Annotated in this window: 116 protein-coding genes and 5 tRNA genes (1 of these 121 cut by a window edge); 51 read left to right on the top strand and 70 right to left on the bottom strand. The window is 62.9% G+C overall.

The annotated features are described in order from the left end of the window. From LSG43_RS13240 to LSG43_RS13230, 3 genes are all read left to right on the top strand, one after another. Positions 1-224: the final stretch of a DUF6692 family protein gene (locus tag LSG43_RS13240; protein WP_231804962.1), read on the top strand. Its footprint begins 658 nt before the window's first position; the window shows 224 of its 882 coding nt (coding positions 659-882); the start codon falls outside the window, past its left edge; it ends in the stop codon at positions 222-224. A 90-nt stretch (positions 225-314) separates the two neighbouring features. Then, a complete protein-coding gene (arfB, locus tag LSG43_RS13235; protein WP_231804959.1) occupies positions 315-746 on the top strand; it encodes an alternative ribosome rescue aminoacyl-tRNA hydrolase ArfB in 432 nt (143 codons plus the stop codon). 76 nt (positions 747-822) lie between these two features. Continuing rightward, positions 823-1,257 carry a universal stress protein gene (locus LSG43_RS13230; protein WP_231804957.1) on the top strand — a complete coding sequence of 145 codons (435 nt, stop codon included), beginning with the start codon at positions 823-825 and terminating at the stop codon, positions 1,255-1,257. Here LSG43_RS13230 and LSG43_RS13225 read toward each other — a convergent pair. Both LSG43_RS13225 and LSG43_RS13220 read right to left on the bottom strand, forming a co-directional pair. Beyond that, positions 1,254-1,760 carry a DUF192 domain-containing protein gene (locus LSG43_RS13225; protein WP_231804955.1) on the bottom strand — a complete coding sequence of 169 codons (507 nt, stop codon included), beginning with the start codon at positions 1,758-1,760 and terminating at the stop codon, positions 1,254-1,256. The genes LSG43_RS13230 and LSG43_RS13225 overlap by 4 nt on opposite strands. A gap of 64 nt (positions 1,761-1,824) precedes the next feature. Then, positions 1,825-2,439, bottom strand: a complete 615-nt coding sequence (locus LSG43_RS13220) for a cold-shock protein (RefSeq protein WP_255714318.1) — start codon at positions 2,437-2,439, stop codon at positions 1,825-1,827. Between the two features lie 239 nt (positions 2,440-2,678). On the opposite strand from LSG43_RS13220, the gene LSG43_RS13215 reads away from it, so the two are divergent. The 6 genes from LSG43_RS13215 (at position 2,679) to LSG43_RS13190 (ending at position 6,226) form a co-directional block, all read left to right on the top strand. Continuing rightward, complete coding sequence (locus LSG43_RS13215) at positions 2,679-3,098, top strand: VOC family protein (protein ID WP_231804950.1); 420 nt, start codon at positions 2,679-2,681, stop codon at positions 3,096-3,098. A 127-nt stretch (positions 3,099-3,225) separates the two neighbouring features. Next, a complete protein-coding gene (locus LSG43_RS13210) occupies positions 3,226-3,687 on the top strand; it encodes a YcbK family protein (protein WP_231804948.1) in 462 nt (153 codons plus the stop codon). Between the two features lie 69 nt (positions 3,688-3,756). Further along, positions 3,757-3,832: transfer RNA gene (locus tag LSG43_RS13205), tRNA-Glu, on the top strand. A gap of 130 nt (positions 3,833-3,962) precedes the next feature. After that, positions 3,963-4,037: transfer RNA gene (locus LSG43_RS13200), tRNA-Glu, on the top strand. A 293-nt stretch (positions 4,038-4,330) separates the two neighbouring features. Further along, a complete protein-coding gene (locus LSG43_RS13195) occupies positions 4,331-5,332 on the top strand; it encodes a methyltransferase (RefSeq protein WP_231804946.1) in 1,002 nt (333 codons plus the stop codon). Positions 5,333-5,380: 48 nt separating this feature from the next. After that, positions 5,381-6,226, top strand: coding sequence for a GNAT family N-acetyltransferase (locus tag LSG43_RS13190; protein WP_231804943.1), 846 nt, complete (start codon positions 5,381-5,383; stop codon positions 6,224-6,226). Between the two features lie 132 nt (positions 6,227-6,358). Here the strand turns inward: LSG43_RS13190 and LSG43_RS13185 are convergent, their stop codons facing one another. Together LSG43_RS13185 and LSG43_RS13180 are read right to left on the bottom strand one after the other, a co-directional pair. Next, on the bottom strand, positions 6,359-6,997 hold the full coding sequence (locus tag LSG43_RS13185; RefSeq protein ID WP_231804941.1) for a Vgb family protein: 639 nt from the start codon (positions 6,995-6,997) through the stop codon (positions 6,359-6,361). Positions 6,998-7,007: 10 nt separating this feature from the next. Next, a complete protein-coding gene (locus LSG43_RS13180; RefSeq protein ID WP_231804939.1) occupies positions 7,008-8,228 on the bottom strand; it encodes a helix-turn-helix domain-containing protein in 1,221 nt (406 codons plus the stop codon). 219 nt (positions 8,229-8,447) lie between these two features. On the opposite strand from LSG43_RS13180, the gene LSG43_RS13175 reads away from it, so the two are divergent. From LSG43_RS13175 to LSG43_RS13165, 3 genes are all read left to right on the top strand, one after another. Then, entirely contained in the window at positions 8,448-8,981 is a 534-nt protein-coding gene (locus tag LSG43_RS13175; protein ID WP_231804937.1) for an SRPBCC family protein, read from the top strand. A 54-nt stretch (positions 8,982-9,035) separates the two neighbouring features. After that, positions 9,036-9,614: a dihydrofolate reductase family protein gene (locus tag LSG43_RS13170; protein WP_231804935.1), complete on the top strand. Its 579-nt coding sequence runs from the start codon at positions 9,036-9,038 to the stop codon at positions 9,612-9,614. 247 nt (positions 9,615-9,861) lie between these two features. Further along, positions 9,862-11,256, top strand: a complete 1,395-nt coding sequence (locus LSG43_RS13165) for a M20/M25/M40 family metallo-hydrolase (protein ID WP_231804933.1) — start codon at positions 9,862-9,864, stop codon at positions 11,254-11,256. On the opposite strand, the gene LSG43_RS13160 is transcribed toward LSG43_RS13165, so the two are convergent. Continuing rightward, complete coding sequence (locus LSG43_RS13160; protein ID WP_231804931.1) at positions 11,253-11,636, bottom strand: SpoIIAA family protein; 384 nt, start codon at positions 11,634-11,636, stop codon at positions 11,253-11,255. The genes LSG43_RS13165 and LSG43_RS13160 overlap by 4 nt on opposite strands. 163 nt (positions 11,637-11,799) lie before the next feature. Between LSG43_RS13160 and LSG43_RS13155 the strand changes: the two genes are divergently transcribed. Next, on the top strand, positions 11,800-12,546 hold the full coding sequence (locus LSG43_RS13155) for an SDR family NAD(P)-dependent oxidoreductase (RefSeq protein WP_231804929.1): 747 nt from the start codon (positions 11,800-11,802) through the stop codon (positions 12,544-12,546). A 2-nt stretch (positions 12,547-12,548) separates the two neighbouring features. Here LSG43_RS13155 and recJ read toward each other — a convergent pair whose 3' ends face one another. After that, positions 12,549-14,348 carry a single-stranded-DNA-specific exonuclease RecJ gene (gene recJ / locus LSG43_RS13150; protein WP_231804927.1) on the bottom strand — a complete coding sequence of 600 codons (1,800 nt, stop codon included), beginning with the start codon at positions 14,346-14,348 and terminating at the stop codon, positions 12,549-12,551. Between the two features lie 118 nt (positions 14,349-14,466). Here recJ and LSG43_RS13145 point away from each other — a divergent pair, with 118 nt between their 5' ends. Then, complete coding sequence (locus LSG43_RS13145) at positions 14,467-15,021, top strand: hypothetical protein (RefSeq protein WP_231804925.1); 555 nt, start codon at positions 14,467-14,469, stop codon at positions 15,019-15,021. Between the two features lie 15 nt (positions 15,022-15,036). On the opposite strand, the gene glpX is transcribed toward LSG43_RS13145, so the two are convergent. From glpX to argC, 4 genes are all read right to left on the bottom strand, one after another. Continuing rightward, entirely contained in the window at positions 15,037-16,011 is a 975-nt protein-coding gene (gene glpX / locus LSG43_RS13140; RefSeq protein ID WP_231804923.1) for a class II fructose-bisphosphatase, read from the bottom strand. After that, the gene (locus LSG43_RS13135; protein WP_231805664.1) at positions 16,011-17,357 is read right to left on the bottom strand and encodes a homoserine dehydrogenase; all 1,347 of its coding nucleotides are present in this window, start codon (positions 17,355-17,357) and stop codon (positions 16,011-16,013) included. The genes glpX and LSG43_RS13135 overlap by 1 nt, the downstream gene beginning before the upstream one ends. A 312-nt stretch (positions 17,358-17,669) precedes the next feature. After that, a complete protein-coding gene (locus LSG43_RS13130) occupies positions 17,670-18,884 on the bottom strand; it encodes an LL-diaminopimelate aminotransferase (protein WP_231804921.1) in 1,215 nt (404 codons plus the stop codon). A 232-nt stretch (positions 18,885-19,116) separates the two neighbouring features. Further along, positions 19,117-20,169, bottom strand: a complete 1,053-nt coding sequence (gene argC / locus LSG43_RS13125; RefSeq protein ID WP_231804919.1) for an N-acetyl-gamma-glutamyl-phosphate reductase — start codon at positions 20,167-20,169, stop codon at positions 19,117-19,119. Positions 20,170-20,324: 155 nt separating this feature from the next. On the opposite strand from argC, the gene LSG43_RS13120 reads away from it, so the two are divergent. From LSG43_RS13120 to LSG43_RS13110, 3 genes are all read left to right on the top strand, one after another. After that, positions 20,325-21,611, top strand: a complete 1,287-nt coding sequence (locus LSG43_RS13120) for a glycosyltransferase (RefSeq protein ID WP_231804917.1) — start codon at positions 20,325-20,327, stop codon at positions 21,609-21,611. 50 nt (positions 21,612-21,661) lie between these two features. Further along, positions 21,662-22,063 carry a GFA family protein gene (locus LSG43_RS13115; RefSeq protein ID WP_231804915.1) on the top strand — a complete coding sequence of 134 codons (402 nt, stop codon included), beginning with the start codon at positions 21,662-21,664 and terminating at the stop codon, positions 22,061-22,063. Between the two features lie 167 nt (positions 22,064-22,230). Then, a complete protein-coding gene (locus LSG43_RS13110) occupies positions 22,231-24,270 on the top strand; it encodes a heavy metal translocating P-type ATPase (protein ID WP_231804913.1) in 2,040 nt (679 codons plus the stop codon). A gap of 144 nt (positions 24,271-24,414) precedes the next feature. On the opposite strand, the gene ndk is transcribed toward LSG43_RS13110, so the two are convergent. Further along, entirely contained in the window at positions 24,415-24,837 is a 423-nt protein-coding gene (gene ndk, locus LSG43_RS13105) for a nucleoside-diphosphate kinase (RefSeq protein WP_231804911.1), read from the bottom strand. Positions 24,838-25,005: 168 nt separating this feature from the next. On the opposite strand from ndk, the gene LSG43_RS13100 reads away from it, so the two are divergent. From LSG43_RS13100 to LSG43_RS13085, 4 genes are all read left to right on the top strand, one after another. Further along, positions 25,006-26,895 carry an ABC-F family ATP-binding cassette domain-containing protein gene (locus LSG43_RS13100; protein WP_231804909.1) on the top strand — a complete coding sequence of 630 codons (1,890 nt, stop codon included), beginning with the start codon at positions 25,006-25,008 and terminating at the stop codon, positions 26,893-26,895. A gap of 65 nt (positions 26,896-26,960) precedes the next feature. Next, positions 26,961-27,034, top strand: a tRNA-Ala gene (locus LSG43_RS13095). A gap of 81 nt (positions 27,035-27,115) precedes the next feature. Further along, positions 27,116-27,985: a DUF4344 domain-containing metallopeptidase gene (locus LSG43_RS13090; protein ID WP_231804906.1), complete on the top strand. Its 870-nt coding sequence runs from the start codon at positions 27,116-27,118 to the stop codon at positions 27,983-27,985. A 21-nt stretch (positions 27,986-28,006) separates the two neighbouring features. Further along, the gene (locus LSG43_RS13085; protein ID WP_231804904.1) at positions 28,007-28,429 is read left to right on the top strand and encodes a cupin domain-containing protein; all 423 of its coding nucleotides are present in this window, start codon (positions 28,007-28,009) and stop codon (positions 28,427-28,429) included. Here the strand turns inward: LSG43_RS13085 and LSG43_RS13080 are convergent. Genes LSG43_RS13080 through LSG43_RS13070 form a run of 3 tightly spaced genes read right to left on the bottom strand, consistent with a single transcriptional unit; the run spans position 28,426 to position 30,993 of the window. Continuing rightward, positions 28,426-29,040 carry a YitT family protein gene (locus LSG43_RS13080; protein WP_231804902.1) on the bottom strand — a complete coding sequence of 205 codons (615 nt, stop codon included), beginning with the start codon at positions 29,038-29,040 and terminating at the stop codon, positions 28,426-28,428. The two genes, LSG43_RS13085 and LSG43_RS13080, sit on opposite strands and share 4 nt — an antisense overlap. Positions 29,041-29,043: 3 nt before the next feature. Next, the gene (locus LSG43_RS13075; protein WP_231804900.1) at positions 29,044-29,493 is read right to left on the bottom strand and encodes a DNA polymerase III subunit chi; all 450 of its coding nucleotides are present in this window, start codon (positions 29,491-29,493) and stop codon (positions 29,044-29,046) included. A 9-nt stretch (positions 29,494-29,502) separates the two neighbouring features. Continuing rightward, on the bottom strand, positions 29,503-30,993 hold the full coding sequence (locus LSG43_RS13070; protein ID WP_231804898.1) for a leucyl aminopeptidase: 1,491 nt from the start codon (positions 30,991-30,993) through the stop codon (positions 29,503-29,505). Between the two features lie 304 nt (positions 30,994-31,297). Between LSG43_RS13070 and LSG43_RS13065 the strand changes: the two genes are divergently transcribed. The 6 genes from LSG43_RS13065 (at position 31,298) to rsmA (ending at position 38,663) form a co-directional block, all read left to right on the top strand. Next, on the top strand, positions 31,298-32,386 hold the full coding sequence (locus LSG43_RS13065) for an LptF/LptG family permease (RefSeq protein WP_231804896.1): 1,089 nt from the start codon (positions 31,298-31,300) through the stop codon (positions 32,384-32,386). Next, the gene (locus LSG43_RS13060; protein ID WP_231804894.1) at positions 32,383-33,462 is read left to right on the top strand and encodes an LptF/LptG family permease; all 1,080 of its coding nucleotides are present in this window, start codon (positions 32,383-32,385) and stop codon (positions 33,460-33,462) included. The genes LSG43_RS13065 and LSG43_RS13060 overlap by 4 nt, the downstream gene beginning before the upstream one ends. Next, entirely contained in the window at positions 33,462-35,771 is a 2,310-nt protein-coding gene (locus tag LSG43_RS13055) for an LPS-assembly protein LptD (protein WP_231804891.1), read from the top strand. Before LSG43_RS13060 ends, LSG43_RS13055 begins: the two co-directional genes overlap by 1 nt. 123 nt (positions 35,772-35,894) lie before the next feature. Then, positions 35,895-36,815, top strand: coding sequence for a peptidylprolyl isomerase (locus tag LSG43_RS13050; RefSeq protein WP_231804889.1), 921 nt, complete (start codon positions 35,895-35,897; stop codon positions 36,813-36,815). 4 nt (positions 36,816-36,819) lie between these two features. Next, positions 36,820-37,821: a 4-hydroxythreonine-4-phosphate dehydrogenase PdxA gene (gene pdxA, locus LSG43_RS13045; RefSeq protein WP_231804887.1), complete on the top strand. Its 1,002-nt coding sequence runs from the start codon at positions 36,820-36,822 to the stop codon at positions 37,819-37,821. After that, positions 37,818-38,663: a 16S rRNA (adenine(1518)-N(6)/adenine(1519)-N(6))-dimethyltransferase RsmA gene (gene rsmA, locus LSG43_RS13040; protein WP_231804885.1), complete on the top strand. Its 846-nt coding sequence runs from the start codon at positions 37,818-37,820 to the stop codon at positions 38,661-38,663. Before pdxA ends, rsmA begins: the two co-directional genes overlap by 4 nt. A gap of 11 nt (positions 38,664-38,674) precedes the next feature. On the opposite strand, the gene gmk is transcribed toward rsmA, so the two are convergent. The 12 genes from gmk to LSG43_RS12980 form a co-directional block, all read right to left on the bottom strand. Further along, positions 38,675-39,316: a guanylate kinase gene (gmk, locus tag LSG43_RS13035; protein WP_231804883.1), complete on the bottom strand. Its 642-nt coding sequence runs from the start codon at positions 39,314-39,316 to the stop codon at positions 38,675-38,677. 8 nt (positions 39,317-39,324) lie between these two features. Beyond that, positions 39,325-40,218 carry a YicC/YloC family endoribonuclease gene (locus LSG43_RS13030; RefSeq protein ID WP_231804881.1) on the bottom strand — a complete coding sequence of 298 codons (894 nt, stop codon included), beginning with the start codon at positions 40,216-40,218 and terminating at the stop codon, positions 39,325-39,327. A gap of 9 nt (positions 40,219-40,227) precedes the next feature. Further along, positions 40,228-41,385 carry an endolytic transglycosylase MltG gene (gene mltG / locus LSG43_RS13025; protein ID WP_231804879.1) on the bottom strand — a complete coding sequence of 386 codons (1,158 nt, stop codon included), beginning with the start codon at positions 41,383-41,385 and terminating at the stop codon, positions 40,228-40,230. Positions 41,386-41,574: 189 nt separating this feature from the next. Beyond that, positions 41,575-42,834: a beta-ketoacyl-ACP synthase II gene (gene fabF / locus LSG43_RS13020; protein ID WP_231805662.1), complete on the bottom strand. Its 1,260-nt coding sequence runs from the start codon at positions 42,832-42,834 to the stop codon at positions 41,575-41,577. A gap of 30 nt (positions 42,835-42,864) precedes the next feature. Further along, the gene (locus LSG43_RS13015) at positions 42,865-43,101 is read right to left on the bottom strand and encodes an acyl carrier protein (protein WP_231804876.1); all 237 of its coding nucleotides are present in this window, start codon (positions 43,099-43,101) and stop codon (positions 42,865-42,867) included. A gap of 213 nt (positions 43,102-43,314) precedes the next feature. Further along, complete coding sequence (gene fabG, locus LSG43_RS13010) at positions 43,315-44,052, bottom strand: 3-oxoacyl-[acyl-carrier-protein] reductase (protein ID WP_231804874.1); 738 nt, start codon at positions 44,050-44,052, stop codon at positions 43,315-43,317. A gap of 24 nt (positions 44,053-44,076) precedes the next feature. Continuing rightward, the gene (gene fabD / locus LSG43_RS13005; RefSeq protein WP_231804872.1) at positions 44,077-45,027 is read right to left on the bottom strand and encodes an ACP S-malonyltransferase; all 951 of its coding nucleotides are present in this window, start codon (positions 45,025-45,027) and stop codon (positions 44,077-44,079) included. 179 nt (positions 45,028-45,206) lie between these two features. Further along, entirely contained in the window at positions 45,207-45,968 is a 762-nt protein-coding gene (locus tag LSG43_RS13000) for an ABC transporter permease (protein WP_231804870.1), read from the bottom strand. Then, positions 45,968-46,912, bottom strand: a complete 945-nt coding sequence (locus LSG43_RS12995) for an ABC transporter ATP-binding protein (RefSeq protein ID WP_231804868.1) — start codon at positions 46,910-46,912, stop codon at positions 45,968-45,970. Before LSG43_RS12995 ends, LSG43_RS13000 begins: the two co-directional genes overlap by 1 nt. A 175-nt stretch (positions 46,913-47,087) precedes the next feature. Continuing rightward, entirely contained in the window at positions 47,088-47,567 is a 480-nt protein-coding gene (gene rpsI / locus LSG43_RS12990) for a 30S ribosomal protein S9 (protein WP_231804866.1), read from the bottom strand. A gap of 1 nt (position 47,568) precedes the next feature. After that, positions 47,569-48,033, bottom strand: a complete 465-nt coding sequence (gene rplM / locus LSG43_RS12985; RefSeq protein ID WP_231804864.1) for a 50S ribosomal protein L13 — start codon at positions 48,031-48,033, stop codon at positions 47,569-47,571. 184 nt (positions 48,034-48,217) lie between these two features. Beyond that, on the bottom strand, positions 48,218-49,267 hold the full coding sequence (locus LSG43_RS12980; RefSeq protein WP_231804862.1) for a COX15/CtaA family protein: 1,050 nt from the start codon (positions 49,265-49,267) through the stop codon (positions 48,218-48,220). 194 nt (positions 49,268-49,461) lie between these two features. On the opposite strand from LSG43_RS12980, the gene LSG43_RS12975 reads away from it, so the two are divergent. Then, a complete protein-coding gene (locus LSG43_RS12975; RefSeq protein ID WP_231804860.1) occupies positions 49,462-49,665 on the top strand; it encodes a DUF2842 domain-containing protein in 204 nt (67 codons plus the stop codon). On the opposite strand, the gene LSG43_RS12970 is transcribed toward LSG43_RS12975, so the two are convergent. Together LSG43_RS12970 and LSG43_RS12965 are read right to left on the bottom strand one after the other, a co-directional pair. Next, on the bottom strand, positions 49,666-50,709 hold the full coding sequence (locus LSG43_RS12970; RefSeq protein ID WP_231804858.1) for a polysaccharide deacetylase family protein: 1,044 nt from the start codon (positions 50,707-50,709) through the stop codon (positions 49,666-49,668). It abuts the gene before it with no gap. Between the two features lie 2 nt (positions 50,710-50,711). Continuing rightward, entirely contained in the window at positions 50,712-52,721 is a 2,010-nt protein-coding gene (locus LSG43_RS12965; protein ID WP_231804855.1) for a GumC family protein, read from the bottom strand. A gap of 177 nt (positions 52,722-52,898) precedes the next feature. Here LSG43_RS12965 and LSG43_RS12960 point away from each other — a divergent pair, with 177 nt between their 5' ends. From LSG43_RS12960 to LSG43_RS12940, 5 genes are all read left to right on the top strand, one after another. Next, positions 52,899-53,450, top strand: a complete 552-nt coding sequence (locus tag LSG43_RS12960) for a polysaccharide biosynthesis/export family protein (RefSeq protein WP_231804853.1) — start codon at positions 52,899-52,901, stop codon at positions 53,448-53,450. Positions 53,451-53,454: 4 nt separating this feature from the next. After that, entirely contained in the window at positions 53,455-54,570 is a 1,116-nt protein-coding gene (locus tag LSG43_RS12955) for a glycosyltransferase family 4 protein (protein WP_369412488.1), read from the top strand. Between the two features lie 96 nt (positions 54,571-54,666). Beyond that, positions 54,667-56,181: an undecaprenyl-phosphate glucose phosphotransferase gene (locus LSG43_RS12950; protein ID WP_231804848.1), complete on the top strand. Its 1,515-nt coding sequence runs from the start codon at positions 54,667-54,669 to the stop codon at positions 56,179-56,181. 8 nt (positions 56,182-56,189) lie between these two features. Further along, entirely contained in the window at positions 56,190-57,647 is a 1,458-nt protein-coding gene (locus LSG43_RS12945) for a hypothetical protein (RefSeq protein ID WP_231804846.1), read from the top strand. Between the two features lie 95 nt (positions 57,648-57,742). Continuing rightward, positions 57,743-58,921 (top strand): O-antigen ligase family protein, encoded by a 1,179-nt coding sequence (locus LSG43_RS12940; protein WP_231804844.1) that lies wholly within the window; start codon positions 57,743-57,745, stop codon positions 58,919-58,921. Positions 58,922-58,940: 19 nt separating this feature from the next. Here the strand turns inward: LSG43_RS12940 and LSG43_RS12935 are convergent, their stop codons facing one another. Together LSG43_RS12935 and LSG43_RS12930 are read right to left on the bottom strand one after the other, a co-directional pair. Continuing rightward, positions 58,941-59,918: a phosphotransferase enzyme family protein gene (locus LSG43_RS12935; protein ID WP_231804842.1), complete on the bottom strand. Its 978-nt coding sequence runs from the start codon at positions 59,916-59,918 to the stop codon at positions 58,941-58,943. Between the two features lie 62 nt (positions 59,919-59,980). Beyond that, positions 59,981-60,057: transfer RNA gene (locus LSG43_RS12930), tRNA-Pro, on the bottom strand. Positions 60,058-60,193: 136 nt separating this feature from the next. Here LSG43_RS12930 and LSG43_RS12925 point away from each other — a divergent pair. After that, entirely contained in the window at positions 60,194-60,364 is a 171-nt protein-coding gene (locus LSG43_RS12925) for a hypothetical protein (protein WP_231804839.1), read from the top strand. On the opposite strand, the gene LSG43_RS12920 is transcribed toward LSG43_RS12925, so the two are convergent. The 10 genes from LSG43_RS12920 to LSG43_RS12875 all read right to left on the bottom strand — a co-directional run bounded on the left by LSG43_RS12920 (position 60,365) and on the right by LSG43_RS12875 (position 68,800). Further along, positions 60,365-61,123, bottom strand: a complete 759-nt coding sequence (locus tag LSG43_RS12920; RefSeq protein ID WP_231804837.1) for an iron ABC transporter ATP-binding protein — start codon at positions 61,121-61,123, stop codon at positions 60,365-60,367. Beyond that, the gene (locus LSG43_RS12915) at positions 61,120-62,100 is read right to left on the bottom strand and encodes an iron chelate uptake ABC transporter family permease subunit (protein WP_231804835.1); all 981 of its coding nucleotides are present in this window, start codon (positions 62,098-62,100) and stop codon (positions 61,120-61,122) included. Before LSG43_RS12915 ends, LSG43_RS12920 begins: the two co-directional genes overlap by 4 nt. Continuing rightward, the gene (locus LSG43_RS12910; protein WP_231804833.1) at positions 62,093-63,055 is read right to left on the bottom strand and encodes an ABC transporter permease; all 963 of its coding nucleotides are present in this window, start codon (positions 63,053-63,055) and stop codon (positions 62,093-62,095) included. The genes LSG43_RS12915 and LSG43_RS12910 overlap by 8 nt, the downstream gene beginning before the upstream one ends. Before the next feature lie 75 nt (positions 63,056-63,130). After that, positions 63,131-64,057 (bottom strand): siderophore ABC transporter substrate-binding protein, encoded by a 927-nt coding sequence (locus tag LSG43_RS12905; protein WP_231804831.1) that lies wholly within the window; start codon positions 64,055-64,057, stop codon positions 63,131-63,133. 156 nt (positions 64,058-64,213) lie between these two features. Continuing rightward, positions 64,214-64,705, bottom strand: a complete 492-nt coding sequence (locus LSG43_RS12900; protein ID WP_231804829.1) for a MerR family transcriptional regulator — start codon at positions 64,703-64,705, stop codon at positions 64,214-64,216. 24 nt (positions 64,706-64,729) lie between these two features. Continuing rightward, the gene (locus tag LSG43_RS12895) at positions 64,730-65,041 is read right to left on the bottom strand and encodes an integration host factor subunit alpha (protein ID WP_231805660.1); all 312 of its coding nucleotides are present in this window, start codon (positions 65,039-65,041) and stop codon (positions 64,730-64,732) included. Positions 65,042-65,350: 309 nt separating this feature from the next. Next, the gene (locus LSG43_RS12890) at positions 65,351-66,325 is read right to left on the bottom strand and encodes a beta-ketoacyl-ACP synthase III (RefSeq protein ID WP_369412487.1); all 975 of its coding nucleotides are present in this window, start codon (positions 66,323-66,325) and stop codon (positions 65,351-65,353) included. After that, positions 66,322-67,389 carry a phosphate acyltransferase PlsX gene (gene plsX / locus LSG43_RS12885; protein ID WP_231804827.1) on the bottom strand — a complete coding sequence of 356 codons (1,068 nt, stop codon included), beginning with the start codon at positions 67,387-67,389 and terminating at the stop codon, positions 66,322-66,324. Before plsX ends, LSG43_RS12890 begins: the two co-directional genes overlap by 4 nt. A 98-nt stretch (positions 67,390-67,487) precedes the next feature. After that, positions 67,488-68,024, bottom strand: a complete 537-nt coding sequence (locus LSG43_RS12880) for a YceD family protein (RefSeq protein ID WP_231804824.1) — start codon at positions 68,022-68,024, stop codon at positions 67,488-67,490. Beyond that, complete coding sequence (locus tag LSG43_RS12875; protein ID WP_231804822.1) at positions 68,021-68,800, bottom strand: ubiquinol-cytochrome C chaperone family protein; 780 nt, start codon at positions 68,798-68,800, stop codon at positions 68,021-68,023. Before LSG43_RS12875 ends, LSG43_RS12880 begins: the two co-directional genes overlap by 4 nt. Here LSG43_RS12875 and LSG43_RS12870 point away from each other — a divergent pair. Beyond that, the gene (locus tag LSG43_RS12870; protein ID WP_231804820.1) at positions 68,799-69,245 is read left to right on the top strand and encodes an outer membrane protein assembly factor BamE; all 447 of its coding nucleotides are present in this window, start codon (positions 68,799-68,801) and stop codon (positions 69,243-69,245) included. The genes LSG43_RS12875 and LSG43_RS12870 overlap by 2 nt on opposite strands. On the opposite strand, the gene LSG43_RS12865 is transcribed toward LSG43_RS12870, so the two are convergent. The 11 genes from LSG43_RS12865 to LSG43_RS12815 form a co-directional block, all read right to left on the bottom strand. Further along, positions 69,237-70,436: an MFS transporter gene (locus LSG43_RS12865; protein ID WP_231804818.1), complete on the bottom strand. Its 1,200-nt coding sequence runs from the start codon at positions 70,434-70,436 to the stop codon at positions 69,237-69,239. The two genes, LSG43_RS12870 and LSG43_RS12865, sit on opposite strands and share 9 nt — an antisense overlap. Before the next feature lie 23 nt (positions 70,437-70,459). Next, positions 70,460-70,936 (bottom strand): transcription antitermination factor NusB, encoded by a 477-nt coding sequence (nusB, locus tag LSG43_RS12860; RefSeq protein WP_231804816.1) that lies wholly within the window; start codon positions 70,934-70,936, stop codon positions 70,460-70,462. Between the two features lie 6 nt (positions 70,937-70,942). Beyond that, positions 70,943-71,422, bottom strand: coding sequence for a 6,7-dimethyl-8-ribityllumazine synthase (locus LSG43_RS12855; RefSeq protein WP_231804815.1), 480 nt, complete (start codon positions 71,420-71,422; stop codon positions 70,943-70,945). Then, positions 71,423-72,034, bottom strand: a complete 612-nt coding sequence (locus tag LSG43_RS12850) for a riboflavin synthase (RefSeq protein ID WP_231804814.1) — start codon at positions 72,032-72,034, stop codon at positions 71,423-71,425. Between the two features lie 10 nt (positions 72,035-72,044). Next, complete coding sequence (gene ribD, locus LSG43_RS12845; protein ID WP_231804813.1) at positions 72,045-73,142, bottom strand: bifunctional diaminohydroxyphosphoribosylaminopyrimidine deaminase/5-amino-6-(5-phosphoribosylamino)uracil reductase RibD; 1,098 nt, start codon at positions 73,140-73,142, stop codon at positions 72,045-72,047. After that, positions 73,139-73,618: a transcriptional regulator NrdR gene (gene nrdR / locus LSG43_RS12840; protein ID WP_231804811.1), complete on the bottom strand. Its 480-nt coding sequence runs from the start codon at positions 73,616-73,618 to the stop codon at positions 73,139-73,141. The genes ribD and nrdR overlap by 4 nt, the downstream gene beginning before the upstream one ends. 7 nt (positions 73,619-73,625) lie before the next feature. After that, positions 73,626-74,924, bottom strand: coding sequence for a serine hydroxymethyltransferase (glyA, locus tag LSG43_RS12835; protein ID WP_231804809.1), 1,299 nt, complete (start codon positions 74,922-74,924; stop codon positions 73,626-73,628). A 99-nt stretch (positions 74,925-75,023) separates the two neighbouring features. Then, positions 75,024-75,212, bottom strand: coding sequence for a DUF6898 family protein (locus LSG43_RS12830; RefSeq protein ID WP_231804807.1), 189 nt, complete (start codon positions 75,210-75,212; stop codon positions 75,024-75,026). 3 nt (positions 75,213-75,215) lie between these two features. Continuing rightward, positions 75,216-76,496 (bottom strand): L,D-transpeptidase family protein, encoded by a 1,281-nt coding sequence (locus tag LSG43_RS12825; protein ID WP_231804805.1) that lies wholly within the window; start codon positions 76,494-76,496, stop codon positions 75,216-75,218. A 240-nt stretch (positions 76,497-76,736) separates the two neighbouring features. Further along, entirely contained in the window at positions 76,737-77,246 is a 510-nt protein-coding gene (gene ldtR, locus LSG43_RS12820) for a transcriptional regulator LdtR (RefSeq protein ID WP_231804803.1), read from the bottom strand. A gap of 305 nt (positions 77,247-77,551) precedes the next feature. Continuing rightward, positions 77,552-77,941, bottom strand: coding sequence for a DUF6163 family protein (locus LSG43_RS12815; RefSeq protein WP_231804801.1), 390 nt, complete (start codon positions 77,939-77,941; stop codon positions 77,552-77,554). 170 nt (positions 77,942-78,111) lie between these two features. Between LSG43_RS12815 and hemB the strand changes: the two genes are divergently transcribed. From hemB to LSG43_RS12790, 5 genes are all read left to right on the top strand, one after another. Then, positions 78,112-79,098, top strand: coding sequence for a porphobilinogen synthase (gene hemB / locus LSG43_RS12810; RefSeq protein WP_231805656.1), 987 nt, complete (start codon positions 78,112-78,114; stop codon positions 79,096-79,098). 144 nt (positions 79,099-79,242) lie between these two features. Continuing rightward, positions 79,243-80,730, top strand: a complete 1,488-nt coding sequence (locus tag LSG43_RS12805) for an MDR family MFS transporter (RefSeq protein ID WP_231804799.1) — start codon at positions 79,243-79,245, stop codon at positions 80,728-80,730. 153 nt (positions 80,731-80,883) lie between these two features. Then, on the top strand, positions 80,884-81,408 hold the full coding sequence (locus LSG43_RS12800) for an RDD family protein (protein ID WP_231804797.1): 525 nt from the start codon (positions 80,884-80,886) through the stop codon (positions 81,406-81,408). A 96-nt stretch (positions 81,409-81,504) separates the two neighbouring features. Further along, a complete protein-coding gene (locus LSG43_RS12795) occupies positions 81,505-82,269 on the top strand; it encodes an arginyltransferase (RefSeq protein WP_231804794.1) in 765 nt (254 codons plus the stop codon). A gap of 36 nt (positions 82,270-82,305) precedes the next feature. Continuing rightward, positions 82,306-83,298 (top strand): endonuclease/exonuclease/phosphatase family protein, encoded by a 993-nt coding sequence (locus LSG43_RS12790; protein WP_231804790.1) that lies wholly within the window; start codon positions 82,306-82,308, stop codon positions 83,296-83,298. On the opposite strand, the gene parC is transcribed toward LSG43_RS12790, so the two are convergent. From parC to rpoZ, 9 genes are all read right to left on the bottom strand, one after another. Beyond that, positions 83,288-85,549: a DNA topoisomerase IV subunit A gene (gene parC / locus LSG43_RS12785; protein ID WP_231804788.1), complete on the bottom strand. Its 2,262-nt coding sequence runs from the start codon at positions 85,547-85,549 to the stop codon at positions 83,288-83,290. The genes LSG43_RS12790 and parC overlap by 11 nt on opposite strands. Positions 85,550-85,586: 37 nt before the next feature. Further along, positions 85,587-86,306 carry a DNA repair protein RecO gene (gene recO, locus LSG43_RS12780; protein ID WP_231804786.1) on the bottom strand — a complete coding sequence of 240 codons (720 nt, stop codon included), beginning with the start codon at positions 86,304-86,306 and terminating at the stop codon, positions 85,587-85,589. A gap of 7 nt (positions 86,307-86,313) precedes the next feature. After that, positions 86,314-87,225 (bottom strand): GTPase Era, encoded by a 912-nt coding sequence (gene era, locus LSG43_RS12775; RefSeq protein WP_231804784.1) that lies wholly within the window; start codon positions 87,223-87,225, stop codon positions 86,314-86,316. Beyond that, a complete protein-coding gene (gene rnc / locus LSG43_RS12770; RefSeq protein WP_231804781.1) occupies positions 87,222-87,929 on the bottom strand; it encodes a ribonuclease III in 708 nt (235 codons plus the stop codon). Before rnc ends, era begins: the two co-directional genes overlap by 4 nt. Then, positions 87,926-88,699, bottom strand: coding sequence for a signal peptidase I (lepB, locus tag LSG43_RS12765; RefSeq protein WP_231804779.1), 774 nt, complete (start codon positions 88,697-88,699; stop codon positions 87,926-87,928). Before lepB ends, rnc begins: the two co-directional genes overlap by 4 nt. 35 nt (positions 88,700-88,734) lie before the next feature. Beyond that, positions 88,735-89,142, bottom strand: a complete 408-nt coding sequence (gene acpS, locus LSG43_RS12760) for a holo-ACP synthase (RefSeq protein WP_231804777.1) — start codon at positions 89,140-89,142, stop codon at positions 88,735-88,737. Continuing rightward, positions 89,139-89,723, bottom strand: coding sequence for an orotate phosphoribosyltransferase (gene pyrE / locus LSG43_RS12755; RefSeq protein ID WP_231804775.1), 585 nt, complete (start codon positions 89,721-89,723; stop codon positions 89,139-89,141). Before pyrE ends, acpS begins: the two co-directional genes overlap by 4 nt. Then, on the bottom strand, positions 89,720-91,996 hold the full coding sequence (locus tag LSG43_RS12750; RefSeq protein ID WP_231804773.1) for a RelA/SpoT family protein: 2,277 nt from the start codon (positions 91,994-91,996) through the stop codon (positions 89,720-89,722). Before LSG43_RS12750 ends, pyrE begins: the two co-directional genes overlap by 4 nt. Positions 91,997-92,102: 106 nt before the next feature. Beyond that, positions 92,103-92,471 carry a DNA-directed RNA polymerase subunit omega gene (gene rpoZ, locus LSG43_RS12745; protein ID WP_231804771.1) on the bottom strand — a complete coding sequence of 123 codons (369 nt, stop codon included), beginning with the start codon at positions 92,469-92,471 and terminating at the stop codon, positions 92,103-92,105. Between the two features lie 173 nt (positions 92,472-92,644). Between rpoZ and LSG43_RS12740 the strand changes: the two genes are divergently transcribed. Together LSG43_RS12740 and LSG43_RS12735 are read left to right on the top strand one after the other, a co-directional pair. Next, positions 92,645-93,211 carry a LabA-like NYN domain-containing protein gene (locus LSG43_RS12740; protein ID WP_231804769.1) on the top strand — a complete coding sequence of 189 codons (567 nt, stop codon included), beginning with the start codon at positions 92,645-92,647 and terminating at the stop codon, positions 93,209-93,211. 145 nt (positions 93,212-93,356) lie between these two features. After that, positions 93,357-93,935 carry a uracil-DNA glycosylase gene (locus tag LSG43_RS12735; protein ID WP_231805654.1) on the top strand — a complete coding sequence of 193 codons (579 nt, stop codon included), beginning with the start codon at positions 93,357-93,359 and terminating at the stop codon, positions 93,933-93,935. Here the strand turns inward: LSG43_RS12735 and smpB are convergent. After that, entirely contained in the window at positions 93,932-94,411 is a 480-nt protein-coding gene (gene smpB / locus LSG43_RS12730; protein ID WP_231804767.1) for an SsrA-binding protein SmpB, read from the bottom strand. The two genes, LSG43_RS12735 and smpB, sit on opposite strands and share 4 nt — an antisense overlap. A gap of 4 nt (positions 94,412-94,415) precedes the next feature. After that, on the bottom strand, positions 94,416-95,294 hold the full coding sequence (gene dapA, locus LSG43_RS12725) for a 4-hydroxy-tetrahydrodipicolinate synthase (protein WP_231804765.1): 879 nt from the start codon (positions 95,292-95,294) through the stop codon (positions 94,416-94,418). Positions 95,295-95,561: 267 nt separating this feature from the next. Here dapA and LSG43_RS12720 point away from each other — a divergent pair, with 267 nt between their 5' ends. Next, a complete protein-coding gene (locus LSG43_RS12720; protein WP_231804762.1) occupies positions 95,562-96,512 on the top strand; it encodes an alpha/beta fold hydrolase in 951 nt (316 codons plus the stop codon). A gap of 24 nt (positions 96,513-96,536) precedes the next feature. On the opposite strand, the gene LSG43_RS12715 is transcribed toward LSG43_RS12720, so the two are convergent. The 3 genes from LSG43_RS12715 to LSG43_RS12705 form a co-directional block, all read right to left on the bottom strand. Continuing rightward, a complete protein-coding gene (locus tag LSG43_RS12715) occupies positions 96,537-96,953 on the bottom strand; it encodes a helix-hairpin-helix domain-containing protein (RefSeq protein WP_231804759.1) in 417 nt (138 codons plus the stop codon). 104 nt (positions 96,954-97,057) lie between these two features. Then, a complete protein-coding gene (locus tag LSG43_RS16650) occupies positions 97,058-98,575 on the bottom strand; it encodes an OmpA family protein (RefSeq protein ID WP_231804757.1) in 1,518 nt (505 codons plus the stop codon). Positions 98,576-98,898: 323 nt separating this feature from the next. Beyond that, positions 98,899-100,128 carry a porin family protein gene (locus LSG43_RS12705; RefSeq protein WP_231804754.1) on the bottom strand — a complete coding sequence of 410 codons (1,230 nt, stop codon included), beginning with the start codon at positions 100,126-100,128 and terminating at the stop codon, positions 98,899-98,901. Positions 100,129-100,529: 401 nt separating this feature from the next. Between LSG43_RS12705 and LSG43_RS12700 the strand changes: the two genes are divergently transcribed. Both LSG43_RS12700 and LSG43_RS12695 read left to right on the top strand, forming a co-directional pair. Then, entirely contained in the window at positions 100,530-101,165 is a 636-nt protein-coding gene (locus LSG43_RS12700; protein ID WP_231804752.1) for a hypothetical protein, read from the top strand. An 82-nt stretch (positions 101,166-101,247) separates the two neighbouring features. Next, positions 101,248-101,323, top strand: a tRNA-Ala gene (locus tag LSG43_RS12695). Positions 101,324-101,414: 91 nt separating this feature from the next. Here LSG43_RS12695 and LSG43_RS12690 read toward each other — a convergent pair. Together LSG43_RS12690 and LSG43_RS12685 are read right to left on the bottom strand one after the other, a co-directional pair. Further along, positions 101,415-101,945, bottom strand: coding sequence for a hypothetical protein (locus LSG43_RS12690; protein WP_231804750.1), 531 nt, complete (start codon positions 101,943-101,945; stop codon positions 101,415-101,417). Positions 101,946-101,949: 4 nt separating this feature from the next. Beyond that, a complete protein-coding gene (locus LSG43_RS12685) occupies positions 101,950-102,621 on the bottom strand; it encodes a helix-turn-helix domain-containing protein (protein ID WP_231804748.1) in 672 nt (223 codons plus the stop codon). Positions 102,622-102,752: 131 nt separating this feature from the next. Here LSG43_RS12685 and LSG43_RS12680 point away from each other — a divergent pair, with 131 nt between their 5' ends. Beyond that, complete coding sequence (locus LSG43_RS12680) at positions 102,753-103,475, top strand: response regulator (RefSeq protein WP_231804746.1); 723 nt, start codon at positions 102,753-102,755, stop codon at positions 103,473-103,475. On the opposite strand, the gene LSG43_RS12675 is transcribed toward LSG43_RS12680, so the two are convergent. Beyond that, complete coding sequence (locus LSG43_RS12675; RefSeq protein WP_231804743.1) at positions 103,472-105,028, bottom strand: PAS domain S-box protein; 1,557 nt, start codon at positions 105,026-105,028, stop codon at positions 103,472-103,474. The two genes, LSG43_RS12680 and LSG43_RS12675, sit on opposite strands and share 4 nt — an antisense overlap. Before the next feature lie 169 nt (positions 105,029-105,197). Further along, positions 105,198-105,383: a paraquat-inducible protein A gene (locus LSG43_RS12670; RefSeq protein ID WP_231804741.1), complete on the bottom strand. Its 186-nt coding sequence runs from the start codon at positions 105,381-105,383 to the stop codon at positions 105,198-105,200. Positions 105,384-105,663: 280 nt separating this feature from the next. Between LSG43_RS12670 and LSG43_RS12665 the strand changes: the two genes are divergently transcribed. The 5 genes from LSG43_RS12665 to dld all read left to right on the top strand — a co-directional run bounded on the left by LSG43_RS12665 (position 105,664) and on the right by dld (position 111,766). Continuing rightward, the gene (locus LSG43_RS12665; RefSeq protein WP_231804739.1) at positions 105,664-106,617 is read left to right on the top strand and encodes a cation diffusion facilitator family transporter; all 954 of its coding nucleotides are present in this window, start codon (positions 105,664-105,666) and stop codon (positions 106,615-106,617) included. 491 nt (positions 106,618-107,108) lie between these two features. Next, the gene (gene kdgD / locus LSG43_RS12660; RefSeq protein ID WP_231804737.1) at positions 107,109-108,014 is read left to right on the top strand and encodes a 5-dehydro-4-deoxyglucarate dehydratase; all 906 of its coding nucleotides are present in this window, start codon (positions 107,109-107,111) and stop codon (positions 108,012-108,014) included. Then, a complete protein-coding gene (locus tag LSG43_RS12655) occupies positions 108,011-109,147 on the top strand; it encodes a mandelate racemase/muconate lactonizing enzyme family protein (protein WP_231804735.1) in 1,137 nt (378 codons plus the stop codon). Before kdgD ends, LSG43_RS12655 begins: the two co-directional genes overlap by 4 nt. Then, on the top strand, positions 109,147-110,016 hold the full coding sequence (locus LSG43_RS12650) for an amidohydrolase family protein (RefSeq protein ID WP_231804733.1): 870 nt from the start codon (positions 109,147-109,149) through the stop codon (positions 110,014-110,016). The genes LSG43_RS12655 and LSG43_RS12650 overlap by 1 nt, the downstream gene beginning before the upstream one ends. A gap of 64 nt (positions 110,017-110,080) precedes the next feature. Beyond that, positions 110,081-111,766: a D-lactate dehydrogenase gene (dld, locus tag LSG43_RS12645; RefSeq protein WP_231804731.1), complete on the top strand. Its 1,686-nt coding sequence runs from the start codon at positions 110,081-110,083 to the stop codon at positions 111,764-111,766. A 16-nt stretch (positions 111,767-111,782) separates the two neighbouring features. Here dld and LSG43_RS12640 read toward each other — a convergent pair. Further along, a partial coding sequence (locus LSG43_RS12640) for a hypothetical protein (RefSeq protein WP_231804729.1) occupies positions 111,783-111,967 on the bottom strand: 185 nt, incomplete at its 5' end.

Genomic DNA, 111,967 nt, shown 5'->3' with positions numbered 1-111,967 from the left:
CTTCAGGTCTGGTCAAGCTCAACGGCGCGCTCGTTGCGCTGGAGCCTTCGGAGAACCGCGAGGACAGCACCCTGCGTTTCGAGGACGGCGCCGTGCGGGTGACGATCTCAGCGGCAGACCAGGCTCGGGGTCTTGATGCAGGCCGGAACGATGCCACCATGATTTTCGAGATCGGCGAGGATTTGCGCGTCGGGTATGGCGGGTATTATGCCTGCGTGGACTGATCAAAGGCGCACGGTTGTTCTGCGTCCGAGGTGGCGATAGAACGCTGACAGGCACCCAAGAACAGGTGCCCAGGAGCGAACGGCCCATCCATGAGCGCGCGATTGCACATTACCGATGCCCTGTCGCTCGCAACGGGGGAGCTGTCTTTCAGCTTCGTGCGGGCGCCCGGTCCGGGTGGGCAGAATGTCAACAAGGTGGCGTCGGCGGCACAGCTGCGCTTCGACTTGCGCGGGTCCCCTTCCCTGCCCGAAGCCGTCAAGTCGCGCGCGGCGAAGCTCGCCGGCACGCGGCTGACCACGCAAGGCGAGATCGTCATAACGGCGTCTTCCTATCGCACGCAGGAGCGTAATCGCGAAGATGCCGTCGCCCGGCTCGTGGCCCTTCTGCGCCGCGCTGCGACGCCGCCGAAAAAGCGGGTGCCGACGCGCCCCTCGCTTTCGGCCAAGCGCAAGCGGACGGACGCCAAAACGCGCCGCGGCGCGGTCAAGAAGCTCCGGAGCAGCAAGCCGCAGATCGACTGAAGCTGCTTGATCTGGGTCAATATGCAACTGCGTGCAATGCTTTAGCATTCGCTCTCAGCAACACGGAGAGCAGGGAATGTATAAGCACATACTTATTGCCACCGACGGTTCCGACCTCGCGAACAAGGGGCTCAAGCACGGCCTTTCCCTGGCCCAGGCGATCGGCGCCAAAGTCCTTATTGTCAGCGTAACCGACGTCTGGTCCTCCAGTCTCATCTCCGCCGCATCGCCCGCCGCCATAGAGGATTACCAGGCGGCAATGAATGCTTCTGTCGAGCAGGTTCTTGCAGACGCAGCGGTCGAGGCCAAGACTGCCGGGATTCAGTACCAAACCAAGCATGTCCAGAACCGATATCCGGCCGATGCGATCGTCGAGGCCGCACAGGACATGGGCTGCGACCTGATCGTGATCAGCTCGCATGGGCGCCGGGGCGTTCGCAAGATGCTGCTCGGCAGCCAGACGAGCGAAGTGCTCGCCTCGACCACGATGCCGGTGCTCGTCGTCCGCTAGGGCGCGCTTTTTTCGGCGGTCACGCGGGGGTGCTCCAGAACGTCGCCGGCCGTTATGCCAAGCTCGGCGGCGCGCCCTCCGGGGATTTCGAGGACGAATCGCACGGGCTCACCCGACGGGATCGGCGTGCGGTCGTGCGGAATGGCATTGGCGTGGACACGCACGATCTCGCCATCGGCGCGGGCGAAAATCATATCGAGCGGTATGAAGGTGTTTTCCATCCAGAAGGACGCGGGGCGCTCCTCGATGAAATCAAACAGCATCCCGGCGTTGGGGGCGAGCTCCTGACGGAACATCAGGCCGCGTGCCCGCGTCGCGTCGGTATCGACAACCTCCACCTTGAAGGCGTGTGTGGCCGCGTCCGTATGAATGAGCACCGTATCTTCGGTGGCTTGCGCCGCGACATTGCTCACGGCCCAGCCGATCCCGGCCGCGGCCAGGAGCACGGCTCCAAGAAGCGCGACGAGCGTACGGCGGTTCAGAGGCAGGAGGGTTCCGGGCATGGCGCTCTTTGGTGTCCTGGTCTCGTCGCGGTCCCGAACCGAAAGAGCGGTTCCCCGCTCGCGCTTAGTGGGACGATGGGCCTTCGCCCCAACTATCGGGGCGGATTTCGGCGACCATAAGGCCCTTGGGCCCGTCGCCATAGCGCGCCAGAACCGTCTGGCCGGGGCGCAGTTCGGTGAAGCCGAACCGGCGCAGCGTCTCCATGTGAATAAAAATGTCGGGGTGCCCTTCCCCGGCCGACAGGAAGCCGAAACCGCGTACGCGGTTGAACCACTTGACCTCGAGCCGTTCGAGACCGGAGGTCGGCTCGACCTGAACGTGAGTTCGGGCCGCCGGCATCTGCGCGGGATGGCGCGCAGTCGATTCGTCCATTGAAAGGATGCGGAAGGCTTGCAAACCGCCGGGCCGATTGAGGGCCTCTACGACGATGCGCGCCCCTTCATAGGCTGTCTGATAGCCATCTCGGCGCAAGCAGGTGACGTGCAACAGGACGTCCGCCCCGCCCGTGTCGGGAATGATGAAGCCGAAGCCCTTTCCCGCGTCAAACCACTTTATCGTTCCGCCGACTTCGATGACGTCCAGCTCTGCGCCCGCATGAGGGTCCGTGCGTCCGGAACCATCCTCACGCCGCGAATCCACCCGGGCTTCCCCGGTACTGGATGTGTCCTTTACCCCCATAGTCCACGCCTTTGCCACTCACGGCCCCGCAATGCGGGTACTTAACAACTAACGTGGGCACTTTGGCCGATTCAAAGCCAAAAGTTAAGGACCATTCATAAATTTGTTCGCTTTCATTAACCATTCTGCGACCGCGGGCCCGGCAATTGGCGGGAGCCGCCCGGGTCTGCTAGAAAGGCGCCGCGACTGCGACATGTCAGTTATCGCTCGACCCTCATCAGAATCGGAGGCATATCGCCGTGAAATATCTGCACACCATGGTCCGCGTGACCGACATCGAAGAAAGCCTGCGCTTTTATTGCGAGGGGCTGGGGCTGGTCGAATCCCGGCGGAGCGACAACGAGCGCGGGCGGTTCACGCTCATCTTCCTCAACGCTCCGGGCCAGGAGGACGCCCAGGTCGAGTTGACCTATAACTGGGACCCCGAGACCTATACCGGCGGGCGCAATTTCGGGCACCTCGCCTATCGGGTCGAGGACATCTACAAGCTGTGCCAACACCTTGCCGACATGGGCTACACGATTCACCGGCCGCCACGCGACGGGCACATGGCGTTCGTCAAATCTCCGGACGGGATTTCGGTGGAGTTGCTGCAAGAGGGCGACAGGCTGCCCCCCGCCGAGCCCTGGGCGTCGATGGAAAACACCGGCACCTGGTAACCCCGACGCCTTCGGGTGGGTAACAGGATTTTAACCACACTGGTTGACCGGCGGTTAGGCAACCGCCGGTATTTTTATGCGCATTGTTCGGATTTCCCTCTTCGAGGTCTCGGGACGTCGGGTGCATATGCGTTTTCTTGCGAGTCTGATGGTTATGGCCGGTCTTCTGGGTGCGTGCGCGCCCATGGCCATGTTCGCCTCGGGCAACGGGCTGGGGTATTCTGGGCTCGATACGGACTGGGGCACCTACGTTTCCCACGATAACGTCAACGCATTCTGCCTGTCGCCCAAGCTGCGGCTGCTGATCTGGGACATCGAGGGCCATTTCGGCAGGAAGATCGTGATGAACTCGGGCTATCGCACGCCGTGGCACAATGCGTCCGTGGGCGGGGCGAGCTCGTCCTATCACACCAAATGCATGGCCGCGGACATCTATATTCCGGGTGTCGAAAAGGACCGGCTCATCGCCTACGCGTTCCGCAATTCGCTCACTGGCGGGCTCGGCTGCTATCCCGGCCAGCGCTTTGTCCATATCGACGTGCGCGACCGCGGGCGGCGTTCGACCCCGGTTACCTTTAGCGGCTGTTAAAAAGAGACGAAATTGAATTTCGGGTATTGCGCATCCGCAAAGCCCCCTCTATACAGCCGCACATCGTTAGCGCCCTTCGTCTAGCGGTCTAGGACGCCGCCCTTTCACGGCGGAAACACGGGTTCGAGTCCCGTAGGGCGCGCCACCTCTTCCAGGCCTCGGCACAAGAGGGTTTATCGGAATATTCTCCGGCACGAGTGTTCTGCGATTGCCAAGGCTCGGCAAGGGTTGTAACAGTGGCCGGACATGCGGGCCTCGCCCGAACCATCTGATCCGCGCCCTTCGTCTAGCGGTCAGGACGCCGCCCTCTCACGGCGGAAACAGGGGTTCGATTCCCCTAGGGCGCGCCAGTTCTTTTCGCTCACGCCAGTCTCACTGCGTTCGAATGCGTCACTTTCGAGACGCGCATCTCTTCCGTGTCTAGCTTATGCATATTCAGGTGCAGGCTCGCAGTGCCGCTTAACGGACGTTCGCTCCGGGTCAAGGACGTGCGGCCTGGCGAAATCAGCGGCGTTGCACAAAAGCCAAATCGGTCAGATATTTGGCGTCTCGGGATCTCCGGACGATGCGATGCACGAGATGGGCGACATCTTCTCTGAAAGGGGCTCTCCAATCGAACCGGTGCCCTGGAAGGGGAAGCGATTTGGCGCGTTTTGACAGAATTGAAAAGCTGTTCGCAGGGGTGGCACCTGCTCTGGCGTTGCGGGCAGCGTTGGAGCTCGAAGTCTTCACTAGGATTGGCGATGGCGCGGTAACCGCAGAAAGTCTGGGGGCCATGCTTGAGGTGGATCCCGATCGCCTGTCGCGACTGCTTTACGCGCTCGCCAGCATCGGCCTTCTCAATGTGGAGGGCGGCCGGTTTCGCAACGGACCCGAGGCGTCGACGTTCCTCGACGCGGCCAAGCCGAATTATCGCGGTGGCGATCATGAGCTCTTGCGGGAACTCTGGAGCGCGGATCTGCTGACGGCGGACTCCCTGCGGGATAATCGACCGGCAGCCTTGCATGACTTTTCAGAGGCAGGACCAGAAGCGGCGGCTGCCTTCAGCCGCAAAATCGCGCCGGGAGCGCTGTCGTTCGGGCGAATTCTGGCTCGCGAAATGGACCTCTCTGCGGTCGGGTCGGTAATCGACATCGGCGGGGGACCGGGAACCGTGCTCGTGGGACTGCGCGAGCGGTGGCCGCATGTTGTCGCGACGCTGATGGAACTTCCGCCGGTCGCCGCTGCCGCGAGGGCAATCCTGTCAGAGCACGGTGCCGAAGATGTGGTTGTGGAAGACGGCGATATTGTTGCCTCGCCATCGCGCCGCCGGCACGATCTGGCGATCCTCAAGGCCGTCGTTCAGGTTTTGCCGCCGGACCAGGCGCGCCGGTCAATCCTGAACGCGGCAGGGTGTCTCAATCCTGGAGGAGAGATCGTAATTGCAGGTTGGGGCGTGATCGATGATGACCGCCTGGGGCCAGCGGACGGGGTCTTCCTCAATCTCACCTTCCTCAATCTCTATCGACACGGCGAATCCTACACGGAAAGCCAGTATCGCGAATGGATGGCGGAGGCCGGTTTCGGCGACATTACCCGATCCCGGCTGTCGGACGGCTGCACGGTGTTTCGGGCGCGCCTGGCCGAAGGTGGGACAAGCCATTGATCGGCCAGTCGCTGCAGATTTCCCGGGTTGATTAGCGGTGAAACAATAGTGTCTGATTTGCGCTACAAGCCTGCGACGAGGATTGATCTGTCGGAACTCGCGGCAGCCCTTAACAAGGGCTACGAGGATTACCTGATCCCGATCGCGTTTACAAAAGACAGCGTCGATCGAATGATCGGCGCGGACGGCATCGATCTTGCGAGCAGCTACGTTCTCGAATCTTCTTCCGGTGAGCCTGTCGGCGTCATGCTCGTTGCGCGGCGCGGGCAAGTATCGAGGCTCGCCGCTCTTGGTTTGCAAAAGAACTTTCGAGGAAAGCGGCTCGGCCACAACGCCGTTACGCGGGCGCTGACAGACGCTGGTGCACGCGGTGATCGGGCGATGCAGCTCGAAGTCATAGCGACGAACACGGCGGCGGTCCGGCTCTACGAAAATCACGGCTTCAAGGTGACCAGGCGGCTGGTGGGGTATCAAATCGAATTGGCTGGGACACCGGCAGTCAGAACCGGGTGGCACAGCTGCGCACCCGATGCCTCATTGGACATCATCGCTCCGCTTCTGCCGGGCGATCTGCCGTGGCAGATCGCCCGAGAATCAATCGTCTCGATTGCTCCCCTTCTGTGCGGGTTTGCCAACGCTGCGGGCACGGCGGCAGCTCTATTTTCGTTCAACGAGGGCAAGGGCCGGATCATGTCTATGGCGGTTGCTCCCGACGCGCGCGGGAAAGGACTTGCAAGCGAGATGATCGGGGCCCTCATTGCGACGCGACCCGGCCATTGGAGCATTCCCGCCGTGGTTCCCGAAACGTTGGGCAACGGCGCGTTGGCGAACGCCGGCTGGCGCCGGAGCGCAATATCACAGTTCGAGATGCGGCGGACGTTTGCTCCAACCTAGAAGCGGCCGCTAAACGACGTCTCGTGGCGATCCGGCCGGTGTTGATCGGCACCACAGTCGCAGTATCTGCCTAGCGTTCACCCGATCCTGGACACGGGCACCGCGCGTCATGATCGAGCTGATTGGAAAATCTCATGTGATCGGTGTGCGCCGCACAACGCGAATCGTTCCTCCCGGACCGCCACCGCAATAGAAGTAGTCGCCTCCGTCCGCCTCAAGGCCGGAAATGATTGTGCCTTCCGGCATTTCAATCCGCTCCAAAGTCTTGCCGGTTGTCGGATCGACGCGCCGCAGGTCGCTCTCCTCGTTTTCCCAGGTGCCATGCCAAAGCTCGTCGTTCATCCAGGTAACGCCGGTGACGAACCGGTCCGATTTGATGGTGCGGAGGATGGCGCCGGTTTCGGGATCGATCTGGTGTATCTGCCGGTCAAGATACTGCCCGACCCAAAGCAGGCCATCGCTCCAGGCAAGCCCTGAGTCTCCGCCGCCACCCGGCGCGGGTATCGTTGACACCACTTCTCCCGTAGCGGGGATAATCTTGAGTATCCGGTCCTCGGCGATCTGATAGAGATGATTTCCGTCGAATGCCGTGCCGGCATGCGCCGCAACCGGATATGTCTGCACGACCATGCCATTGACGGGGTCAAGCGCATGGAGTCCGTCGCCGCTGGCAAACCACACGCGGGTGCCGTCGAACGTGACACCATGAACCTGCTTCGAGCCCGGAAATGGACCCCACTCGCGCACAATCTCAGCCTTCGCTCTTTTCATGAGAGACATCCTAACGCCCCGGCAGCGCCCCTGGGAGCAACAATGCTGTCGGGAAACCGAGGATTGGCGGAGCCATCCACCGGCGGGACCGTCCCCGGCCCACAGCGCGAACCTGGCCCGCGGCACGAAGCTTGTCGAGTGCACGCTGTATCGAACGCGGACTGGTGTCGAGCGCCAGGGCGAGAGAGGAACTCGGCCAGGCCTCGCCATCCGCAAGAAGTGCCAATAAAGCTGCGTGTGGACTGTCCGCAGGAGGGGCCAGGACCACGACCCGTGGCGCCGTTCGTGCAGAAATGGCAAACCCGTTTTCCGTTGCGTGCACGGTGGCGAATTCCCGAAGTTCCGCCCGCAGCCGGGCGATTTCGACACGAAGCCGCGCCCGGTGGGATTCGTCGGCATGCCTTGCTCCGAACGCGGCAAACAGAAGCGATTCCCTCGATGCGTCGCCCGGCCAGCGTTCGGCCATTGCTCGCGCCAGCCCGAACAGGACAGGACGAGTCGTCAAAGGCAGGACATGCGCCTGATGGCGAATGACATAGCGGCAGGCATCGACGACGAGCGTATCAGAGGCGATCAGCCTCTCGACGTCATCAAGACGAAGCGGCTGTTCGGTGCCTTCCGATATCAGGCGGGCGGCGGTCTTTTTGAGCATTAGACCCGCACTTTGCACTTCAGCAATCAATGCAGAGATTCCCGCGGATCGCGCGGCTTCCTCTGCCCGGGCGAGGGCCGCACGTGCGGCGACCGCCCGTAGGCGCCGCATTGCAATACCCGAATACACCAGTTCGTACGCGGCCCGCAAAGACGGAGGAAGTACCCCCGCGTCGATATCGCCAAGCACATGTTCCGCATCGTCAATCCGGCCCACAAGCAGTAGGTGCCTGGCTTCCAGCATGGACGCATAAAGAGCATTGACGATGTCGCCATGCCTTTTCAGATGACTGCCAGCTTCCGAAAGCATGTCCGGAACGGCTGAGAGGTCGCGGGAAACGAGGGCGATTTCCGCCTCGGCGACCACGCATCGTGCATACGCGACCGGATGTTTTTTGCCAAAGGCGCGTGCCGCACTCTTGAGGGTGGCTTTTGCCCGCTCAAGGTCGCCCAGTTGCGCCATCGCAACGCCACGCAGGGCCAGGGCCGGGGCGTCGTCACGCAAGGCGACGCGATTGAGCGCAAGTAACGGGTCGCCGGTCGCAAGGGCTTGAGCGGCAGCGGTGATCAGTGAGTCCATCTAAAATCCCGTCACACTTGTAACTCTCGCTGCCGATGAATGGCGGCTATCAAGTCGATGTAGCCGTGAGAACACCACGCCACAAGAAGCATGCGCAGTTCATGCTCTAAATCAACAGTAAATACCTCGCGAGGACAAGCATTTCCTCTTGAGCAATAAAAATATCGCGACGCACGCAAGTGTAATCGGACTAAAAATCGTCTTCAAGGAACAAGTGAAATGAACCAGATAATGACTGCATCCGAATACGCGGTGCTTGGTGAACGCAACACCCTGCTCTTCACGCGGAACCTACCCGCCGGTGTTGACACCGTGTGGTTATGGCTTACCGAGGCCAACCTTCGCCGGCAATGGCTTGCGGACGGAGATATGGAGCTCACCAAGGGCGCCGAATTTGAACTCGTCTGGCGCAATGAGCAGCTATCGCAGCCGGCCGACCAGATTGGAAGGGCATCGGAAAACGAACACAGCATGACGTCCACCATCATCGACATCGAGCCTGGCCGTTCGGTTTCGTTCACCTGGTCGAACACCGATGGCGTGACCTTCGCGCTCTACGGTAAAGCTGACGAAACCGAGCTCAAGGTGGTCCACAAGGCGCTGCCCGACCACGCCACGCTCTTGAACATCGCCGCCGGCTGGCACGCCCACCTCGACATCCTGGCATCCCGCCTCCGCGGCGAAAAACCCGTGCCGTTCTGGGACGCATGGCGTCATTTCAAGTCCGACTACGAACAGCGCTTCGCCCTCTAGGCAGAGCCGGCTGGGCGCAACTGTTTGATATGAACGACGATAGGAAAAGACGATATGCGTAAATTGATTTCCGGCATGAAGGTATCATTGGACGGCCAGATGGAGGGACCCGACGGCTATGCGGATTGGGTTAAGGCGTGGTCCGAAGACTATGGCCTCACACCGCACATTGACGCCTGCCTGCTGGGCGGTGGCATGTATCCCGGTTACGAACAGTACTGGACAGCCATGCAGAACTCGCCCGGCGAGCCGTTGCCGATGACGGGCGAAATGCCGACCGATGACGAAATCAAATGGGCCCGGCTCATTCCAGATATGCCTCACTATGTCCTGAGCTCGACGCTCAAAACCGCTCTATGGCCGAACACCCGTTTTTTGCGTTCCATCGATGAGGTTGCCCAGCTCAAGCAGCAGCCGGGTCAGGATATCTATCTTGTCGGCGGGGCTCAGATGATAACATCGCTGATCAATGCCGGGCTCGTCGACGAAATTCGTCTTATTGTGCATCCCCTGCTCGCTGGCGATGGCAGAGGACTTTTCGACGGGGTGGACGGTCGTCATGCACTGGATCTGGTCGATGCGAAGCCGGGGAAAGGCGATCTCGTACATCTCAGCTACGCGCTCACCTCGTGAACTCGCGGGCGCGGCGGAGGGAGTTTCGCCGCGCCAAATCCACGGTCGATCAGCGGATACGTGACCTGCTCAGGACATGGTAGCGGTCCGGTTTGGCTTGTCAGACGCAGCCTCGGGCTGTGGCTCCCGTCGTCATTCGCTCGCTTTGGCATTAGCGCCGCAAATTTCCGCGCCGCCTATCGCGGACACGATATTGCGTGATAGTCTTTGCCGACCGATCGCTTGTTCTGAACGGAAATTCATAGCCATGGCCGATTCTTCCTCCTCGCTCGATGCGGTGCTCGCGCATGTCGACGCCCAACTCGATGACAGTGTCGAGCGCCTTTTCGCGCTGTTGCGCATCGCGTCCATTTCCACCGATCCGGCCTATGCGGGAGAGTGCCGGAAGGCGGCGGATTGGCTGGCGAACGAGCTTGACGGGCTCGGGTTCGATGCGAGCGTGCGACCCACGGAGGGCCACCCGATGGTCGTCGGGCACGACAAGAGCCAGGACGGGCCGTCGGTGCTGTTCTACGGGCACTACGACGTGCAGCCGGTCGATCCGCTGTCGCTGTGGGTGCACGAGCCTTTCGAACCGGCGATCGGGGAGGAGAACGGCCGCAAGGTGATCCTCGCGCGCGGGGCGTCGGACGACAAGGGACAGCTTATGACGTTCGTCGAGGCGTGCCGGGCCTACAAGGCGGTGCGCGGCGCGCTGCCGGTCAACGTCACGGTGCTGTTCGAAGGCGAAGAGGAGGCCGGATCGCGCTCGCTCGGGCCCTTCCTCGAGGCGACAGCGGACGAGCTCAAGGCCGATATGGCGCTGGTTTGCGATACCGACATGTGGGACAGCGAAACGCCCTCGATCGTCACCATGCTGCGCGGGCTGGTGGGCGAGGAGGTCGTGATCACGGCGGCGTCGCGGGATCTTCATTCGGGTATGTATGGCGGCGCGGCGCGCAATCCGATCCAGGTTCTGGGCGACATTGTCGCCTCGCTGCGCAATAGCGACGGGTCGGTGGCCATCGAGGGGTTCTACGACGATGTCGCGGAACTGCCCGCGCATGTGGCCGAGCAGTGGCAGCGCCTGCCGTTCGACGGCGCCGCGTATCTGGGCGAAGTGGGGCTCGGCGAACCGGCGGGAGAACGCGGGCGGAGCGTTCTCGAGCAGATCACCTCGCGTCCGACATGTGAGATCAACGGGATCAGCGGGGGGTACACCGGGGACGGGTTCAAGACCGTGATCCCATCGCAGGCGTCGGCGAAGATTTCATTCCGGCTCGTCGGCAATCAGGACCCTGCGAAAATCCGAGAGGCGTTCCGGGCGCATGTGCGGGCGCGTGTGCCCGCTGACTGTTCGGTGGCGTTCTCCTCGCACGGGGCGTCTCCGGCAACGACAATCCCCGCGGACGGCACGTTCGTCACCAAGGCGCTCGCCGCGCTGACCGATGAGTGGAACAAGGAAGCGGCCATTGCCGGGTCGGGCGGCTCGATCCCTATCGTTGGAGACTTCAAGCGCAAGCTGGGGATGGATTCGCTGCTGATCGGGTTTGCGCAGACGGATGACCGCATTCACTCGCCGAACGAGAAATACAACCTCGAAAGCTATCATCGCGGAATTCGGTCCTGGGTGCGGATCCTGGACCGGTTCGGGCAGACCTAGCGTTCAAGCGGCTTAACCGGCACGCCCGAAACGAATTCGAGAGCCTGGACCCGTTCGTCATTCTCGAACGCGCGGACCTCGATCTGCGGCATCAGGGCGCCCATGGCCCTGGTGACGCCGGCGAGAAACCCGTTCTCGGTGATAAGGGCGATCTTCTTGAAGCGCTCCCAATCGCGGATATGCTTGATCTCCCAAGTGATATCGCGGGCCAGGGCGTCCGCGCTCACGCCCTTCAGGCCGCTGGCGTCGACGAGCATGCCGACTTCCTCGAAGCGCGCGAGCATGGCTTCGGCCCGCGAGGTGAGGCGCTCGACCTCCGCGGCCTCGAGCTTGCCTTCGAGGCTCACGACGATAACGTTTTCAGGGATGTGCGCGTCCATGACCTTGCTCCTTCTGGTATTCCTGAGCCCTGCCGGTGCAACTCCGGCGGCGGTTTACGGGTTCCGATGCCACCGATCAAACCGGCGCTACCGGTTCGCGCCGGCGGCGGACCACCGTCGGCAGCGCGCGAGTTTAGACCGATGTATCCAGTGAGTATGTGACATGGGCAAAACAGCCTGGATTTTGGGAGGCGGTACCGGCATCGGCGCGGCCCTTGCCAAGGAACTCGTCGAGCGGGGGTGGACCGTCGCGGTTTCCGGGCGGCGACCCGGCCCGCTGCAGGCTCTCGCGCAGAGCCACGGCGTACGGCCCTACCCGCTGGACGTCACGGATGCGGACGCGACGGCCGGCGTTGCCCGGAAGGTGGCGGCGGATCTGGGGCGGATCGATCTCATGGTCTTTTCGGTGGCGACCAAGGCGGTGACCAAGACGGCGGTCTATGATCACGAGACGTTTCAAAAGGTCATCGACACCAACCTTTTAGGCGCGATGCGTGTCATCGATCCGGTGGTGGCGCAGATGCGGGCGCAGGGTGGTGGGGAGATCGCACTCGTGGCTTCGGTTGCGGGTTATTTCGGATTGCCGCGGTCGGCGGCCTACAGCGCGGGCAAGGCGGCACTGATTGCGCTGGCGCAGACGATGAAGACGGAGTTGGCGCGGGACAATATCTCAGTGCGACTGGTTTCTCCGGGATTCGTCAGGACTGAGTTCACCGCGAAAAACAATTTCCCGATGCCGTTCCTTCTCGAACCCGAGGATGCCGGACGGCGGATCGCCGATGGGCTTTTGCGCTCGCGGCGGTTCGAGATCGCGTTTCCGTTGCGGTTCGTCTTGATGCTCAAGCTCGTGCGGATGCTGCCCTACCCGCTCTTTTTCGCCATCATGCGCCGGCTTCTGCCCAAAGGCTGAATTCAGCCAGAAGCGCCGGGAATCGCGGCGTCGATCAGGCGTAGCTGCACCATTTCGCGGCCTTGATAGTGGTCGATATTGAGGGTGCCGCACAGGTGGAGGCCCTGCCCGTCCTTCGCCTTGAGCAGCGCTTCGCCCAAGGGCGTACCGGCGGCGCGGAAGGCGATGGCCTTGAGCCGCGCGCCGTCGCCCGAGTTGGCGGTGAACCGGACATGCCCCCCTGCCCCGACCACCTCGGGGAAACGAACCTGATGGGCAGGAAAGGCGAAAACGGGATTGGCGTTGCCGGCGCCGAACGGACCGGCACGCTCGACGTCGTGGACAAAATCGGTGGTGGCGCCACGGGCGGTCAGGGCCGCGTCGATCCTGATCTCGTTGCGCTTGCGGGCCGCCGCGACGTCCTCGGCGAGCCTGTCGTTCATAAAGGCACGGAAGGGGCCGAGCTGGCCGGGGTCAACGGTGATGCCGGCGGCCATGGCGTGGCCTCCACCTTTACGAATGATGCCCGCCTCGACGGCGGCGATAACGGCGGCGCCAAGATCGACGCGCGGCATCGAGCGGCCCGAGCCGGTGCCGCCGCCGTCGCGCCCCAGGGCGATGGCGAAGGCAGGGCGATCGAAGCGCTCCCGCAATCTTGCCGCAACGAGCCCGACGATACCTTGATGCCATTCGGACGAGGCAGTCACGAGGACCGGCGGTCCGTCGCCGTCCCCGATCTCCATTTCGGCGGTGGCAACGGCCTGCTCGACGGCCTCGACCTCGATGCGCTGGCGTTCGGCATTGAGTTCGTCGAGCCGGCCGGCGATCGTCAGGGCCTCGTGCTCGTCTTCGCTCGAAAGCAGGCGGGCACCGAGCCCGGCATCGCCGATACGGCCACCGGCATTGATGCGCGGGCCGAGCAGGTACCCCAGGTGATAGCAACCGACAGGACCGCTGACACGGGCGGCGATGGCGAGGCTGCGGAGGCCCGGATTGCGCCCCTGTCGCAAGACGTCGAGCCCGCGCGCAACGAAGGCGCGATTGAGGCCTGTCAGGGGAACCACGTCGCAGACCGTCGCCAGGGCAACGAGGTCGAGAAGCGGCATCAGATCGGGCAAGTGACCGCGCCCGCGCTGGCGCAGGATGCGGTTGGTGGCGACCAGAACCATGAACGTGACGCCGGCGGCGCACAGATAGCCGAGGCCGGATATGTCGTCGGGGCGGTTGGGATTGACCAGCGCGTCCGCTGGCGGCAGGTGATCCGCGGCAAGGTGGTGATCGACGACCAGCACATCGGCGCCCCCCTCCTTGGCGTGCGCGATAGGCCCGTGGCTGGTCGTGCCGCAATCGAGGGTGACGATCAGGCTGGCCCCTTGGGCGATGAGATTTTCCATCGCCGCGTTATTGGGGCCGTAGCCCTCGAAAATCCGGTCCGGGATATGGACGAGCGGGGAAAGACCGAAGCCGCGCAGATAACGCAGCATCAGCGCCACCGAGCAGGCGCCGTCAACGTCGTAGTCTCCAAAGAGCGCGACCTTTTCGCCCGCCTCTATGGCATCGGCGAGCCGTTCGGCGAGCGCGTCCATGTTGGCGAGTGTGGATGGGTCGGGCATGAGGTCGCGCAGCGTCGGGGTAATGAAACCTTCGGCCGCTTCCACCGTTATGCCTCTGCCGGCGACGACGCGCGCGAGAATCTCGCTCAATTCCGTCTGTTGCCCGATCGCCGCGGCCATACGGACGGCAGCGGCGTCGAGACGGTCGACCCAGGTCCGCCCGGTGACCGATCGGGCGACGTTCAGGAAGGGTTCGACTTCAGGCTTCATACGGAGACGTACCGATCGAGATAGATAGAGGATGACTTACTCGTATCGCGAGTGCATCCGTCCGGCAAACCGACATTGCAGTTTACGACAATCCCCTATTGAGAGGACCAAATCGATTATGAGCGCCAAGATTCTTCTTCCATTCGCCGCCGCTTCGCTCATCGCGCTCGCAGCGTGCGAAAATCCCTCGGATGCCCCGGAAATGCCCGATCCGGATGCGGGTGCGGCGCCGACCGAAACCGAGACGACCACCGAAACCGAGGCGCTGGACGAAAGCGCTGACGTCGATCCTGAACCGGCCCAGGACATCGGTCAGAGCGTTGAGGAGGTTGAGCAGGAGGCCGCCGAGACCTTCGAATCGATCCTCAATGAGACCGACGAGGCGTTGAGCGAAACCCAGGACGCGGGTGAAAATGCGATGGAGACCATCAACGAGCAAATGGACTCGATGCAGAATGCACTCGACGAGCAGATCAATGACATCGTCCAGAGCGTCGAAGAAATCCGTGATGAGAACATGACGGATGCCGAGAAGGCCGAGGCTGTCGCGAATGCCCGCGCCGCTGCGGAGCAGGCCGCGCGCTCGCTCGGCCAGAGCGAGGCCGAGATCGAGGCTGCCGGTGACCGGGCGGAGCAGGCCGCTGCACAGGCGCTGGATTACCAGTTGCCGTAAGACGAGGCGTCCAGCCTAGCGCTGGTGCTCGGCGGTGATCCAGCGAGTCGTTTTGGACCATGACCGCATGACGACGCTCGACGTCACGATCTTGCGCGGGAGGATTTTCACCCCGTTCAAGAGGCTTCCCTTGGTGACGCCGGTGGCCGCGAACAGCACGTCGCCGTGTGCCATGTCTTCCGCCGAGTATTTCGCCTTGAGATCAGGGATGCCGATCCGCTCGGCCTGCTCGCGCTTGGCGGCCGTGTCGAGGATCAGGCGCCCCTGCATCTGGCCGCCGATGCAACGCATGGCCACGGCCGCCAGCACACCTTCGGGGGCACCGCCAGAGCCCATATAGATGTCGATGCCGGTATCGTCGCTGTTGGCCGCATGAATGACGGCCGCGATATCGCCATCGGGCAGGAGCTTGACGGCGACGCCGATCTCGCGCAGTTCGGCAAGGAGGCTCGCGTGGCGCGGGCGATCCAGCACACAGGCGACGATCTCCGTTATCGGCACGCCCTTTGCCTTGGCCAGGGTCTCGATGTTCTCGCGCGGGGACTTGTCGAGGTCGACGATGCCTTCGGGGTAGCCCGGGCCGATGGCGATCTTTTCCATATAGGCGTCGGGCACATGCAGCAGGCCGCCGCGCTCGGCGAAGGCGAGGACGCTCAGGGCGTCGGGCAGGTCCTTGGCGCAGCCTGTGACGCCCTCGAGCGGGTCCACGGCCACGTCTATGTCGGGGCCCCTGCCCGTTCCGACCTCCTCGTCGAGCCCGAGCTTTTCCGAACCGCGCATCTCGCCGATGACGACCTTGCCCTTGAAGTCGATCCTCGTGAGGGCGTCGTGCATGGCCTCGACAGCGGCCTGGTCGGCGCGCATTTCGTCGCCCTTGCCGCGCCAGCCGGCGGCAGCAATCGCCGCGCGTTCGGTGATCCGGGCAATCTCGAGGGTGAGATTGCGGTCGACGATTTCGGTTTCAGGGGCCTGGGCCCGGGCATCGGACATCAGAACTCCTCGATGCGGATGAGCTGCGGCTGGCCCACGATAAACCCGTCCTTGTCGATCCGGTCCAGCGCCTCCCGCACGGCGCTCTCGATCGTCTCGTGCGTGATCAGCACCACGGTCCGGCTCGATTCGGGTTCGACGCCGGGTTCTGTAGCGCGCAAATCCGGACGCTGAATGACACTTTCAAGCGAAATGTTGCTCTCTCCCATGCGTGTCGCGATCGCCGCGAGGGCGCCCGGCACGTCTTTGGCGTTGAGCCTAATATAATACCCTCCTTCGTGCACGCGCATCGGCGCGCGTTCGCATTTGGCGAGTTCGACCGAAGGAACGCCCAACGGCGGCACCCGGGTGCCACGGGCGATGTCGAGGATGTCGCTGAGGACGGACGCCGCGGTGGCCTGGCCGCCGGCGCCGGGACCCGCGAGAAGCAGTTCCTGAACATGGTTGGTTTCGAGCGCGATGGCGTTGAGGACGCCGTCGACGCCCGCGATCGAACTCTTGAGCGGCACCAGCGTGGGGTGGACGCGCTGCTCTATTCCGTCCGGCGTCTGGCGCGCCATACCCAGCAGCTTGATCTTGAAGCCGAGGTCGGCGGCGACCTTGATATCGGCCTGAGTGATGCGCGAAATGCCTTCGACGAAAACCTGCTCGGCAGCGATTTCCGTTTCAAAGCAGAGGCTTGTAAGGATCGCGAGCTTGTGGGCGGTGTCGAACCCGTCAATATCGAATGTGGGATCCGCCTCGGCGTAGCCAAGCTCCTGCGCATCCTTGAGGCAGGTTTCAAAGTCGATGCCTTCGTTGCCCATGCGGGTGAGGATGTAGTTGCAGGTGCCGTTCATGATGCCGTAGACGCGTGTAATCTCGGCCGAGCCGAGGCCTTCGCGCAAGGTCTTGATGACCGGGATGCCGCCGGCGACGGCGGCCTCGAAGCCGAGCTGAGCGTCGTTGTTTTCGGCCAGATGGGCGAGCGCGACGCCGTGGCGGGCGAGGAGCGCCTTGTTGGCGGTGACGACCGGACAGCCGCGCTCGAGCGCTGCCGTGATCGAGGCGTAGGCGGGGCCGTCCTCGCCGCCGATCAGTTCGACGAACAGGTCGATATCCTCGGATTTTGCCAGCGCTACAGGGTCGTCGTACCAATCGATATTGGTGATATCGATGCCGCGGTCGCGCGAGCGGGAGCGGGCGGAGACCGCCGAGACGACCAGGGGACGGCCGAGTTTCTTGGTGATCGCGGCGCGGTCAGCCTCGAGGATGTGAATGAGCGCGGCGCCGACAGTGCCCAGACCGGCGATGCCGATGCGGATGGGACGCGAGGTATCCTGGGCGTTTGCGGCGAATTCCTTCATGGCCTTGGCGATGCGCTGACGCGTGTCCGTACGCGGCTCCCGGCCTTCGCGAAGATCGAAGACGAAGAGCGGATCGCCGGCGATTTCACGCCCGAAGCGGGTGGGAGTCCAGCCGTAATTGGCGATGAAGGCTTCGACGGACTGCTTGAAACTGGCCAGATCGTTCATGGTGCACGCGGGACTGATTTTCAGGGTGCGTGCACCACTATAGGATTTAGCCTATCGGTCAAGCCTGCGCGGGACGATCGATGGCGAGGATGAGACCATCGTGATGCCCACGATGACCATCGTCGCGCATCGATAGGGTTGCCCCTATTTGGACTGGAACGAAACCACGTTGCCGTGGGTGGCGCCGCCGCCCATGAACTTCTTGATCGCGCGCGCGGCCTGACGGATGCGCTGGTCGTTCTCGACGAAGGCGAGCCGGACGTACTGGTCGCCATATTCACCGAAGCCCACGCCCGGCGCGACGGCGACGCCGGTCTCACTGATGAGGAGCTTTGCGAATTCGAGCGACCCCAGCTGCGCGAACTGATCGGGGATCGGGGCCCAGGCGAACATGGTGGCGGCCGGGGACGGAATATGCCAGCCGGCGCGAGCGAAGCTTTCGACCATCACGTCGCGGCGGTGCCTGTAAATCGAGCGGACGTCCTCGATGCAGCTGTCGTCGCCGTTGAGGGCAGCGGCGGCTGCGACCTGGATGGGGGTGAAGGCGCCGTAGTCGAGGTATGACTTGACGCGCGCCAGCGCGGCGATGAGGCGCTCGTTTCCGACCGCGAAGCCCATGCGCCAACCGGGCATGGAGAAGGTTTTCGACATGGAGGTGAACTCGACGGCGACATCCATCGCGCCGGGAACCTCGAAGATCGAATGGGGCGGTTCGTCCTCGAAATAGATCTCGGCGTAGGCCAGATCGGAGAGGATGAAAATGTCGTTGGCGCGGCAGTAATCGACGACTTCCTTGTAGAAGTCGAGGCTCGCCACATAGGCCGTGGGGTTGGCCGGGTAGTTGAGGATGAGCGCGATCGGCTTGGGGATCGAATGGCGCACGGCGCGATCGAGCGAGCGCAGGAAATCCTCATTGGGATCGGCGGGCATCGAGCGGACGACGCCGCCGGACATGATGAAGCCGAAAGAATGGATCGGGTAGGTCGGGTTGGGCACCAGCACCACGTCACCGGGAGCGGTGATGGCCTGGGCCATATTGGCAAAGCCTTCCTTGGACCCGAGGGTCGCGACGACCTGGGTGTCGGGGTTGAGCTTTACCCCGAAGCGGCGGCCGTAATAGGAGGCCTGGGCCTTGCGGAGCCCGGGAATGCCGCGGGAGGTCGAATAGCGGTGGGTGCGCGGGTTCTTGACCGTTTCCTTGAGCTTTTCGACGATGTGCTCGGGAGTGGGCAAGTCGGGATTGCCCATGCCCAGATCGATGATGTCGACCCCGTCGGCGCGCGCCTTGGCCTTGATCGGGTTGATGTGCTCGAACACATAGGGCGGCAGGCGGCGGATGCGATGAAATTCTTCGCTCATACTATCCTCGTTGGGCCAACATCGGCCCGGGTTCTTGCGGCGTTCCCTAACCGGAAAACCGGTTTCCACTTTTCCTGGCAACGCCGTCTAGCCCCCAGCTGCGGCACAAGTGTGGTCGCCGCGCTTAAAGGGCATTGTGTGTCATTATGGTATCGAAAGTTTAAACGGGGCAATGCGCCGAAGGTCGGGCGCCTGCTGCCCGTGGTCTTTACCGGCCCTGCCCCGCTTTCCGTCATGGAAAGAGCGGCAGAGCCTCGATAGCGGTTGCCTCGTCGAACCCGAAGGCGACGTTGAAGTTCTGCAGGGCCTGACCGGCGCTGCCCTTCACGAGGTTGTCGAGCGTGCCGATGATGATGGCGCGGCCGGGGATACGGTCGTCGAAGGCGTTAATAACGACGTGGTTCGAGCCGCGCACGTGGCCGGTCGAGGGAATGACGCCCTTGTCGGCGATGTGGATAAACGGTTCACCGGCATAGGCCTCACGCAGCGCGTCGCGCAGATCATCAGCGTTTTTGGCGGTGCCGAGCTTGACGTGGGCCGTGACCAGTTCGCCCCGGCTCATGGGAATGAGGTGCGGGGTGAAGTTGACCGCGACCTTCGCGCCCGCGGCGAGGCCGATTTCCTGCTCGATCTCGGGTGCGTGGCGGTGGGTGCCGACGCCGTAGGGCGTGAGGCTTTCGCCGGCCTCCGCCATGAGCGTATTTTGCTTGAGCCCCCTGCCCGCGCCCGAAACGCCGGATTTGGCGTCGATGATCAGATCCTCGGTGCGGATGGCGCCGGATTTGACGAGCGGCAGGAGCGAGAGGAGCGCAGCGGTGGGGTAACAGCCCGGGCACGCGATAATGCTCGCTGCGCGAATCGCATCGCGATTATGCTCGGTGAGGCCGTAGGCCGTCACCTTCTGGAGATCGGGGGCAACGTGCTCGGCGCCGTAAACCGTTGCATAATCAGCGGGATTGCGGAACCGGAAGTCCGCCCCCATATCGATAATACGGATATTGGCGTTTTGCGCTATAATCGACGAAACGAGCGCCTGAGAGGTGCCATGCGGGAGGCCGCAGAACACAACGTCGATATCGGCGAAATCCACGTCCTCGTTGGCGACGAGGTCGGGAAGCCCGGCATGTGCAAGGTGCGGAAAGACCGCCGACATGGGTTTGCCCGCGTGGGTGTTGGCCGTGAGCACCACGAACTCAAGGCCGGGATGCCGTACGCCAAGGCGCAGCAAATCGGCTCCGGTATATCCGGAAGCACCGAGAAGCGCCGCTCTTTTTGGCGATTGCATCTGACTTGCCCTCATGTCGGGATTGTGTAAATGAAACAACTGCGAGGGGCCGTCTTACTGCCGCGCCACGGCAATGTAAATGGCTCTCTGTGCGCCGATGGGGATCGACACGGTCGAGGATTTCTGTCCCGCATGGATGGTGTTGTGAGGTATCGATGAACAAGCGCATTGCGATGGCCACACTGGGCACGCAAGGTGACATTCAGCCCTATGTCGCACTCGCGCGCGCGCTCAAGGAGCGCGGATATTCGGTGGTTCTGGGGACGACCGACGATTTCGAGGCGATGATCACGGGGTACGGCATCGAGTTCTGGAGCCTCGGCTCCTCGATGCAGGAATTCGTCAAGCAGGCCCAGTTCGACAAGGCGATGAACAAGAGTCTTCTTGTCAACGCGCCGGGACTTTTGCGGCAGGGCCAGCGAATCGTCGACCGCGCGGCACGCGAAGCCTGGGACATGTGCCAGGGCGCGGACTGCATCGTTTTGAACATGAACACGAGCTTCACGATCGATATCGCCGAAGCGCTCGATATCCCCCCCATCGTTGCGGCGCTGCAGCCGCTCAATTCGACCAGCGAATTCCCCCTGTGCATCTATTACGGGCCGACGTTCGGGCGCACGATCAACAAGCTCACCTATTCGACGATGACGGTGCAGCAGATCTACTACAATCTGCCGCGCAACAAGCTGCGGCGCGAGCTCATGGGGCTCGAGCCGCGCAAGAACGGCGGGTTCTTCAAGGACACCGACGGCACGCCGCTGTGGACGTTGAACGCCTATTCCGAACTCGTCTCGCCACGCCCGCGCGACTGGCCGAAAACCTCGGTGGTAACGGGCTATTGGATGCTGCCCGACAATACCGGGTGGGAGCCGTCGGACGACTTCAAGGCATTCCTCGCCAAGGGCGAAAAGCCGATCTATGTGGGTTTCGGGTCCATGCCCTTCGGGGCGGACCGGAACACGGACATTCTGCGCGAAGCCGTCGAGCTGTGGGGCGGGCGCGTGGTCGTGGGGCGCGGCTGGGGCGGGATCAAGCCGGACGACCTTTCGCCCGAGCATGTCTATGTGATCGACCGGGCGCCGCACGACCAGCTTTTCAAATACGTCAAGGGCGTGGTGCACCATGGCGGCGCAGGCACGACCGCGGCGGGGCTGCACCTTGGGCGCCCGACCTTCGTCGTGCCGCAAATGGTCGATCAGCCCTATTGGGGGCGCCGGGTCTATGAACTCGGGTGCGGGCCCAAGCCCGTGCGCCGGCGCAAGCTGACGCCGGCGATTCTCGCCGACGCGCTGCACGACCTCAACACCAATGCGGATTACGCGCGGAACGCCGAAAAGCTCGGTGCCGAGTTGCGCGCCGAAGACGGCGCGGGAAACGCGATCAAGGTGATCGAGCGCGTCATGGCGAATTACAGGAGCCGGAGCGAGCGGAAGCGGGCCTAGACCGTATCGGCTGGCGACGTTCCGCACGGCACGAGCGGAAGGACTGCCCGATGAAGGTCGAAGGTTCATGCCATTGCGGCGCGGTGACGTTCCAGGCGGAGATCGATCCCGAACGCGTCCGCATCTGCCACTGTTCCGACTGCCAGACGCTATCGGGAACCGCGTTTCGGGTTGTTGCGCCCACGCCGGAGGCCGATTTCCATCTGATCTCGGGAGAGCCGACACTCTACGTCAAGACCGCCGAAAGCGGCGCGCGGCGGATTCAGGCCTTTTGCGGCGCCTGCGGGACGCCTCTTTATGCCACCGCGGCTGAGGGCGAGGCACGGACCTTCGGGATCAGGGTCGGCGCACTCAAACAACGCGGCGAACTGCACCCCAAGCGCCAGTTCTGGCATCGTTCCAGGCTGCCCTGGCTTCCCGACATGCCGGGCAAGGTGATCAGCCGTCAATAACACCGCCGCTCCAGGGAGCGTTGATCAACGCCTCGTCCGGTCGATCAAATCCCTCGCTGGTGCCGATTTGCCAATGGCCTACGAGCCCAAGCGTTTGACCTTTCGCACCCGAGACAGGACAATGCTCCTGCAACGCGGGGTCATCTCAAAGCTGACGGGGGAACACAATGGATCACTCGGCACATCAGCATGAGAAGCACGGCGCCGGGGGCCACCCTGGGCAGGCGGCGGGCCACGACAAGCACGCCGGGCACAGCGTTGCGATGTTCCGAGACAGGTTCTGGCGCACTCTCTTGCTCGCGGTGCCGGTCATTGTCTGGGACCCCATGATCCAGGCGTGGTTCGGGTATGCGGCTCCGGAATTTCCGGGCTCAATGCTCATCCCCCCGGTTTTGGGCACGGTCGTCTTCTTCTATGGCGGATGGGTTTTCCTCAAGAGTGCCCGGGGCGAGCTTGCCGCCCGTTTGCCGGGAATGATGACCCTCATCTCGCTGGCCATCACGGTTGCCTTCGTCTACAGCCTGGCGGTGTTTTTCGGGCTGCCCGGACACCCCCTTTGGTGGGAGTTGTCTACGCTGGTCACGATCATGCTGCTCGGGCACTGGATCGAGATGCGCTCGATTGCGCAGGCCCAGGGTGCGCTCAACGCGCTCGCAAAGCTGATGCCCGACATCGCGCTACGGGTGACGCCGGGCGGCGGGACCGAAGAAATCCAGGTCGATCAACTACGGCCCGACGACATCGTTCTGGTGCGGCCAGGCGCTTCGGTACCGGCGGATGGCGTGGTCGAGAGCGGCAAAAGCGCCGTCAACGAATCCATGATTACCGGCGAATCGAAGCCCGTGGACAAGCATGAGGCCGACACCGTCATCGCAGGGACGGTGAACGGCCAGGGCTCGCTGCGCGTCCGGGTTACCGGCACCGGCGACGATACGGCTCTGGCGGGCATTATGCGGCTGGTAGCGGAAGCCCAGACGTCGCGCTCGCGCGCGCAGGTGCTGGCGGACCGGGCTGCATTTCTCCTCACGATCGCTGCCGTTACGGCAGGCCTCATTACGCTCGTCGTATGGCTCGTGCTCGGACAGAGCGTCGATTTCACCATAACGCGGGTCGTCGCGGTGCTCGTCATCGCGTGCCCGCACGCCCTCGGGCTGGCTGTCCCTCTGGTGACGGCGATCTCGACCACGCTTGCTGCACAAAACGGACTGCTTGTGCGCGACCGGCGGGGGCTGGAGGAGGCCCGCAACCTCGATGTGGTGGTTTTCGACAAGACCGGCACGCTGACCCTGGGCGAACACAGGGTGGTGGACACCGTCACCGTGGGCGGCGGCAATGCCGCAGAAGCGGTTCGTCTCGCCGCATCCGTGGAACAGGATTCCGAACACCCCATCGCGCGGGCGTTGGTCAAGAGCGCGCAGGAGGCCGGAGATACGATCGCCAAGGCGGAAGATTTTGAAGCGCTGCCCGGCCATGGCGTCCAGGCGCGGGTGGATGGCAAAGCGCTGAAGGTCGGCGGGCCGGCCCTGATCCGAGAGCTGAAACTGACGGTTCCGGGCGCCCTGCAGGACGCCGCCGAGCGGTTCGGCGCGAACGGTCAGGCCGCGATCTACCTGATCGAGGGGACCGATGTCTCGGCCGTATTTGCCATCGCCGACGCGGTCCGCCCGGAATCGGCCCAAGCCGTAAAGACGCTGCACGCGGCCGGCCTCGAAGTCGCGATCCTGACCGGCGATTCCGAATCCGTTGCGGCGGCGGTCGCCCGCGAGCTTGGCATCGTCACGGTCTTCGCCCAGGTTCTTCCAGGGGAAAAGGTCGACAAGATCAAGCAGTTGCAGTCCGAGGGCAAGCGCGTCGCCATGGTCGGGGACGGCGTTAACGATGCTCCTGCCCTGCTGACGGCCGATGTCGGCATCGCAATCGGCGCCGGTACCGATGTCGCGGTGGAGGCCGGCGATATCGTTCTCGTCAGATCCGATCCGCGCGATGTCGCCGGCATCGTCACGCTCAGCCACGCGACCTATCGCAAGATGGTCCAGAACCTCTGGTGGGCGGCAGGCTACAATGTTGTCGCCATACCCGTGGCAGCGGGCATCCTTTACTGGGCGGGCATATTGCTGGCGCCCGCCTTCGGCGCGATACTCATGTCCGCAAGTACCGTGATCGTTGCGATAAATGCGCAGCTTCTGCGACGTACGCGTCTGCGCTGATCCGAACGAAAAGGCCGCCCCCGAAAGGGCGGCTCTGGCTTTGTGCATCTGACGGGCATTTCCCGGCGCTCGCCGCAGGCTCGCGCGTTCGTGCCTCAATTCGCTCCGCCGGAGCGATTTGACCGCGTTAAGCGCGGTCGGCACTCACCCCACAATCTCGTCGTCCGAGAAGAAGAACTTGATCTCTTCGGCAGCGGTTTCCGGAGCGTCCGAGCCGTGGACGGAGTTTTCGCCGATCGAGAGGGCGAATTCCTTGCGGATGGTGCCCGGGGCGGCTTCGGCGGGGTTGGTGGCGCCCATGACTTCGCGGTTCTTGGCGACGGCGTCTTCACCCTCGAGGACCTGCACGACGACCGGACCGGAGATCATGAAATCGACGAGCTCGCCGAAGAAGGGGCGTTCCTTGTGGACCGCGTAGAAGCCCTCGGCCTGTTCGCGGGTCATGCGGATGCGCTTGCTCGCAACGACGCGGAGGCCGGCGTCTTCGAACTTGGCAATGATCTTGCCGGTCAGGTTGCGGGCGGTAGCGTCGGGCTTGATGATGGAGAAGGTGCGCTGGATGGCCATGGGGCTTCTTGTCCTTGGAGTTGGCGATAAACGGAAAGTGGCGCCTTTTAGCTTTCCTCTTTGGCGGTTGCAAGACACGCGAGTGTTGCCAAAGTGCCCGTGCCGCCTTATGTCGCGGGGATGCGGCGCACGAGAAGCCGCCCTGCCCTTTCCTTTGCGTTCTGTCCCATGCTTACGATTACCGATCTCCACTACAAGATTCAGGGCCGCCCCCTTTTCGAAGGTGCCTCGGTGACGCTGCCGACGGGCGCGAAGGCCGGGTTTGTGGGCAAGAACGGTTCGGGCAAGACGACGCTGTTCGGGCTTATCCAGAAGCAGCTGGCGCCCGAGCAGGGGACGATCGAAGTGCACAAGCGCGCGCGCATCGGCGCGGTGGCGCAGGAGGCGCCGGCCTCGGAAATGAGCGTGCTCGATATGGTGCTTTCCGCCGATACCGAGCGCACGGCGCTGCTTGAAGAGGCCGAGACGGCGTCCGACCCGCACCGGATCGCGGACATTCACACCCGGCTCGCCGATATTGACGCGCATACCGCAGAGGCGCGGGCGAGCGCGGTTTTGCGGGGGCTCGGGTTTTCGCTCGAAAAGCAGCATGCGCCGTGCAAGGAGCTTTCGGGCGGCTGGCGGATGCGGATTTCGCTCGCGGGCGTGCTCTTTACCAAGCCCGACCTGTTGCTGCTCGACGAGCCGACGAACTATCTCGATCTCGAAGGAACGCTGTGGCTCGAGAAGTACCTGGCCACCTATCCCTATACGGTTTTCATGATCAGCCACGACCGGGACCTTCTGAACAAGGCCGTGGATTCGATCGTCCATCTCGAGCGCGGCAAACTCACCTTCTATAAGGGCGCCTACGACACGTTCGAGGAAACGCGCCGGATGCAGATGGAGCTCAACAACAAGGCGCGCGAAAAGACGCTCGCCCAGATCGAGCACATGCAGAAATATGTCGACCGGTTCCGCTACAAGGCGAACAAGGCCAAGCAGGCACAAAGCCGCCTGAAGGCGATTTCGAAGTTGCGGCCGCCCGAGGCGCTGTTCGACGAATATGCGGCCCCGTTCAGCTTCCAGCAGCCGCAAAAGCCGCCCGCAACGCCGATGATCACGTTCGACAATGTGGCGGTGGGGTATGGCGAGACGGCGGTGCTCAGGGGGATCACCAACCGGATCGACCCGGACGACCGGATTGCGCTTATCGGCGTCAACGGTAACGGCAAGTCGACCTTTGCCAAGCTGATCGCTGGGGATCTCAAGCCTATGGACGGGCGGATGCAGAAGGCGAAGACGCTCGATGTCGCGTTCTTTGCGCAGCACCAGCTCGACAAATTGAAGCCCGACCAGACGCCCTATGAGCATGTCATCGATCTGATGCCGCAGGAGTCCGAGGCCAAGCGGCGGTCGCGCGTGGCGCAGATGGGGCTTTCGACCTCGCGGATGGACACCAAGGCGAAAGATCTTTCAGGTGGCGAGAGGGCGCGGCTCCTGATGGGGCTCATCACGTTCAACGGGCCGGGCATGCTGATCCTCGACGAGCCGACGAACCACCTCGATATCGACAGCCGCGACGCTCTTGTGCACGCGCTCAACGAATACCAGGGCGCCGTGCTGATCATCTCGCACGACCGGCATCTGGTTGAAGCGACCTGCGACAGGCTGTGGATTGCGGAGGGCGGGACGATCTCGGTTTATGAGGACGACCTCGACGGCTACCAGAAGAGCCTCGTCGGCAATTCAGGGAACGGGTCCTCCGGCGGCGGCGGTTCGGCGTCCGAGCGCAAGCGCGAGCGGCAGGAAGCGGCGGCCCGGCGGGCGGAGCTTGCGCCGTTGCGCAAGGAAATCAAGGGGATCGAGCAGAAACTTGAATGGAAGCGCAAGGATCTCGATGCGATCGATGCCGAGCTTGCGGACCCCAAGCTCTATACCGGCGACCCGGATCGGGCCATTGCGCTTGGCATCGACAAGTCGAAACTCGAGGCGATTATTGGCGAACTCGAGGAGCGCTGGCTTGAGAAAAGCGCCGCCTACGAGGAGGCGCAATCCACAGGTGCGGAAATTCGGTAACCATAGCGCTCCGTTTCGCCCTATTTAACTTGCCGCTCACGGTTTCGTGATTAAGCTCGAAGCGCGGCCAGATGGCGGAATGTTACGCGACGGGTGTGCAAGCTCGTTTATCCTGGTTCAAGTCCAGGTCTGGCCTCCAATCACCCTCCCCGGGAGTTGACGCCCTGGCGGTATATGGGCTTTTCTTTTTCAAAGTGATTGGCCGATGTGAGCGGGGCGCATGCGCACGGTTGCGAGTTTGATACTGGCCGGGCTGACGGGCCTGGCGTCTTTGGGCGGCGGTGTTGCGCAGGAGCTCACCAACGCGCAACGCAACGCGGCAATCGAATTCACGCTCAACAACAGCCGGCACGTGCTTTTGCACGAAATCGGGCATCTGTTCGTCGACCAGCTGAACCTGCCCGTGCTCGGACGCGAGGAGGACGCCGTCGATACGATGGCGACGCTGATCATCCTCGAAGAGGAACGGGATACCGCTCACGCGATCCTTGCCGATACGGTCGACGGGTGGCTCTTTTCGGAGAAAACCCGGCCGGTTCGCGGATATACCAATGCCGATTTCTACGGCATGCACAGCCTCGACATCCAGCGTTCCTACGCAATCGCCTGCCTGATGGTGGGGAGCGACTACGATGTCTATTCGAGCTATGCGACACGGATCGGGATGCCGATCGACAGGCAGAAGAGCTGCGAGGAGGATCACCGGGTCGCGGAGTACGGCTGGCGGCAGGTGCTGACCCCGCATACGCGCAAGGACATTTTCGGCGCCGATATCGTTGTCGAATACCGCTCGGACGGCCGGACGTATGGCGAAATCGCGTCGGTCCTGCGCGAGGCACGCGTGCTCGAGGAGGCGGCGGACTGGATCACCAAGAACTACGTGCTCCCTCGGCCCGTGCGGCTGACCGCCGAAGTCTGCGGCGAGGTCAACGCGTTCTATGTGCCTGATGAGCGGCGGGTGATCCTGTGCTACGAATGGGCCGATTCCTTTTATTCGATGTTCATCGAGGAGATCATGCCGCTGCGCGAGCATTTCGCGATGATGAGAGACCTCAAGCTCGAAAAGCTCACGACGCGCGAGGAGAACTGACCCCTGGCAGAGTTTTCGTCCATGACCGCGCAAGAGGTGATCGACCTGCTTGGCCTCGAACGGCATCCGGAGGGCGGATGGTTCGGGGAGACCTTCAGGGATCCCGAGCCAGCCAACGGGCGCGCGCATTCAACCGCCATCTATTATCTGCTCGCGGAAGGCGAGATTTCCGCCTGGCATCGCGTCGATGCGGTGGAGGTCTGGCACTATTACGGCGGCGCACCGCTGGCGATCTCCCTTGCGGGCGAATCCGGACCGGCCGAGCGGCACGTGCTGGGGATGGATCTTGGCGGCGGGCAACGCCCTCAGGTCATCGTTCCCCGGCATTACTGGCAGAGCGCGCAGAGCCTCGGCGCGTGGACGCTGGTCGGGTGCACCGTTGCGCCGGGCTTCGAATTCGCAGGATTCGAGATGGCGCCGGAGGGCTGGGCGCCGCGCTCCTAGCTGAACCCCATATAGCGGCCGGGCTTGTGATTGAGGATGATCACGAGGCTCAGGGTGAAGGCGCCGACGATCGATAGCACCACGCGATCGAAGGGCAGGATGAAAAAGGCGGCTGCGAGAATGCAGAAGTCGACGACGAACTGAAAATACCCTGCCGGGATCTTGTGATTGTCCTGGAGATAGAGGGCGAGAATGTTGACGCCGCCCAGGCTCGCGCGGTGGCGGAACATGGCGAGAATTCCCATGCCGATAAGTGCGCCTCCGCCGATGGCGGCGAAAATGGGGTCTATGCCCGAAATGTCGAGCCAGCCGGGCATGAGCGCCGGATAGACCGAAACCAGTCCCACCGCGACGAAGGTCTTGAGCGTGAACGGCCAGCCCATGCGGGTGAAGGCGAGGATATAGAATGGCAGATTGACGACGAAAAAGACCACGCCGAACGGGAGCCCCGTCGCGTATTGAACAAGGAGCGCCAGGCCAGCCGTGCTGCCGGTGGCGAGTTGGGCCTCGGAATAGAAGGTGACGCCCAGACCGACAAAGAACGTGCCCAACAGGATGGCGAGCACATCCTCCTGCAGCGTATGCCTGACTGGGTTCGTTTGCTGGCTCACGCGCTACGCCTTCTTCACCCAGCGACCGCTGGCTTCCTGCTGCCAGTAGGTCAGATCGTGACTTTCCCTCAGATCGCGCCAGACGCTGCGGGCCTCGGCGACGGCGTCGGGGTCGTGGCCGTTGAACATATAGACGAAGCGCTCGTAGCCCTCGGCAGGCCGCGGCGTTGCCCGGTCGACGAAGAAGCGGACGTGGGCGCTGTTGGGGTTGGTATCGTCGTGGGAGAGAAGGATCGGCTGCAGCGCGTCCTTTTCCGACCCGCTCGCCACCCCGTGTGGCAGGAAGCTATCGTCCGAATAGGTCCACAGCGCCGCGTCAAGGGCTTCGAGGCGCTCGGTGCTGCCCACCTCGACGACCGCCCGCCAGCCGCGCTGGAGCGTCTTTTCCAGGAGCGCGGGGAGGACGGATTCCAGCGGCCGGGTCTCGAGGTGGTAAAAGAGCAATTCGGTCATGCCCCCACCCTAGCGCTCGTGGTGATCGCGGATGAACCGGTCGAGAACCGCGACGCCGTAACCGGTGGCCCAGGATGTGTTGGTTTCGCTTGGCGACGCGCCGAAGGCGGTGCCGGCGATGTCGATGTGGGCCCAGGGCACGCCGTTGGCGAAATGGCGCAGGAAATGCGCGGCGGTGATCGAGCCGGCCTTGCGGCCGCCGGAATTCTTGATGTCGGCGAACCGGCTTTCGATCAGCTTTTCGTATCCGGGCCCGAACGGCATGCGCCAAAGGCCTTCGCCGGTCTCGTGCCCGGCGGCAAGGAGCGCGTTGGTGATCGCGTCGTCCTCGCAAAAGAGGGCGGCATTGTCGTGCCCAAGCGCAACGAGCGCAGCGCCGGTGAGCGTGGCGAGATCGATCATCAGACGCGGGCGGAAACGGTCCTGCGTGTACCAGAGTGCGTCCGCGAGCACGAGCCGGCCTTCGGCATCGGTGTTGACGATCTCGATGGTCTTGCCCGACATGGCGGTGACGATGTCGCCGGGGCGGTAAGAGCGGCCGTCGGCCATGTTCTCGACAAGGCCGATGACCCCCACGGCGTTCACTTTCGCCTTGCGCAGGGCGAGCGTCTTCATGAGCCCGGTGACGGCAGCAGCGCCGCCCATATCGCCCTTCATCTCTTCCATGTTGGCCGCAGGCTTGATCGACACCCCGCCGGTATCGAAGACCACGCCCTTGCCGATGAAGGCGAGCGGCGCATCGTCCCGCCCTGCCCCGTGCCATTGCATGACCACCAGACGCGCGGGGCGCTCGGACCCCTGGGCGACGGCGAGAAGCGCGCCCATGCCGCGGTCGGCCATATCGTCGGGGGTGAGGATTTCGACGGTGACGCCGATGTCCGAGAGCCTGTTGGCGATGCCGGCGAATTCTACGGGCCCAAGGACGTTGGCGGGCTCGTTGACGAGCGTACGGGCCATGAGCGTGCCTTCGACAACGGCCATCCTGTCGGCCACCGCGACGTCGAGACCGGCGACGTCCTTGAGGCAAAACGTGACGCTCATCTGCTCGGGGCCGTTCTCGGGTCGAGACGTGCGGTATTTGTCAAAGCGGTAGCGCCGCAGGCGCGCGCCGGCGGCGAGTTCGGCGACGCGGCGCGGATCGAGGCCGGGCTCATCGAGAATTACGGCGACCGCTCTGGCGTGCGTCGCCTCGAGCTTGGCCATGAGCGAGCCACCGCGGTCGGCCCAGGCCGATGGCTTATCAAGCGCCCCGTCCTTGCCGCGACCGAGTACGATGAGGCGCTCGCAGGCAAGGCCGGAGGGGGCGACAAGGTCGATCATGTGGCCGGGCTTGCCGGTAAAGCCCACGCTTTTTGCAATCTTCGCGAAGTCCTGGCCGGTCTTCTCCCAAACGGCTTTCGCCTCACCCTCGGGGGCGCCATCCTGCGCGACATAAATGACGAGGGTGGCCGTCTCCGCCGGAGGCAGCTTGGAAAACGCGAGGAAGAGTTCGTGGGACATGGCGAAGGCTTTACTCAATGGGATCAACGTGCCGGGATCGGCGCATCAGCATCAGCCGCCAACCGCGCCAGGTCAATCGCGGCCGGGCCCCGTCCGACGCCGTTCTCAACATAAATATGCCCGTTGCCGAGGCTGGCTGTGATCGAATCGCAACGGAAACGGACCTGCGTGAGCCTTGTCGCAGTTTGAACAGGAAAGTGCTGTATCGCCTTTTCATCAAATCGATCTAAGGTAGCCTCAGACGTCGTCCGGATGACTCAAGCCGTCATCGGGGCATTCCGCCGACCCAAGTGCCAGAGTATCCATGGACCGCTTATCGCGATATCTGACGGCCCAGTTTTTCGTTCAGGCGCTGACGATCTTTCTGGCCGGTGGGGCGCTCATCTGGCTCATGCAGCTCTTGCGGCTCTTCGACCTCGTCTCCTCGCAGGGCCAGAACATCCTGACGCTCATGGGACAAAGCGCGCTGACGACTCCGAGCTATGCGCGCTCGATCCTTTATGTCTGCCTTGCGATCGGTCTCGTCAGGGGGTTGAGAGCACTGCAATCCTCCCGCGAGTTGCACACGATCCACGCTGCCCAGCGCACGCCGGCGCTCTGGACGTCGATTGCGGTCTTCACGGTTATCGGCATGCTGGCCGTGGGCGCGGTGGCACACTGGATCGAGCCCCACGCGCGGCGGGTATCGGCCGAATGGTCGGCGGATATCGCGGCGGACGTCGTGGGGCGCGCGCTTGTGCCGGGGCAGTTCACCGAGCTTCAGGACGGGCTCGTCTTTTCCATCGGCGGCCGGCGCGCCGACGGCACGCTGGTCGAGTTCTTTTTCGACGACACGACCAGCGACACGCGGCGCACCTATTTTGCCGACACCGCGCGGGTCTATGAGGATGCGAGCGGGTACCAGCTCATTCTCAACGACGGCGCCATCCAGTACGAGAGTGCGGAACAACAGGGGCTGAGCCAGATCGCGTTCGGGCAATATCACATCAGCCTTGCGAGCCTCATCGACTCCTCGCGCCCGGATGCCGGGATCGACCAGCTCGATACGCCAGCGCTTCTCGATGCGCTCGCAAGGGACGCAATCGCGCACCCGGGCCGGGCTCTTGCGGCGGTGCATTCGCGGCTCGCGGACGGGCTGCGCGCCGTTGCGTTCTGTTTTCTTGCCGCCAGCCTGGCCGGGTTCCCACATGGCCGGCGCGGCGGGTTCCGGGCGCCGATGGAACTCGTCATCCTCGTTATCGCCTTTGCCGAACAGGCCGTGAGCGCGTTTTCGGGCGGTGGCGCGAACCACTACATCGCCCCGAGCGCGATCCTCGCATTCGCGGTGGCGCTCTTCGCCTATCGAATGCGTTATGCGAGCCCACCCGCCTTTCCGAGGAGGGCGCGGGCATGAGCCGGATCGGGCATCTGATGGTCGTGCGCCTTGCCAGCCGGATCGGATTGGTGGTGGGGATTTTCTACGGCATCATCCTCCTCGTCGAGTTCCTCGATATCGGGCGGTTCAACCAGACCGCGGAGATCGCGGGGCCCTGGACGGCGACCGCGCTTTCGTTCCTCTCGGCGCTGCGCTGGAGCCTTCTGGGGCTACCCGTGACGGTGCTTTTGGGGGCAATCGTTGGACTTATCGAATTGCACCGCTATCGCGAGATGGTGGTGGTGAACGCGTCCGGGCAATCGATATGGGCCGTGCTGCGCTGGCCGCTGATTGCCATTGTCCTGTGCGGTGCGCTGATCGCGACCGTTGTCGACAGTCTGGCGATCCGGGCCTATCAGGAGCTCGATGCCGCGCAGATCGGCTGGGGACGAGCCTATGGGGTGCAGAACCGGGCGACCTGGTTCAGCCAGACGGGCAGCGACGGCGATTTCATGCTTTTTGCCGAGGCGGTGCTTCACGGCGGGGCCGAGCTGCGGGACGTTTCGGTGTTCCGGCAGTTGCCCGCAGGCGAACGCGGGACGCGCGTCCATGCGGAGGCAGCCTATCTCGAACGCGGCGCCTGGCGACTTGAAAACGGCGTGACGCTGGACGTGGACAGTCCCCCGCAGCCGTTTGCGGTCTACCGGATCGCCACGAACGCCTCACTGTCGGAACTGAGCCTCAAGCTGGGGACTGCAGAAGATCTGTCGTGGTTCGCGCTCGCGCGCGCGCTGCAACGCGGCGTCGGCGACCCTTATGCGCAGGCGGCGGCGGAAACCCGCTTCCATAAGCTGACCGCCATGCCGCTGCTGCTTGTGGGTTCACTGCTCATCGCCTTTGCGTTTACAGGAGGGTATCGCCGCACCGGCCACTACGGCTGGACCGTGCTTTATGGTATCGTGTTGGGATTAGTTGTGTTCATGATCACGGAAATGGCCGACCGGGCGGGGTCGGCCGGCGTACTCGATCCGGTTGCCGCGGCGTGGGGTCCGGCCATCGCGGCGGTGACGATCGGATTGTCCGTGATCCTTTATAGGGAAGATGGGCGCGTTTGATGGGGACCAGCTGTAAGCCGCGCGCCTGGCGCAGGGCCTTATGCGCGCTTGCCGTGCTTGCCGCCCTAACAGACCCGGCGTCCGCACAGCAGATCGTACCGGCGAACTTTTTCGCGCTTATTCCTGCCGATCCGGGCGGACGCATGGCGGTATCCGCCGACACCATGGTCTTTAACGCCAATACCGAAACCGTCATCGCAAGCGGGAATGTCGGGATCTTCTTCCAGGGCTATCGCGCCACGGCCGACCAGGCGATCTACTATCAGCGGACGGACCGCGTCGAACTCGTCGGCAATGTCGCGCTGATCGATCCCGAGGGCGTTGAATACATCGCCGACCGGGTCGAATTGACGGACAGCTTCAAGCGCGGGTTTCTCGAGGCGCTGACGGTCGCGTTTCCGGACGGATCGCGGTTTTCGGCGGCGGAAACCAGTTTCGACGAGGGCGTCGAGCGGGTCTATACCGAAGGGCTCTATGCGCCGTGCGGGGAGTGCATCGGCACGCATGCCGGAACGATCGGCTGGACCGTGAAGGCCGCCCGGATCGTGACGGACGAAACCGAGCAGACGATCTATTTCGAAGCGCCGACACTGGCGCTGCTGGGCGTGCCGGTGCTCTGGCTGCCCTGGCTGACGGTGCCTTCGGACGGCGAACTCGAATTGCCGATCTACAGCTATGACGAGCAGCGCGGACACGGGCTTTCGTTTCCCCTTTTCCGTCAGCGGGTTGCCGGCGGTACGCTGTTGCTGACACCGACGGTGTTTTCACGCCAGGGGCTGATGCTGGGGGCCCGATTTACGGGTGCAACGGGGCCGGTTTCCTATAGTGTCGAGACATCGGGGATCTATCAGCTCGACCCGGGGGCCTATACCGGGCTCGCCGAACGGCGCTTTCGGGGGGCGGTGCAGACGAGCGGGACGTTCGAGCCGACCGAGGACTGGACGCTGGGATGGTCTTATACCGCGTTCACCGATCCGGGGTTCCTGCCGGATTACGATATCGACGACGGGACCAAGCGCAACGAGGTCTATGCCGAGTATCTGACCGCGCAGAGCTGGGCCAATATCCGGTTCCGGCAATATGTGCCGCTGGGGAGCAAGTCGACGCGTTGGGCAAGCTGGGATGAGTACGAGGCGGCGCAGGATCGACAGGCATTCGTGGCGCCGTTCGCCGAGGGCGAGCACGTCGTCGATCTGGGCGCGGGCTCGGGCGAGGTGATCTTCAGCGGCACGATGACCGGGATTGCGCGCGGACTGGATCACGAGAGCGGGGTCTTTGACGGCGAGCAGTATGCGTACGGTTATGCCGGGAATGCCTGGCACCTTTCGGGGGAAGCGGGGTGGACGGAGACCTGGATTGCGCCCGGGGGCGTGACGGTTTCGCCCTATGCGGGCGGCAGGCTGGACCTCGCCTATTACGACGGGGGGAGCAGCGCCGCGGGTGCGCCGGGGGAAGAGACGCGGTTCACGGCAACGCCGATCGCCGCGCTCGACGTGCGCTATCCGCTTCTCGCCAAGGCCGAAGGGGTCGCGACGACGATCGAGCCGGTGGGGCAGTTGGTCTATCGCGGGAGCGGCGAGAGCGTCGTGGGGATTGTCAACAACGACGCGCAGAGCCTCGTGCTCGACGGCTCGAATATCTTCAGTTTCAACCGCTGGTCGGGGGCGGACCGGCAGGATACGGGGTTGAGGGCCAATCTGGGCGTGCAGAGCCAGACACAGTTCGACAACGGCGCCTGGATCAACACGGTGATCGGGCAGTCGTTTCACCTGGCCGGCGAGAACGGGTATACGCAAACGGACGGGTCGACGGCCGGGATCGGATCGGGGCTCGACCGGGATGCGTCTTATATCGTGGCGGCCGTCGAGGGCGGGTTTACGCCCTATCTGACGGGCGGGTTCGGGGTGCAGTACGACCCCGAGACCGGTACCGTGCCGAGCCTTGATGCGCGGGCTCGATCGACCTGGAACGACTTTACGGTTGCCGCGACCTATTCCTATGAAGCCGAGAATGCGGCGCTCGGGGTCGAGGATTATCGCGAGGACGTCGGCGTCGAAGTCACCGTGCCGCTTTTCGATTATTGGAGCCTGACGGCGGGCACACGGTACGATCTGCGCGAAAGCGAACTTATCAGGACGGCGGCGGCGCTCGAATACGACGACGACTACCTCGCCTTCGGGCTGGGCGCGCGGGCGGACGGACCGCCGGAGGCATGGGCGGACGATTTCGCGGTCGAGTTCAAGCTGATCCTGCGGACCGGAGCGCGGGATGAGATCGTCGATTTCGGCTACAGCTGGGACGACGAATAGCCGAATTTGGCCGCATTTGTGTCGGACCACCCGGGGCGAGCGCAAGATTTGAGTTGCACGGCGGGCAGGATTATGGTGCCAAGCACCGACAATACCCCCCGCGTCAATGGGAGCACAGTGACGATGATACGTTGGATTGCCGTACGGACCGCAGCGGTCTGGCTGGCCCTGGGCCTTGTTCTTGCCGGTGCCGCAGCGCAGGCGCAGTCGGTTCAGGTGACCGTCAACGGCACGCAGATCACAGATCAGCAAATCAATGCGCGCGCGCAATTGCTTCGTATCGAAGGGCGCGGGAGCTCGAATTCCAACCGCACGCAGATGGCGACGGATGAGCTGATCGACGACGCGATCAAGCTGGCCGAAGCCGAGCGCGTGGGGATCGCCGTCACGGACGCGCAGGTCGACCAGGCTTACGGCAACATCGCATCGAACATGAATGTGAGCGTTTCGAACCTCAATCAGGTTCTCACCCAGAACGGCGTCGATCCCAATACGCTACGGTCGCGGCTGCGGGCGGCTATTGCCTGGCAGCAGGTGGTGCGGCAGGTGATTTCGCCGCGGGTGCAGATTTCCGAACTCGAACTCGACATCCAGGCCGAGCAGCAGCTCGAGGAGACGTCGAGCTTCGACTATATCCTCAAGGAAGTGATTTTCGTGATCGCTGACGGCTCGGGTATGTCGGCCTCGCGGCGGACGGCGGAGGCCAATCAGTATCGTTCGGGCTTTCAGGGCTGCGGCGGGGCTGTCGAACAGGTGCTGCAGTATCAGGACGCGGCGGTGATCGATATCGGGCGCAGGCACGCAACGCAGATGCCCGAGGCGATCGCCAATGAGCTCGCGGGACTGACCGTGGGCCAGCTGACGCGGCCGCGGGTGACCGAGAACGGCGTTTCGATGTACGCGATCTGCGAAAAGGCGGAAGCGCGCGACCTGACCTTCATCAAGCAGGACCTGCGGCAGGAAGCCGGCCAGGATGCGCTCGAGCAACAGGCCGAGGCCTATCTCGAACGTCTGCGCAACGAAGCGGCGATTATTCGCCGCTAAGCCCATGACGGATGAAAAGGCGCTCCCCCTCGCGGTTTCGATGGGGGAGCCGGCCGGGATCGGCCCCGATCTCATTTTGCAGCTTTATGCGGACCGGCAGGCACATGACCTGCCGGTTTTCGCCGTCTATGGCGTTGCGGAATTTCTCGCCGCGCGGGCGGCGCGGCTGGGGCTGCGGATCGATTGTATTGCAACGGATGTCGAGAACGCCGCGGAAGTGTGGGCGTTCGGCTTGCCGGTGGTGGACCTCGACGGCGACGTCAAGGACCGGCCGGGTAAACCCGATGCGGCAGCCGCGCCTGTGGTGATCGAGGCTATAGCGCGGGCGGTGGCGGATGTGCGGGATGGCCGCGCACGGGCGCTGGTGACGGCACCGATCCACAAGGCCGCGCTTTATGGGGCGGGGTTCAGCCATCCGGGGCATACGGAGTTTCTGGCGGCGCTATGCGCTGACGACGGGGCCGCTCCGCATCCGGTGATGATGCTGGCACACGAGGATTTGCGGGTCGTTCCGCTGACGATCCACGTGCCGCTCGCCGCCGTGCCGGGAATGATTTCCGGGGCGCTGATCGAGGAGACGGTACGGGTTGTGGTCGCGGACCTTACGGCGCGATTCGGTATCGCCGCGCCCCGAATCGCGGTTGCGGGCCTCAATCCGCATGCGGGGGAAGACGGGACGATCGGGCGCGAGGAAATCGAGGTAATCGCCCCTGCACTGGCGCGGCTCAAGGCCGAGGGGTTCGACGTTACGGGTCCGCTTTCGGGCGATACGCTCTTTCATCCGCCGCACTGGCGGGAATTTGACGCGGTCATCGCCATGTATCACGATCAGGCGCTGATCCCGATCAAGGCGCTGGCGTTCGATGCTGGGGTCAATGTGACGCTGGGTTTGCCGATCGTGCGCACCTCGCCCGATCATGGGACCGCGTTTTCGCTGGCGGGGTCGGGCAACGCCTCGGCCAAATCCATGCTCGCGGCGCTCAGGCTGGCGGACGCGATGGCATGAGCCAGATCGACGCCCTTCCCCCGCTGCGCGAGGTTATTGCCGAGCATGGCCTGCGCGCGAAAAAGGAGCTGGGGCAGAATTTTCTGCTCGATCTCAACCTCACCATGCGGATTGCGCGCGCGGCGGGGGAGCTTTCAGACGTCACGGTGATCGAGGTCGGACCCGGGCCGGGCGGTCTCACGCGGGCATTGCTCGCCGCCGGAGCGAAGAAGGTCGTTGCCATCGAGCGGGACGAGCGGACGATGCCGGCCCTGGCGCAAATTGCCGACGCTTACCCGGGGCGGCTGGAGGTCATTTCCGACGATGCGCTCGCCGTGGACTATCGCGCGCTGGCCGACGGGAGGACGAAGATCGTGGCCAACCTCCCCTACAATATCGCGACACCGCTTTTGACCGGGTGGCTTTCCGAAGACCCCTGGCCGGCGTGGTTCGAGAGCCTGACGCTGATGTTCCAGAAGGAGGTCGCGGACAGGATTTGCGCCGTACCGGGGGACAAGGCCTATGGGCGGCTGGGGGTGCTCTCGGGCTGGCGGACGCATGCGCGCATAGCGCTCAAGGTGGACCGGAACGCGTTCACGCCGCCGCCGAAGGTGACATCGGCGGTGGTGCATATGGTGCCTAGGCCGGTTGAAGCGGATGTGCCTGTCAAGGCGATGGAAGAGGTCACGCGCTACGCCTTCGGGCAGCGGCGGAAGATGATACGGCAGAGCCTCAAGGGGCTCGGGGTGCCGCTTGGCGCGCTGTTGGAGCCCCTGGGACTGTCAGGCGAAGAGCGGGCAGAGAACCTGCCGGTGGCGACGTATGTGGCGCTGGCGCGCGCTGTTGCAGCGCTTCGGGGATAAGTCCGAGGCCCCTACCCCAGCGTGTCGATCTGGCTCTGAAGGTCGCGGACGAAGCCGTCGAGCCTGGTCTGCCGGGTGCGGCCCAGGCGGGCGGAGGCGAGGATGGAGCGGACTTTCTGGACTGAATCCTCGAGGTCCTCGTTCACCAGCACGAAGTCGTATTCGGCATAGTGGTCCATTTCCTTGCGGGCGTTGCGCAGGCGCTTTTCGATGGTCCCGACGCTGTCCTGCGCCCGGCGTTCGAGGCGGGCGCGGAGTTCGGCGATGGAGGGCGGCAGGATGAAGACCGTCACCATGTCGTCCCGGCAGTTCTCGTAGAGCTGGAGCGTGCCCTGATAGTCGATATCGAAGAGGATATCCTTGCCCGAGGCCAGGCGGTCTTCGACCTTGGCGCGGGGGGTGGCGTAGTAGTTGCCGTGCACTTCTGCCCATTCGAGCAATTCGCCGTTGTCGCGCATCTTCTCGAAGGTCGGGACGTCGATGAAATCGTAGTGCGTGCCGTCGATCTCGTCGGTGCGGCGGGCGCGGGTGGTGACGGAGACCGAAAGGCGAATGTTGGGGTCCTGCGCGAAAAGGGCGCGGGAGATCGAGGATTTTCCGGCGCCCGAGGGCGAGGCTATGACCAGCATGACGCCGCGGCGCGCGAAATCCATTCTTTTACTTACTCCAGGTTCTGAACCTGCTCCCGTAACTGATCGATCGCCGCCTTGAGGTCAAGGCCGATGCGGGTCAAGCCCACATCATTGCTCTTGGAACACAAGGTGTTGGCCTCGCGGTTGAATTCCTGCGAGAGGAAATCGAGCTTGCGGCCGACCGGGCCGCCCATTTCGAGCAGTCCACGGGCGGCATCGACGTGGGCCTTCAGGCGGTCGAGCTCTTCGCGGATATCGGCCTTGGTGGCGAGGACCAGCGCTTCGGCGTGCAGGCGCTCTTCGCTCAGCCCGTTGTCGCTATCAAGAAGCGTGCGGACCTGCTCCTTGAGCCGGGCGAGGATCGCTTCGCGCGAGCGCGCGGGATGGTCCTCGGCCTGGGCGGTCAGGGCCGCGATGTCATCGATGCGGCGGGCGATGACGGCGGCGATCTGCTCCCCCTCGCGCCGGCGAACGTCGAGAAGCCCGGTCACGGCGGTGGCGATGCAGTCGCGGATGGCCGTGTGGAGGCGTTCCTCCGCGTCGGCGGACAGCTCGGTATCGACGGTATCGACGACGCCCTTGAGCGCGAGGATGCCGTCTATCGAAGGCATTTCGGCGTCGATCTTGTGTTTGAGCGCATCGATGGCCTCGAGGACCGACTCCAGGGCCTGGGTGTTGACCACTAGCCGCGCCGCCCCGGCCTCCCGCTGGACGTTGAGATAGACCGAGACCGAGCCACGGGAGACCTTGCTGCCGACGATACGGCGGATATCGGTTTCAAGCACGTCGAAACCAGAAGACAGGCGCGTGCGTATGTCGAGACCGCGTCCGTTTACGGCCTTGATTTCGCAGACGATCGCGCAGCCTTCGGCGTGCGCCGCGGCGCGGCCGAAGCCAGTCATGCTGGCCAGCGTGTCCCCCATCTTCGCCCCCTACTGGCTCTGGGTTTCTTCCGCCGCGCCTTCCTCGGTCGTAGCGGCATCCTCGACGAGGCCGGCTTCCTGGGCCTCTTCCTGTGCGATCTCGTCCATGGCGGCCTGGGCCTCGGCTTCCGCTTCGGCCTCGGCACGCTCTGCCTCAATCTCGCGCCATGCGGCGACATTGGCCTGGTGCTCGGCATAGCTGTTGGCAAAGACGTGCCCGCCGGTGCCGTCGGCGACGAAATAGAGCGCCTCTGTTTCTTCCGGATTCGCTGCAGCGCGCAGGGATTCGATGCCCGGGTTGGCGATCGGACCGGGCGGCAGGCCATCGATCTGGTAGGTATTGTAAGGTGTCGCCTCCTCGATCTCGGAGCGGCGCAGGCCGCGGCCGAGCGTGCTCTGGCCAAGCGTGATGCCATAGATGATCGTCGGGTCGGACTGGAGCCGCATGCCGATCTCGAGGCGGTTGACGAAGACGCCTGCGATTGTCGGGCGTTCTTCAGGAACGGCGGTTTCCTTTTCGACAATCGAGGCGAGCGTTACGAGTTCCTCGGGCGACTGAAGCGGAAGATCCTCGGCACGGTTCGCCCAGACTTCGGCAACCGCATCATCCATTGCCAGTTGCATCGCATCGATGACGGACTGGCGGGAATCGCCGCGCTGGTAGGTATAGGAACCGGGCAACAGACTGCCTTCGACGGGCAGCACATCGATCGAACCGGTCAGGTCGGGGTCGGCGTTGACGCGCTCTACGACCTGCCAGGACGTGAAGCCTTCCGGGACGATGACGTGGTGCAGGACAGGCGTACCTTCGGTCAATTCACGGATAATATCGAGCATCGAGGCGCCGGCGGCGATGTTGAACTCGCCAGCCTTGAGGTCGTTGCCGCGGCTGATGAAGCGCGAGCCGTAATTGAACAGATCGGCGTTGGTGATGAAGCCCTGCTCTTCGAGCCGGTCTGCGACGGTCGAAAGGACGTTTCCGGGCTCGACGACGAAGCTGCGGTCTTCCTCGAACGGACCTTCGGCGTTGAACTGCATGACCGCATAGACGAAACCGCCGGCGACGAGCAGCAGCACCAGTAGGATCAGCGACAACAGGCCGTTGATGGCCTCGACGAACCCGTTGCGGGAGCGGCGGCGTTTCTGCTTTCTGGTCTTCTCGGCCATGCGCTGATGCTCATCCCTTGATCTGGTGGGGATTGGGTCCCCTATTGGCGCTTTTAGGGGATTCGACACTGGCGAACCCGCCCCGCCATATGCGCCAAGAAATCCGGCAAAAACAAGTGGTGGCGCCGGATTTCGACAGGCGTTCAGGGGTCCTTGCCACGCGTGCCGGCAGGACGCGACGACCGCTGGCTAGACCGCGCGGAAGATCAGCGAGGCGTTGGTACCGCCGAAACCGAAGGAGTTCGAAAGCGCAATATTGATCTCGCGCTCGACCGGCTTGTGCGGGGCGAGGTTGATCGGCGTTTCGACGGATGGGTTGTCGAGATTGATCGTGGGCGGTGCCACGTTGTCGCGAATGGCAAGGAGCGAGAAGATCGCCTCGACCGCGCCGGCAGCCCCAAGGAGGTGGCCGACAGCTGATTTGGTCGAACTCATGACCACACCGGACGCGGCGTCGCCCAGAAGGCGGGTCACTGCACCCAGTTCGATCTCGTCGCCGAGCGGGGTCGAGGTACCATGGGCGTTGATGTAGTCGATATCGGAGGGCGAAATGCCGGCGCGCTTGATGGCCGCTGCCATGGACCGATAGCCGCCATTGCCGTCTTCGGAGGGCGCGGTGATGTGGTAGGCGTCGCCTGAAAGGCCGTAGCCGATGACTTCGCCGTAGATGTGGGCGCCACGCGCCTTGGCGCGCTCATACTCTTCGAGCACGACGACACCCGAGCCCTCGCCCATGACGAAGCCGTCGCGGTCCTTGTCGTAGGGGCGCGAGCCTTTTTCGGGGGCGTCGTTGAAACCCGTCGAGAGCGCCCGACAGGCCGCGAATCCCGCCAGCGAGAGGCGGTTGACCGGGGATTCTGCGCCGCCGGCGACCATGACGTCGGCATCGTCGAGCGCGATCAGTCGCGCCGCGTCGCCGATGGCGTGAGCGCCGGTCGAGCAGGCCGTAACGACCGAATGGTTGGGGCCCTTGAGGCCGTGATTGATCGAGACATAGCCCGAGGCGAGATTGATGAGGCGCCCGGGAATGAAGAACGGGCTGATGCGGCGCGGGCCTTTTTCATTAAGGGCGATGGAGGCGTCGTAGATACCTCCGATACCGCCGATGCCCGAGCCGATAAGAACGCCGGCGCGTTCCTTTTCCTCATCGGTCTTGAGCTCCAGGCCTGAATCGCTGAGCGCCTGGGTGGCGGCAGCCATCGCATAGACGATGAAGGGATCGACCTTGCGTTGCTCCTTGGGCTCCATCCAATCGTCGGGATTGAACTTGCCCTCGGCGGTGTCGCCCAAAGGGATGCGGCAGGCGATCTGGCAGGGCAGATCGTCTACCTCGAAATCGGTCACGCGCTGCGCGCCGCTCTTGGATGCCAGGATATTGGACCAGACGATCTCGTGACCGACGCCCAAAGGGCTGACGATCCCGAGACCTGTAACGACGACGCGACGCATGTTCATGCCAAGATACAGGCGCTAGGCCGCCTACGCGCTCGCCTTGGAGAGGAACGCGACGGCGTCGCCGAAGGTCTGGATCGACTCGGCAGCGTCATCGGGGATCTCGACGCCGAATTCTTCTTCGAACGCCATCACGAGTTCGACCTGATCGAGCGAGTCCGCACCCAGATCGTCCATGAAGCTGGCCTTCTCGGTGACTTTATCGGCTTCGACGTTCAGGTGCTCCACAACGATTTTACGGACGCGATCTTCGATGTCGCTCATGTTGACTTCCCTTATTTAGAGATTGACTGGGGTTAAAACTCACTGTGCGTGCTTGGGGCAACATCCCTTGTGAGGACCCTTTTTGCAACGCGGTTGAAGGTCTGGACTACCCTTGTTCCTGCCCTTCCGGCCACAATGTGCGGCGGGGATTATCACACTTTGTTGAGATTGACCATATCGCCAATGCGGGGCGGTGCAAGCCCCTTTCTGGCGCTAAATCATCACCATCCCGCCGTTGACGTTCAGGGTGTGGCCGGTGACGTAGCCCGCCGCATCGGAGGCCAGGAAGACCGCGCAGGCGGCGACTTCGTCGGAGGTGCCGAGACGGCCGGCGGGGACCTTGGTGAGGATGGATTCGTGCTGCTTTTCGTTGAGCTCGTCGGTCATCGCCGAGGCGATGAAGCCCGGAGCGATGGTGTTGACGGTGATGCCGCGGCTGGCGACTTCGTAGGCCAGCGATTTGGACATGCCCGCGAGGCCGGCCTTGGAGGCCGCGTAATTGCCCTGGCCGGGGTTGCCCACGACACCGACGACCGAGGTAATCGAGATGATACGGCCGAAACGGCGCTTCATCATGCCGCGGATGGCAGCGCGGGTCAGATGGAAGGGCGCGGTGAGGTTGATCGAGAGGACGTCGTCCCACTCCTCGTCCTTCATGCGCATGAAGATGTTGTCGCGGGTCATGCCGGCGTTGTTGATGAGGATGTCGACGCCGCCCATTGCGGCTTCCGCGTCCGGGACAAGGCGCTCGACGGCGTCGAGATCGCTCAAATTGCACGGCAGAACATGGGTTTCCCCGGGAATGTCCCTGGCGACGTCTTCGAGCGCGCCGACGCGCGTGCCGCTCAAGGCGACGATTGCGCCCTGCGAGGCGAGGGCCTTGGCGATGGCGCTGCCGATGCCGCCCGAGGCGCCGGTGACGAGCGCGCGCTTTCCGCTTAGATCGAACATGAAACTCACTCCCCTACCCGTTCCTTATTGGCCGCGCGCATCGAGGAACGCGGCGATATCGTCGACCGTTCCGATGGCCTGCGCGCTTGCGTCTTTCGCGATACGCTTGGCTAGCCCGGACAGCACTTTGCCGGTGCCCAGTTCATAGAGTTCGGTCACGCCGCCTTCGCCGGTGAGCCAGGCGACGCTTTCCGTCCAGCGGACCATGCCTGTGACCTGCTCGACGAGGCGCTGGCGGATGTCGTCGGGGTCAGAGATGGGCGCAGCGAGGACGTTGGCAACGACCGGGACGACGGGGGCGTTCATCTCGACCTCCGCGAGCGCCGTTTGCATAGCCTCTGCGGCAGGACCCATCAGGGCGCAGTGGAACGGTGCGCTTACCGGCAGCGGCAGAGCGCGCTTGGCGCCCTTTTCCTTGGCCAGCGCAATGGCGCGATCCACGGCGGCGGCGTTGCCGGAGACGACGACCTGGCCGGGGGCGTTGTCGTTGGCGACGTCACAGACATCGTCGCCACGCGCCGCCTCGGCGATTTCCTTTACCGCGTCGAACTCGAGCCCGAGGATAGCGGCCATCGCGCCCTGCCCGACAGGCACGGCCTGCTGCATGGCGCGGCCGCGGATCTGGAGCAGCCGGGCGGTATCGGCGAGTGAAAAAGTGCCGGCGGCGCAGAGGGCGGAATACTCACCCAGCGAGTGGCCGGCGACGAAGCTGGCGGTCCCGCCGACCGTGACGCCGCGCGCCTCAAGCACGCGGATAACGGCGATCGAAGCGGCCATGAGCGCCGGCTGGGCATTTTCAGTCAGCCGCAGGGTGTCGTCCGGGCCCTCGAACATGATCGCCGAAAGTTTGAGACCCAGCGCGTCATCGACCTCGTCAAAGACCGCGCGTGCCTCCGGGTAGGCCCCCGCAAGGTCCTTGCCCATGCCAACGGCCTGGCTCCCCTGACCGGGGAAGGTGAAAGCCGGTTTGCTCATCGATGCCCTCGTGTCGGTAAACCGTCATTTGAGGGAGCCGGCCAAATCCGCTTTCGGCCCGGCCTCCTCAAGTCCTTGTTCTGTCGCGTGTGCGGATAACCACATTCTCCGGACACGTTCCCGGGCGAGGTGCCCCGAAAACCGGGCGAAGTCAAGAAGGTGGACCGAAAGCCTGTGGGTTACGTGCGCAGCCGATACCCGGTCTTGAAGATCCAGGTGACGATCCCGAGCGAAATCCCGAGGAACACGAGCGTCATCCCGAGGCTGATCCAGACGTTGACGTCGGCGGTGCCGTAAAAGCTCCAGCGGAAGCCCGAGACGAGGTACACGACCGGATTGAAGAGTGCGACCGTCTGCCAGCCTTCAGGCAGCATCGAAATCGAATAGAAGGTGCCGCCGAGGAAGGCGAGCGGGGTCACGACCAGAAGCGGAATGAGCTGGAGCTTTTCGAAATTGTCGGCCCAGATGCCGATTATGAACCCCAGCATCGAGAACGTCAGTGCGGTGAGAATGAGGAACGCCACCATCGCAAAGGGATGCTGGACCTCGACGTCAACGAAGAGTGTAGCGGTGGCGAGGATAATCAACGCCAGAATGACCGATTTGGTCGCCGCGGCGCCCACAAAGGCGATGACGGTTTCGACGTGGGAAATCGGCGCGGACAGAATCTCGTAGATGGTGCCGGCGAATTTGGGGAAGTAGATGCCGAATGAGGCGTTCGAGAGCGATTGCTGCAGGAGCGAGAGCATGATCAGCCCCGGCACGATGAAGGATGCGTAGGAGACGCCTTCGACCGACTCGATGCGCGAGCCGATCGCCGCGCCGAAGACCACGAAATAGAGCGAGGTGGAGACGACCGGGGAGATGATCGACTGGGTAATGGTGCGCCACCAGCGCGCCATTTCAAACATATAGATGGCTTTGATCGCGTAGAGATTCATCACCGGTCCTTCAGCAATCCGATAAAAATTTCTTCGAGCGAGCTCTGGTGGGTCGAGACGTCCTTGACGCGGATTCCCTCCTCGCTGATGGCGGCCATGAGCGAGGCGATGCCGGTGCGCTCGGACTGGCTGTCATAGGAATAGACCAGTTCGGTGCCGCCATTCGCGAGTTTAAGGCCGAGATCGGCGAGCGGTGCCGGAACGGTTTCGAGCGCCTCCTGGAGCTGGATGGTCAGATCCTTCTTGCCCAGCTTGCGCATGAGTTCGTTCTTGTCTTCGACAAGGATGATTTCGCCGCGCGAGATGACCCCGATCCGGTCGGCCATCAGCTCGGCTTCCTCGATATAGTGGGTCGTGAGCACGATGGTGACGCCGCTTTCGCGCAGCTTGCGCACCACTTCCCACATGTCCTTGCGAAGTTCGACATCGACGCCCGCGGTCGGCTCGTCGAGGAACAGTATCTGGGGCTGGTGGCTAAGGGCCTTGGCAATCAGAACGCGGCGCTTCATGCCGCCCGAGAGCGTAATGAGTTTGTCGTTGCGCTTTTCCCACAGCGAGAGGTCGCGCAGGAGCTTTTCCATGTAGGCGTCGTCCTGCGGCTTGCCGAACAGGCCGCGGGTGTACTTCACGGTCGCCCAGACGGTTTCGAACCGGTCGCCGGTCAATTCCTGGGGAACGAGCCCGATCATAGCGCGGGTCTTGCGGAAGTCCTTGATAACGTCGTAGCCGCCGACGCGGATTTCACCCGACGTGGGGCGGACGAGGCCGCAGACCGTGCCGATGAGCGTGGTCTTGCCGGCGCCGTTGGGACCCAGAAGCGCGAAAATCTCGCCCTTCCTGATCTCCAGATCGACCCCCTTGAGTGCCTCGAAACCCGTATCATAGGTCTTGTCGAGACGGGAAATGGATACGGCCGCCGTGGCGGTCGCGGCATGGATGTTCATGAGGCTTGCCCTCCGGCTTGGGTGCGGGGGCGTTGACGCGCCGCAGTTGCGCTTCTGCGATCTGGCCCCGGCGCCTATATAAGACGCTGCGACGATTTGACTAGACCCAGGTGTCAAAAAAGAAGGGCCCGTGCGAAACGGGCCCATCCAAGATATTGAAAGCGCTTTATAAAAATTAGCGCTTGGAGAACTGGAAGGAACGGCGGGCCTTGGCGCGGCCGTACTTCTTACGTTCGACGACACGGCTGTCACGCGTGAGGAAGCCGCCCTTCTTGAGGACGCCACGCAGTTCGGGCTCGTAGAGGGTCAGCGCCTGGGAGATGCCGTGACGCACGGCACCGGCCTGTCCCGAGAGCCCGCCGCCGGAGACCGTCGCGACGACGTCGTACTGGTCGACGCGCTCGGTGGCCACGATCGGCTGCTGCAGGATCATCTGGAGCACCGGACGGGCGAAATAGGCGGTGAATTCCTTGCCGTTGACGGTGATCTTGCCCGAGCCGGGCTTGACCCACACGCGGGCGACGGCGTCCTTGCGCTTGCCGGTGGCATAGGCACGGCCATACTGGTCGAGCTTCTGGGTGCGCACGGGCGCGTCGGAAACTGCGGCTTCGGTGGCGGTGCCGAGATCTTCGAGGGAGTTGATGGTCTCGGACATATTACTTCACCCTCACATTCTTGGCATTGAGCGCAGCAACGTCGATCGCTTCGGGCTGCTGGGCTTCATGGGGATGTTCAGAACCGGCATAAACGCGCAGGTTCTTGAGCTGGGCGCGCGAAAGCGGGCCGCCGGGCATCATGCGGCGCACGGCGTTCTCGACGACACGCTCGGGGAAACGGCCCTCAAGGAGTTCGCGCATGGTGCGGTCCTTGATGCCACCCGGGTAGCCGGTGTGCCAGTGAAAGCGCTTGTCGTCCATCTTCTTGCCGGTGAACTTCACCTTGTCGGCATTGATGACGATGACGTTGTCGCCCATGTCCTGGTTAGGGGTATAGGTCGGCAGGTGCTTGCCGCGCAGGCGCGTGGCGATGAAAGCAGCGAGGCGGCCGACGACGACGTCTTTGGCGTCGATCAGCACCCACTTCTTTTCGATCTCGCCAGCCTTGGCAGAGTAGGTCTTCATTTTGATGTGTCCTTAAGATCTACCCCTCGTCCCGCGTCAGTCGAAGCGCCGCGCGCGGAAATCGGGGTTGCAGTCGATTTGCGATCTGTTCGGCGCGGGTGATACAGGCGGCGCAAGAGGTCGTCAAGCGAAAAGAATTTATCGCACAAAAACAACGGCTTGACCAAACGGTATAATAATACCTCTATGAAAGTCGTTTCATATCAGAGAGATAGGCAGCCACCATTGCTGCCAGCATGAAGGCCAGGGCCTGGTGGCCGAGCGCGAGCGGGATGTTTACGACGCTCAGAAGCGTAGCGATGCCAAGGACGACCTGCAGGAGCACGATGATCGCGATGCGCGGCAGCCAACCGTGAACGCCGTTGAATCCGGGGGATTTGTGCCCGGCCCAGACCAGAATGCCGACGAAGACGACAGTTGCATAGGCAATGTTGCGGTGGTTGAACTGCACCGTCATCACATTCTCGAAGTGGTTGATCCAGGCGGGATCCATGACGAACAGGCCGTTTGGGATCAGGCGTCCGTCCATAAGCGGCCAGGTGTTGTGCGAGAGACCGGCGTCGAGGCCGGCGACGAGTGCGCCGGCGGCGATCTGGATGACGACCATGGCCAGCAGCACCCAAATGGCGGCGACCCATCCCCTGCCCGGCCGGACACCTTTGACCGGCGGCTCGAGGCTGCGGCCGACCCAAACGAGCGCCAGCATGAGAAGGCACGCGGCGGTCAGGTGCGCGGCGAGGCGATACTGGCTCACCGACGTGAGCTCGGAAAGGCCCGAAGAAACCATCCACCAGCCCAGGAAACCCTGAAAGCCGCCGAGAAGAAAGAGGACGACGAGCGGACCGAAGAGGCTTTTCGGAATACGGCGCTGGGCCACGAAGACGACAAAGGGGATGGCGAAGGCAAAGCCGAGCATGCGGCCCAGGAAGCGATGCAGCCATTCCCACCAGAAGATGAGCTTGAATTCGTCCACGCCCATCCAGCCGGCGAAGAGCTGGTATTGCGGGATGCGCTGATAGGCCTCGAACTCGGCCTGCCAGTCAGCATCGCTCAGGGGCGGAATGATGCCCGAAATGGGCTTCCAGCTCGTGATCGACAACCCGGATTCGGTGAGGCGCGTTGCGCCGCCCACGAGCACCATAACGAGAACGAAGGCCGCAAGGACATAGAGCCAGATGCGCACGGGGCGCAGGCGGTCGTAGTCGAGCGGGGCAGTGGCGGAAAGCGCGGTCACGTCGTTTTACCGGAATTTTCTGTGCGCCAGACCATTTTGGCCTCTCACGGAGGCGCAGAAATAGTCCAGGTCATTGTCTTGTCGCGTTCCCGAACCGCAAAAGCGATATCCGCTTTTGCCGGGAACGCTTTAACTGCTAAAGCGATGACCCGGCCAACGCAATGTCAACAATCGCCGCAGGGGGAACCATAGCCATGACGCAGAGCCAGCGCAAAGCGATCGGGATTGCCCTCACGCTGCTGACCCTGGTTGTGTGGGCGATTATCGGCATGTGGGGGTATGAACTCCTGCTTGTCGGAGCGCCCGCCTGGGTTCACCTTATCTATTTCGTCGCTTTCGGGCTCGGCTGGGTGTTTCCGGCGATGGCCGTGATCCGGTGGATGTCCAAACCCGAATAGTCAGCCGACGTTCACCTTGCCGCCGGAGAGCACCGAAAAGAATGCGCCGGTCAGAAAGACATCGAGAAAGCTCTCTTTCTGGAAGCTGCCGTTGAGGGAAATCCGTGGCAGGGCCTCGAGATGGTTCGCGTGCTCACGGTAGAGCCCGCCCGGGCGCGTGGTGACGGCGGTCCGGAATCCCAGTTCCTTGACCGTGGCAAACTCGCGCGGGCCGGCGGCAACGGGGCTGCCGATGGGATAGGAAAAGTGGGCCGGCGCCTCGCCGAACTGCGCCTTGATGATCGACCGTGACTGGTCGATTTCCAAGCGCATGTCCTCGCCGGGGAGCTTGGAGAGCTCGTAGTGGTGGACCGTATGCGCGCCGATGGTGCAAAGCGGCTCCTCGGCAAAGGTCTTGAGTTCCGACCAGTCCATGATCAGCGCCCGGCAATGGGCGTCGAGATCAATCCCGGCGCGGCCGGCGAGCGCCCGGATCGCCTCGACGCGCTCGGGCTCGGGCATGGCCCGGTGGGCGGCGTAGAGTTCGTCGTACAGGCTCTGCTTTTGCCGGGTCGTTGCCGCGTCGACGTAGCGGGGCCCTCCGGGTCCGGGGACGACGACCACCTTGTTTGCGGCAATGATGTCCTCGAGCGCCTGCCACCAGACTTGGCCGGCACCGTCGACGAGCGCCGTGGGGACAAAAAGCGTAAACGGCGCGTTGTGCTTTTTGAGGACGGGCAACGCGTATTGAAGGTTATCCCGGTAGGCGTCGTCGAAGGTGAAGACGACGAAGGGTTTGGTCCTTTCCGCCGATTCGACGCGGCGGGCGGCCTCGTCGAGATCCACGATATCGAACCCTGCGGCACGCGATTTGACGATGGCCGCTTCGAGAAAGTTCGGGGATACCTGCAAGATCGCGTTGGGGGCGAAAGCGGCGGGCGGCTCAGGCAGGACGCGATGAAGCGTGAAAATGACGCCCTTTGCGCGTGAGAACTGCCGGACAAGGGGCGCCACACCTGGGAGCGCCAGGGCTTCGAACGCGGCCCGGTAGACGAGATACCGCACCCCTACGCGACTCGGGATTTGAATTCGGACGCGACGACCACGTGGACGGGCTCGAAGCCCAGCGCCTCGATTTCGTGGCGGGCCCTTTGCGCGCTGGCCGCATCACGCGCAAGCAGAATGCAACATCCGCCCGCCTGGGCGAACATGGGCAGCGCGGAGGCCATGCCCACAGTGCCCGTGACCACGACGACAGCTTCGTAAATATCGGACAGCGCCTCGACGAGCGTCTCGCCACGGGCGGGATGACGGGCGAGCCTGGCCGCCTGCCCCCACGGGACGAAGGCGAAGCGCTCGTCGTGGCCCGTGTGGACGATATCGCCGAAATCGGCCTCGCCAGCGCACAGATCGGACAATCCGAGCTCAACACCCTGCCGGCCGCTTGCGGCATCGACCTCGGCGACCGATTGGCCGTTCTCGACGATGCGGGCGGTCAGCTGTTCTGCGAAATCGGCACTGTCGCGCCAGTGGTCGAGCGTCGCAATGGCGATGCGGCGGGTGGTGCCTGCAAGGACGCGCGCCGCGAGGCTTTCGATTTCGACGTCGATGGGTGCGAGGCGGCGGGCGCCCTGCCCTTCCGGAGCGTCTGCGTCTTCTTCTACGTCATTGTCATTCTCACCCCCGGCATCGACGACCCGCGGAGCCGGTTGAGGCGTGGCCGTCACGGTGTCGGGCTCGGTACGCTCGACGAGCGCGCGGCCCGACAGCAGCTCGGAAAATATGACGGCGCCGACCTGCAGGACGACCGACACCATGCCGACGACCATGAGGATGAGCGTCGTGCGGGGGGAGGCGGGCGTTTCGGATGGCGCGGCCGCGCTCACGAATCGTACGTCGGGCAGCGCCGAGTCCGCGTCGGTGCGCGCGGCGGCCTCCGAATAGCGCAGGAGGAAGGCATTGAGCAGTTCGCGCTGCGCGGCGGCCTCACGCTCAAGCTCGGCGAGGGTCACACCGTCGCGGGTAGCGGTGCCCGCGCTCACCTTGAGGTCTTCGAGGTCGGCGCGCAGTGAGGTTTCGAGGTCGGCCTCGATCTCTGCCTGGGCTTCGAGCGCTTCGGCGACCCGCCGGCCTTCTGAGGCTATCTGCTGGTCGATCTCGGCAATCTGCGCATCGAGCGCCCGGATCGTGGGATGGTTGGAGAGCAGCGTCGCAGATTGTTGCGCGCGCTGCCCCTGGAGCGTCGCGCGTTCCTCGACGAGGCGCTGGACGACGGGGGAATTCTGCACGTCGGAAATGCCAACGACGGACTGGCCGTCCGCAAGCATGCGCCGGATCAGATCGGCGCGCGACTGGGCCGCATTGCGCCGTTCGGCGGTCGCCGTGATCTGAGTGGCGATATTGGAAAGCTGTTGATCGACGATCGACGTGTTGTTCTGACCGACAAACAGGTCGTTCTCGACGCGGAATTCGGCAACGCGGCGCTCGGCTTCGAGCACGGTCTCGCGCAGTTCGTCGATCTCGCGTTCGAGCCACAAGGTCGCGCCGGTGGTATCCTCGATCTCCTGATCGACGAGCCGGGCGATATGAGCTTCGGCGATGGCATTGGCCATGTCGGCGGCGAGCTGAGGACTCTCGGCAAGAAACGAAACCGTAATAAGCCGGGACTCGCGCTCCTGACCGACGTCGAGATTGTCGCGCACTTGTTTGACGAGTTCGGCGTCGGACAAACCGGCGAATTCGGGTTCATCGCGAAGCCCGACTGCCTCGGCGGCCGCGAGAATGGTTTCGCGCGACGTGATCAATTCGATCTGGCTTGCAACCGTCGCGGCATCGATGATGGCGCTGGTTGTCGTGTCGTTGGTCGCGCGGGTAAAGGGCGTGGTGCGCGGCGCGACCAACAGGCCCGCCTGGGATTCATAAAGTCGCGGCATGAAGGTGAGAACCGCAAACGCGATCGCGCATAAAATGAGCGTCACGAACAGTATACGCGGCAGGCGGATGAAAATGGCCCGCACGATGGCACCCACGGCGATGCTTGCGTCGGGCTGATCGACGCTTAGTGCCGGTCCGGTCATGACTCTCCCCTACTGCTGTCACGCGAGCCTGGGAAAGGACTCGCCCCTATGCCTTCGCTTATGCCGCGTTATGGTAAGCATTCGGTTAAGCCGTACGACGCCCGCCGATAAGGGGAATGTTAACCATAACGTGGCAGCAATCGAGCGGATCGTAATCGACTGGATTTCGTGATGCGTATGCTGCGTTTGTTATTTGCCCTGCTCGTTTCGCTGACGCTCGTCGCGTGCAGCCATACGAGCAGACCGGCGACATATCTGGTCGAGCAGACGGGGCCGTACCGGCTCGATAGCGGCGACCTCGTGCGCGTCACCGTCTATGGGGACGCGAATCTCACCAACAGTTATCGGGTGGACGATGCCGGCGCCATTGCGTTGCCGCTCGTGGGCGCCATCCCGGCGCGGGGCGCGACGACCGAGGTCGTTGGCGGCAGGATCACCACCGCACTGGCCAACGGGTTCATGCGAAACCCAAACGTTGCCGTGGAAGTGGCTGAATACAGGCCGTTTTTCATTCAGGGCGCCGTCGGTTCGCCAGGTGCGCTTTCGTATGTCTACGGCATGACCGTACGCGCCGCAATCAGCGCGGCAGGCGGATTTACGGATGTTGCGAACCGCAACAGCGCCGTCATCTACCGGCGGCAAGGCGACGATATGGTGCGCGGGTCGGTCGGGTTGGACTTTCCCATTCTACCGGGCGACACCATCGTTGTTTCAGAGCGCTGGCTTTAGCCCGATGCGAATTCTCCATGTCATGCGCGCCCCGGTCGGAGGGCTCTTCCGGCACGTGGCAGACCTTACGGAGGCTCTGAGCGCGCGCGGGCATGAGGTCGGCATCGTCGCCGACAGCCTTTCGGGTGACGCGGCGACCGAGGCCAAGCTCGGGGCACTTTCGCGCCATGCCGCGCTCGGCATTCACCGGCTGCCCATTCCTCGCCTGCTCGGTGCCCAGGACTTTGCGACGCCGCTGCGTATTCGCGGGCTCGCGCGATCGCTTTCCATTGACATTCTGCATGGGCACGGAGCCAAGGGCGGGTTCGCGGCGCGGCTCGGGGGGCTCGGGCACAAGGGCGCGGCCGCGCTCTATACGCCGCATGGCGGGGCGCTGCATTTCGACCAGAAAGCGCCATCGGGAGCGCTGTTCATGGCCATCGAGCGCGCGCTGCTTGCGGCGACGGACGCGGTGATCTTCGAAAGCGCGCATGCCGAACGGGTCTTCGGCGAAAAGGTCGCACGTCCCAAATGCGTGACACGGGTGATCCACAACGGGCTCACGGAAGCCGAGTTCAATCCGGTTGCGGCGTCGACGGAGGCTGCCGATTTCGTCTTTGTCGGGGAATTGCGCCAACTGAAGGGAATCGATCTTCTGGTCGAGGCATTGGGGCCGCTGCGCCGGCCGGACGGATCGCCCGCAACGCTCGTAATGGCTGGTGACGGCCCGGATGCAAACGACCTGCGGACGCGGATCGCGGCCCTGGGGCTTGGCGACCGGGTCACTTTGGCGGGCGTTCAGCCCGCCCGGGAGATGTTTGCGCGTGGGCATTGCGTCGTCGTGCCGTCGCGAGCGGAGTCCCTGCCCTATATCGTGCTGGAGGCGGCGGCGGCGCAACGGCCCCTGATCGCTACCGATGTCGGTGGTATTTCCGAAATCTTCGGGCCGCAGGCTCACCGGCTGATCGCGCCGGACAGCAAGGAGGCGCTACAAGCTGCCATGACCGGCTTCCTTGCCGAGCCCGACCGGTTCGGCGAGGAGGCGGCGAGGTTGCGCGCCTTCGTTCATGACGGATTTTCGGTTGCACGGATGGCCGAAGCCATCGAAGAGCTTTACGGGCAATTGCTCGCGCGCCGATAACTCCATACCCGTGCGCTTTTTTCACCGAGTTTTCATACCTCCTCCACCATACTCCCGCGCGAGAAACTCAGGTATTGCGTAAAAGGTATTCTCGTCATGTTCCGCGTCGATCCCAGGCAGGCGGCAGCCGATCATATTGAAAGCGGCAGAACCGCGGGCGCCAGCGCGCTATCCCCACTGGCCGAGGAAATCGCTTCGCGGCCGGTCGAAGAAGGGTATTCGCATGCGGTGCTTTCGGGCGTCGCCCAACTGATCGAGGCGGGGCTGCTCGCGCTGATCGGGGTTGGCATTTTTCTTTGGTACCTGCCGCTCGGCGAAGCGCTCTTTTACGTGCCGCTGATCGCCGGTTCGGTGCTTCTGGCCAATGTGAGCTTCAATCTCGCGCGCACGCACCGGATCGTCGCCTACCGGACGCTCTTCAAACAGACCCTCAGGGTTCTGATCGGCTGGTCTGCGGTCTTCCTGGTGCTGATGACCGGGCTATACTTCTTCAAGGCCGGAGACATGGTATCGCGCGTCTGGCTTTTGAGCTGGTTCGTCGCGGGTGGGGTGGCGCTTGTCGCATTCCGGCTCGCCTGGCGCGCACTCATCCTCAGATGGTCGGCCGACGGACGGCTCAAGCGCCGGACGGTGATTGTCGGCGGCGGGCCGTCGGCCGCCTCGCTGATCGAGGCCATCGAAGCGGGTGCCAACAACGATATCGAACTGATCGGACTTTTCGACGACCGCGTGGGCGAGCGCTCGCCCGATGTGGTTGCGGGACTGCACAAGCTCGGGCGGGTCTCCGATCTCGTCGAATTTTCACGCCGGGCGAAGATCGATCTCGTCATCGTCTCGATGCCGCTTTCCGCAGAAGGGCGCGTTCTCGAGATGCTGCGCCAATTGTGGGTGCTTCCGGTCGATATCCGGCTCAGCGCGCATATGAGCAAGCTGCGCTTTACCGACAAGACCTATTCCTATGTCGGCGACCTGCCGGTCTTCGACATGGCCGACCGGCCGATTTCGGATTGGAACCTCGTCTTCAAGTGGGTGTTCGACAAGGTCGTCGCGACCCTGGCGCTCCTTGTCCTGTCCCCGATCATGATCGGGACGGCAATCGCGATCAAACTCACGAGCAAGGGACCGGTGCTGTTCCGTCAGAAGCGGCATGGGTTCAATAACGAGCTTATCGAGATCTACAAGTTCCGCTCGATGTACACCGATATGAGCGACGCGCAGGCGGCCAAGCTCGTGACGCGCGACGATCCGCGCGTGACGCCGGTGGGGCGGATCATCCGCAAGACCTCGATCGACGAGCTGCCTCAGCTTTTCAACGTCCTCAAAGGCCAGCTTTCGATCGTCGGACCAAGGCCGCACGCGCTCGAGGCGAAGGCGGCCAATACGCTCTACCACGAGGCGGTCGACGGGTATTTCGCACGTCACAAGGTCAAGCCAGGCATTACCGGCTGGGCGCAAGTGCATGGCTGGCGGGGCGAGACCGATACCATTGAAAAGATCATGCAGCGCGTGGACCACGACCTTTACTACATCGAGAACTGGTCGATCTTTCTCGATCTCTACATCCTCGTCATGACGCCCTTCAGCCTGTTCAATTCAGAGAATGCCTACTGATGCGGAAGATGACGCATGACGCCCTGCGCCTGGCAGCGCTTGGCGCCGTCGTTTTTCTGGGATGGCCAGCGGCTGCTCAACCGGCCGGAGCCGACAGCGACCTCTGCATTGAGTGTCTGCAGGTACGGGTGGGGCCGCCGGTGGTCGTCCGGGGGCCGTTCCCTGACGAGCTGGACGCTCCTTTTACAGCCTTGCGGTTGGACGATGGGTCGTTTCGCGGTTTCAGCGCGAACGGTTCGACATATGCCATTGAGGGCGAGAGCCTGTGGGACATGGGCGGACCGCGCCGGGAAGTTCTGGAGGCAGGCGAGCCGGGGCAGGAGAACGAATGCGGGCGCTGGCTGACGTCAGCGATGCGCTACGGAGATGCCGTCCTCGGCTTCGTCCACCAGGAAAGCATTTGCGATTACGGGCCGCAGGGGCAGACCGACAAGACCATGGCGATCGCAATATCGTCCGATGACGGGCTGACCTGGACGGATCTGGGTACGGTCATCACCGGGCCGGATTCTCCTGGGCCCGGCACGACCTCCGGCGAGGGCGACTGCACGATGGTCGACGGTGCGGATGGCTATCTCTATGCCTATTGCCTGCGCAATTCCGACTGGCAGACCATCGTGGCCCGAGCGCAGGCGTCCGAGCCGACGGCGTGGCACAAGTACCACCAAGGCGACTGGACGCAGCCAGGTCTCGACGGCCAGGCGACGGCCATCGGTTTTCTCGGGCCGGGTGCGGGGTACCTGAAGGACCACGAGCGGGTTGTCACCGTAACAGTCGACCCGTGGTTCGGGGGGGTCCGTTTGTCACTGTCGGCAGATAAAGTGTCGTTCGTGGACGTTGAGGAACCGCTGATACCCATTGACGGGTCCGATTGGAACCGGCCGGCCGATACCGATCTCATTGCCTATCCCACCATCCTGAACCCCGACAACGGCAGCAACGCGGTCGATATGCGTTTTCTGCTAAGCTACATCTATGTGCCACCTGGACAGGGGTTCGAAAGCCGCTATCTGGTGCATCACGAAATAGACCTGTCCGTGAACGACGACCCGTTGCCCGTTCAGGCCGGCCTGGCCCTGACCCGCTGGACTGATCCGGACCGTACGGCGTATGTCACGTCCACAGGCCCGATGACGGGCGAGCGGCTCGGCTACCGGCAGGACGCGGTCGTCGCCTACATGCTGACCGTCGCACCCCCAGGCCTGGACAGCGTCAAGATCGCCGAATGTTCCACCGGCTCTGCCGGCGAACCGGACCATTTGCTTGCCGAAGACGGCGGCTGCGAGAACCAGGGATATGTCCGCGAGCGGACCGCCGGCTGGCTGTATCTCGACGAGCAGCCGGGCACGGTGCCCGTCTATCGCTGCGTGGACGAGGAAACCCAATCGCGTTTCGGTTCGAGCGACCCGGAGTGTGAGGGGCGCGGCGCCATGGAATTGCGCCTCGGCTATGGGCTGGCACCATGAGCGGGGGTGCACAGACATTTGGCGCCTCACCAGGTAGCGGCGCGACGGTCAGTCTTCAAAATTTGAGGCTCGTCACGTTCTGGACGCGAAACCTTGTGTTCCTGATTGCCATATTGGCGATGAACTACACGCTGATGCGCCCCTCTCCGGTCGACCTGCTGTTCATCGGGGCCTTCCTGATCTCCGTTTTTTACCTGATGTTGTTCAGGGACAAACTGGTCGCGCGTCGAACGGTCTTCCTGTTCCTGGTTCTTGGTGCCTGGGCGGTTTCCTATTTCGTCGCCTCTCTTCCCCATGTCGGCGAGCCCTTTGTAGGCTTCGAGCTCCTGGCCAAGAGCTTTGCCATCTCGATCGGCTTTATCGGCGGCTTCGTAGCGATGAGTTGGGATCGCCGGCACTTCGAAACGTTCATGAAGGTCTACATTGCCTCGTGCGTCGTGGCCTCGATATTGGGCACGCTGGGCTTTCTGACGCAGAACGGGCTACTCACCTGGGACGGCCGCGCGAAGGGTCTGATCGACGATCCGAATATGTACGGCTCATTCCTGATCCCCGCCGTGATCTTCTGCGCCTACCTGATGCCGCGCATCCGGGGTGGCAAATTGCTCCTGCTCGGGGCCATGGGCATCATCTTGTTTGGCATCCTGCTCTCCTTCTCGCGTATCGCCATCGTTGCAGCGTTGCTTTGCCTTTTTGCCTTCATCTTCTACCAGAACCGCGCAAACCCGCGTCGGCTGGTCCTGATGGTGGGCGGCATTCTCGCCGCCGGCGTCGCACTTTTCGTCATCGCCAGCCTCACCTCCGCCGATTTTACAGAAAAGCTTCTCGACCGCCTGACCTTTGCCAAAGCCTATGACCTTGGAGAGGATGGCCGATATGGGCGTTACCTGCAGGTCCTGCCGATGATCGTTCAGGACCCGATCGGGCTCGGCGTGCTACAGCTCGAGAAGATCTTCCCCGAGCCGATCCACAACATCTGGTTGAGTTCCTTCGTCAATTACGGCTGGGGTGGCGGCATTGCCTGGCTTACCCTGGCGATCGGAAGCGTTGTCGTGTCCATGCGGAACTACAGGCGGACGCGAGACGACATCCCGATCGCCTTGCTGTGCTCTCTAATCGGGATCGTCTTGTGCGCATCGCTGCATGAGGGCGAACATTGGCGCCATATGTGGCTTTTGTTCGGACTCGTATGGGGCATGGATGTTTCCAGGGCCGGTTTTGTGAGACCTGGCGCGCCACGCGCCGTGTCTAAGCCCCGGAGAGCAACGCCATAGATCGATCCCGGGAAACGCCCTAACGGTCGATGCGGCCGGTCTTTAGGTAGCGCTCGGCGAGGTCCGCCGTGCCTTGCGCATAGGTGGGCGCAAGACTGCGGGCGAGTTCGGTTTCGTCGTGCGATCCGGTCCATGCCAGGAGCGCCATCCGCCGCAGCATGATCAGGGTATCGAGCATGGCGGCATCCTCACGCGAAAAATCGCGGTGGCGGCGATAGCCCGCGAGCCAGGCTTCGCGCAGCGCCGGAACGACCGGGTCGTCTTCGAAGAACGACACGGCGGCGGCGAAATCGTAGCCGAACCAGCAGAAGCCGCAGTCATCGAAATCGATGATGCGCGTCACGCCGTCCTCGACCAGCAGGTTGGCGAGCCGCATGTCGGCGTGGATAAGCCCGAAACGGTCGGAAGTCCTGCCGTAGGACGCGAGCATCAGGCGCAATTGCTCGTCGAGGGTGTCGAGCACCTTGCGGATAGCACCGGTGACACCCGGCGCTCGGCGCCAGTCGCCCCAGATGGCGTCGCGGTCAAGAATGGCCTCGGCGGTCCAGACCTGACGTTCGAACGGCTCGGGCGGCGTCCAGCGCTCGACATGAGCGTGACATTGGGCTGCAAGCGCGCCCAGTTGCGAGAAGACCGGCGCCAGATCGTCGCCGACCTCGGGTTCCGTGCCGGCTTCGAACTCGAAAAGCACCATGTGCCGAACGTCGTTGGGGCTCCCGAACGGGCCTTGCTGGACGAAGGCGCCGTTGTCACCGCGAATCGGTTGCGGTGTGAAGAGCCCGGTTTCGGCATTGAGCGCGCGCATCCAGGCCAGTTCGCTCTCGATGGCGAGGCGAGAATGGTAATCGGGTCTGTGAACCCGCAGGACGTATTTTTCGCCGGTCGGTGTGTCGATCCGGAAGGTATGGTTTTCCGAGAGGTTGATGAGCGTCGCGGTACTGCCCTCGAGGCCGGACCAATTCGCCAGTGCGGCGTCCAAAAGCGGTTCTGCCAGCATCCCTACCCCAAATATCCTGGCAACAAAAAAGCCACCCTTTTTGGGGGCGGCCTTTTGAGAAATGGTCGGAGCGGCCGGATTTGAACCGACGACCCTCTGTCCCCCAGACAGATGCGCTACCAGGCTGCGCTACGCCCCGACTTGGGCTTTCACCTATATAATCGCCGCAGTAAGCGCAAGAGTGCAAATGGGATTTTCACGCCGGCTGCGGCAGACATACGCAACCCAACCGCGCGCTGGCCGTTATAGGCGTACTGGTATCAGGGGCTGGGTTCATGCCAATTCTGATCATAATTCTGCTTGCCTTTCTCATCGGCACAATCGGGTTCTGGGACACGCTCGCGGCGCTATTGGGCGCCGTGGCCGTCATCGTGTTGTTCTGGGTGATCCTCGCGGCGATTGCCGTCTTCGGCGTTCTGTGGATCTTGCAGCGTCTGACGCGGTGATCAGTCGTAAAACAGCGAGATGCGCTGGCCGCCGATCTCATGGACGTTGATGTTCATGTCGTAGATCGCGCGCAGAGCATCGGGGTTGATGATATCCTCGGTCGATCCGTGATTGACGACTTTGCCATCCTTCATGGCGACGATGTAATCCGAGTACCATGACGCGAAATTGATGTCGTGCAGGACGAGGACGACGGTCTTTCCCAACTCGTTCGCGGCGCGGCGCATGAGCTTCATCATCCCCATGGCGTGCTTCATATCGAGGTTGTTGAGCGGCTCGTCGAGGAGCACATAGTCGGTGTCCTGGCACAGCACCATGGCGACGAAGGCACGCTGGCGCTGGCCACCCGAGAGCTCGTCGAGGAACCGCCCGCGCAAGTCTTCGAGATTGAGATAGGCGATCGCCTCGTCGATATGGCGCTTATCCTCGACGGTGAGACGGCCCTTCGAATAGGGATAGCGGCCGAAGGCGACGAGGTCGGCAACCGTGAGGCGTGCGCTCATGTGGTTGTCCTGGCGCAGGATGGAAAGCCGCCTTGCCAGCACGTCGCCGGGGGTTTTGGTCACGTCCATGCCATCGACAGTGACGGTGCCCGCGTCCATGCCCAGAAGCCGGCTTATGATCGAGAGCATTGTCGACTTGCCCGCGCCGTTGGGGCCGATAATCGACGTAATACCCCTGGTGGGCAGCGCTATGGAGACGTCGTCGACGACAACGGTTCCGCCATAGGCCTTGGTGATGCCTTTGGTGATGATCATCGGGCGGCACCTCTGAGAATCAGCAGGATGAAGACGACGCCGCCCAGGAACTCGATGATGATCGAGAGGGCGGTGTTGAAGGCGAAGACGCGCTCGAGCAGCATCTGGCCGCCTACGAGGCAGATGAAGGCAAGCAGCGCTGCGGCGGGGATAACATGGCGGTGCCTGGCGCTGCCGATCATGATGTAGGCGAGGTTGGCGACCAACAGGCCGAAGAACGTTACGGGGCCGACGAGCGCGGTGGAAACCGAAACGAGGATCGCGACCAGAATGAGGATGAGCCGGACGACGCGGTTGTAGTCGACACCGAGATTGATCGCATTTTCGCGGCCAAGCGCGAGCACGTCAAAGGTCGAATGTATGCGCCAGGCGACGACCGAGACAGCTCCGATCAGGATCGAGGAAATCAGCAATAGCTCGGAATTGACCGTGTTGAAGCTGGCGAAAAAGCGATCCTGCAGGATGGCAAATTCGTTCGGGTCGATGATCCGCTGCATGAAGCTCGAGAACGAGCGGAAAAAGGTGCCGATGATGATGCCCACGAGCACCAGCAGGTGCAGGCTGCGCTGGGCGCCGGTAAAGAGCCAGCGGAACAGGGCCAGCGCGAAAGCGACCATCAGGACGGTTTCGAGGACGAACATCAGGCGCGGGTCGATGGTCGCGGTCGCCAGGCCGCCGATGAAGAAGACGAGCGTGGTTTGAATGAGAACGTACATCGCGTCGAACCCCATTATCGAGGGGGTCAGGATGCGGTTGTGCGTCACGGTCTGGAACAGCACCGTCGAAACGGCGATCGCGTAGCCGACCAAGGCCATCTGGGCAACTTTCGCGCCGCGGAAGGGGATAATGAAGCTCCAGCTGCCGCGCGCGCCGAGCGTCATGAAGAGCACGACGCACAGCACCGCTACCGCGCACAGGATGGCCAGCACGTGCGCAGGCTCGACGCGGCGGCGCGCCATCATCAAGACGTCAGCCATAGCGGGCCTCGCGGCGCAGCAGGAGATAAAGGAAGATCGCACTGCCGACGACCCCGACAACGGTGCCGATCGGTATCTCATATGGGTAGCGTATGAGGCGGCCAACGATGTCGCAGACGAGGACGAAGCCTGCGCCCAGGAGCGCGATCCAGGGAATCGCACGGCGCATGTTGTCGCCCATGAGCATGGAAACGACATTGGGGACGATCAGGCCGAGGAAGGGGATGGAGCCAACCGTAACGACGACGGTGGCGCTTACGAGCGAGACGATCCCAAGCCCCAGCGTCATCACGCGGCGATAATTGAGCCCGAGATTGGTTGTGAAATCCTCGCCCATCCCCGCGACGGTGAACCGGTCGGCGGCGAGCCAGGCGGCGCCGGTCAGGGCCGCAGCGATCCACAGCAGTTCGTAGCGTCCGCTGAGAACGCTTGAAAAATCGCCGGTCGTCCAGGAGCCCAGAGACTGCAGGAGTTCAAAACGGTATGCGAAGAAGGTGGTAATCGAAGAGATGATGCCGCCAAGCATGATGCCGACCAGTGGCACCAGCAGCACCGAACGCAGCGGGATTTCGCGCAGGATGCGCAGAAACAGCGCCGTGCCCGCAAGGGCAAAAACCGCAGCGACGATCATCTTGCCGATCAGCGGCATGTCCGGGAAAAAAACGAGAACGACGAGCAGGCCCAGACCGGCGGATTCGGTGGTGCCGGCGGTCGATGGCTCAACGAAGCGGTTCCGCGCGAGCATCTGCATGATCATGCCCGCAATTGCCAGCCCCATGCCGGCGAGAACGATCGCAAGCGTGCGGGGAATACGGCTTATGAGCAGCACCATCATGGCGCGCCCATCCTCGCCGCCCGAAACGAGACTGGCGATGGAAACGTCGGAGACGCCGACGAAAAGGCTCACTATGGCGAGCGCGAACACAGCGGCGGCGGCGAGAGGAAGACGGAGCACTCGGGCAAATAGTCCTTGGCGTGAGGCAGCCCGCGCCACGGATGGGGCGCGGGCCTGAAGTCGGGGTCGGAAGCGTTAGCCGAGATCGGCGCCGATGGCTTCGCCGACCTGGGTCACCATCTCGCCGAGCGCGTTGAGCCCGCCGTTGACGATGTAGAAATTGACGGGGTCGAGATAGAGAACCCGGTCGTTCTGCCAGGCCGACATCTGGTGCACGAGGTCGTTGTCGAGCACCTGTTCGGCAGGCTGGCCGCCCTCGGTCCCGACCGCAGCGTCGCGGTCGATCACGAAGAGCCAGTCGGGATCGGTTTCAAGCAGAAACTCAAAGGATACCGCCTCGCCGTGGGTGGCAGCCTCGACGTCCTCGATCGCCGGTACGATGCCGAGATCGTCATGCAGCCAGCCGAATCGCGAACCGGGGCCGTATGCGGAAATCCGACCGCCGTTGACCATGATGATGAGCGCATTGCCCGCCTCTGGCGCCTTGGCGTTGACGGCGGCCATGTCCGCGTCGATCTCGGAAATGAGCGCGGAAACCTCATCCTCTTTGCCGAAGATTTCGCCGAGGGTTTCTGAGCGCGCCTTGATGGTGCCGGGGAAGTCGGTCCAATCGACAGACAGGTCGACGGTTGGCGCTATGGCTGAAAGATCGGGGAAAGCGGCCGAAGACCGCCCGGCGACGATCACAAGATCGGGCTGTTCAGCGTTGACGAGCTCATAGTCAGGTTCAAACAGCGAGCCGATCTTGAGGACGTCGCCGCTTTCATACGCGCTCAAATGATCGGGGAAATTGGCGTCGGGCACGCCGTCGACGGAAATTCCGAGCGCCTCGAGCGTGTCGACGGAGGCGATGTCGTAGGAAAAGACCTTTTCGGGGACGCCGTCGAGCGTCGTGTCGCCCTGGGCGTGGGTAACGGTGATGTCCTGCGCCAGGGCTCCAGCGGTGAGGGCGAGCGCAGCGGCAAAGACGGCCGGAATGGAAATGAGCGATGTCCTGGTCACGGTAGAATCCAATAGTTGGTGGCAAGGAGCAGCGGTCGTTAAGCTGACCGCGCAACTCAAGTTACCTACCGAGCGCGACCGGGCGCGTCAATATTAGTTGAGCATTAAATTCATATTATATGCCGCGCCAGCGCTGCGCGGGGGTGCGCAATTGGCTCAGCCGCTGCGGGCTTTGTCGAGCAGGACTTTGCAGTCCATGAGCTGGGCGAGGGTTTCCTTGAGACGCGCGCGCTGGTTTTCGGTCAGGCGGAGAGGCTCGGGTTGGGGGAGTGCCTGGGGATGGGCGGCACCGTTTTCGGGCACAGGGACCGCGCCGGCATCTTCCATGAAATCTGGATCGCCGGGCTGGGGCTGGGGCGCAATGGGCTGGATCTGGCCGGTTTCGCCGATGGCGATGACATGGCGTGCGCCCTGCTCTTTCAGGATGCGCTGGACGCCCTTGATGGTGAAGCCCTGGTCGTACAGCAGGTGGCGGATACCCTTGAGCAGCTGCACGTCGTCAGGACGATAGTAGCGCCGGCCGCCGCCGCGCTTTAAGGGCTTGATCTGGTTGAACCGCGTCTCCCAGAAACGCAGCACATGCTGAGGAAGGTCGAGTTCGTCCGCCGCTTCGGAAATGGTCCGGAAGGCGTCTGGCGATTTGTCCAACGCGTGAGTCCCGGTAAAAAAGCGTTATTTTCCGGTTCGGACCATAGATTTGTTGATCTTGGATTTCAAGACATTGGAGGGTTTGAACACAAGAACCCGTCGCGGCAGGATGGGAACCTCCTCGCCTGTCTTGGGATTCCGGCCGATGCGTTCGTTTTTGGAGCGGACCTGAAACGATCCGAAAGAGGAGAGTTTGACGTTGTCGCCGTCGGCGAGCGAATCGCTGATCAGATCGAGAACGCGCTCCACGAGCTCCGCCGATTCGGTGCGTGACAAGCCCACGGACTGGTAGACCGCCTCGGCCAAGTCCGCACGGGTTACTGTTTTTGCCGCCATACCACTCCCCTCAACCTCAAAATGTCCCGGCCTCGCGACGGCGTCAACCGGAAGCGTCACAAAACAGTCGTGTCGGGATCGTACCGCCGCCTGCTGCCGCAATTGGTGTCCCCGCATCGCGTAGCGGCAGAGCGGATTTCACTTCGCATCCCCCACACTCCCCCCTTGCCCGCACGGCCGCCACGCGCGTTCCGCGACGTCTGCCATATCCGGGCAAAAAGTCGATATCATGATGCACCCTGTTGCGATCTCAGGTCCTAGCGCCCTTAAATCAAGTACTTAACGCTGTTATTGCGGCAGGGTCAACGCCTACCAGCGGATGAGGCTCGCACCCCAGGTAAACCCGCCGCCCATCGCTTCGATCATCACCAGATCGCCCTTTTTGATGCGGCCATCAGCGACCGCGACGCTCAGCGCCAGCGGGACGGACGCGGCGGAGGTATTGGCGTGCCTGTCCACCGTAACAATGGTCTTTTCCTCGGGAATGCCGAGTTTGCGGCCTGCGCCGTCAATGATGCGCTTGTTGGCCTGGTGCGGAACGAACCAGTCGAGGTCCTCGGTGGTCTTGCCGGTCTTTTCGAGAACGTCTTCGATGACGTCCGAAATCATGCCCACGGCGTGCTTGAAAACCTCACGGCCCTCCATATGCACGTGGCCAACGGTGCCGGTCGAGGATACGCCGCCGTCGACATAGAGCTTTTTCCAGTGCGCGCCGTCGGTGCGCAGGCTCGAGGCCAGAATTCCGCTTTCAGCGTCGTCGCCGGTCTCGACGGCTTCAACGACCATCGCCCCTGCGCCGTCGCCGAACAGAACGCATGTCGTGCGGTCGGTCCAGTCGAGAATGCGCGAAAAAGTCTCCGCGCCAACGACGAGTGCGCGCTTGGCGAGCCCGGTGCGCAGGTAGGTGTCGGCGGTCGTGAGCGCGAAAACGAAGCCCGAACAGACGGCCTGGATGTCGAAGGCCATGCCATGGGACATGCCGAGCTTGGTCTGGAGGATAGCCGCGGTCGCCGGAAACGTCTGGTCGGGCGTCGTTGTCGCGACGATGATGAGGTCGATATCGGCGGCCGTCATGCCCGCGGCTTCGAGCGCGCGCTCGGAGGCCTTGAGACACAGGTCCGAGGTCATCTCGCCGTCGGCGGCAAGGTGCCGTTCGCGGATGCCCGTGCGCTGGACGATCCATTCGTCCGAGGTGTCGACAATGGTCGCCATCTCCTCATTGGTCATCACCCGCTCGGGCAGATAGCTGCCCATGCCGCGCACTTGGGTGGTAATCTTGGTCACGCTGGGGGTGCCTCCGATTGCAGATTTTCGACTGGCAGGGCGGCGGGGTGGAAGCGTTCCAGACCGTCAGCGATCTTGCCGATGAGTTCGTTGCGCGCCATGTCGTAGGCCAGCCCCAGCGCACTCTTGTAGCCGATCTCGTCGGTCGAGCCGTGGCTCTTGATGACGACACCGTTGAGGCCAAGAAAGACCCCGCCATTGACGGTGCGCGGGTCCATCTTGCTTCTGATGGCGGAAAGCGCGCTGCTGGCGAGCAAAGCGCCGAGCCGCGAGAAAAAGCCCGCGCGCAATGCGTTTGACAGGTAGGTGCCGACCTGGCGGGCCGTGCCCTCGGCGGTCTTGAGCGCAATATTGCCCGTGAAGCCCTCTGTGACGACCACGTCCACGGTTCCCTTGCCCAGGTCGTCGCCTTCGACGAAGCCGTGATATTTGAACCCGCCGCCTTCAGAGGTGGACAGGATCCTTGCGGCGTCCTTCACCCATTCGTTGCCCTTGGCCTCCTCGACGCCGACGTTCAGGAGCCCGATCGAAGGGGTTTCCATATCGAAAAGCGCGCGCGCCATCGCCGACCCGAGAATCGAGAAATCCACGAGCTGTTCGGCGTCAGCGCCGATGGTCGCCCCAACGTCGAGAACGATGATGTCGGATTTGAGCGTCGGCCAGATCGCGGCGATGGCGGGGCGGGAAATGCCTTCCATGGGCCGCAGGCAAAAGGTCGCCATGGCCATCAGCGCACCGGTGTTGCCGCCCGAGATCGCGACATCGGCTTCGCCGTCCTTAACCGACTGGATCGCCGCCCACATGGAGGATGTGCCCCTGCCCTTGCGCAGGGCCTGGCTCGGCTTGTCCTCCATCGTGATGACGGTTTCGGCGTGCCGGATATCGCAGCTCTCGCGCAATTGGGGATGCTGCGCGACCAACGGTTCGATCACTTCCTTGCGGCCATGGAAAATGAACCTGGCGTCGGGCCGCTCCCGCAAGAGCAAATTGGCTCCGTCGATAGGCGCCCCGGGTGCGTTGTCGCCACCCATCGCGTCCACGGAGATCGTTATCGTGTCACTCATTGACCGCCTGTCATAAGAAATAAACCTCCCCGGCGCCGGCGCACCTTAGCCGAGAGGGCCATGTGTGCAAGGTTCTTGGACCCAAGGTCAAGCCGCGTTCAGTCCTTTTTAAGGCCCTTGAGGGCGGCGAAGGGCGAGGCTTCCGCCGGATCGTCCCCCGCACCCCCATCGGGCAATTCGGCCCCCGGCGCGCGGGGGTAAAGATCGATCGCGAGGGCAAATACCTCCATCACAAGGTCGGCGAGATCGATCTCGTCGCCCTCGAAATAGTCGGGAAAATCCTCGTCCTCGAGATTGACGAACACCTCGGCGCCTGCCCCCGCGTCGTCGGCCTGATGGTGGCCGGGCAGGAAGACGCGGTCGACTGGCTCGTCGATCTTCTGAACCACGGGATCCTGCGTTACGACGCACGGCTGGACGACCTCGCCCGTCACCCGCCCCTGGGCGCGTATGCCGCCGCGGAACCGCGTCGCGGTCACGTGGGCCGCAAACGCGTTCACGGCGGAAACCTGGAAGCGCTCGGCGAGCTGGGCCCGCTGTGCGTCGTCCGTCTCGACCGCAACGGCACGGCCGCCGGCGGGAATCTTGTCGACCTTGATACGCGCGTCGAGATCGAAATGTTCGTGCTCGGTCAAGCGGGCTCTCCAAATGCGATCGCGCCGCCGAGGAGTTCGGCGGTCTCCTGGGTGGCGAGGACGTCGTCGCACAACAGGACGTAATCGGCAAACGCGTCGAGCGCCGGATGGGTTTCTCCGTTGTGGAAATTTCGCGAGAGGACGGCTTTCAGCCGGTCCGGCTCCCCGCTGTCCATCGCCTCGTTGAGCACCGCCAGCAAGCCGTAGAACAGACTTCCCATCTTCTCGATGCGTTTGCCGACCGAAAGATCGCCCACGCCCATCTCGCGCAGAGAGCGGTCCATATCCTGGAAAAAGCAATCAAAAAGGTTCTGCGAGAAGACCTTGGCGGGCTTGCCTTCACGGCGGAGTCGCCGGAACACGAGCGCCATATGGAGCGAAAGCATGTCGAAACGGCCGGTCAGCGAGTCCTCTACACCCCATTGAGAGTAGAATATCTCCCGCCGGGATTGCGCCACAATACGGTTATAGGCAGCCAAGATGGGGCCTTGGAGGCTGGTCTTTTTGAAGATCGGGAGGATCATGGCTTTACGAGACCTCGAAATCGGCGGCGGCAAAGTCGTTTCGGATTGCTCGCTTGCCAGAACAGCCTTTGGACGGCTATAGCGTTCGCGTCGAATTGTATTCGCTGCGGCACGCTCAAGTCCTTGAGTGGCCGCGTGTTCGGGACGAAAAAGTGGTATCCGCCTCTTCCGAACACGCGCTAAAACAACACCCTCGTCCTCGGCGCGCTGCGCGAGGCTATAGTCGAGAGCCAAGAGGAAAGTCAATTCCATGCCTTTGCGTCCGGTCCGTCTTCGCCTGAGCTCCATTGCCGTTGCCGCCGCCCTTGGTGTCGCGCTTGCGGGCTGCTCGGGCACCGGTTTCATTTCCAACCGCACGCTGGGATACGATATTCCAGACGACGCCGTTGCGCAGATCCGGCCCGGCGTGAGCCGCGACCTCGTGGAGATCGTTCTGGGCACCCCGCAGACCCAGAGCACGTTTTCCCAGGAAACCGCCTGGTATTACATCGAGACCAAGGTGACCGAGACGGCGTTCGGTTTGCAGACGGTGCAGGAGCGCACGGTGCTGGCGGTTTACTTCGGCAGCAATAACCGCGTCGTCGACAAGGCGGTCTATACGCTGGAGGACGGTCAGGTGGTTGCCATCGAACAGCGCCGAACGGCCTCGTTCGGCGAGGACCAGGGCTTTATCGAGGCCATTCTGCAGTCAATCTGACGGCATCGCGGCCTGGCGCACGCGCCGGCCGCGGAAATCCGCCCAAATGAGCAGAGCCAGCGCGGCGCCGGCGATGGGCACGACCATCATGTTGATCGCCCCCCAGCCCAGGATGTTGAGCAGCACGCCTGCGCCGATCGAAGCGATGGCCATGGTGCCGAAGACGAACTGCTCGTTGAGCGCCTGAACGCGTGCGCCCTCCTCGGGCCGGTAGCCCTTCGAGAGCATGACCGTCGAGCCGATAAAGCCGAAATTCCAGCCCAGCCCGAGCAGGATCAGCGCGATATCGAAATGGAGCGTGGTGATGCCGTGGAGCGACGTCGCCGCGGCCGCGAGAATCAGCACAAGGCCGATGCCGATCGTGAGATGGGTGCCGATGCGGTTGATGATGGCGCCGGTGACAAAGCTCGGCGCGAACATCGCAACGACGTGCCATTGGATCGAATTGGCGGCATCGGCGGTCGTGTGCCCGCAAAGATAAACCATCGCAAGCGGCGCAGCGACCATCACGAACGTCATGAGCACATAGGACGCCATGGCCGTGACCATCGGCACGAAAATGTCCGGGTCGCGGAGCAATTGGGCCGTGGGGCGCCCGTCAGTACCCTTTTCCGGCCTGCGCTCGCCCTTGGGGAGCTGTGTAAAACTCAGGAGCGCGAGCGCCACGATGCCGAGCGCCGCGAGCGAGAGGAACGAACCGGCATAGCTCGCGCCCGGAACCGCTTCGGCGGTCATGCTCGCCAGACGCGGGCCGAGGAAACCGGCCAGAACACCGCCGAACATGACCCAGGATACGGCACGAGCCTTCATGTCGGGCGGCACGCTGTCGGCCGCCGCAAAGCGCGTCTGCTGGCCGAACGCGGCGGCGGCACCGATAAGCCCGTAGCCGAACGCAAGAACAACAAAGCTGCCAAGGACAAGGCTCAGAGCCGCGACAAGGCCGCCCACCATCGCGATAACCACGCCGAGCATCAGGCCGCGCGTACGCCCCAGCCTGTGCAGAATGATTGCCGCGGGGCCGGCTGTTAAGGCCATGCCGATGATCATGACGGTCGTGGGCACGGTTGCGAGAGCACGGTCGGGCGCCAGCGTCGCCGCCGCGAGCGCGCCGACGGCGATCACGATGCCTTGCGAAGAGCCCGTGATGGCCTGGTTGCCCGATAGCAGAACGATATTGCGTGTGGCACTCATGGCCCCTCCCCTTGCGGGCGGGGCTACTCCTGGGCCCCGTACCCTTCGGAATGTTGCCGCGCCACAGAGTCGAGCACACCGTTGACCATGCCCGGCACCTCGTCCTCGTAAAAGGCGAGCGCGACATCGACATATTCGCGTATCACGACCTTGAAGGGAATATCCTTGCGCATGGTCAATTCGAAAACGCCGGCGCGCAGAAGCGCGCGCAGGGTGGCGTCGATGCGGGTCATCGGCCAGCCGCCCTGCAGCGTCCTGTCGATGATCGGGTCGAGCTTCAATTGGTTCTGCACGACGCCGCGTACTATGTGCTTGAAGTAGTCGGCGTCGGCGGGAAGGTATTGTTCGCCTTCGAGCTCGCGGCCGAGGCGAAGCGCTTCGAACTCGGCGAGCGTCTCTTCGAGCGAGGTCTGGCCGATATCCATCTGATAGAGCGCCTGCACGGCAGCGAGGCGGGCCGAGCCGCGCTTGTTGGCCTGTCGTTTGCCTTCGTCAGCCATTGGCAATCAATCCTCGAACCGCGCCTTGAGCGCGGCCATGGTCATGGCGGCCACCGCTGCGCCGCCGCCCTTGTTCTGTTCGGACATGCGGGCCCGCACCCAGGCCTGATTCTCGTTTTCGACGGTCAGCACGCCATTGCCCAGGGCAATGCCGTCGGCGAGCGAGAGGTCCATCAGTGCGCGGGCGCTTTCGCCCGAAACGATCTCGTAGTGGGTGGTTTCTCCGCGGATGACGCAGCCGAGAGCAACGTAGCCATCGTATTTGTCGCCTTTGAGATCGCTTGCCATGGCGATGGCGGCGGGGATTTCGAGCGCGCCGGGCACCGTAACCACGTCCCAGCTCGCGCCTGCTTCCTCGAACGCCTTCGTCGCGCCCTCAAGCAGCGCATCGGCGAGGTCGCTATAGAACCGCGCTTCGACGATCAGATAGTGTTGTCCTTTGGCCGAACCCGGCGCAATGGAAAGAGTATCGCCTGAGGCGGCCATTCAGGATTCCTGTCGTGCTTGAATAAGGCGCGCGGCATAGCGCGCCATCTGATCGACTTCAAGGTTTACCGTGTCGCCCTCGTCGTAGTCGGGCCAGTTTGTCGCTTGAAGCGTGTGAGGGATGAGGTGAACGCTGAAGCGGTTGCCTTCGACCGTATTGACCGTAAGGGACGTGCCGTTGAGCGCAACGCTGCCCTTTTTGGCGATGAAGGGGGAAAGCTCGCGCGGCGCTTCGAAAACGAAGGTGATCTGATCGCCGGTATCGCGGCGCTCGACGATTTTCGCCAGCCCGTCGACGTGGCCCGAAACGATATGGCCGCCGAGTTCGTCGCCGACTTTGAGCGAACGCTCGAGATTGATGCGGCGGCCCGGCGTCCAGGCGCCGACTTCGGTGACCTCAAGGGTTTCGCGCGCGGCAAAGACGTCGAACCAGTTGCGCTCCTCTCCCGACCCCTTGTCCGTCACGGTGAGGCAGATGCCTTCGCACATCACCGAAGCGCCGAGATCGATGGTTTCGGGATCGTATTTGGTCGCGATGCGCAAACGGCGCCCGTCATTGCGGTCGTCGATCTCGATCAGCGTGCCGATGTCGGTGATGATGCCGGTGAACATGTTTCGGGTATCAGCTCGGTTCGAAGGTGCGCAGTCTATCGCACCCCAGCGCGCGACGATCAACTTCCCTGTAGCCCAGTTGCGTCAAACGCTCCGGCAAGGATGGGTGAACAGTCGCCGGCACGCCGTCAGCGCCAAGCTCGACATCGCTTTCAAGCAGGTGGAAACGGTCGATGAGACCGGCGTCGAGCAGCGCGTCGTTGAGGACCGCGCCGCCTTCGCACAGCACTGTGCCAATGCCGGTTCCGGCCAGCGCCTCCAGCCCCGTCTTGAGATCCGGTTTCCCGTTTTTCAATGCGACAGGGACGCGCTGAACGGCTTCGGGCAAAGATTCAAGTGCGCGATTTTCCGCAATGACGGCAGTGGGATAGATCGCTGCGGTAACGAAGAGATTCAACTTCGGGTCGAGCGGCTTGCCGCTGCCGACGACGACGCGGAAGGGCTTGCGGTTTTCGAGACCCGGCAGACGGACCGTCAGGTTCGGATCGTCGATCCGGGCCGTGCCGGCGCCGACCATCACGGCATCGGAAAAGGCGCGCTGCACATGCGTCCAGCGCCGGGCGACTTCGCCGGTCACGGGTACGTTGCCGCGATCGGTCGCGCCGATCCGGCCGTCCGCGGAGACGGCGAGTTTGGCGGTGAGGAATGGCCGCCCGCGCGTCGTGCGGGAAAAGAACCCCTCGTGCAGATGGGTTGTGCCCGCGTGATCCCGCGCGACGTGCACGTCGACACCATTTTCGCGGAGCTTGGCAATGCTGGCTCCGCCCGTGCGCGGATCGGGGTCGGCCGCGCCGATCACGACGCGGGCAATGCGCGCTTCGATCACCGCGTCGACGCAGGGCGGCGTGCGCCCCCAATGGTTGCACGGCTCGAGCGTGACGTAGAGCGTTGCGCCCTGCGCCCCCTCCCCGGCCATCGCGATCGCTTCGGTCTCCGCATGCGGCCGGCCGCCCCAGGCGGTCACGCCGCGGCCCACGACGACGCCGCCGGGCGAAACGACGATCGCACCGACGGTGGGGTTCTCCGCTGTCGTGCCCAGATATGGCATGGCTATGCGCACGGCAGCATCGAGCCATCGTGCATCCCGCGGACTTATGGCCGTGCTCACACGTCGTCCTTGACGACGGCGCTTCGGCCTTCGTCCATCTGGCGCAGGAACGCCTCGAAGTCCTCGGCGCTCGAGAAGTTCTTGTAGACCGAGGCGAAGCGCACGAAGGCGACGTCGTCGAGGCCCTTGAGCCCTTCCATGACGTAGTCGCCGATCTGGTCCGAGCTCACCTCGACGTCGCCGAGGCTTTCGAGCTGACGGACGACACCGGAGATCATACGCTCGGCGGCTTCGGGATCGACTTCACGCTTGCGCAGCGCGGTCATCACCGAGCGGGTGAGCTTTTCGCGCTCGAAGGGGACCTTGCGGCCGGATTTTTTCACCACTACGAGGTCGCGCAACTGCACGCGCTCGAACGTCGTAAAGCGGCCGCCGCAGCCGTTGCAGACACGGCGGCGGCGGATTGCGTTGGAGTCCTCGGTTGGGCGGGAATCCTTGACCTGGGTATCGTCATTCCCGCAATAGGGACACCGCATTGGCTTTTTATCCGTAGATCGGGAAGGCCTTGGTGAGCGTCAGGACCTTCTCTTTCACCTGGGCTTCGACCGCGCCGTTGTTGTCCTCGCCGTTGGCGGCGAGCCCGTCGAGTACCTCGACCATCAGATTGCCGACGGTGCGGAACTCGTCCTGGCCGAAGCCGCGCGAGGTCGCCGCCGGCGTGCCGACGCGGATGCCCGAGGTGATGGCCGGCTTTTCCGGGTCGAACGGGATCGCGTTCTTGTTGCAGGTGATAAAGGCACGCTCGAGCGCCGCCTCGGCGGCCTTGCCGGTCACGTTCTTGGGCCGAAGGTCAACCAGCATTAGGTGGTTGTCGGTGCCGCCGGTGACAATCTCCAGACCGCCCTTGACGAGCGTATCGGCGAGCGCCTGGGCGTTGGCAACGACCTGGCGGGCGTATGACTTGAATTCGGGCGTCAGCGCCTCGCCGAAGGCCACGGCCTTGGCAGCGATCACGTGCATCAGCGGCCCACCCTGGATGCCCGGGAAAATGGCCGAATTGACCTTCTTGGCGATGGCCTCGTCATTGGTGAGAATCATGCCGCCGCGCGGCCCGCGCAGTGTCTTGTGCGTCGTGGTGGTAACGACGTGGGCGTGCGGGACCGGATTGGGATAGATGCCGGCGGCCACAAGACCGGCCACGTGGGCCATATCGACCATCAGATACGCGCCGACTTCGTCGGCTACCTGGCGGAACTCGGCCCAGTCCATCACGCGCGAATAAGCCGAAAAGCCCGCGACGATCATCTTTGGCTGATGTTCCTTGGCCAGTGCGCGCAATTCGTCCATATCGACGCGCCCGTCCTGCTGGCGGACGCCGTACTGGATGGCGTTGAACCACTTGCCCGACTGGTTGGGTTTGGCGCCGTGGGTGAGGTGTCCGCCCGCGTCGAGGCTCATCCCGAGGATGGTGTCGCCGGGCTGGAGCAGCGCCTGATAGGCGCCCTGGTTGGCCTGGGACCCGGAGTTGGGCTGCACATTGGCAAATTCGGCGCCAAAGAGCTCCTTGGCCCGGTCGATGGCGAGGCTTTCGGCCACGTCGACGAACTGACAGCCGCCATAGTAGCGGCGGCCGGGATATCCTTCGGCGTATTTGTTGGTGAGGACCGAACCCTGGGCCTCGAGCACCGCGCGAGAGACGATGTTCTCGGATGCGATCAGTTCGATCTCTCCCTGCTGGCGGCCGAGCTCGTCGGCGATCGCCTGGGCGATGATCGGATCTGCGTCCGCAAGGGTGCGAGTGAAGAAGTCAGGGAATAGCGGTGCTGTCCCGGTGGCGCTCATTGGCAAACCCTACCCGTGTTGCAAAAAGGCAAGCAAGCGCGCTCCGCTTAGCATGAAGGGGTTCGCGATTCCAAGCGAAGATAAGGCGCGGGGGGCGCTTTAATGCCCCTCCTGCTCGAGGCGGCGCCTGAGCTTGGCGAGCGCGATGGATTTCATCTGCGCTTCGGTTGCGGTCAGGGGGGCCACGACGATCACCTCGATGCCGGTCTCGGGATCGATGGCCGCCACGCGGACCTGCTGGCCCACGGGGCGGAATTCGAAGAGGATCTCGCGCGGGCCACCGGCCACCGGTCAGACCAGTTCGGGGAAATCGACCCTGCCGGTGGCGTCGAAGTCGTAAACGTCGTCGCGGAAGCTCACGACCCCGTTGCGGTTCGCCCAGGCGGTGAAATAGGTCGTGAAGATCGGCACGGGGCTTTCGACGCTCTCGTCGAGCCGTTCGCCCGAGGCGAAGACCGAATTGACGTCGATGATATCGTAGCCGTTGTCGCGCAAAATCCACGCGACGAATTCGTCGACATTGGAGACGCGCACGCAGCCGGACGAATGAAAGCGCTGGGTGCCCGAGAAGAGGTCCTGCTGGGGGGTGTCGTGCAGGTAGACCGCATAGGGATTGTGGAAGTTGATCTTCACGTTCCCCATCGAGTTCTGCACGCCGGGATCCTGCCGCAGCGTATAGTTGACCGCCTCGCTGGTCGTCCAGTCGATCTGGGATGGCGGAACCTCGTTGCCCGAACCGTCGAAGATGCGGATGTTGTATTCGGTGAGATAGTTGGGATTTTCCTGCATCAGGCGCGTGATGTCGCGCTCGATGATGGATTTGGGCACGGTCCAGTAGGGATTGAAATTGATCTGGTGGATGCGGCTTTTGAGAATCGGCGTCTGCCGGTCGATCCGCCCGACGATTGCTGTGTGGCGCTGCGCGATTGCGCCGCCCTCGACCGCTTCGATAGCGGCGGCAGGGATATTGACGTTTACGTAACGGTCAGTCAGCTGGCCGCCCAGTCCACGCACGCGCTCGAGGTTGAGGTTGAGCTGGCGCAGACGTTCGTGGGTCGGCACCGCCATGGCCCAATAGGTCGCCTCGTCCACCTTGCCGGTGATCTGCAACCCGTGACGCGCCTGGAAGCCTCGAACCGCCACGTCAAGCGGAGCGTCGAACATCTCGGACATTTCGGCGTCCTGGGAAAGGTCGCCCGTATAGGTGAGATAAACGCGCAGGTCCCTAACGGCCTTGCGGTGGTTACCGAGGATCAGACCGTAGACATTCGTCGGGACTTCTGGCCAGCCGCCGATATCGACGAGGCGCTGATAATAGTCCGCGACCCGCTGGAGATTGTATTCGGTGTCGAGCGAAACGATGGGATCGGTGGTGCCGATCGCATCCATCGCGATGCGCGAATTGGCCTCGCGGTCCGTCTCGCTCAGGATGCGCCGCTGGGTCAGCGACCCCAGGATCGAGTCCGCCATCGCCGGCGCCGGCAAGGCCGCGCCCGCAGCGAATGCCGCCAGGGTCTTGACCGCCTTGCGTCGGCCTGTGTTGATCGAGTTCTGCACCATCCGTCGTGTCACCTAATCTTACCCTTTTCGCGAAAGCATGCTCTTTTGCACCAATGCCTCCGGCCCCACAACGGCCCTCAAGGAGGTTTTACTGCCCGCAAGCGGACACGGCGCTCACCTAGCCCGGCATGAAATGTCCCGCTAGAGCCGGTTTGCGGCGCAAATAAGAAACGCCGGCACGGTGGCCGGCGTTTGCCTTATTGGTGTGGCAATGTCGCCACAGTTCTGTGTCTGCGCGCCCCCAAACGCCGCCTAGAGCTTGTAGAGGATCTGGTCGACCCAGAAACGCTCGAGGCGCGAGAGCGCGGTGTTGAGCCCGGAAAAATCCGATTCGCCAAGCCCGCCAACTTTTTCGATCGAGTTGAGGTGACGTTCGTAGAGCTCGTCGATGACTTCGGCAACTTCCTCGCCCTTGGGGGTCAGACGGATACGCACCGAACGGCGGTCGGTCTTGGAGCGCTCCTGGAAGATGTACCCGGTTTCGACGAGCTTCTTGAGGTTATAAGAAACGTTCGAGCCCAGGTAATATCCGCGGGTGCGCAACTCGCCGGCGGTCAATTCGCTGTCGCCGATGTTGAACATCAGGAGCGCCTGAACCGGGTTGATGTCGTCCCACCCCATCCGGTCGAACTCATCCTTGATGAGATCGAGCAGGCGGCGGTGCAGACGCTCGACGCGAGCGACCGCTTCAAGATAGAGGGGCTTTAAGCTGCGTTCGCGGTCCGGCGTATCGGCCTTCGCGGCGGAAAGGTTGTTAGCCATCGGTTTTGCCTCACTGTCAAATGCGCACGATTTTTCGTGTCTATGACGCCAAATTACCGGCCTCCCGATAAGATCGGTTTAAGAGACAGGCTTAACTTTATCTTACGGGAAAACTTGAGGTTTTTTGGTTTTTGCTTCGTTACACCGATAGCGAAATTTGTAACCTTTACGAGCCGTAAACAGGCGTCAGGCGGGAACTTGAGCCCCGCTCTTGCCCGACGCGCGGCCCTTTGCGTGGCTTCGCGGGTCAACTTGTCCACAGGGGACCCGGGTGCTCTGACGTTACGGGTATTCCGGCCGCTGGGCTATTCGAAGGCGTGGCGCCGCGCTGTGAGGATGGCGAATGCGACGAGGAGTATGGTTGCCAGCATGAGGGCAAGTTTGAAGATAAATGCCGTCAAACTCATGGCAATTGCGGTACTTCCGGCAAGATAGAGCACGATCTCGACCACAAGCGTCAGGCCGAGCAGAAGCAGGCCCCAATGGACCTGAAGCCAAAGACCGACGGCGGCAAAGAGGCGCGCGACTGCAACAACGGCGAGCAATGTGAAGCCCAGGGTGCCCAGCGCCGTGAGCGGGCTCGTGGAGCCGCCTGTCACGCCCAGCAGGCGCCCGGCATCGAGCAGTCCCATGCACAAGCTGGCGATGGCAAGGAAACGCGTCACAAAGCGCGCTATTTCGGAGTTGAAATCCATAGAGATACCCCCTTTCTCCTTGCTATCGCGATTTGGCCGAAAAGAACAAGGCTCGTGCCTGGCAAGCGGCGTGACGATCAGTCGTTTTGCGCTGTTCTTTGGCGGCTGCTAAACAGTCCATCCGGACAGGTTTGTGGAGGCCCCAGGTGAGCGGTTTTATCAAGCACGACATGAGCTTTCTCGAGGGGCGGCGCCTGCGCCGGCCGCGAATGGCGGCTTGGAGCCGTGCGCTCGTGCGGGAAACCGTACTGACGCCGGCCGATTTCATCTGGCCTATCTTCGTGATCGAGGGGCAGAACGAGCGGCAGGCGGTAGGCTCGATGCCCGGCGTCGAGCGCCTGACGATCGACCTGGCGGTCGAGGCCGCAAAGGCGGCGCGGGCCGAGGGCATCCCCGCTCTGGCGCTCTTTCCCAATACCGCGCCTGACAAGCGCACCGAGGACGGGCGCGAAGCGACCAACCCGGACAATCTCGTCTGCCGCGCGCTTTCGGCCATCAAGGAAGCGGTGCCCGAAGTCGGGCTCGTCGCCGACGTGGCGCTCGACCCCTATACGAGCCACGGTCATGACGGGGTGATGGACGGCGAGGAAATCCTCAACGACGAAACCGTGGACATCCTGGTCGAGCAGTCCCTGGTGCAGGCGCGCGCGGGTGCGGATATTATCGCGCCTTCGGACATGATGGACGGACGCATCAAGGCGATTCGCGCAACGCTTGATGTCGAGGGGTTCGAGAAGACCCTCGTCATGTCCTATGCGGCCAAATACGCGTCGGCCTTCTACGGGCCTTTCCGCGAGGCCGTGGGTTCAGGGAGCCGGCTCAAGGGATCGAAGCTTACCTATCAGATGGACCCCGCCAATCACGAGGACGCCGTGCGCGAGGTGGGGCAGGATATTTTCGAGGGCGCGGACTGGGTGATGGTGAAACCCGGAATGCCCTATCTCGACATCTGCCGCATGCTCAAGGATCGCTTCGACGTTCCGGTCTTCGCCTATCAGGTCTCCGGCGAGTACGCGATGATCGCGATGGCCGGGAACGCCGGGGCGATAGACAAGGACGCGGCGATGACCGAAAGCCTCCTTGCTTTCAAGCGCGCTGGATGTTCGGGGATCCTGACCTATTTCGCTCTCGATATGGCCCGGAAGCTCAACAGCTGAGCCTTCCCGAAGTCGTTCACCACCCTTCCTGAGGGTTGACTTATGGCGCGGCAAGAGAGAAAGAGTCTCCCCCGCGCGTTTGGCGTTTGCGTGCGGGCCACCCCTACTATTCAAATTTGATCCCGTTTCGGGCAGGAAATTTTCATGTCTTTCGATCCTACGGACGCGCACGCTCCGGCGGAAACCGTTTCGGACGCGGATATCGCGGCGCGCAACCGCCTCGTTATCGGGCTGCTTCTGGTTTCCACCTTCGTTGTGATCCTCAACGAAACCATCATGAGCGTGGCCATTCCCCGCCTCATGGTCGACCTCGACGTTACCGCCAGCGCGGCTCAATGGCTCACGGCGGGTTTCATGCTGACCATGGCGGTGGTGATTCCCATCACCGGCTTTTTGATCCAGCGTTTCAACACCCGCCCGATCTTTATCGCCGCCATGTCGCTGTTCAGCGTCGGCACCTTGTTGTGTGCCATCGCGCCGAGCCTTGCGCCCCTGCTTTTCGGGCGCGTGGTGCAGGCGTGCGGCACGGCAATCATGATTCCGCTGTTGATGACGACCGTGATGACGCTCGTGCCGCCGCAATCGCGGGGCAAGACGATGGGCAACATCTCGATCGTGATTTCGGTGGCGCCGGCCATCGGGCCCACGATCTCCGGTTTCATTCTCAACTATCTGACCTGGCGCTGGATGTTCTGGCTGGTGCTGCCGATCGCGCTGGCCTCGCTCGCGCTCGGCTATATGCGTATGAAGAACGTGACGACGCCGCGAATCGCGCCGATCGACATTCTCTCGGTCGTCCTGTCGGCGGTGGGGTTCGGCGGGCTCGTTTACGGGCTTTCGAGCTTTGGCGAGGGGGCCGGGGGAGAACACGGCGCCGTTCCGATCTGGGTTCCCATCGGGCTCGGTGTCATCGGCATTGCAATGTTCGTCGCGCGGCAGCTCATCCTGCAGCGGGAGGAAAAGGCACTGCTGGACCTGCGAACGTTCCGGTTCAAGCTGTTTACGGTCTCGACCATCATGATGGCGCTGGCGATGATGTCGCTCTTCGGCGTCATCATTCTCTTGCCGCTCTACATGCAGAACGTCCTGGGTATGGATGCGCTGCAGACGGGACTTCTATTGCTGCCCGGCGGACTGGTCATGGGATTGCTGGCACCGTTTGTGGGCCGGCTCTACGACAGGATCGGTCCCGCGAAGCTCGTAATACCGGGATCGATCATCGTGAGCGGCGTTCTGTGGTCGCTGACGTTCATGGACCAGAATACAGCTTTCGGCTGGCTCCTGGCGGCGCACGTAACACTCAGCGTCGGGCTGGCGCTGTTGTTCACGCCGCTCTTTACCGCGAGCCTGGGCTCCCTGCCCGCGCACCTTTATTCCCACGGCAGTGCGATTATCGGGGCGCTTCAACAGGTCGCCGGCGCGGCGGGAACGGCGCTGTTCGTCGCGCTGATGAGCGTTCAGGCAGCAGTGCTTGTCGCGGACGGGTTCGCGCCTGTTGCCGCGACGGCGGGCGGGATTCGGCTGGCGTTCCAGGTCGGCGGTCTGCTCTCGCTACTGATGGTGCTGTCGGCGTTCTTCATCCGCAAGCCGGACGATAGCGAGGTATCCGGTGAACCGGTGCCCGAGCACTAGGGTCAACTTGCCTAAAGCCTCATGGAGGGCGGCGCTGGCCGCCCTCTTTTTTTCGACCCGGTATTCGTCGCCCGGCATGAAAATCTTTCCGGCAGGCTCTTGTCTTTACCGGGCAATACACCAATCTTTCGCCAAGCAGCGGAGGATTGGCCCATGACTTCAGACGTATTTGGCCGCATTTTGCGTGAGGACCTGCCCAACCCGGCAGAGTCGCCCGAATTGTTCGACGGTATTCTCACCCGGCGCGTGCTGGCGTTCCTCATCGATTGCGTCATCATGGGCATCCTGATCACGGCTGCTTTCATCGTGGCCGCCATTTTAGGCATCGTGACCCTCGGGCTTGCCTGGCTCACCTTCCCCGTCATCGTTCCCATCGTTTTTGTCGCCTATTATGCGGTGACGCTGGGTTCGGCGGCGCGGGCCACCATCGGCATGCGCGCCATGGACATCGTCCTGACCCCGACGCGGGAGACGACGCTCGACGGGTGGATGGCGATGATCCACGTCGTGGCCTTCTGGATTTCGTGCGCGATCTTTACGCCGTTCATCGTCGTCGTGGGCCTTTTCACCAATCGCCGGCAATTGCTGCACGACATTGTCGTGGGCACGCTCATGGTGCGGCGGTCCCCGATGGAGCGGCACTGGATCGCCCAGCAAAGCAGCACGCTCGGGGCGTAATGGCAAGATCACCATCCTTTGACATAGCGTGATCCGTTGCGCGCAAGGCCTTGCGCAACTACACTCAAGCGGTAGTGCAACCTTGGCGCCGGATCAGTGATGGACCATACACCGGAAAGCGCGCAGTTCTTTCTCACCGCCCCCCTGCCCTGTCCTTATCTCGAAGGCCGGCAGGAGCGTAAGCTCTTTACGCATTTGAGCGGACGACGGGCGGGGGCCTTGCACCACATGCTCTCCGAGCACGGCTTCCGGCGCAGCCAGAACCTCATCTACCGCCCCGCCTGCCTCGATTGCGACGCCTGCCAATCCGTGCGCGTCGTCTGCAACGCGTTCGCGCCCAAATCCCGGCACAAGCGCAATGCCAAAATCAACCGCGACCTCGTCGGAGAGGCGATCTCCCCGGTTGCCTCGAGCGAGCAGTATGCGTTGTTCAAGCGCTATCTTCAGGCACGGCACGACGGCGGCGGCATGACGCAGATGAGCTATCTCGACTACGAATTCATGGTCGAGGATACCCCTGTTCAGTCGCTTCTGGTCGAATACCGGCTCGGTGCCGATTGCGACGATGGCGCGGAAGGGCAGCTCGTGGGGGCGGCACTCACGGATGTGCTGCCCGACGGGCTTTCAATGGTCTACAGCTTTTTCGACCCGGATATGCACAGGCGTGGCTTGGGGACACATATGATCCTCGATCACATTGCCCGCGCCAGCGGGATCGGAGCCGGCTATCTTTATCTCGGCTACTGGGTCAAGAACTCCCCCAAAATGGCCTATAAGGTCTCCTATCAACCGCTCGAAGTGCAGCATGGAACCCGGGGCTGGGTTCAGCTGGATCCTGAGCAGGCGCGAGACGACAGCTAAGCCGTGGGCACATTGACAGGGACGATCAGAGGCCTTGTGGCAGCAGGCTACGCTGTGGTTTGCTGCGTTTTTGCCGGCGCGGCGGTCGGCGCGGCGCTGGGCTTCGCCCACCCGATCCTCGATCTGTTCAACCACGCCCAGCCCGTACTTTTCTACGGTACGATCGCGCTCATGCTTGCGGCGCCGCTTTTCGTGCGCGGCGCGGTGCTCAAGCCGTTCGTTTTGACCGTCGCGGCCACCGGGTTTGTGGCGTCGAGCCTCGTTTATATCCCCGAGGCGGTCCGCGGTTTCGGTCCCCGTCCGCCGGTGCCGGGCGGTGAGCGGCCGGTATACACATTGATGACGTTCAATGTCTTTGCGCGCAACGAAGAGCCGGACCGGCTTGTCGCAGCGATTTTCGCCGCCGATCCGGATATTCTCACGCTCCAGGAATACAGCCCGCAGGTGCGCCGGCAAATCCATGACCGGTTGGCTGCGCGGTACCGCCATTTCCAGTATTGCGCCGGCGGCGAGCGGGCCTTTGTCGGACTTTATGCGAAATTCCCGTTCGAGCCGCTCAACGAGGACGCCTGCTCATCCACGATCATGAGCCCGGACCGGACGGCGCGGATCATCGTGCGGTTCGAACCGGAAGACGGCCTGCCCTTCTCCGTGGCGACCACGCACCATGACTGGCCGGCGCCGATCACACGGCAGGCGGTGCAGTTCGAAACGCTGGCCCAGGCGCTTTCGACGGTGCAGCCACCGGTCCTGCTGGTCGGCGATTTCAACTCGACGCCCTGGTCATACGCGTTGCGCAATTTCATTGCCGCGTCGGGGCTGACGCGGCACACATACAACATCCCGACCTTCCCGCAGCTCTGGTACTACCTCAGAGACTGGCGCCCTGCCCCGGCGATCCTGCCGATCGACCACGTGATGACGCGCGGCGAGATCGCCATTCATGCGATTGCGACCGGCGCGCCGGCAGGCAGCGATCACAAACCGCTTCTGGTCACCTTTTCGGTGGGCGCCCCGGTCAACCCGTAAACCTGTTGTTGCGCGGGAAGCCCGTCGGCGGCTGGCGGCCGGCCTGGGCGCGATCGCCGAGCCAGTCGCGCAGGTCGTCCATGGACTTGGAGAAGACGCGACCCGAGGAATCGGTCCAGGTCAGCCCCTCGCTCGCCGCAAAGACCTTGGCGTCGGAAATGCCGCCATCCTTGTATTTCTGCAGCCTCACGCCCTTACCGCGCGCCATGGCGGGCAGTTGCTCGAGCGGGAAGATGAGCAGCTTGCGGTTCTGACCGATGATGGCGACCGTATCCCCCTCCGCCGGCACGCAGAGCTTTGCCTCCTGAGTGCCCGAGACATTGAGCACCTGCTTGCCCTTGCGCGTGTTTGCGACAAGATCGTCCTCGGCCACGACAAAGCCGTTACCGATATCGGAGGCAATGAGCCGCTTTGCGCCGGACTTGTGGACGAAAAGGTCGACAATGTCATGCCCCTCGTCGATATCGACCATAATGCGCACCGGCTCGCCATGACCGCGCCCGCCGGGAAGCTTGTCGGCGCCCAGAGTATAGATCTTGCCACCTGTCGAAAGCAGCAACAGCTTGTCGGTTGTCTCGCATGTGAAGTGAAGTTTCATCCGGTCGTCGGCCTTGAAGGCAACGCCGGCAACGTCGCTGGTGTGGCCCTTAAGCGCGCGAATCCAGCCTTTTTCCGAAAGAATGACCGTAATCGGCTCGCGCTCGATCATCGCCGTCTCGATATCGGCAAGATCGGTTTGCGGGGCCTCGGCGAGCTGTGTGCGGCGGCCGCCGACGGGATCGGGGATACCGTCGCGATCTTTGGGGAAGTCCTTCCGGAGCTGTTCGACCTGCTTGCGGACCTCACCCCATTGACGCTTTTCCGAGCCGAGCAGCGTTTCGATATGGCCCTTTTCCTCGGTGAGCTTGTCGAACTCGGTCCTGATCTCGATTTCTTCGAGCTTGGCCAGAGACCGCAGGCGCATATTGAGGATCGCGTCAGCCTGAACGTCCGTCAGGTCCCAGCGCGCCATCATCTCCTGTTTGGGTTCGTCCTCCTCGCGGATGATGCGGATCACCTCGTCGAGATTGAGGTAGGCGATGAGATAGCCGCCGAGTACCTCCAACCGGTGCTCGATCTGATCGAGCCGGTATTGCGAACGGCGGACCAGGACCTCCTTACGATGGTTGAGCCATGCCTTGAGCGCGTCGGCGAGGCTCATGACGCGCGGGATCAAGCCACCGTCGAGGACATTCATGTTGAGCGGAATGCGGGATTCCAGCTCGGTCAGCTTGAACATCGATTCCATCAGGAGGACAGGATCGACATTGCGGGCGCGGGGTTCGAGCACCAGCCGGATATCCTCGGCGCTCTCGTCGCGCACGTCCTTTAAAAGGGGCAGCTTTCGCGCGAGAAGCATCTCGGCGATTTTTTCGACGAGCCGGGATTTCTGCACGGCATAAGGGATTTCAGTGATGACGATCTGATATCCGCCGCGCCCGGTCTCCTCGACCTCCCATCTGGCGCGCACGCGGAAGCCCCCACGGCCGGTCGCGTAGGCCTGCTCGGTGCCTGCCGGATCGTCCACGAGAATGCCGCCTGTTGGGAAATCGGGGCCGGGAACGAACCGCATAAGGTCGCGCGCTGTGGCGTCCGGATTTTCGAGGAGATGCAGTGCGGCGTCGCAGAGCTCAGCGACATTGTGCGGCGGCACCGACGTCGCCATGCCCACGGCGATACCGCTGGCGCCGTTGGCAAGAAGGTTCGGAAAGTTCGAGGGCAGAACGACGGGTTCCTCGTCCTCGCCGTCATAGGTCTGCCGGAAATCCACGGCGTTTTCGGTGATGCCTTCGAGGAGGCGCGCGGCGACGTCCGTCATGCGGCTCTCGGTGTACCGCATGGCCGCCGGGCTGTCGCCGTCGATCGAGCCGAAATTGCCCTGACCGTCGACCAGCGGGTAGCGGACTGCAAAATCCTGGGCGAGACGCACGAGGGCGTCATAGACCGACTGGTCGCCATGAGGGTGGAACTTACCGATGACGTCACCCACCACGCGGGCGGATTTCTTGTAGCCCTGCCCCGGATCGAGCTTCAAAAGCCGCATGGCGTGCAGGATGCGGCGATGGACCGGTTTCAGGCCATCGCGAGCATCCGGCAGCGCGCGCTGGGTGATTGTCGAGATTGCATACGACAGGTACCGCTCCTCGAGCGCGTGCCGCAGGTCGACGATACGCTCGTGACCACCCTCGGGCGGATCGAGAACTTCTGCCATGAGCTATCCTTCAAAGAGCATTCGAATCAGGGGCCGATTATAGCCCGCCGGTCAACTTCATTGTCAGCCAATCCCGGGTTGCGGGCGGCTCGATTTGACGGGCTGTCCACACATGTCTGTCAAGGAAATGCCCCGTCAACACAAAGGCGGCGGCGACATCGCCCGGTTCCGGCGGTACGTCCGCGGTCAAAAAGCGCGGGAGGCGCAACAGGCGGTCCTTATACGGCTCGGCCTCCTCGGCGCAAACCGCCCTTCCCGACTTTGGAGAGACGTGCGTGAGATTTTCATGGACGCCGGTCACCGCGCAGGTTTCGAGATCGAGACCGAATCCGAGTTCTTCGAGAAGATAGAGTTCGAAGCGCGCGAGTTCGACGCCAAGTTCGGCGTCGTCGAAGTGCTCGTCGAGCAGCATCAGGACCGCTTCGAGCAGCGTATCGTGGGGATCGCGCTCGGGCAGAAGGCGCAGGTGGTCGGCGAGCATCTGGCTGAGGTAGAGCCGTGTCCGATCGGCGATCAGCACCGCCGCGCGCATTGTGGTGACCTCGGCTGTGAAGAGCCCCAGATGGTCCTCAAGGCGGGCTCGCCATGTCAGAAGCGCGGAATTGCCCGGCTGGAGCGCCGCGGCCTGCTTGCGCGAGCGCCCGCCGCGCACGAGCCCGAAACAGCGCCCGCGGCCGGGCACCATGGTTTCGAGGATCAGGCTCGTCTCGCCGTGTTTTCGAACGCCAATTATGAGACCTTCAGCGGACCACTCCATGGCCGGCTCATTTCGTCCAATCCAACCCCATCTCGCGATAGCGTTCGGGGTCGTCGGCCCAATTGGCGCGGACTTTGACGAACAGGAAAAGATGCACCTTGGTTTCGAACATCTCCATCATCTCCGCGCGAGCCTCTGCGCCAATGGCCTTGATGGTCTGCCCCTTGGCGCCGAGGACGATCTTCTTGTGCGTATCGCGGGTGACGTAGACGACCTGATCGATGCGGTAGGAGCCATCGGGCTGAACCTTGAAGCTCTCGGTCTCGACAGTCGCCTGGTAGGGGATTTCGTCGTGAATGCGCATGAAGAGCTTTTCACGGGTCACCTCTGCCGCCGTGAGCGCGAGCGTCAGGTCGGTGAGATGCTCTTCGGGGAAGTGCCATTCGCCGAGCGGTGCGTTGGCCGTGCACCAACCGGTGAAGTCGGCGACGCCGCTGCCATTGAGCGCGGAAATCATGAAGGTCGTCTCGAACCGGACCTTGTCGTTGAGGTCCTTTGAGAGCTTCAGAAGCGTCTCGGGTTTGACCTTGTCGACCTTATTGATGACCAGGACCTTGGGCTGGCGGATGTTGTCGAGGCCTTCAAGCAGCGATTCAACTTCCGCGTTCAAGCCCTTGTGGGCATCCACGATCAGGGCGACGATGTCGGCATCCCCTGCCCCGGTCCAGGCGGATGCGACCATTGCGCGGTCGAGCCGCCGCTTGGGCGCGAAAATGCCCGGAGTATCGACAAAAACGAGTTGCGCGTTGCCCGTGGTGACGACACCGCGCACCTGGGCGCGGGTGGTCTGCGCCTTGTGGGTGACGATGGACACCTTGGTGCCCACGAGCGCGTTGAGCAGCGTCGATTTTCCGGCATTGGGGGCACCGACGAGCGCGATGAAGCCGCAGCGGGTCGGATCGGTTTGGGGTGCGGTCATTCCAGATTCTTCCAGACTTTTTCACGCACGAGAAATTGTGCGGCTCCCTGGTGTTCGGCGAGTTTTTTGGACGTGCCGACGGCCGATAGCGGCGCGTAGCCCTTCACGGCAACCTCGATGGTGAATGTCGGCGCGTGATCGGGGCCGGATCGCCCCACTTCGGTGTAGCGGGGCGGTTCGAGGCCCTGGCCCTGCGCCCATTCCTGCAGCGCTGTTTTCGCATCGGCGCGGCGGGCCTGGGCGACGTCGAGATCGCCGCCGAACATCGTTTCGACAAACGCATAGGCCGGATCGAGCCCGCCATCGGCATAGATGGCACCGATGAGCGCTTCGCAGACGTCGCCCAGAATGGCGTCCTTGTCGGCACCGCCGGTGCGGGCCTCGCTCTCGCCCAGTCGCACGAATGCGCCGAGATCGAGTTCACGGGCCACCTTGGCGCAGGTCTCCTTGCGCACCATCGAATTGAGCGTGCGGGACAGTTCGCCCTCGTTGGCCTTGGGCAGGCGCCTGGACAGCAGATCTGCAACAACAAGACCGAGCACCCGGTCGCCGAGGAACTCAAGCCTTTGGTAGGAATCGGCCGTCCGCTTGGAGGGCGCCACGGCACTCGAATGGGTCAGCGCGCGCTTGAGCAGGGCCGGGTCCTCGAAGCGATGCCCCAGCTTTTGTTCAAGCTCCTGCCTGTCGCGCGCGCGGAAACTCATTCGGCGTATACCGAAGTGAACATGCGATCCCAGCGCACATTGCCCGGCCAGCGCCAGACCTGCCAGGGCGGGATGTTGTCGTTAATCGAGAAGAACCGCCACTGCGCCTTGCCGATTAGGTTTTCGAACGGCACATAGCCGACGGTGTTGAGCGAACGGCTGTCGAGCGAGCGGTCGCGGTTGTCTCCCATCATGAAGAAGTGGCCCGGCGGTACGACATATTCGCCCGTATTGTCGTATTCGGCGGTGTTGGAGACTTCCTGGATCGTGTAGCTCACACCGTTGGGCAGCGTTTCGCGATATTCCATAATGGGCAACGTCAGCCCGTTGCTGTCGCGGTCCTCGCTGCGCCCGATCAGTTCGCGATCGATCGCCTCGCCGTTGATATAAAGAATCCCGTCGATCATCTGGACCGTATCGCCGGGCAGGCCGATGACGCGCTTGACGTAATTGTCGGTCTGGGGAACCGGCCGGAATACGACGATATCGCCGCGCTGCGGTTCATTGCCCAGGACCCTGCCGTTCAAGGGCACCTCGGTGAAGGGCAACGAATAGCGCGAATAGCCGTAGCTGTATTTGGACGCGAGAATGTAGTCGCCGATCAGGAGATTACTCTGCATCGAGGCGGTCGGGATCGAAAACGGCTCAAAGGCAAGTGTGCGAAAGACCAGAGCGATCAAGAGCGCCTGGATCAAAATAACTATGGTTTCGCGCAGTTCGCCCTTGCCGGATTTCTTTTTCTTTTCGGTATCCGACATCGGCTTGCTCATGGTTTTTTCTTTTAAAGTGTCTGTTACGGGAGGGATCAGGACCGGTCAACCGGCAGCGCCTCGATGATGACGAAGGCCTGGGCCATGCCGTTGTCGTCGGTGATTGTGACGTGGATATGGGGCTCGTGCCCGTCGGGCATAAGCTGCGCGAGACGTTTGGCCGCGCCGCCGGTGAGCCGCATCGTCGGCTTGCCGCTGGGCAGGTTCACAACGCCCATGTCGCGCCAATATACCCCGTGAGACATACCCGTGCCCAGCGCCTTGGCGCAGGCTTCCTTCGCCGCGAAGCGCTTTGCGTAGGATGCCGCGCGCAGTCGCCGGCGGTCGGATTTGGCGCGTTCGATGTCGGTGAAGCAGCGCTGTGTGAAGCGCTCGCCGAAGCGTTCGAGCGTGCGCTCGACATGCGCGATCTCGCACAGGTCGTTGCCCAGCCCCACGATCACTGCAAGCCCCTGCTCCCCGGCTTGACGGCCGGAATGGCGGCGAGCTCGGGCGGAAGATCGTCCGGAGCATAGGCCGGGACCTTGTATCGCGTCAGCGCGACGAGAGGCACGCCGATATCCGCTTCGCCGCCCGAGCGGTCGACAATACACGCGGCGGCGACAACGTCGGCGCCCAGCGCCTTGATGCAGTCGATACACTCGCGGATCGAAAGGCCGGTAGACACGATGTCCTCGACGACGATGACTTTCTCGCCCGGCTGGACGGTAAAGCTGCGACGCAGTTCGAACACGCCGTTGACCCGTTCTGTGAAGATAGCGGGTACGCCCAGGTGCCGCGCCGCCTCGTAGCCGGGAATGATCCCGCCGACGGCGGGCGAAACGACTTGGGAGATGCCGCCATAGCCTTCGGCGCGGATTTTGGCCGCAAGCGCCTTGCAGAGCGTTTCGGCCTTTTGCGGATGCATGAAGACGCGGGCCTTCTGCAAAAAGACAGGAGAACGCAGACCGGAAGAGAGGATGAAGTGACCCTCGAGCAACGCGTCGCAGCTTTTGAAGATGTCGAGCACCTCGTCCTGGGTCATGCGGCCGGTTCCTTATCCACTTCAAAGACCTTTTCGATGCCCGCAATCGCGCTCGCCTGCAAGGTCGAGGCGCGATAGACGCGCGAAAGCCCTGGAGTGCGTTTGAGCGTTGCAAGCACATCTGTCAACTGCGGCAGGTCCTTTACCTCGATCTCGAAGATCAATTCGTGGAAATCGCTGGCAAGGGCGCGCATGACGAAATTGGTGATATTGGCGTCGCAGGCGGCGATCGCGGAGGAAATCTGCGCGAGCGAGCCGGGCCGGTTGGCCGAGTTCATCGAGATGACCACGCGATAGAGCCGGTCGGCCTTGCCGTCGATATCCCAGCGTACATCGATCCAGCCCACATCCTTGTCGTGATACTGGATCAGCGCGTCCGAATCGATGGGGTATACCGTCATGGTGCCGTTTTCGTGCAGGATACCCACCAGCCGGTCGCCCGGCACGACACCCTCGCGTGAAATTTCGACGGGCATGTTGAAGTCGAACCCGACAAGCGCGGCGAAGCGCTTGACCGTGCTCGATTGCCCGCCCGGCATTCGGAAGCGGAAAAGTTCGCCCTGGCGCAGCGAGAACCAGCCATCAGCGTTGTCGCCGACAGGCAGGCTGATCTTGCTCTTGCGCCGCCGCTTGCCTTTTAAGGCGGCAGCCTCCCGCGCGAGGTCGTCGGCACTGATGCGCCCTTCCCCCACCTCGGTAAGCAGCGCCTTGCGGTCGGGCTGTTCAAGCCGCTTTGCCAGCGCCACGATGTCATCTTCGGAAAAGGACAGCGACTCGCGCTCGAGCACCGCCATCAACACCTGCTCGCCCAGCGAGAGCGCGCGCATCTGGGCGCTGAGGCGGACGGCGCGCCGGACGGCCGAGCGCGCCTTTCCGGTTACCGCGATATTCTCCCAATTGGGCGGCGGCGCGTGGTTGGGGTCGCGGAGGATTTCGACTTCGTCGCCCGAATGCAGGTGCGTGATGAGCGGCATCACGGCGCCGTTGATCTTGCACCCTACGCACGTATCGCCGACGTCGGTATGGACCGCATAGGCAAAATCGATCGGCGTCGCGCCGCGCGGCAGGGCGATCAGGCGCCCGCGCGGCGTGAAGCAGAAGACCTGGTCCTGGAAGAGCTCGAGCTTGGTGTGCTCGATAAATTCCTCGGGGTTCTCGCCCTCGGTGAGGTGCGCGATGGTGGTCCGGAGCCAGTTATAGGCCTGGCTTTCTTCTTCGAGCCTGTGCATGTCGCCGGAGATCGCTTCCTTATAAAGCGCATGGGCCGCGATGCCGTATTCGGCGATGGCGTGCATCTCGTGGGTGCGTATCTGGAGTTCGACGCGCTGGCGCGAGGGCCCGACGATCGTGGTGTGCAAGGAGCGGTAATCGTTCTGCTTGGGAACCGAGATATAGTCCTTGAACCGGCCCGGTACGACCTTCCAGCTTTGATGGATGACCCCGAGCGTGCGATAGCAATCGTCGATGGTATCTACGATGACGCGGAACCCGATCATGTCCGAGAGCTGCTCCAGCGCGATGGCCTTGCGTTCGATCTTCGAATAGATCGACCAGGCCGATTTCAGCCGCGCCGAAACCTCCGCCGTGATCCCCTGTTTGGTGAGATGTTCTTCGAGCTCGGAACGGATCTCGGCGATTATCTCGCGGCTCGACTGCTCCATCGCCGCGAGCCGGCTGGTGATGGCGTTGTAGTGCTCGGGATGCAGCGTCTTGAATGACAGGTCCTCGAGCTCGGAGCGCATGTCCTGCATACCCATGCGGCCGGCGAGCGGAGCATAGATATCCATCGTCTCCTGCGCGATGCGGGCGCGCTTGTGCACCGGCACGAATTCGAGGGTACGCATGTTGTGCAGGCGGTCGGCGAGCTTGACGAGCAGGACGCGCACGTCCTCGGAAATGGCAAGCAGGAGCTTCCTGAGGTTCTCGGCCTGGGCCTCCTCGCGCGAGACGAGGTTCAATCTGTCGATCTTGGTGAGTCCGTCGACGATCTGGCCGATTTCGGTGCCGAACATCTCATCGATTTCGGCGCGGGTGGCGTCGGTATCCTCGATCGTGTCGTGCAGAAGCGCAACGGCGATGGTCGCGTCGTCGAGTTTCAAATCGGTGAGGATCGCGGCAACCTCCAAGGGGTGCGCGAAGTAGGGGTCGCCGGAGGCACGCGTCTGGCTGCCATGCTTTTGCATGCCATAGACGTAGGCCTTGTTGAGCAAGCGTTCGTCGGCGTTCGGGTTGTAGGCCAGAACGCGTTCGACGAGTTCATATTGACGCATCATGCGCCGGAATACCCCATGGTGCAGCGACTACCGTAAGCAACAACAAAGGCGTCCGGCTCGCCGCCGGACGCCTTCGCAAAAAGATATAGGCAAAGCCTGCCGGCGATCAATCGTCGCGGCGTTCAGGCGGCGCCAGGGATTCGATGCCGCGAAGCAGCTCTTCTTCGCTGATCGTATCGAAAACCGGGCCATCCTCGTCGCTCGTCGTTTCGATGCGCGGGGCGATATCCGCCTCGGGCTCGTCGACCTCGACGTATTTCTGAAGCGAATGGATCAGTTCTTCCTTCAGGTCGTCGGGTGAAATCGTGGCGTCACCGATCTCGCGCAAGGCAACGACGGGGTTCTTGTCGTTGTCGCGGTCGACCGTAATCTGGGCGCCCGAGGATATCATCCGGGCGCGATGAGCCGCCATCAGGACCAGATCGAAGCGGTTCGGAATCTTTTCAATGCAATCTTCTACGGTGACGCGTGCCACTTGCCGGTCTCCATTGCTTTAGGGGGAGCGAGCAGCCCTCTTACACGACGCGCGCTGGAAAAACAAGCGCTCAGGTCACTGACAGCGGGGCAATTTGATGTGAACCTAGAGGCCTGCCATGCGTTGTCTTTTCAGGTGGCGGGGGCGGTCCTTTTTTGGGGAGTTTTTTCAGGATGTTTGATCCGCGCGAAAAAGTCGTTCTGTTTATCGATGGCGCGAACCTTTATGCGACCTCCCGGGCTTTGGGGATCGACATTGATTATAAGCGCTTGCTTGGCGAGTTCCAGTCGCAGGCCTATCTCTTGCGTGCCTACTATTATACCGCGCTGGTCGAGGACCAGGAATACTCCTCTATCCGTCCGCTAATCGATTGGCTGGACTACAACGGCTACACCGTCGTCACGAAGCCCGCCAAGGAGTTTACGGATGCGCAGGGGCGGCGCAAGGTGAAGGGCAATATGGACATTGAGTTGACTATCGACGCGATGGAGATGGCGACCCACTACGACCACCTGGTTCTGTTTTCGGGCGATGGGGACTTCACGGCGCTCGTTGCCGCGCTCCAGCGCCGGGGCAAGAAGGTCACCGTCGCCTCGACGCTGACGACGGCGACGCCGATGATCTCCGACGATTTGCGGCGGCAGGCCGACTATTTCCTCGACATTGCAGAACTGGCCAAGACCGTCGGACGCGCCCAGGTTGACCGCACGGGGTCGACTCGGGAAGATGCGCACAGCTAAGGCGCTTCTTTAGAGCAGGCATCGTTTCTGGATCGGGAGTGCGCCCAGGAAAGGTTTCGCGCCCTCACCGAAAGATCACCTCACATTGCTTGAGACAAACCCTCCGCACGACTGCCCGCTCTGCCCGCGGCTCGTCCATTTCCGCATGGATAACCGCGCCCAGTTTCCAGATTGGCACAACGCGCCGGTTCCCAACTGGGGAGACGCGGCGCCAAGGTTGATGATCGTCGGGCTCGCGCCAGGCCTGCGCGGCGCCAATCGCACGGGACGGCCGTTTACCGGAGATTATGCCGGGGACCTGCTCTACGCCACCCTGCTCAAATTCGGGCTGGCGTCGGGCTCCTATAAGGCCGATCCGGATGACGGGATGGTTCTCAAAAATGCGATGATCGTCAACGCAGTACGCTGCGTGCCGCCGCAGAATAAGCCGACGGGCGAGGAGATCTCGACTTGCCGGCGCTTCCTCTGCGCAACGATCGAGGCCAACCCGCAGGTCAGAGCCTTCATCGCGCTCGGACGGATCGGGCACGACTCCCTGCTCTCGGCGCTGGGCCGCCGCAGGGCCGCACATCCGTTCGGACACGGCGCCGAGCACGTACTCGAAAACGGCACGCGGCTTTTCGACAGCTTCCATTGCTCGCGCTACAACACCAACACCGGCAGGCTGACACCGGCGATGTTCGAGGATGTGATCGGTCGCGCGGCGAATTTCGTCGCCGGCTAACCCGTCTTGAGAAGACGTTGCTTTTCGCGCGACCAGTCACGCTCTTTCTGAACGTTGCGCTTGTCGACGGTCTTGCGGCCCTTGGCGAGCCCGATCGTGAGCTTGGCCATGCCGCGCTCGTTGAAATAGAGCCTCAGGGGCACAATCGTGTTGCCGGAGCGTTCGACCCCACGCGCGAGCTTGGCCAGCTCCTTTTTGGAGACGAGCAGCTTACGCTTGCGTTTCTCGTCGTGGTTGAAACGGTTGGCCTGAACATATTCGGGGATATTGGCGTTGATGAGCCAAAGCTCGCCCCCCTCGGGGGAAACGTACGCTTCGGCGATCTGTGCCTTGCCATTGCGCAGGGACTTGACCTCGGTGCCGCGCAGAACGATGCCAGCCTCGAGGGTCTCCAATATCTCGTAGTCGAAGCGGGCGCGGCGATTGTCCGCGACCGTTCCGTGTTCGAGTACGCCTTTGTCTTTCTTGGGCGCCATGGGCTTAGTTCATTAGTCCCGCATGCACCAGCGCATCATCGATCGCCTGGCGTGTCGTCTCCGAGACGGGCACAAGCGGGAGCCGCAAATCTTCCTTGATGAGCCCAAGCCGTGCGGCGGCGTATTTGACGCCGGCCGGGTTGGGCTCGATGAACAAGGCCTTATGTAAGGGCGCAAGGCGGTCCTGCAAGGTCAGCGCGGTCGCATAATCTCCGGCCTGGCAGGCGTTCTGGAAATCGGCGCAAAGCCGGGGTGCCACATTCGAGGTCACCGAAATGCATCCCCGCCCGCCATGGGCGTTGAACCCCAGCGCGGTCATATCCTCGCCCGAAAGCAGGATGAAATCGGGGCCCAGCACGTGGCGCTGCATCGTCGCTTTGCCCATGTCCGCCGTCGCGTCCTTGATGCCGACGATGTTGGGGTGCGCGTCGCGCAGGCGCTTGAGCGTTTCGACCGAAATGTCGATCACCGTGCGCGGGGGTACCGAGTAGATGACGACCGGCAGGCTGGTGGCCTTTGCAATGGCCGAAAAATGCTGGAACAGGCCCTCCTGATTGGGCTTGTTGTAATACGGGAGGATGGTGAGGATGCCATCGGCACCCGCCTTTTCCGCGAACTCGGCGAGATGGATCGCTTCCCGCGTCGAATTGGAGCCGGCGCCCGCAATCACGGGAATCTGCTTGTCGGCCACCTCGATGGTGATCTCTATGAGGCGGCGGTGTTCTTCATGGCTGACCGTTGGAGATTCGCCGGTGGTGCCGACCGGCACAACGCCGTGGGAGCCTTCCTCGATCTGCCATTTGACGAAACGGGCCATGGCATCTTCGTCAACCGCACCATTGTTGAACGGCGTAATGAGCGCCGTAATCGACCCGCTGAACATATACAGTCCTCAATTGTCGCTGCCGGCGCGCCCGGCAGCCCTTCGTTTTCCTGGGTGTTCATCCTTCGGCAAAAAGGCGTGCCCATGCCCCGTACGGAACGGAAGCGCACCATAGTGTCACTTGTGCGGCATCGCAACCAACCCGCGACACGGCCGGCCGACCGATCGCAAGGCATGCGCTGGGTTCGCGCCTTCCTGCCTTCCCGCATGGCATCTGCATGGGCATTGGGCCCTGCACGCCGCGCGTGGGCCGTGCTATGAAGCATCATGGCCAAACGCGCAACACTCTTTGACGATCTGCCGCAATTCGCGCCGCTGGGTATCGGGCGGATTTGTCCGGGCCCGGCGGGACGGACGATCGCCGTGCACCTAAGGGGCAATCTCGGGGGCGAGGAAACGCCGCTGGTTTGCATCCCCGGGTACAACAGGACCATGCTCGACTACACTGCATTTTTGGAGGGTCTGTCAGGCCTTGCCGGAAGCACGCGGCCGGTCGTGTTGCTCGATCTGGCTGGGCGCGGACGGTCCGCCCCCCTGCCCCGAAACATGCAGTACGCGACGCCGCGCGACGCAGCCGATGTCATCGCAGTCTGCGATGCGCTGGGGATCACCCGGGCGGTTCTTGTCGGCCAGGGGCATGGCGGACAGGTGGCGATGATCGTTGCCAAACAACGACCTTCGCTGGTGGGGGGGACCGTACTGATCGATTCCGGGCCGGTAACCGACCCGCGCGGGCTTGTCCGCCTGCGCAACAATTTCCGGCACCTTGTCAGCCTTCGCGACAAGCGCGCAAGCCAGGCGGCGCTGCGCAAAATTCTCGCGGCGGACTACCCCAGCGTGCCCGACTCGGCGCTGGATACGCTGGGCGCGCGCGTCTATGCGCCCGGTCGGCGCGGAGGCTTGGTGCCGCTTTTCGATCCCCGGCTCATCGGCCAGATCGAGCAGTTCGAATTCGACGATGTGCTCGAACCGCAATGGCCTCTCTTTGACTGCCTGCATCACGCGCCGATCATGCTCGTCCGCACACAGATGTCCGACCAGGTCCGGCGCGAGACGTATGAAGAAATGCGCCGACGCCGGCCCGATGCGGCACTTCTCACCGTAACCGGGCAAGGCAGTCCGGCCCTTCTTGACGATGGCGAGAGCATCGGCGCGATCGAGGCGTTCGCCAAGCTCTCGGACCGCAAGGGCGTCCCCGTCGAAGAGGCAGCCGCCTGAGAGCCGGCATGGCGCCGGAATACGCTATTGCCCGCGCGCCAGCGCCCGGGCCTGCCGGACCCAGTCCTCGCGTTCGATGCGGCCGTGGGCGTTGAGCTTTTCGTTCATCCGGGCGACGGTTTTTTCGTCCCAACCCGCAATCTGGGAAAAGTCGTGTATGCCTTCGGCCTTGAGCCGTTTTTCCATCGTCGGCCCGATGCCCTTGATCTGCTTGAGGTCCACCGATATCGGGCTTTCGGGCGCGGGTGCCGGTTCGGGCGTCACGACCGGTGCAGGTTCGGGCACGACGGCAGCGGCAGCGGTGCCGCCGCCGCCCTGCGACACGGCTTGTGCGGCAGGCTTGGCAAAAGTGCGCCGCAGGAGGAGACCGATGATGCAGCCGATAAAAAAGGCCGCCAAAAGCAGCAGTGCGCTTTCGAGAATGTGGGGCGTGGCGTTCATGGTCTACGCTCCATCCTGGCTGTACCAACCCGTGGCAATGCCGATAAGCAGCGCGATCACGAGAAACGGCCAGTAGGTGTAAAGCAGAAAGACGAGGCTATCGATCATTGTGCGGCGTCCTCGAAGGTGAAGGCAATGCGTCGGTTTTGCCGTTTGCCCTGAATGGTATCGTTCGAAGCGATCGGAAGGCTCGATCCATAGCCCACAGCATAAAGACGTGGGGCCGAGACACCAAGGGCGACAAGTTCGTCGACGACGGCCTCGGCGCGGGCAACCGAAAGCGGCAGGTTGAGCGCTTCGCTCCCATCGCTGTCGGTGTGCCCCTCAACATAGACAGTGGTTTGCGGGCAAATGTTCAGAAGTTGCGCGATATCCGGCAGGAGTGCGCGGGAGTCTGGTGTCAGATTGGCGCTGCCGGAGGCGAAAAGGAGTGATTTATCCGCCATGAAAGCGTCGACCTCGGCGCTGCAGACCGCGGAGGCCGGGGGTGCGGTAACCATGGTAACGAACCGCTCCTCGCCGCCCAGTTCCGCGAGCGCGGCAAGACCCTCGTCTTTCTGCGTATCGATGGCGGCGCGGCCGGTCAACAGCCAGCCCCCGTTGGCGAAGGCAAGTTGCCCCTGATCGAGATGGTCGAGCGCTGCAAGGCCGGCATAGAGCGCGCTGACGAAGTCCTGCGGCGCCCGTGGATTGACCGCCAGCGCGCTTTGCCCGTCCGTCCCGGCAAGCCGCATCACCAGCGCTTGCGTCGATGGGTCGGGCACGCTGCCCCGCAGGCTCAGCGCGCCGTCCGGTCCCTTGAGCGCCGAGAACCGGTATTCTGGGTCCGGCGCAGCGATCTCGGCCGTCGCTTCAGATTGTGCGGTTGTGACGCCGTCGGCAGGTTCACCGAGCGCGCTATCGGTCTGCTCGCCTGCTGCTGATTCGGATGTGTCTGCAGTCGAGGCGGCAATCCCATCGCCGGCCACCTCCTCGGTCTCGCTCACCTCTGCAACCGGCTCGGCTTCCGGCAAGGCAGATGGCTGGGCCTCCGAACTCCCCTCGCCAGCGTCTGCGTCCACGGCAGCACCAGGATCGCTGGGCGATGGCCGCTCCGCGGTCGCCTCCATACCGGCGGCCCGGTTGTCCCCCGGGCGCGTGGGCAGGATTTCCAATGTCCATGCGTCAAACGGGGTTGCCGCTCGCGCCAGAACGCCTTCGAGATCGTCGCGCTCCCGGCCCGCCGCAAGGGTCCCCTCAAGCATCCACGAATCGTCTTCATAGCGCAGCGCCCCGCTTTCCAGCGTGGCCAGCGCATCGAGGCCGGTAAGTGCATCGACGAGGAAGCCGTCAGGCGCTCCAACGCCGACTTCCGTATCGTCGGAGATCTCCCCGCCCGTCGTCACCGCGATGAGCGATTGCGCAGCGGCGCTTGGGACAATTCCTGTAAAAACAATATCCTGTCCCTCTTTCTGAGCCTGCCAGACGAAGGAATCGGCATTCTCAAGAACGGACACGCTGCTGTCCGATACCGGTGTCTCGAGCGTTTCGAGGGGCTCGCTATCCACCCCCTCGCCCTTCTGCGCTTCCGGTGCGGTGTCGAGCACCTGAAATTGCGCGACGCGGACAATTGAACTGGCCACTGCAGGAGCCATATCCGGCGCCGAACGATACGATAGCGCGTAGGCTTGGCTCGACAAGGAAAGCAGCGCGGCCAGCGCTATTGTGCGATAGGTCACTTTGGAATGGTTTGGCATGAATATCTGACAGTTCAGGCGCAGCACGCCAAAGGATGATTCGTGTGACAGGGCGCGCCGATCATATCGCCCGCGTCGGCGAACGCCACCACCCGAGCCGAAAGATCAACGGTTTATGGCGCCTTCGCGTCCGTTGGGCCAACCGTCCGCACAAAAAGAAAGGGCCCGGCAAGCCGGACCCTTCCCAGATCGCGTAACGCGAAGTCCAATTAGAAGGACTTGACCGCGCCGAAGTGAACGCCAAGACCGGTGTTTTCGGTCTGAGCATCGTAAAGGACAGCAACGGTACCGTTGGCTTCGAAGTCGCCACCCGGCTCGTAGGTCACGCCAACACCACCGCCGTAGACAGAGTCTTCGGTGTCAGTGTTGTAACCAACGGTTGCCCAAGCTTCACCAGTCAGCGTGTCGGTGAAGGCCGAGCTCAGAGTGAGCGTGCCCCAAACGACGTCTTCGACGGTGCCGAGAGCGAGCTGGTTGAAGTAGTCTTCGATCTTGCCGTTTTCAGCATTGTAGACAACTTCAAGGTCGAGATCGACGGTATCCGTCAGAGCGAAGGTCACACCAGCACCGGCGGTCGGCGTGAACTCGTCAGCGGCATTGGCGTACACACCGCCGACACCAGCACGGATGGTCGCGATATCGAGAGCGACTTCGCCCGTAACCAGACCCTGGATGTTGCCATCCTGATCAACGGTAAGAGCGGCGTAGACGTCGAAAATGTCGAACGAAGTCGACACGTCGGCATAGACGTCGAACAGAGCGTCGGCGTCGTTGTCGATCATGTTATAGAGATCGTAGATGTAGGCGCCGACATTGGCGACGGTGGTGCCGTCGTCGTAGCCGACGACCACACCGGCGCGGCCGCCGAGGTCACCGTAATCAGCCTGGTCCGAAAGGGCTTCCAGGCCAGCGCCGATCGACCAGCCGTTGCCGAGGTCGGAAACGACCTGGATCACGTGGCTGTCATCCGGATCACCCGTCGTCGCGACATCGTCGAGGATGTGCTGGGCATCGTCCACCCCGAAGAGCGAACCCGTGTAACCGGCGGTCAGAACCGTGGTGTCACCGAACGAAACGAAAGCTTCTTCGAAGATAACCGTGTCGGTGTCGTCCTGATCTTCCTGACCGATGGTCACGGAAGCGATCGCACGGCCGGCGTCGGTCTGCGTGGTAGCTTCGAACGTCAGGAACCAGTCGATCGTGGACGTGCGGTCAGAAGCGCTGTCGTCGTCAAAGAAGACAGTTTCGTACCAGTAGTCGTATTCGACTTCGCCCGTGATCAGAAGGCAGGTGTCGTCCGACGCAATGGTCAGACCGGAGATGCCGTAAGCATCGCAAACGTCGAGCGATACGAACTCGGCGATCGGATCAGCGGCCTGGGCACCCGTCGACAGGGCCAGAGCGGCTGCAGAACCCAGAAGAAGGCTCTTAAGTTTCATAATTGACCTCCAAAGTCAGTCATTCAGTTTGCCGGGCTAAACCGGCGGTTTGTCGAAACGCGACCACATTTTTGTTGGTGTCGTGTGTTGCCGTCGCGCTGCGACCGACAAACGATCCCATGCATGGATTCGCAAAACTCACTCTAGTCACACGAGCGCCTCGCGCAACATCGCATAGGGGTCTGTGGACGTTTGCAGGCAGGGTTGCGGAGGGAATGTTGCAAATTGGGCACACATCTATAAACCACTTGTTAATAGTCGTTATTGCCGCTGGTTGACGACTCTTTAAAGGAACCTGCGCCACCAATGCCGCCTCGAATCGAGCGTGGTCTGCCCACCGCGAAACGGCCACAAAATGCATGTGTGTGGAGAGCAGCCGAGATGTTGGAGTTATATCGACCATGAAGAGAGAGGGGCCTGGCATTGCGATGGCGGTGATGGCCGCCGTGCTTGCCCTTCCCGCGTTCGGCCAGGAAGCGGAACCGGCCGATGCGATCGAACCGCAGCTCGCCGATCTTTATGCGATTGTCGTCGGCACACAGGCCACGACCCGGTGTGCGGTGTTCGACGATACGATGACATATTTAACGCCGCTTGAGGCGACGGCTGCCGAGTATCGCCTGCGGCAGATGGAGACGGCGCTGGCGGGGCCGATCGAAAACATCGCCGATGTGGTCGCAAACATGCGGGCGGAAGCTGCGCAAATCCCGTGCGGGTCGGAATCGCTCGAGCCGTTTCTCGATTTCAACCGCGGCCTGGCGCACGATCTTGTCGATGTTGCGCTGCTGGCGTGGCAGGAGATCGACATCGCGGAGTGCAATTATTTCGCGGACGACGACTTCATGGCATCGGTCGCGCAGGCCGAGGATATGGCGGAAAACCTCGAAATCACAGGTACGCCGGCCCGCATCGCGTATGTGGAGCGCACGGCCGCGGGGTGGGTGGCGACGTTCGAGGAGAATTGCCGGAGCCTTGCGTTCGATCCGACCCGCACGCTGCCGGGACTTGTCGCTTTGGCGTTGCCCGCCGAGCCATGAACAGGGCGGGAAGGGTAAGGGCAAGCTCCCGGATTTTCCCCTTTGCGCGCCGAAAAATTTGCTATATGACCCTCACCGGAATGGGGCTGTAGCTCAGTTGGGAGAGCGCGTCGTTCGCAATGACGAGGTCAGGGGTTCGATTCCCCTCAGCTCCACCATTCAATCCGGCGACCCGAGCGCGGCCGATACCGTCCGACAGATTTCCAATCAGATACAATCGCCTGTCACCTTTGTGCTTCCAGTGTCACCTCAACTCGCGAGATGGCCGGGCGGGATGTCGTGCACTTCGACGCGCAAAGCGGCGACGTTCAGGAGAACGTCGGCCATAAGCGCCTGAAGCATTTCGCGCAGCCCGTAGACCAGCAACACCACGCATGCCAGGGAAAGATCGTGCCTCATCGTGAGGGCGGTCCGCTCCGACGCCCAGTCGGATACGTCCGCCAGGCGCCTTGCGGCACGGGATGCCACCCGTCCGATTTGGCGCCATTCCGGCTCATCGGGCGGCTGGCCGCAAGCAAAGATCGCCGGGCAGATCTCCTCGCCGGCCAGAAGCTCTGCCGCGGCCTGCCGGGACGGGGCGATGAGCACCATGTCCGACATGCTGACCCCGTGCGCGGCGATCTGCGCGAGCCCCCCGAGCGCACCCGCGACGTCCGGGAAAACGCATATCGCGACCCGATACGGCCCGCGCGTAGAGGCACCGCCGGCCGCTTGTATCGAGTGTCCGCCCCGTGGCACCGGAGTGATCATCGCCGCCCCCGCCCTTTCCTCGACGTTCATTGGCCTACTGGATGCCCGCTTCGCAATCCCCGATGCGCTTGAGCTGCTTCATATCGTGGATGACGATCGCGCCCGGCTCGGGAAGGCTGATCACCTGGAGCGATTTGAGCTTGGTAATGTTGCGGCTTACGGTTTCGATCGTCAGGCCGAGATAGTCGGCAATATCGGCGCGCGTCATCGGAACGCTCAACGTCTGGCCCGCAGCGGTATGGCGCCGGCGCTCGGCAAGGCCGCACAGGAATGAAGCGACACGCTCGATGGCCGATTTGCGGCACAGCGTGATCGAGAGGCTTTGTGCGGCGGTAATTTCGCGGCTCGCCATCTCGAGCATTTGCGCCCCGAGCTCAGGCCGCTCGCGGACGGTACGCAAGAGGTCCGCCTTGGGAATGGCGCGTACGCGGGCAAACGTCAGAGCATCGCAGTCGAAACTGTAGGTGTCGGTCTGCCCCAGGCCGATGATGTCGCCGGGAAATGCAAAAGATATGATCTGCCGGCGGCCGTCGTAGAAGACCTTGTAGACGCGAACCACGCCTTCGACGACCTCATAGAGATGGTCGGCGTCGTCTCCCTCGAAAATTAGTGGATCCTGCGCGCGCAGCGTGCGGATACCCATATCCAGCACCGATGCCGCGCCCCAGACCGGCGCGCTGGCTTGAATTGGCAATATCTGACCCATCGGGCTCCCCACAAATGCAGTATTGGATAGGGAGCAATATGGCGTTCGGGCGTAACGCACTTGCGCCTGCCCGGTAACGGCATGTAACATTTTGTATCAGGACGCTCTCAAAAACGGCTGTATCCAAAACCATGACGGCACCAGGTGCACCTCACATCCTGGTCGTGGACGATGACGAGAAAGTGCGGCGCATGCTGCGCCGCTGCCTCGAAGACGAAGGCTACGAGGTTTCAGAGGCGGCAGACGGAGCTGGCGTACAGGAGACGCTCTCCCGCTCGCCCGATCTCATCACACTCGATCTCAATCTCGGCGGCTCGGACGGGCTGACCATCGCGCGCGAAATCCGCCAGACCTCCGACGTCCCGATCATCATGATCACCGGCAAGGGCGACATGATCGACCGCATCGTCGGGCTCGAAATCGGGGCGGACGACTATATCGCCAAGCCGTTTCACCTGCGGGAGGTTCTGGCGCGGGTACGCTCGGTGCTGCGCCGCTCGAAACCGGAGCGCGCGCCCGAACACCCCCAGGCCGGCGCGGACGCGATCGTCCGGTTCAACGGTTTCACGCTCGATATCGAGGGCCGGACGCTGACGGGGTCGGCCGGGCTTGTGACCCTCACAAGCGGCGAATTCGATCTTCTGACCGTGTTCGCGAAAAACCCGCATCGCGTTCTCAACCGCGACCAGATCATGGACCGTCTCAAGGGCCACGACTGGAGCCCGTTCGACCGGAGCATCGACAACCAGATCGCCAGACTCCGCAAGAAGATCGAGGCCGATCCGGCGACCCCTACCCTCCTCAAGACCGTTCGCGGCGCCGGTTACACCTTCACCCCGAACCGGCTGCCCTAGGCTTCGGGCGGCTCCCTGAGCGCGCTGGCGATCGCATCGGCAAGGTCGGCCATGCGATAGGGTTTGCGGAGCACCTTAAGCTGGGCCTGCGCCAAAGCATCGGGCCGCGTCAATTCTTCGGCATAACCCGACGTGAGCAGAGCCCTGACGCCGGGATATCGCGCGCGCGCCTCGGTGCACAGGTCGTACCCCGACATGCCCGGCATGACGAGGTCCGAAAACAGCAGGTCGACACCGGGATTGGCGGCGAGGATCTCCAGCGCCTCGGGGCCGCTGCCCGCATCAAGGACGGTGTAGCCAAGCTCTTTAAGACGGGTCACCGTCAGCCGGCGAACGCGATCGTCGTCTTCTACCGCCAGAACCAGCTCCCCGTGCCCGCGGGTTGCCTCGGGATGCTCGCCGGCGGCCACGGCCTCGCCTTGCTCGCGATACCGCGGCAGGTAAAGATTGACCGTGGTGCCCTTCTCGGGCTCGCTGTAAATCGTGGCGTGCCCGCCCGACTGCTTGGCGAAGCCATAGATCATCGAGAGGCCCAGCCCAGTGCCCTTGCCCTTTTCCTTGGTGGTGAAGAAGGGCTCGAAGGCACGCTCGCGCACGGCGGCGGGCATGCCCAGGCCGGTATCGGAGACCGAAAGGCGCACGTAGTCGCCCGGTTCGATCCCTGACTCGCTGGCCCCGTCCTCCTCGTCGACCTGGATGTTGGATGTCTCGATGACCAACCGCCCGCCCGACGGCATCGCATCGCGGGCGTTGACCGCGAGATTGACGATGGCGCTTTCGACCTGGGATGCGTCGGTCCTCACCATCCACAGGCTGGGGCTGAGCGCGTTCGAGAGAAAGACCGTTTCGCCGAGTGTGCGATGCAGCATGTCGGTGAGCCCGAGGACGAAGGTGTTGAGATTTACCGGTTCGGGCTCGAGGTGGCTGCGGCGCGCAAAGGCCAGCAGTCTGGACGTCAGCCGTGCGCCGATTTCAGCGGCCTCGAGCGCCTCGGAGGCGAGCTGACGCTTGTCGTCCGTGGTGAGCCTGGCATCCAGCATTTCGAGGTTGCCGATGATCACCGTGAGAAGGTTGTTAAAGTCGTGAGCGATCCCGCCGGTGAGCTGGCCCATCGCATCCATCTTCTGGGCCTCGCGGAGCGCGCGCTCGGTTGCCTTGTGTTCGGACAGGTCGCGGATGATGCCTGCGAATTGGGTTCTGCCCTCGACCTCGAACTCGCTGACGGCCAGATGGATCGGGAACGTCGTGCCGTCGGCCCTCCGGCCCACCACTTCGCGCCCGATGCCAATGATTTTTTTGCGGCCGGTCTCCCGATACGCGCGGATATAACCGTCATGCTCGGAATGATAGGGTTCGGGCATCAAAAAGTGGACGTTACGACCGATGAATTCGTCGCGCGCATAGCCGAACAGCCGCTCCGCTGCGGGATTGACCGTCATAATTGTGCCGTTGCGGTCGATGGTGATGATCGCATCGACCGCGGAATCGAGAATCGCGCGAAGCTTGGCGGCCTGGCCCGCCAAGGATGGATCGGTCTGAAGACTGTCAGCCATGGAACGGAATCAGGCTTGCCGGAGTTCGTCGTTATGCCACTCTAGCTCAAGCGATCTGTGCGGAAAAGGCGCGCATTTCGTACCGTTAGACACGCATGGAGGTAGCCCTCGCGTGACAGATCGAACCCACGCGCAGCATTGCGCGCGGGGATAGTCCAGGGAGAGCCCCCTACACCGTCTGTTCTGCATTCCTGCGGACCACGGTTTGTGGGCTGATCGTCCGCCACAGACCGATCTCCGCGTGACATCGCGAACAGTTGACGCGTGTATTGTCTGCCACCTCGTCGACCGTAATATGATTGGTCGCACCGCAATGTGGGCAGACGATTTCACGCTCAAGATAGATGCCAGCCATGATGTCGCCTCTCCGTTTCCTGACAGGCGGGTGCGGGCCTGACGCCCGGCTTGCAACCGTTCTATGCCGATTTGCCGCGTGCCGATTTTCTGAAATGTGAGTGTTACACATAAACTCGGCGAATGCATGACAATTCGGGCCGAATGCGCGGATTAGGTCATACGCCCCTGCAACTGGACGGCCCGTCCTGGACGCGCAGGACGAGGTGCCGCACTTTACAGCATATATATGAACACGTATTTATATGTTTATCTGATCTTCCTCGATACGCGGACTGCACATGAGCGGCGACTCCACCGGCGACGGCCACACACACCACCATCACGCGCCCGAGGTGACGGGCAACAATGAGCGCGTGGTTCTTGTCGGCTTCCTTCTGACCTTCGGGTTCATGATCGCCGAGGTGATTGGAGGGCTTCTCGCCGGTTCACTGGCCCTGATCGCGGATGCGGGGCACATGCTTACCGATGCCGCGGCGCTTGCGCTGGCCTGGGCCGGGTTCCGGTTCGGGCGCCGTGCGTCGGACGCCAAGCGGACCTTCGGTTACATGCGGTGCGAGGTGCTCGCTGGGTTCGTCAATGCCCTTACGCTAATCGCTCTGGTCTTGTGGATCGCCTATGAAGCGGTCCAGCGTTTCATAGACCCCCATCCCGTTCTCGCCGGCCCGATGTTCGTCGTCGCGGTGCTGGGGCTTATCGTCAATGGCGCGGTCTTTTTCATGCTCAACCGGGGCGATACCGAGCATGTGAATATCAAGGGCGCCCTGCTCCATGTTGTCGGAGACCTGTTGGGATCGGTGGCTGCCATCGCCGCGGCCATCGTCATCTACTTTACCGCCTGGACTCCGATCGACCCGATCCTCTCGGTTCTGCTTTCGGCACTGATTCTGCGCTCGGCATGGGCGCTTTTGAAGAACTCGCTTCACATCCTCATGGAGGGCACGCCGCCCGATATCGAAATTGAAGCACTCAAGGCGCACCTTGTCGAAACGGTCCCCGATGTGGCTGACGTCAATCACGTCCATGTATGGTCCATCACCTCAGGCAAGCCCGCGGCAACCCTGGAGGTGACGCTGGGCGCCAACGCCGATGCGCCGACGATATCCGAGCGGGTCAAGGCGGCGCTCGCGGCGGCCTACGGCATCCGCCACGCCACGGTCGAGATCAATTGGGACGACAAGCCCGCCACGTGTGAAATATCGGCGCACGCGCACACCGAAGAACATTCGCACTAGGCAACCGGCGACGATTTCGGCCGAACTTATCCCCGCCCCCCCGAACCTCACTTATATTGCTTCTCACGGACCCGCTTTGATGGGCGCGAGCGCAACGAACGTTTGGGCGGGACCGGTCCGGGTCCGATGGGAGTCGTCCCAGCGGAGGTCCAAAGCGGACAGAGGCCGGACGGGGACTGATATCCCCGTCGCACCGGGGAAACCCGGAGGGGCACCGAACCTTTCCCACTCGTAGGAAGGGTTACGACAAACCCCAGCCCGGGACGCCGCCATAAGCCGAAAACCCCGGATGTATGCGGCGAGGCTCGCTTCGCTATTCTAATTTCAGTATGAGGCGCGTCTCGCCGCATACCGTCCACGCTCAATGACCGGGGCTTCAAGGCCGCCGGTCGTCTCTACACGCGCCTCTGAAAAGATATCATACAAGATGTTGACTTCTATCAGTCAACTCAATATCCCGGTGGTGGAAAATTTGAGCAAAGGACATCGCCATGGATCCCAAGGACATCAAAACCGTGCTCGGGGCCGGTCTACTATCGTTCCCGGTGACGCATTTTGATGCCGGGGGCAAGTTCAACCGCGAGTCCTATGGCAAGCATGTGGATTGGCTCTCGGGCTTCGATGCGGCAGCGCTCTTTGCCGCCGGCGGCACGGGCGAGTTCTTTTCGCTGAGCCCGGACGAGATCCCCACCGTCGTCGCGGCGGCCAAGGATGCCGCAGGCAACACGCCGATTATTTCCGGCTGCGGCTACGGTACCGAGATGGCCGTCTCGATTGCCAAGGCGGCTGAGAAGGCTGGCGCCGACGGCATCCTTCTCCTCCCCCACTATCTCATCGACGCACCCCAGGAAGGGCTTTACCGCCACGTCCTCGCGGTCTGCCAGTCCGTCGGCATCGGCGTGATGGTCTACAACCGCGACAATTCCATCCTGCAGGCGGACACCCTGGCGCGCTTGTGTGACAAGTGCCCCAACCTCATCGGTTTCAAGGATGGCTCGGGCGATATCGGCCTGGTGCGGCAGATTACCGCCACCATGGGCGACCGGCTCACCTATCTCGGCGGCATGCCGACTGCCGAGCTTTTCGCCGAGGCCTATCTCGCGGCCGGGTTTACGACGTATTCCTCGGCGGTGTTCAACTTCGTACCGGAGCTGGCGGTCACATTCTACAAGGCGCTGCGCGCCGGTGAAACCGGGACTTGCGAAACCATCCTCAAGGATTTCTTCTACCCGTTCATGACTCTGCGCAGCCGGAACAAGGGCTACGCGGTGTCCGCCATCAAGGCCGGCGTCCGGCTGCAGGGCTTCGACGCCGGCCCCGTACGCGCTCCGCTCACCGACCTTACGAGCGAGGAGGAAAACATGCTGGCCGAACTGATTGCGTCCAACAAACGATGAAAATCGCCGAAGTCCGCACGCACCTGCTCGAGCACAAGCTCGACACCGCTTTCGAAAGCGCCTCGATGCGCTTCGACAAGCGCGTGCACGTGCTTGTCGAGATCGTCTGCGACGACGGCACCACCGGCTGGGGCGAATGCCTCGGTCCGGCGGGGCCGAACGCCGCGATCGTCGCGGCCTACACGCCGTGGCTTCTCGGCAAGGATCCGCTCGAGACCGAAAAACACTGGGCGGTGCTCTACAACGCGCTGCGCGATCAGGGTCAGCGCGGACTCACCATCACCGCGCTTTCGGGCATCGATATTGCGCTCTGGGACATCAAGGGTAAACATTTCGGCGTTCCCGTCTCGACACTGCTTGGCGGGCGGTTCCGCGACAGCGTGAGGGCCTACGCCACCGGCTCGTTCAAACGCGACGGCGTGGACCGGGTCGCGGACAATGCGCGTGAGGTGGCCGAACACCGGGCGGCGGGATTTCATGCCGCCAAGATCAAGATCGGCTTCGACCCGGACGAGGATCTCCGGGTCATCGCCGCGGTCCGTGAGGCAGCCGGCAGCGACATGCGGCTGATGATCGACGCCAATCACGGCTATGACGTCATGGAGGCCGTCCGCGTCGGTCAGGCGGCAGCGGAATACGGCATAGACTGGCTCGAAGAGCCCGTCCTCCCCGAACACCTCGGCGCTTACCGCGAGGTGCGCGCCCGTCAACCCCTCCCCGTCGCCGGGGGTGAAACCTGGCACACGCGCTGGGGTATGCGCGAGCCCATCGAAACGCGATGCATCGACATCGTCCAACCCGACATCTGCGGGGTCGGCGGTTTCACCGAGATGAAACGTGTCGCCGACATGGCCGCGCTCCACGGCATCCGGCTCATCCCGCATGTCTGGGGCACGGCTGTGCAAATCGCGGCCGCGCTGCAGTTCATGGCAGCGATGGTGCCCAATCCGGTGCGCAATAATCCAATCGAGCCGATCCTCGAATTCGACCGCACGCACAATCCCTTCCGCCAGGCGGTCGTCACATCGCCGATCGAACACCAGAACGGTGTCGTCGCAATCCCCGACGGTCCGGGGCTCGGGATCGAGATCGACCGGAACGCCCTTAGAGAATTCGCACCGAAGGGTACCTGATGCTCGAACGCACCTATGGCGGCCCAAAGCCTCGAACGGTTCTCCCCGCGGGGACGATCGACACGCAGATGCACATGTATCTCGAGGGCTATCCGGCCCTCCCTGGCGGCCCTGCCCTCCCTGACGGCCTTCCCGGTCCGGACGAATATCGCCGGACGATGGACTGGTTGGGGATCGAGCGCGTGGTCATCACGCAAGGGAATGCGCACCAATTCGACAACGGCAATCTGGTTGCCGCGCTCGATGCCATGGGTGGCGTCGCGCGCGGTGTCGCCGTCATAACCGGGGAAACCGGCGACGCCGAGATGCAGCGGCTCGCGGATGCAGGCGTTACCGGTGCCCGGATCATGGATCTGCCCGGCGGCGCGATCGGGCTTTCCGGACTCGAAGCAATCGATGCCCGGGCGCAGGCGTTCGGCTGGTGCATGGCCATTCAGTTCGATGGCTCCGATATCCTCGATCATATGCCTCGCCTCGAAGCAATCCGGAGCGACTGGGTCTTCGATCATCACGGCAAGTTCTTTGCCGGCGTTACGCCGGACAGCCCGCAGGTCGACGCTGTCAAGCGGCTGATCGATGCGGGCAATTGCTGGTTCAAATTCGCCGGCTGCTACGAATCGAGCCGCACGGGTGGACCGGACTACGCCGACATCGCCGCGGTAGCGCGCGAACTTGCCGCCTATGCGCCCGAACGGATCGTCTGGGGTACGAACTGGCCGCACAATCTCGCCAAATCGACGGCCGAATATCCCAACGATGCCGCGCTGCTCGATACCGTCCTGGGCTGGTTCCCGACCGAAGACGCGCGCCACAAGGCCCTGGTCGAGAACCCGGAGCGGTTATTCGGATTTCCACCGGCGCAGGCGTGAAAAACTTGTCCCCGGCACTCGATCCGTGATTTAGACTGCGGCGTTATCGAAAGTTCGAACGCCCATGTCTTCTGCTCTTGTCTCCGAATTCCGTTCCATCGTCGGCCCGCGCCATGTCCTCGTCGGCGATCGCGCCACCCGCCGGTACCGCAAGGGGTACCGTTATGGCGACGGCAAGGTGCTCGCCGTGGTCCGCCCCGGGACACTGCTCGAACAGTGGCGTGCGCTCAAGGCCGCCGTCGAAGCGGGCGTCATCGTCATCGTACAGGCGGCCAATACCGGCATCACCGGCGGATCGACACCGTTCGGCGAGGGCTATGACCGTCCTATCGTCATTATCAACACCATGCGCATCCGCCGGATCGATCTCATAGACGGCGGCAATCAGGTGATCGCCCTGCCCGGGGCTACACTCGACCAGTTGGAAAAAACGCTGCGCCCCATCGGGCGCGAGCCGCACTCGGTGATCGGTTCGTCCTGCATCGGCGCGTCCGTCACCGGCGGGGTGTGCAACAATTCAGGCGGTTCGCTGATCCAGCGCGGGCCGGCCTATACACAGTTTGCGGTTTTCGCGCAGGTCGACGAGAACGGTACGCTGAGACTGGTGAACCACCTTGGGGTGGAGTTGGGCGAAGACGCCGAAACGATCCTGATGAGGCTCGATTCGGGCGACTATTCCGAGACCGACATCCAGCGCGAATCCAACCAGTGGGCCTCGGACCGGGAATATCACCGGCACGTGCGCGACATCGACGCGGACACCCCAGCGCGCTTTAACGCCGACCCGCGGCGGCTTTTCGAAGCCTCGGGCAGCGCAGGCCGGCTGGCAGTCTTCGCGCTGCGGCTCGATACCTTTCCGGCGGACAAGGATACGGCGGTCTTCTATATCGGCACGAACGACCCCGCAGAACTTACGGAAATCCGGCGGCATATCCTTTCGCGCTTCGAGACCCTGCCGATTGCGGGGGAATACCTGCACCGCGACGCCTACACGATGACACAGCGGTACGGGAAGGATACCTATCTCGTGATCCGTCATCTCGGGACGGATTCGGTCCCCAAAGCCTTTGCCCTCAAAAGCTGGGTCGACGGGCTCACCGAGAAGTTCGGGCTCGGCGGTGCGATTTCCGACCGGATCGTGCAGATGGCGATGCGGATCTGGCCCGAGCACCTGCCCAAGCGCATGAACGCCTATCGCGACCGGTTCGAGCACCACCTGATGCTCAAGATGGGCGGCGCGGGCGTGGCCGAGGCACGCGCCTATCTTTCAGAACTGTTCCCCTCGCGGAACGGAGATTTCTTCGAATGCACGAAGGATGAGGGGGCGGCCGCTTTTCTGCACCGGTTCGCGTTCGGCGGTGCATCGGGCCGCTATCGCGCGGTGCATCCGGACGAGGTCGAAGATATCCTGGCGCTCGACGTGGCGCTGCGCCGCAACGAAACCGACTGGTTGCCGAAACTGCCGCCCGAGATCAGCGCGCAGCTGACGCATACGCCGGTTTGCGGGCACTTCTTCTGCCATGTGCTGCATCAGGACTATCTGGTCAGGAAGGGTGCGGACGTTGCGGCGATCAAGGCGCAACTGCTGGATCTTTTGGATCAGCGGGGCGCCGAATACCCCGCTGAACACAATGTCGGGCACCTTTACGAGGCCAAACCGTCGCTCGTTGAGTTCTATAAAGCCCTCGACCCTACCAACAGCCTCAATCCCGGCATCGGACGAACGTCCAAGCGCCGGAACTGGGCCTGAGGACGGGCCGGTTCAGCTAGAACTCGTTCCAGTCCGGATCGATGGCGGCATTTCCGTCGGTGAGGTAGGCCTTGGCGGCGGTCTTTGCCGCCGGCTTCTGCCTCGCTGCCGCTGCCGCGGGCGCCGCGGTGATCGTCGTGCTCTTGTCGAGCCGGAAGATCTCGACGATGCGGTCGAGCGCGGAGGCCTGCGCCTCGGTCT

The organism is Pelagibacterium xiamenense (assembly GCF_021166475.1).
Lineage (GTDB): Bacteria > Pseudomonadota > Alphaproteobacteria > Rhizobiales > Devosiaceae > Pelagibacterium > Pelagibacterium xiamenense.
The sequence above is the reverse complement of the archived record's forward strand: the minus strand, read 5'-3'. Positions and strand labels throughout refer to the sequence as shown.

Excerpts from the sequence above, each read along its gene's own strand:
- arfB (WP_231804959.1), top strand. The coding sequence starts at position 315 with ATGAGCGCGCGATTGCACATTACCGATGCCCTGTCGCTCGCAACGGGG.
- LSG43_RS13230 (WP_231804957.1), top strand. The coding sequence starts at position 823 with ATGTATAAGCACATACTTATTGCCACCGACGGTTCCGACCTCGCGAAC.
- LSG43_RS13225 (WP_231804955.1), bottom strand. The coding sequence starts at position 1,760 with ATGCCCGGAACCCTCCTGCCTCTGAACCGCCGTACGCTCGTCGCGCTT.
- LSG43_RS13220 (WP_255714318.1), bottom strand. The coding sequence starts at position 2,439 with ATGGGGGTAAAGGACACATCCAGTACCGGGGAAGCCCGGGTGGATTCG.
- LSG43_RS13210 (WP_231804948.1), top strand. The coding sequence starts at position 3,226 with ATGCGTTTTCTTGCGAGTCTGATGGTTATGGCCGGTCTTCTGGGTGCG.
- LSG43_RS13185 (WP_231804941.1), bottom strand. The coding sequence starts at position 6,997 with ATGAAAAGAGCGAAGGCTGAGATTGTGCGCGAGTGGGGTCCATTTCCG.
- LSG43_RS13180 (WP_231804939.1), bottom strand. The coding sequence starts at position 8,228 with ATGGACTCACTGATCACCGCTGCCGCTCAAGCCCTTGCGACCGGCGAC.
- LSG43_RS13175 (WP_231804937.1), top strand. The coding sequence starts at position 8,448 with ATGAACCAGATAATGACTGCATCCGAATACGCGGTGCTTGGTGAACGC.
- LSG43_RS13170 (WP_231804935.1), top strand. The coding sequence starts at position 9,036 with ATGCGTAAATTGATTTCCGGCATGAAGGTATCATTGGACGGCCAGATG.
- LSG43_RS13165 (WP_231804933.1), top strand. The coding sequence starts at position 9,862 with ATGGCCGATTCTTCCTCCTCGCTCGATGCGGTGCTCGCGCATGTCGAC.
- LSG43_RS13160 (WP_231804931.1), bottom strand. The coding sequence starts at position 11,636 with ATGGACGCGCACATCCCTGAAAACGTTATCGTCGTGAGCCTCGAAGGC.
- LSG43_RS13155 (WP_231804929.1), top strand. The coding sequence starts at position 11,800 with ATGGGCAAAACAGCCTGGATTTTGGGAGGCGGTACCGGCATCGGCGCG.
- recJ (WP_231804927.1), bottom strand. The coding sequence starts at position 14,348 with ATGAAGCCTGAAGTCGAACCCTTCCTGAACGTCGCCCGATCGGTCACC.
- LSG43_RS13145 (WP_231804925.1), top strand. The coding sequence starts at position 14,467 with ATGAGCGCCAAGATTCTTCTTCCATTCGCCGCCGCTTCGCTCATCGCG.
- glpX (WP_231804923.1), bottom strand. The coding sequence starts at position 16,011 with ATGTCCGATGCCCGGGCCCAGGCCCCTGAAACCGAAATCGTCGACCGC.
- LSG43_RS13135 (WP_231805664.1), bottom strand. The coding sequence starts at position 17,357 with ATGAAGGAATTCGCCGCAAACGCCCAGGATACCTCGCGTCCCATCCGC.
- LSG43_RS13130 (WP_231804921.1), bottom strand. The coding sequence starts at position 18,884 with ATGAGCGAAGAATTTCATCGCATCCGCCGCCTGCCGCCCTATGTGTTC.
- argC (WP_231804919.1), bottom strand. The coding sequence starts at position 20,169 with ATGCAATCGCCAAAAAGAGCGGCGCTTCTCGGTGCTTCCGGATATACC.
- LSG43_RS13120 (WP_231804917.1), top strand. The coding sequence starts at position 20,325 with ATGAACAAGCGCATTGCGATGGCCACACTGGGCACGCAAGGTGACATT.
- LSG43_RS13115 (WP_231804915.1), top strand. The coding sequence starts at position 21,662 with ATGAAGGTCGAAGGTTCATGCCATTGCGGCGCGGTGACGTTCCAGGCG.
- LSG43_RS13110 (WP_231804913.1), top strand. The coding sequence starts at position 22,231 with ATGGATCACTCGGCACATCAGCATGAGAAGCACGGCGCCGGGGGCCAC.
- ndk (WP_231804911.1), bottom strand. The coding sequence starts at position 24,837 with ATGGCCATCCAGCGCACCTTCTCCATCATCAAGCCCGACGCTACCGCC.
- LSG43_RS13100 (WP_231804909.1), top strand. The coding sequence starts at position 25,006 with ATGCTTACGATTACCGATCTCCACTACAAGATTCAGGGCCGCCCCCTT.
- LSG43_RS13090 (WP_231804906.1), top strand. The coding sequence starts at position 27,116 with ATGCGCACGGTTGCGAGTTTGATACTGGCCGGGCTGACGGGCCTGGCG.
- LSG43_RS13085 (WP_231804904.1), top strand. The coding sequence starts at position 28,007 with ATGACCGCGCAAGAGGTGATCGACCTGCTTGGCCTCGAACGGCATCCG.
- LSG43_RS13075 (WP_231804900.1), bottom strand. The coding sequence starts at position 29,493 with ATGACCGAATTGCTCTTTTACCACCTCGAGACCCGGCCGCTGGAATCC.
- LSG43_RS13070 (WP_231804898.1), bottom strand. The coding sequence starts at position 30,993 with ATGTCCCACGAACTCTTCCTCGCGTTTTCCAAGCTGCCTCCGGCGGAG.
- LSG43_RS13065 (WP_231804896.1), top strand. The coding sequence starts at position 31,298 with ATGGACCGCTTATCGCGATATCTGACGGCCCAGTTTTTCGTTCAGGCG.
- LSG43_RS13060 (WP_231804894.1), top strand. The coding sequence starts at position 32,383 with ATGAGCCGGATCGGGCATCTGATGGTCGTGCGCCTTGCCAGCCGGATC.
- LSG43_RS13055 (WP_231804891.1), top strand. The coding sequence starts at position 33,462 with ATGGGGACCAGCTGTAAGCCGCGCGCCTGGCGCAGGGCCTTATGCGCG.
- LSG43_RS13050 (WP_231804889.1), top strand. The coding sequence starts at position 35,895 with ATGATACGTTGGATTGCCGTACGGACCGCAGCGGTCTGGCTGGCCCTG.
- pdxA (WP_231804887.1), top strand. The coding sequence starts at position 36,820 with ATGACGGATGAAAAGGCGCTCCCCCTCGCGGTTTCGATGGGGGAGCCG.
- rsmA (WP_231804885.1), top strand. The coding sequence starts at position 37,818 with ATGAGCCAGATCGACGCCCTTCCCCCGCTGCGCGAGGTTATTGCCGAG.
- gmk (WP_231804883.1), bottom strand. The coding sequence starts at position 39,316 with ATGGATTTCGCGCGCCGCGGCGTCATGCTGGTCATAGCCTCGCCCTCG.
- LSG43_RS13030 (WP_231804881.1), bottom strand. The coding sequence starts at position 40,218 with ATGGGGGACACGCTGGCCAGCATGACTGGCTTCGGCCGCGCCGCGGCG.
- mltG (WP_231804879.1), bottom strand. The coding sequence starts at position 41,385 with ATGGCCGAGAAGACCAGAAAGCAGAAACGCCGCCGCTCCCGCAACGGG.
- fabF (WP_231805662.1), bottom strand. The coding sequence starts at position 42,834 with ATGCGTCGCGTCGTCGTTACAGGTCTCGGGATCGTCAGCCCTTTGGGC.
- LSG43_RS13015 (WP_231804876.1), bottom strand. The coding sequence starts at position 43,101 with ATGAGCGACATCGAAGATCGCGTCCGTAAAATCGTTGTGGAGCACCTG.
- fabG (WP_231804874.1), bottom strand. The coding sequence starts at position 44,052 with ATGTTCGATCTAAGCGGAAAGCGCGCGCTCGTCACCGGCGCCTCGGGC.
- fabD (WP_231804872.1), bottom strand. The coding sequence starts at position 45,027 with ATGAGCAAACCGGCTTTCACCTTCCCCGGTCAGGGGAGCCAGGCCGTT.
- LSG43_RS13000 (WP_231804870.1), bottom strand. The coding sequence starts at position 45,968 with ATGAATCTCTACGCGATCAAAGCCATCTATATGTTTGAAATGGCGCGC.
- LSG43_RS12995 (WP_231804868.1), bottom strand. The coding sequence starts at position 46,912 with ATGAACATCCATGCCGCGACCGCCACGGCGGCCGTATCCATTTCCCGT.
- rpsI (WP_231804866.1), bottom strand. The coding sequence starts at position 47,567 with ATGTCCGAGACCATCAACTCCCTCGAAGATCTCGGCACCGCCACCGAA.
- rplM (WP_231804864.1), bottom strand. The coding sequence starts at position 48,033 with ATGAAGACCTACTCTGCCAAGGCTGGCGAGATCGAAAAGAAGTGGGTG.
- LSG43_RS12975 (WP_231804860.1), top strand. The coding sequence starts at position 49,462 with ATGACGCAGAGCCAGCGCAAAGCGATCGGGATTGCCCTCACGCTGCTG.
- LSG43_RS12965 (WP_231804855.1), bottom strand. The coding sequence starts at position 52,721 with ATGACCGGACCGGCACTAAGCGTCGATCAGCCCGACGCAAGCATCGCC.
- LSG43_RS12960 (WP_231804853.1), top strand. The coding sequence starts at position 52,899 with ATGCTGCGTTTGTTATTTGCCCTGCTCGTTTCGCTGACGCTCGTCGCG.
- LSG43_RS12955 (WP_369412488.1), top strand. The coding sequence starts at position 53,455 with ATGCGAATTCTCCATGTCATGCGCGCCCCGGTCGGAGGGCTCTTCCGG.
- LSG43_RS12950 (WP_231804848.1), top strand. The coding sequence starts at position 54,667 with ATGTTCCGCGTCGATCCCAGGCAGGCGGCAGCCGATCATATTGAAAGC.
- LSG43_RS12945 (WP_231804846.1), top strand. The coding sequence starts at position 56,190 with ATGACGCATGACGCCCTGCGCCTGGCAGCGCTTGGCGCCGTCGTTTTT.
- LSG43_RS12935 (WP_231804842.1), bottom strand. The coding sequence starts at position 59,918 with ATGCTGGCAGAACCGCTTTTGGACGCCGCACTGGCGAATTGGTCCGGC.
- LSG43_RS12925 (WP_231804839.1), top strand. The coding sequence starts at position 60,194 with ATGCCAATTCTGATCATAATTCTGCTTGCCTTTCTCATCGGCACAATC.
- LSG43_RS12920 (WP_231804837.1), bottom strand. The coding sequence starts at position 61,123 with ATGATCATCACCAAAGGCATCACCAAGGCCTATGGCGGAACCGTTGTC.
- LSG43_RS12915 (WP_231804835.1), bottom strand. The coding sequence starts at position 62,100 with ATGGCTGACGTCTTGATGATGGCGCGCCGCCGCGTCGAGCCTGCGCAC.
- LSG43_RS12895 (WP_231805660.1), bottom strand. The coding sequence starts at position 65,041 with ATGGCGGCAAAAACAGTAACCCGTGCGGACTTGGCCGAGGCGGTCTAC.
- plsX (WP_231804827.1), bottom strand. The coding sequence starts at position 67,389 with ATGAGTGACACGATAACGATCTCCGTGGACGCGATGGGTGGCGACAAC.
- LSG43_RS12870 (WP_231804820.1), top strand. The coding sequence starts at position 68,799 with ATGCCTTTGCGTCCGGTCCGTCTTCGCCTGAGCTCCATTGCCGTTGCC.
- LSG43_RS12875 (WP_231804822.1), bottom strand. The coding sequence starts at position 68,800 with ATGGAATTGACTTTCCTCTTGGCTCTCGACTATAGCCTCGCGCAGCGC.
- LSG43_RS12865 (WP_231804818.1), bottom strand. The coding sequence starts at position 70,436 with ATGAGTGCCACACGCAATATCGTTCTGCTATCGGGCAACCAGGCCATC.
- nusB (WP_231804816.1), bottom strand. The coding sequence starts at position 70,936 with ATGGCTGACGAAGGCAAACGACAGGCCAACAAGCGCGGCTCGGCCCGC.
- LSG43_RS12855 (WP_231804815.1), bottom strand. The coding sequence starts at position 71,422 with ATGGCCGCCTCAGGCGATACTCTTTCCATTGCGCCGGGTTCGGCCAAA.
- LSG43_RS12850 (WP_231804814.1), bottom strand. The coding sequence starts at position 72,034 with ATGTTCACCGGCATCATCACCGACATCGGCACGCTGATCGAGATCGAC.
- nrdR (WP_231804811.1), bottom strand. The coding sequence starts at position 73,618 with ATGCGGTGTCCCTATTGCGGGAATGACGATACCCAGGTCAAGGATTCC.
- glyA (WP_231804809.1), bottom strand. The coding sequence starts at position 74,924 with ATGAGCGCCACCGGGACAGCACCGCTATTCCCTGACTTCTTCACTCGC.
- ldtR (WP_231804803.1), bottom strand. The coding sequence starts at position 77,246 with ATGGCTAACAACCTTTCCGCCGCGAAGGCCGATACGCCGGACCGCGAA.
- LSG43_RS12815 (WP_231804801.1), bottom strand. The coding sequence starts at position 77,941 with ATGGATTTCAACTCCGAAATAGCGCGCTTTGTGACGCGTTTCCTTGCC.
- hemB (WP_231805656.1), top strand. The coding sequence starts at position 78,112 with ATGAGCTTTCTCGAGGGGCGGCGCCTGCGCCGGCCGCGAATGGCGGCT.
- LSG43_RS12805 (WP_231804799.1), top strand. The coding sequence starts at position 79,243 with ATGTCTTTCGATCCTACGGACGCGCACGCTCCGGCGGAAACCGTTTCG.
- LSG43_RS12800 (WP_231804797.1), top strand. The coding sequence starts at position 80,884 with ATGACTTCAGACGTATTTGGCCGCATTTTGCGTGAGGACCTGCCCAAC.
- parC (WP_231804788.1), bottom strand. The coding sequence starts at position 85,549 with ATGGCAGAAGTTCTCGATCCGCCCGAGGGTGGTCACGAGCGTATCGTC.
- recO (WP_231804786.1), bottom strand. The coding sequence starts at position 86,306 with ATGGAGTGGTCCGCTGAAGGTCTCATAATTGGCGTTCGAAAACACGGC.
- era (WP_231804784.1), bottom strand. The coding sequence starts at position 87,225 with ATGACCGCACCCCAAACCGATCCGACCCGCTGCGGCTTCATCGCGCTC.
- rnc (WP_231804781.1), bottom strand. The coding sequence starts at position 87,929 with ATGAGTTTCCGCGCGCGCGACAGGCAGGAGCTTGAACAAAAGCTGGGG.
- lepB (WP_231804779.1), bottom strand. The coding sequence starts at position 88,699 with ATGAGCAAGCCGATGTCGGATACCGAAAAGAAAAAGAAATCCGGCAAG.
- pyrE (WP_231804775.1), bottom strand. The coding sequence starts at position 89,723 with ATGACCCAGGACGAGGTGCTCGACATCTTCAAAAGCTGCGACGCGTTG.
- LSG43_RS12750 (WP_231804773.1), bottom strand. The coding sequence starts at position 91,996 with ATGATGCGTCAATATGAACTCGTCGAACGCGTTCTGGCCTACAACCCG.
- LSG43_RS12740 (WP_231804769.1), top strand. The coding sequence starts at position 92,645 with ATGTTTGATCCGCGCGAAAAAGTCGTTCTGTTTATCGATGGCGCGAAC.
- LSG43_RS12735 (WP_231805654.1), top strand. The coding sequence starts at position 93,357 with ATGGATAACCGCGCCCAGTTTCCAGATTGGCACAACGCGCCGGTTCCC.
- smpB (WP_231804767.1), bottom strand. The coding sequence starts at position 94,411 with ATGGCGCCCAAGAAAGACAAAGGCGTACTCGAACACGGAACGGTCGCG.
- dapA (WP_231804765.1), bottom strand. The coding sequence starts at position 95,294 with ATGTTCAGCGGGTCGATTACGGCGCTCATTACGCCGTTCAACAATGGT.
- LSG43_RS12720 (WP_231804762.1), top strand. The coding sequence starts at position 95,562 with ATGGCCAAACGCGCAACACTCTTTGACGATCTGCCGCAATTCGCGCCG.
- LSG43_RS12715 (WP_231804759.1), bottom strand. The coding sequence starts at position 96,953 with ATGAACGCCACGCCCCACATTCTCGAAAGCGCACTGCTGCTTTTGGCG.
- LSG43_RS12705 (WP_231804754.1), bottom strand. The coding sequence starts at position 100,128 with ATGAAACTTAAGAGCCTTCTTCTGGGTTCTGCAGCCGCTCTGGCCCTG.
- LSG43_RS12700 (WP_231804752.1), top strand. The coding sequence starts at position 100,530 with ATGAAGAGAGAGGGGCCTGGCATTGCGATGGCGGTGATGGCCGCCGTG.
- LSG43_RS12690 (WP_231804750.1), bottom strand. The coding sequence starts at position 101,945 with ATGAACGTCGAGGAAAGGGCGGGGGCGGCGATGATCACTCCGGTGCCA.
- LSG43_RS12685 (WP_231804748.1), bottom strand. The coding sequence starts at position 102,621 with ATGGGTCAGATATTGCCAATTCAAGCCAGCGCGCCGGTCTGGGGCGCG.
- LSG43_RS12680 (WP_231804746.1), top strand. The coding sequence starts at position 102,753 with ATGACGGCACCAGGTGCACCTCACATCCTGGTCGTGGACGATGACGAG.
- LSG43_RS12675 (WP_231804743.1), bottom strand. The coding sequence starts at position 105,028 with ATGGCTGACAGTCTTCAGACCGATCCATCCTTGGCGGGCCAGGCCGCC.
- LSG43_RS12670 (WP_231804741.1), bottom strand. The coding sequence starts at position 105,383 with ATGGCTGGCATCTATCTTGAGCGTGAAATCGTCTGCCCACATTGCGGT.
- LSG43_RS12665 (WP_231804739.1), top strand. The coding sequence starts at position 105,664 with ATGAGCGGCGACTCCACCGGCGACGGCCACACACACCACCATCACGCG.
- kdgD (WP_231804737.1), top strand. The coding sequence starts at position 107,109 with ATGGATCCCAAGGACATCAAAACCGTGCTCGGGGCCGGTCTACTATCG.
- LSG43_RS12655 (WP_231804735.1), top strand. The coding sequence starts at position 108,011 with ATGAAAATCGCCGAAGTCCGCACGCACCTGCTCGAGCACAAGCTCGAC.
- LSG43_RS12650 (WP_231804733.1), top strand. The coding sequence starts at position 109,147 with ATGCTCGAACGCACCTATGGCGGCCCAAAGCCTCGAACGGTTCTCCCC.
- dld (WP_231804731.1), top strand. The coding sequence starts at position 110,081 with ATGTCTTCTGCTCTTGTCTCCGAATTCCGTTCCATCGTCGGCCCGCGC.